General features: G+C 70.4%; 106 protein-coding genes, 1 tRNA gene and 2 pseudogenes (1 of these 109 only partly in view). 56 read left to right on the forward strand and 53 right to left on the reverse strand.

Annotated features, from left to right (window positions below; all coding sequences use genetic code 11):
• Together AB0H83_RS22965 and rfbA are read right to left on the reverse strand one after the other, a co-directional pair.
• Positions 1–222: dTDP-4-dehydrorhamnose 3,5-epimerase family protein (locus tag AB0H83_RS22965; RefSeq protein ID WP_360097369.1), on the reverse strand; the 222-nt coding region annotated here is incomplete at its 3' end.
• 63 nt (positions 223–285) lie between these two features.
• A complete protein-coding gene (gene rfbA, locus AB0H83_RS22970) occupies positions 286–1155 on the reverse strand; it encodes a glucose-1-phosphate thymidylyltransferase RfbA (RefSeq protein ID WP_360097372.1) in 870 nt (289 codons plus the stop codon).
• 73 nt (positions 1156–1228) lie between these two features.
• On the opposite strand from rfbA, the gene rfbB reads away from it, so the two are divergent.
• The 4 genes from rfbB to AB0H83_RS22990 are packed head-to-tail and all read left to right on the forward strand — an operon-like array spanning position 1229 to position 4152.
• Complete coding sequence (rfbB, locus tag AB0H83_RS22975; protein ID WP_360097375.1) at positions 1229–2212, forward strand: dTDP-glucose 4,6-dehydratase; 984 nt, start codon at positions 1229–1231, stop codon at positions 2210–2212.
• 29 nt (positions 2213–2241) lie between these two features.
• A complete protein-coding gene (gene rfbD / locus AB0H83_RS22980) occupies positions 2242–3078 on the forward strand; it encodes a dTDP-4-dehydrorhamnose reductase (protein WP_360097732.1) in 837 nt (278 codons plus the stop codon).
• The gene (locus AB0H83_RS22985; protein WP_360097378.1) at positions 3075–3464 is read left to right on the forward strand and encodes a DUF2304 domain-containing protein; all 390 of its coding nucleotides are present in this window, start codon (positions 3075–3077) and stop codon (positions 3462–3464) included. The genes rfbD and AB0H83_RS22985 overlap by 4 nt, the downstream gene beginning before the upstream one ends.
• A complete protein-coding gene (locus AB0H83_RS22990) occupies positions 3451–4152 on the forward strand; it encodes a glycosyltransferase family 2 protein (protein WP_360097381.1) in 702 nt (233 codons plus the stop codon). Before AB0H83_RS22985 ends, AB0H83_RS22990 begins: the two co-directional genes overlap by 14 nt.
• Before the next feature lie 62 nt (positions 4153–4214).
• Here the strand turns inward: AB0H83_RS22990 and AB0H83_RS22995 are convergent, their stop codons facing one another.
• The 6 genes from AB0H83_RS22995 to dop all read right to left on the reverse strand — a co-directional run bounded on the left by AB0H83_RS22995 (position 4215) and on the right by dop (position 9030).
• Entirely contained in the window at positions 4215–4535 is a 321-nt protein-coding gene (locus AB0H83_RS22995) for a hypothetical protein (RefSeq protein WP_360097384.1), read from the reverse strand.
• The gene (locus AB0H83_RS23000; protein WP_360097387.1) at positions 4532–4807 is read right to left on the reverse strand and encodes a hypothetical protein; all 276 of its coding nucleotides are present in this window, start codon (positions 4805–4807) and stop codon (positions 4532–4534) included. Before AB0H83_RS23000 ends, AB0H83_RS22995 begins: the two co-directional genes overlap by 4 nt.
• A 596-nt stretch (positions 4808–5403) precedes the next feature.
• A complete protein-coding gene (prcA, locus tag AB0H83_RS23005) occupies positions 5404–6255 on the reverse strand; it encodes a proteasome subunit alpha (RefSeq protein ID WP_360097390.1) in 852 nt (283 codons plus the stop codon).
• Positions 6256–6312: 57 nt separating this feature from the next.
• The gene (gene prcB, locus AB0H83_RS23010) at positions 6313–7152 is read right to left on the reverse strand and encodes a proteasome subunit beta (RefSeq protein ID WP_360097393.1); all 840 of its coding nucleotides are present in this window, start codon (positions 7150–7152) and stop codon (positions 6313–6315) included.
• Positions 7153–7250: 98 nt separating this feature from the next.
• A complete protein-coding gene (locus AB0H83_RS23015; RefSeq protein ID WP_033362892.1) occupies positions 7251–7466 on the reverse strand; it encodes a ubiquitin-like protein Pup in 216 nt (71 codons plus the stop codon).
• A 46-nt stretch (positions 7467–7512) separates the two neighbouring features.
• Positions 7513–9030 carry a depupylase/deamidase Dop gene (gene dop, locus AB0H83_RS23020; protein ID WP_360097396.1) on the reverse strand — a complete coding sequence of 506 codons (1518 nt, stop codon included), beginning with the start codon at positions 9028–9030 and terminating at the stop codon, positions 7513–7515.
• A gap of 107 nt (positions 9031–9137) precedes the next feature.
• Between dop and AB0H83_RS23025 the strand changes: the two genes are divergently transcribed.
• Positions 9138–10436: a condensation domain-containing protein gene (locus AB0H83_RS23025; RefSeq protein ID WP_360097399.1), complete on the forward strand. Its 1299-nt coding sequence runs from the start codon at positions 9138–9140 to the stop codon at positions 10434–10436.
• 289 nt (positions 10437–10725) lie between these two features.
• Here AB0H83_RS23025 and arc read toward each other — a convergent pair whose 3' ends face one another.
• Positions 10726–12492, reverse strand: coding sequence for a proteasome ATPase (gene arc, locus AB0H83_RS23030; protein WP_360097402.1), 1767 nt, complete (start codon positions 12490–12492; stop codon positions 10726–10728).
• A 146-nt stretch (positions 12493–12638) separates the two neighbouring features.
• Here arc and AB0H83_RS23035 point away from each other — a divergent pair, with 146 nt between their 5' ends.
• On the forward strand, positions 12639–12914 hold the full coding sequence (locus AB0H83_RS23035; RefSeq protein ID WP_360097405.1) for a ferredoxin: 276 nt from the start codon (positions 12639–12641) through the stop codon (positions 12912–12914).
• Positions 12915–12918: 4 nt separating this feature from the next.
• On the opposite strand, the gene AB0H83_RS23040 is transcribed toward AB0H83_RS23035, so the two are convergent.
• Genes AB0H83_RS23040 through AB0H83_RS23050 form a run of 3 tightly spaced genes read right to left on the reverse strand, consistent with a single transcriptional unit; the run spans position 12919 to position 15594 of the window.
• Positions 12919–13488, reverse strand: a complete 570-nt coding sequence (locus AB0H83_RS23040; RefSeq protein ID WP_033362888.1) for a hypothetical protein — start codon at positions 13486–13488, stop codon at positions 12919–12921.
• On the reverse strand, positions 13466–14401 hold the full coding sequence (locus AB0H83_RS23045) for a tRNA (adenine-N1)-methyltransferase (RefSeq protein WP_360097408.1): 936 nt from the start codon (positions 14399–14401) through the stop codon (positions 13466–13468). The genes AB0H83_RS23040 and AB0H83_RS23045 overlap by 23 nt, the downstream gene beginning before the upstream one ends.
• Positions 14398–15594 (reverse strand): site-2 protease family protein, encoded by a 1197-nt coding sequence (locus AB0H83_RS23050; protein WP_360097411.1) that lies wholly within the window; start codon positions 15592–15594, stop codon positions 14398–14400. The genes AB0H83_RS23045 and AB0H83_RS23050 overlap by 4 nt, the downstream gene beginning before the upstream one ends.
• Positions 15595–15673: 79 nt before the next feature.
• On the opposite strand from AB0H83_RS23050, the gene AB0H83_RS23055 reads away from it, so the two are divergent.
• The 7 genes from AB0H83_RS23055 (at position 15674) to AB0H83_RS23085 (ending at position 26438) form a co-directional block, all read left to right on the forward strand.
• Entirely contained in the window at positions 15674–16528 is an 855-nt protein-coding gene (locus tag AB0H83_RS23055) for a RecB family exonuclease (RefSeq protein ID WP_360097414.1), read from the forward strand.
• Positions 16529–17552: 1024 nt separating this feature from the next.
• Complete coding sequence (locus AB0H83_RS23060) at positions 17553–18761, forward strand: sensor histidine kinase (RefSeq protein WP_360097417.1); 1209 nt, start codon at positions 17553–17555, stop codon at positions 18759–18761.
• A complete protein-coding gene (locus AB0H83_RS23065; protein ID WP_360097420.1) occupies positions 18758–19441 on the forward strand; it encodes a response regulator transcription factor in 684 nt (227 codons plus the stop codon). The genes AB0H83_RS23060 and AB0H83_RS23065 overlap by 4 nt, the downstream gene beginning before the upstream one ends.
• A gap of 104 nt (positions 19442–19545) precedes the next feature.
• Positions 19546–20331 (forward strand): ABC transporter ATP-binding protein, encoded by a 786-nt coding sequence (locus AB0H83_RS23070; protein WP_360097423.1) that lies wholly within the window; start codon positions 19546–19548, stop codon positions 20329–20331.
• A gap of 3 nt (positions 20332–20334) precedes the next feature.
• The gene (locus tag AB0H83_RS23075) at positions 20335–22884 is read left to right on the forward strand and encodes an FtsX-like permease family protein (protein ID WP_360097426.1); all 2550 of its coding nucleotides are present in this window, start codon (positions 20335–20337) and stop codon (positions 22882–22884) included.
• A 225-nt stretch (positions 22885–23109) separates the two neighbouring features.
• Positions 23110–23880: an ABC transporter ATP-binding protein gene (locus tag AB0H83_RS23080; RefSeq protein ID WP_360097429.1), complete on the forward strand. Its 771-nt coding sequence runs from the start codon at positions 23110–23112 to the stop codon at positions 23878–23880.
• 2 nt (positions 23881–23882) lie between these two features.
• Positions 23883–26438 carry an FtsX-like permease family protein gene (locus AB0H83_RS23085; RefSeq protein WP_360097432.1) on the forward strand — a complete coding sequence of 852 codons (2556 nt, stop codon included), beginning with the start codon at positions 23883–23885 and terminating at the stop codon, positions 26436–26438.
• 67 nt (positions 26439–26505) lie between these two features.
• Here AB0H83_RS23085 and AB0H83_RS23090 read toward each other — a convergent pair whose 3' ends face one another.
• Both AB0H83_RS23090 and AB0H83_RS23095 read right to left on the reverse strand, forming a co-directional pair.
• Complete coding sequence (locus AB0H83_RS23090) at positions 26506–27141, reverse strand: HAD family phosphatase (RefSeq protein WP_360097735.1); 636 nt, start codon at positions 27139–27141, stop codon at positions 26506–26508.
• Positions 27142–27195: 54 nt separating this feature from the next.
• Positions 27196–28170, reverse strand: coding sequence for a 2-dehydropantoate 2-reductase N-terminal domain-containing protein (locus tag AB0H83_RS23095; RefSeq protein ID WP_360097435.1), 975 nt, complete (start codon positions 28168–28170; stop codon positions 27196–27198).
• A 115-nt stretch (positions 28171–28285) separates the two neighbouring features.
• Between AB0H83_RS23095 and AB0H83_RS23100 the strand changes: the two genes are divergently transcribed.
• Genes AB0H83_RS23100 through AB0H83_RS23110 form a run of 3 tightly spaced genes read left to right on the forward strand, consistent with a single transcriptional unit; the run spans position 28286 to position 30251 of the window.
• On the forward strand, positions 28286–29170 hold the full coding sequence (locus AB0H83_RS23100; RefSeq protein WP_360097438.1) for a PAC2 family protein: 885 nt from the start codon (positions 28286–28288) through the stop codon (positions 29168–29170).
• A gap of 29 nt (positions 29171–29199) precedes the next feature.
• Positions 29200–30060, forward strand: a complete 861-nt coding sequence (locus AB0H83_RS23105) for an Hsp70 family protein (protein ID WP_360097441.1) — start codon at positions 29200–29202, stop codon at positions 30058–30060.
• On the forward strand, positions 30030–30251 hold the full coding sequence (locus AB0H83_RS23110) for a hypothetical protein (RefSeq protein ID WP_360097444.1): 222 nt from the start codon (positions 30030–30032) through the stop codon (positions 30249–30251). Before AB0H83_RS23105 ends, AB0H83_RS23110 begins: the two co-directional genes overlap by 31 nt.
• A gap of 6 nt (positions 30252–30257) precedes the next feature.
• On the opposite strand, the gene AB0H83_RS23115 is transcribed toward AB0H83_RS23110, so the two are convergent.
• Positions 30258–31472 (reverse strand): pyridoxal phosphate-dependent aminotransferase, encoded by a 1215-nt coding sequence (locus AB0H83_RS23115; RefSeq protein WP_360097447.1) that lies wholly within the window; start codon positions 31470–31472, stop codon positions 30258–30260.
• Between the two features lie 116 nt (positions 31473–31588).
• Between AB0H83_RS23115 and AB0H83_RS23120 the strand changes: the two genes are divergently transcribed.
• Positions 31589–32383 carry a GntR family transcriptional regulator gene (locus AB0H83_RS23120; protein ID WP_360097450.1) on the forward strand — a complete coding sequence of 265 codons (795 nt, stop codon included), beginning with the start codon at positions 31589–31591 and terminating at the stop codon, positions 32381–32383.
• A gap of 506 nt (positions 32384–32889) precedes the next feature.
• Here the strand turns inward: AB0H83_RS23120 and AB0H83_RS23125 are convergent.
• Positions 32890–33186: a hypothetical protein gene (locus AB0H83_RS23125; RefSeq protein ID WP_360097453.1), complete on the reverse strand. Its 297-nt coding sequence runs from the start codon at positions 33184–33186 to the stop codon at positions 32890–32892.
• Between the two features lie 166 nt (positions 33187–33352).
• Here AB0H83_RS23125 and AB0H83_RS23130 point away from each other — a divergent pair, with 166 nt between their 5' ends.
• Positions 33353–33943 (forward strand): SigE family RNA polymerase sigma factor, encoded by a 591-nt coding sequence (locus tag AB0H83_RS23130; RefSeq protein ID WP_360097456.1) that lies wholly within the window; start codon positions 33353–33355, stop codon positions 33941–33943.
• Entirely contained in the window at positions 33879–34991 is a 1113-nt protein-coding gene (locus AB0H83_RS23135) for a hypothetical protein (protein ID WP_360097459.1), read from the forward strand. Before AB0H83_RS23130 ends, AB0H83_RS23135 begins: the two co-directional genes overlap by 65 nt.
• Positions 34992–35191: 200 nt before the next feature.
• On the opposite strand, the pseudogene mctP reads toward AB0H83_RS23135, so the two are convergent.
• The 3 genes and pseudogenes from mctP to AB0H83_RS23150 all read right to left on the reverse strand — a co-directional run.
• Positions 35192–36790: pseudogene (mctP, locus tag AB0H83_RS23140) on the reverse strand (monocarboxylate uptake permease MctP); the annotation flags it as partial.
• Between the two features lie 6 nt (positions 36791–36796).
• Entirely contained in the window at positions 36797–37018 is a 222-nt protein-coding gene (locus tag AB0H83_RS23145) for a DUF3311 domain-containing protein (RefSeq protein WP_360097462.1), read from the reverse strand.
• Positions 37019–37158: 140 nt separating this feature from the next.
• Positions 37159–38112, reverse strand: a complete 954-nt coding sequence (locus AB0H83_RS23150) for a pyridoxal-phosphate dependent enzyme (protein WP_360097464.1) — start codon at positions 38110–38112, stop codon at positions 37159–37161.
• A 72-nt stretch (positions 38113–38184) separates the two neighbouring features.
• On the opposite strand from AB0H83_RS23150, the gene AB0H83_RS23155 reads away from it, so the two are divergent.
• Positions 38185–39042, forward strand: a complete 858-nt coding sequence (locus tag AB0H83_RS23155) for a LysR family transcriptional regulator (protein ID WP_360097467.1) — start codon at positions 38185–38187, stop codon at positions 39040–39042.
• A 212-nt stretch (positions 39043–39254) separates the two neighbouring features.
• Here the strand turns inward: AB0H83_RS23155 and mshC are convergent, their stop codons facing one another.
• From mshC to AB0H83_RS23180, 5 genes are all read right to left on the reverse strand, one after another.
• On the reverse strand, positions 39255–40505 hold the full coding sequence (gene mshC, locus AB0H83_RS23160) for a cysteine--1-D-myo-inosityl 2-amino-2-deoxy-alpha-D-glucopyranoside ligase (protein ID WP_360097470.1): 1251 nt from the start codon (positions 40503–40505) through the stop codon (positions 39255–39257).
• A gap of 74 nt (positions 40506–40579) precedes the next feature.
• On the reverse strand, positions 40580–41383 hold the full coding sequence (locus AB0H83_RS23165; protein ID WP_360097473.1) for an SCO1664 family protein: 804 nt from the start codon (positions 41381–41383) through the stop codon (positions 40580–40582).
• Between the two features lie 5 nt (positions 41384–41388).
• The gene (locus AB0H83_RS23170) at positions 41389–41952 is read right to left on the reverse strand and encodes a DUF3090 domain-containing protein (RefSeq protein WP_360097476.1); all 564 of its coding nucleotides are present in this window, start codon (positions 41950–41952) and stop codon (positions 41389–41391) included.
• 207 nt (positions 41953–42159) lie between these two features.
• Positions 42160–42858 carry a histidine phosphatase family protein gene (locus AB0H83_RS23175; protein WP_360097479.1) on the reverse strand — a complete coding sequence of 233 codons (699 nt, stop codon included), beginning with the start codon at positions 42856–42858 and terminating at the stop codon, positions 42160–42162.
• Positions 42855–43904 carry an LLM class F420-dependent oxidoreductase gene (locus AB0H83_RS23180; protein WP_360097482.1) on the reverse strand — a complete coding sequence of 350 codons (1050 nt, stop codon included), beginning with the start codon at positions 43902–43904 and terminating at the stop codon, positions 42855–42857. The genes AB0H83_RS23175 and AB0H83_RS23180 overlap by 4 nt, the downstream gene beginning before the upstream one ends.
• Positions 43905–44009: 105 nt before the next feature.
• On the opposite strand from AB0H83_RS23180, the gene AB0H83_RS23185 reads away from it, so the two are divergent.
• From AB0H83_RS23185 to AB0H83_RS23195, 3 genes are read left to right on the forward strand one after another with little or no spacing between them, the layout of a single operon-like run.
• Positions 44010–44981, forward strand: coding sequence for an aldo/keto reductase (locus AB0H83_RS23185; RefSeq protein ID WP_360097485.1), 972 nt, complete (start codon positions 44010–44012; stop codon positions 44979–44981).
• Positions 44982–44990: 9 nt separating this feature from the next.
• Entirely contained in the window at positions 44991–45956 is a 966-nt protein-coding gene (locus AB0H83_RS23190) for a hypothetical protein (protein WP_360097488.1), read from the forward strand.
• A gap of 12 nt (positions 45957–45968) precedes the next feature.
• Complete coding sequence (locus tag AB0H83_RS23195) at positions 45969–46160, forward strand: DUF5703 family protein (protein ID WP_033357182.1); 192 nt, start codon at positions 45969–45971, stop codon at positions 46158–46160.
• Between the two features lie 119 nt (positions 46161–46279).
• Here the strand turns inward: AB0H83_RS23195 and AB0H83_RS23200 are convergent, their stop codons facing one another.
• The 4 genes from AB0H83_RS23200 to AB0H83_RS23215 all read right to left on the reverse strand — a co-directional run bounded on the left by AB0H83_RS23200 (position 46280) and on the right by AB0H83_RS23215 (position 50689).
• Complete coding sequence (locus tag AB0H83_RS23200; RefSeq protein ID WP_360097492.1) at positions 46280–46750, reverse strand: hypothetical protein; 471 nt, start codon at positions 46748–46750, stop codon at positions 46280–46282.
• Between the two features lie 947 nt (positions 46751–47697).
• The gene (locus tag AB0H83_RS23205) at positions 47698–48426 is read right to left on the reverse strand and encodes a hypothetical protein (protein WP_360097495.1); all 729 of its coding nucleotides are present in this window, start codon (positions 48424–48426) and stop codon (positions 47698–47700) included.
• Positions 48427–48472: 46 nt separating this feature from the next.
• A complete protein-coding gene (locus AB0H83_RS23210) occupies positions 48473–49774 on the reverse strand; it encodes a M20/M25/M40 family metallo-hydrolase (RefSeq protein WP_360097498.1) in 1302 nt (433 codons plus the stop codon).
• Positions 49775–49858: 84 nt separating this feature from the next.
• Positions 49859–50689, reverse strand: a complete 831-nt coding sequence (locus AB0H83_RS23215; protein WP_360097501.1) for an SGNH/GDSL hydrolase family protein — start codon at positions 50687–50689, stop codon at positions 49859–49861.
• 162 nt (positions 50690–50851) lie between these two features.
• On the opposite strand from AB0H83_RS23215, the gene AB0H83_RS23220 reads away from it, so the two are divergent.
• From AB0H83_RS23220 to AB0H83_RS23250, 7 genes are all read left to right on the forward strand, one after another.
• Complete coding sequence (locus AB0H83_RS23220; protein ID WP_360097504.1) at positions 50852–51493, forward strand: hemerythrin domain-containing protein; 642 nt, start codon at positions 50852–50854, stop codon at positions 51491–51493.
• Positions 51494–51545: 52 nt separating this feature from the next.
• Complete coding sequence (locus AB0H83_RS23225; protein WP_169788941.1) at positions 51546–51692, forward strand: GPGG-motif small membrane protein; 147 nt, start codon at positions 51546–51548, stop codon at positions 51690–51692.
• A 185-nt stretch (positions 51693–51877) separates the two neighbouring features.
• A tRNA-Leu gene (locus AB0H83_RS23230) sits at positions 51878–51963 on the forward strand.
• A 114-nt stretch (positions 51964–52077) separates the two neighbouring features.
• Entirely contained in the window at positions 52078–52554 is a 477-nt protein-coding gene (locus AB0H83_RS23235; RefSeq protein ID WP_360097507.1) for a hypothetical protein, read from the forward strand.
• A 47-nt stretch (positions 52555–52601) separates the two neighbouring features.
• Entirely contained in the window at positions 52602–53576 is a 975-nt protein-coding gene (locus tag AB0H83_RS23240; protein ID WP_360097510.1) for a site-specific integrase, read from the forward strand.
• 249 nt (positions 53577–53825) lie between these two features.
• On the forward strand, positions 53826–54176 hold the full coding sequence (locus tag AB0H83_RS23245; protein WP_360097513.1) for an AbrB/MazE/SpoVT family DNA-binding domain-containing protein: 351 nt from the start codon (positions 53826–53828) through the stop codon (positions 54174–54176).
• Positions 54173–55204, forward strand: a complete 1032-nt coding sequence (locus tag AB0H83_RS23250) for a tyrosine-type recombinase/integrase (RefSeq protein ID WP_360097516.1) — start codon at positions 54173–54175, stop codon at positions 55202–55204. The genes AB0H83_RS23245 and AB0H83_RS23250 overlap by 4 nt, the downstream gene beginning before the upstream one ends.
• A gap of 75 nt (positions 55205–55279) precedes the next feature.
• On the opposite strand, the gene AB0H83_RS23255 is transcribed toward AB0H83_RS23250, so the two are convergent.
• From AB0H83_RS23255 to AB0H83_RS23270, 4 genes are all read right to left on the reverse strand, one after another.
• Positions 55280–55621: a hypothetical protein gene (locus tag AB0H83_RS23255; protein ID WP_360097519.1), complete on the reverse strand. Its 342-nt coding sequence runs from the start codon at positions 55619–55621 to the stop codon at positions 55280–55282.
• Between the two features lie 223 nt (positions 55622–55844).
• Positions 55845–58967, reverse strand: a complete 3123-nt coding sequence (locus AB0H83_RS23260) for a hypothetical protein (RefSeq protein WP_360097522.1) — start codon at positions 58965–58967, stop codon at positions 55845–55847.
• 431 nt (positions 58968–59398) lie between these two features.
• On the reverse strand, positions 59399–63208 hold the full coding sequence (locus AB0H83_RS23265; RefSeq protein ID WP_360097525.1) for a hypothetical protein: 3810 nt from the start codon (positions 63206–63208) through the stop codon (positions 59399–59401).
• A gap of 292 nt (positions 63209–63500) precedes the next feature.
• Positions 63501–64625, reverse strand: a complete 1125-nt coding sequence (locus AB0H83_RS23270) for a DUF5677 domain-containing protein (protein WP_360097528.1) — start codon at positions 64623–64625, stop codon at positions 63501–63503.
• A gap of 557 nt (positions 64626–65182) precedes the next feature.
• Here AB0H83_RS23270 and AB0H83_RS23275 point away from each other — a divergent pair.
• Together AB0H83_RS23275 and AB0H83_RS23280 are read left to right on the forward strand one after the other, a co-directional pair.
• Positions 65183–66190, forward strand: a complete 1008-nt coding sequence (locus tag AB0H83_RS23275; RefSeq protein WP_360097531.1) for a tyrosine-type recombinase/integrase — start codon at positions 65183–65185, stop codon at positions 66188–66190.
• A gap of 276 nt (positions 66191–66466) precedes the next feature.
• Positions 66467–67876 carry a phage/plasmid primase, P4 family gene (locus tag AB0H83_RS23280; protein WP_360097534.1) on the forward strand — a complete coding sequence of 470 codons (1410 nt, stop codon included), beginning with the start codon at positions 66467–66469 and terminating at the stop codon, positions 67874–67876.
• A 128-nt stretch (positions 67877–68004) separates the two neighbouring features.
• Here AB0H83_RS23280 and AB0H83_RS23285 read toward each other — a convergent pair whose 3' ends face one another.
• The 19 genes from AB0H83_RS23285 to AB0H83_RS23375 form a co-directional block, all read right to left on the reverse strand.
• Entirely contained in the window at positions 68005–68853 is an 849-nt protein-coding gene (locus AB0H83_RS23285) for a hypothetical protein (RefSeq protein WP_360097537.1), read from the reverse strand.
• A gap of 439 nt (positions 68854–69292) precedes the next feature.
• Positions 69293–70240 carry a hypothetical protein gene (locus AB0H83_RS23290; RefSeq protein WP_360097540.1) on the reverse strand — a complete coding sequence of 316 codons (948 nt, stop codon included), beginning with the start codon at positions 70238–70240 and terminating at the stop codon, positions 69293–69295.
• A gap of 177 nt (positions 70241–70417) precedes the next feature.
• A complete protein-coding gene (locus tag AB0H83_RS23295) occupies positions 70418–70765 on the reverse strand; it encodes an Lsr2 family protein (protein ID WP_360097543.1) in 348 nt (115 codons plus the stop codon).
• Between the two features lie 185 nt (positions 70766–70950).
• Positions 70951–71868: a trypsin-like serine protease gene (locus tag AB0H83_RS23300; protein ID WP_360097546.1), complete on the reverse strand. Its 918-nt coding sequence runs from the start codon at positions 71866–71868 to the stop codon at positions 70951–70953.
• Positions 71869–72110: 242 nt separating this feature from the next.
• Positions 72111–72962, reverse strand: a complete 852-nt coding sequence (locus AB0H83_RS23305) for an endonuclease/exonuclease/phosphatase family protein (RefSeq protein WP_360097549.1) — start codon at positions 72960–72962, stop codon at positions 72111–72113.
• Positions 72963–73308: 346 nt separating this feature from the next.
• Positions 73309–74148 carry a hypothetical protein gene (locus AB0H83_RS23310; protein ID WP_360097552.1) on the reverse strand — a complete coding sequence of 280 codons (840 nt, stop codon included), beginning with the start codon at positions 74146–74148 and terminating at the stop codon, positions 73309–73311.
• 102 nt (positions 74149–74250) lie between these two features.
• Positions 74251–75138 (reverse strand): hypothetical protein, encoded by an 888-nt coding sequence (locus AB0H83_RS23315; RefSeq protein WP_360097555.1) that lies wholly within the window; start codon positions 75136–75138, stop codon positions 74251–74253.
• Positions 75139–75443: 305 nt separating this feature from the next.
• Positions 75444–76370: an SAM-dependent methyltransferase gene (locus AB0H83_RS23320; RefSeq protein WP_360097558.1), complete on the reverse strand. Its 927-nt coding sequence runs from the start codon at positions 76368–76370 to the stop codon at positions 75444–75446.
• Positions 76367–77779 (reverse strand): hypothetical protein, encoded by a 1413-nt coding sequence (locus tag AB0H83_RS23325; RefSeq protein WP_360097561.1) that lies wholly within the window; start codon positions 77777–77779, stop codon positions 76367–76369. The genes AB0H83_RS23320 and AB0H83_RS23325 overlap by 4 nt, the downstream gene beginning before the upstream one ends.
• A 326-nt stretch (positions 77780–78105) precedes the next feature.
• Positions 78106–78927, reverse strand: coding sequence for a class I SAM-dependent methyltransferase (locus tag AB0H83_RS23330; protein ID WP_360097564.1), 822 nt, complete (start codon positions 78925–78927; stop codon positions 78106–78108).
• Positions 78924–79787 (reverse strand): ABC transporter ATP-binding protein, encoded by an 864-nt coding sequence (locus AB0H83_RS23335; protein ID WP_360097567.1) that lies wholly within the window; start codon positions 79785–79787, stop codon positions 78924–78926. Before AB0H83_RS23335 ends, AB0H83_RS23330 begins: the two co-directional genes overlap by 4 nt.
• 2 nt (positions 79788–79789) lie before the next feature.
• Complete coding sequence (locus AB0H83_RS23340) at positions 79790–80551, reverse strand: ABC transporter ATP-binding protein (RefSeq protein WP_360097570.1); 762 nt, start codon at positions 80549–80551, stop codon at positions 79790–79792.
• Entirely contained in the window at positions 80548–81549 is a 1002-nt protein-coding gene (locus AB0H83_RS23345; RefSeq protein ID WP_360097573.1) for a branched-chain amino acid ABC transporter permease, read from the reverse strand. The genes AB0H83_RS23340 and AB0H83_RS23345 overlap by 4 nt, the downstream gene beginning before the upstream one ends.
• The gene (locus tag AB0H83_RS23350) at positions 81546–82427 is read right to left on the reverse strand and encodes a branched-chain amino acid ABC transporter permease (RefSeq protein ID WP_360097576.1); all 882 of its coding nucleotides are present in this window, start codon (positions 82425–82427) and stop codon (positions 81546–81548) included. Before AB0H83_RS23350 ends, AB0H83_RS23345 begins: the two co-directional genes overlap by 4 nt.
• Positions 82428–82487: 60 nt before the next feature.
• A complete protein-coding gene (locus AB0H83_RS23355; protein WP_360097579.1) occupies positions 82488–83723 on the reverse strand; it encodes an ABC transporter substrate-binding protein in 1236 nt (411 codons plus the stop codon).
• A gap of 27 nt (positions 83724–83750) precedes the next feature.
• A complete protein-coding gene (locus tag AB0H83_RS23360) occupies positions 83751–84362 on the reverse strand; it encodes an ATP/GTP-binding protein (RefSeq protein WP_360097738.1) in 612 nt (203 codons plus the stop codon).
• Positions 84363–84397: 35 nt separating this feature from the next.
• Positions 84398–84805, reverse strand: coding sequence for a roadblock/LC7 domain-containing protein (locus AB0H83_RS23365; RefSeq protein ID WP_360097582.1), 408 nt, complete (start codon positions 84803–84805; stop codon positions 84398–84400).
• A 28-nt stretch (positions 84806–84833) separates the two neighbouring features.
• Complete coding sequence (locus AB0H83_RS23370) at positions 84834–87353, reverse strand: ATP-binding protein (RefSeq protein WP_360097585.1); 2520 nt, start codon at positions 87351–87353, stop codon at positions 84834–84836.
• Between the two features lie 315 nt (positions 87354–87668).
• Complete coding sequence (locus AB0H83_RS23375; RefSeq protein WP_360097588.1) at positions 87669–89585, reverse strand: helix-turn-helix transcriptional regulator; 1917 nt, start codon at positions 89583–89585, stop codon at positions 87669–87671.
• Positions 89586–89819: 234 nt separating this feature from the next.
• Between AB0H83_RS23375 and AB0H83_RS23380 the strand changes: the two genes are divergently transcribed.
• The 7 genes from AB0H83_RS23380 to AB0H83_RS23410 all read left to right on the forward strand — a co-directional run bounded on the left by AB0H83_RS23380 (position 89820) and on the right by AB0H83_RS23410 (position 99028).
• Positions 89820–91193, forward strand: coding sequence for a transcriptional regulator (locus tag AB0H83_RS23380; RefSeq protein WP_360097591.1), 1374 nt, complete (start codon positions 89820–89822; stop codon positions 91191–91193).
• Positions 91190–92107, forward strand: a complete 918-nt coding sequence (locus AB0H83_RS23385) for an aminoglycoside phosphotransferase family protein (protein WP_360097594.1) — start codon at positions 91190–91192, stop codon at positions 92105–92107. Before AB0H83_RS23380 ends, AB0H83_RS23385 begins: the two co-directional genes overlap by 4 nt.
• A 737-nt stretch (positions 92108–92844) precedes the next feature.
• On the forward strand, positions 92845–94296 hold the full coding sequence (locus tag AB0H83_RS23390; protein WP_360097597.1) for a radical SAM protein: 1452 nt from the start codon (positions 92845–92847) through the stop codon (positions 94294–94296).
• Positions 94293–95486, forward strand: coding sequence for a pyridoxal phosphate-dependent aminotransferase (locus tag AB0H83_RS23395; protein ID WP_360097600.1), 1194 nt, complete (start codon positions 94293–94295; stop codon positions 95484–95486). The genes AB0H83_RS23390 and AB0H83_RS23395 overlap by 4 nt, the downstream gene beginning before the upstream one ends.
• A 19-nt stretch (positions 95487–95505) precedes the next feature.
• Positions 95506–96549 (forward strand): hypothetical protein, encoded by a 1044-nt coding sequence (locus AB0H83_RS23400; protein WP_360097603.1) that lies wholly within the window; start codon positions 95506–95508, stop codon positions 96547–96549.
• Positions 96546–97592, forward strand: coding sequence for a pyridoxal phosphate-dependent aminotransferase (locus AB0H83_RS23405; RefSeq protein WP_360097606.1), 1047 nt, complete (start codon positions 96546–96548; stop codon positions 97590–97592). Before AB0H83_RS23400 ends, AB0H83_RS23405 begins: the two co-directional genes overlap by 4 nt.
• Complete coding sequence (locus AB0H83_RS23410) at positions 97589–99028, forward strand: cation:proton antiporter (RefSeq protein WP_360097609.1); 1440 nt, start codon at positions 97589–97591, stop codon at positions 99026–99028. The genes AB0H83_RS23405 and AB0H83_RS23410 overlap by 4 nt, the downstream gene beginning before the upstream one ends.
• A 13-nt stretch (positions 99029–99041) precedes the next feature.
• On the opposite strand, the gene AB0H83_RS23415 is transcribed toward AB0H83_RS23410, so the two are convergent.
• Positions 99042–99731 (reverse strand): DNA alkylation repair protein, encoded by a 690-nt coding sequence (locus AB0H83_RS23415; RefSeq protein ID WP_360097612.1) that lies wholly within the window; start codon positions 99729–99731, stop codon positions 99042–99044.
• A 48-nt stretch (positions 99732–99779) separates the two neighbouring features.
• Between AB0H83_RS23415 and AB0H83_RS23420 the strand changes: the two genes are divergently transcribed.
• Both AB0H83_RS23420 and AB0H83_RS23425 read left to right on the forward strand, forming a co-directional pair.
• On the forward strand, positions 99780–101042 hold the full coding sequence (locus tag AB0H83_RS23420) for a hypothetical protein (RefSeq protein WP_360097615.1): 1263 nt from the start codon (positions 99780–99782) through the stop codon (positions 101040–101042).
• Positions 101043–101078: 36 nt separating this feature from the next.
• Entirely contained in the window at positions 101079–101474 is a 396-nt protein-coding gene (locus tag AB0H83_RS23425; RefSeq protein WP_360097618.1) for a VOC family protein, read from the forward strand.
• On the opposite strand, the gene AB0H83_RS23430 is transcribed toward AB0H83_RS23425, so the two are convergent.
• Entirely contained in the window at positions 101408–102484 is a 1077-nt protein-coding gene (locus AB0H83_RS23430) for a helix-turn-helix transcriptional regulator (RefSeq protein ID WP_360097621.1), read from the reverse strand. The two genes, AB0H83_RS23425 and AB0H83_RS23430, sit on opposite strands and share 67 nt — an antisense overlap.
• A 240-nt stretch (positions 102485–102724) precedes the next feature.
• Here AB0H83_RS23430 and AB0H83_RS23435 point away from each other — a divergent pair, with 240 nt between their 5' ends.
• The 15 genes and pseudogenes from AB0H83_RS23435 to AB0H83_RS23505 form a co-directional block, all read left to right on the forward strand.
• Positions 102725–102928 carry a hypothetical protein gene (locus AB0H83_RS23435; RefSeq protein WP_360097624.1) on the forward strand — a complete coding sequence of 68 codons (204 nt, stop codon included), beginning with the start codon at positions 102725–102727 and terminating at the stop codon, positions 102926–102928.
• The gene (locus AB0H83_RS23440; RefSeq protein WP_360097627.1) at positions 102928–103446 is read left to right on the forward strand and encodes a DUF6879 family protein; all 519 of its coding nucleotides are present in this window, start codon (positions 102928–102930) and stop codon (positions 103444–103446) included. Before AB0H83_RS23435 ends, AB0H83_RS23440 begins: the two co-directional genes overlap by 1 nt.
• A gap of 9 nt (positions 103447–103455) precedes the next feature.
• Complete coding sequence (locus AB0H83_RS23445) at positions 103456–104319, forward strand: helix-turn-helix transcriptional regulator (RefSeq protein ID WP_360097630.1); 864 nt, start codon at positions 103456–103458, stop codon at positions 104317–104319.
• Positions 104320–104525: 206 nt separating this feature from the next.
• The gene (locus AB0H83_RS23450; RefSeq protein WP_360097633.1) at positions 104526–105755 is read left to right on the forward strand and encodes a radical SAM protein; all 1230 of its coding nucleotides are present in this window, start codon (positions 104526–104528) and stop codon (positions 105753–105755) included.
• Positions 105752–105913, forward strand: coding sequence for a hypothetical protein (locus AB0H83_RS23455; protein WP_360097636.1), 162 nt, complete (start codon positions 105752–105754; stop codon positions 105911–105913). The genes AB0H83_RS23450 and AB0H83_RS23455 overlap by 4 nt, the downstream gene beginning before the upstream one ends.
• A 28-nt stretch (positions 105914–105941) precedes the next feature.
• On the forward strand, positions 105942–106811 hold the full coding sequence (locus AB0H83_RS23460) for a hypothetical protein (RefSeq protein ID WP_360097639.1): 870 nt from the start codon (positions 105942–105944) through the stop codon (positions 106809–106811).
• A 255-nt stretch (positions 106812–107066) separates the two neighbouring features.
• The gene (locus AB0H83_RS23465) at positions 107067–107456 is read left to right on the forward strand and encodes an NUDIX domain-containing protein (RefSeq protein WP_360097642.1); all 390 of its coding nucleotides are present in this window, start codon (positions 107067–107069) and stop codon (positions 107454–107456) included.
• A gap of 309 nt (positions 107457–107765) precedes the next feature.
• On the forward strand, positions 107766–108074 hold the full coding sequence (locus tag AB0H83_RS23470; protein ID WP_360097645.1) for a hypothetical protein: 309 nt from the start codon (positions 107766–107768) through the stop codon (positions 108072–108074).
• Positions 108075–108356: 282 nt separating this feature from the next.
• Complete coding sequence (locus tag AB0H83_RS23475; protein WP_360097648.1) at positions 108357–109574, forward strand: MFS transporter; 1218 nt, start codon at positions 108357–108359, stop codon at positions 109572–109574.
• Between the two features lie 346 nt (positions 109575–109920).
• Positions 109921–111150, forward strand: a complete 1230-nt coding sequence (fxlM, locus tag AB0H83_RS23480; RefSeq protein ID WP_360097651.1) for a methyltransferase, FxLD system — start codon at positions 109921–109923, stop codon at positions 111148–111150.
• Positions 111151–111199: 49 nt separating this feature from the next.
• A pseudogene (locus tag AB0H83_RS23485) lies at positions 111200–111286 on the forward strand (kinase); the annotation flags it as partial.
• Positions 111287–111683: 397 nt separating this feature from the next.
• Positions 111684–112298 (forward strand): NUDIX domain-containing protein, encoded by a 615-nt coding sequence (locus tag AB0H83_RS23490; protein ID WP_360097654.1) that lies wholly within the window; start codon positions 111684–111686, stop codon positions 112296–112298.
• Entirely contained in the window at positions 112285–112809 is a 525-nt protein-coding gene (locus AB0H83_RS23495) for an NUDIX domain-containing protein (protein ID WP_360097657.1), read from the forward strand. The genes AB0H83_RS23490 and AB0H83_RS23495 overlap by 14 nt, the downstream gene beginning before the upstream one ends.
• Before the next feature lies 1 nt (position 112810).
• Positions 112811–113335: a topology modulation protein gene (locus AB0H83_RS23500; RefSeq protein ID WP_360097660.1), complete on the forward strand. Its 525-nt coding sequence runs from the start codon at positions 112811–112813 to the stop codon at positions 113333–113335.
• A gap of 112 nt (positions 113336–113447) precedes the next feature.
• Positions 113448–114714: the 5' portion of an MFS transporter gene (locus tag AB0H83_RS23505; RefSeq protein WP_360097663.1), read on the forward strand. 26 nt of this gene lie beyond the right edge of the window; 1267 of the gene's 1293 nt are visible here — the first part of the coding sequence; it begins with the start codon at positions 113448–113450; the stop codon falls past the right edge of the window.

Raw genomic sequence — 114714 nt, forward strand, 5'->3', positions numbered from 1 at the left:
GACGTACTTCGCCTGGCCCGGCGGCACGTCGGCGAAGTGGATACCCCGCACCACCCCGCGCGCGGACACCGACAGGTTGCCCTGCGCCAGCCGCAACGGGTGACCGACCTCGGCCGCGAGGTGGTCGAACCGGTAGAACTCCAGGAACAGCCCACGGGGATCGCCGTGCCGCACCGGGGTGATCTCCCAGGCACCGGCGATCGACAGCTGTCGGTACTTCACGTGTGCGGCCCCACCCGTCATGACGTCGTTGTACTGCTCGGTCGGCTCATCGCTACGCGCCGCTCAGCGTTCCCAGTCCAGCAGCTGGATCAGGTACTCGCCGTAACCGCTCTTGCGCAACGGCTCGGCGAGGGCGCACAGCTGTGCGTCGTCGATGAAGCCCGCGCGCCACACGACCTCCTCCACGCAACCGATCTTGAGGCCCTGCCGCTCCTCGATCACGCGGACGAACTCGGCGGCCTGGACCATCGTGTTGAACGTACCGGTGTCCAGCCACGCGGTGCCGCGGTCCAGGATCGCCACGTGCAGCTCGTCGCGCTCCAGGTAGGCGGCGTTGACCGCGGTGATCTCCAGCTCGCCCCGGTCGCTGGGTTTGAGCTCGCGGGCGATCTGGATCACCCGGTTGTCGTAGAAGTACAGGCCGGGCACCGCGTAGCGCGACTTCGGCCGGGCCGGCTTCTCCTCGATCGACAGCACCTTGCCGTCGACGTCGAACTCCACGACGCCGTAGTCCTGCGGGTTGGCCACCGGGTAGGCGAAGACCCGCCCGCCCTTGAGCTCGCCGTTGTCGGAGAGGCGCTGGCTGAGCTGCGCGCCGTGGAAGATGTTGTCGCCGAGCACCAGCGCGACGCTGTCGTCGCCGATGAAGTCGGCGCCGATGATGAACGCCTGGGCCAGACCCTCGGGGCGTGGTTGCGCCGCGTAACTGATCTCGAGGCCCCACTGGGTGCCGTCACCGAGCAGGCGCTGGAACTGGTCCTGGTCCTCCGGGGTGGTGATGACGAGGATCTCCCGGATCCCGGCCATCACCAGCGTGGTGAGCGGGTAGTAGATCATGGGCTTGTCGAAGACGGGCATGAGCTGCTTCGACACCGCTTTCGTCAGCGGCCAGAGGCGGGAGCCGGTGCCACCGGCGAGGATGATGCCACGCACCCGGCCACCTTACGGGTAGCGCGCACCCTGGGTCGACTCAGCATCCATCGTGGTGCACTAGACTCCCGTACCCGTGAGAATCCTCGTCACCGGCGGTGCCGGGTTCATCGGCTCCCATTACGTGCGCACCCTCCTCGGAGGCGGTTACCCGGCGCACGCCGGCGCGGCCGTGACCGTGCTCGACAAGCTCACCTATTCCGGCAACCGGGACAATCTGGCGCCCGTGGCCGGCGACCCCGCCCTCACCTTCGTCGAGGGCGACATCTGCGACACCGACCTGGTCGAGCAGCTCATGCCCGGGCACGACGCGGTCGTGCACTTCGCGGCCGAGTCGCACGTCGACCGCTCGATCCTGGGCGCGGGGCCGTTCGTCACGACCAACGTCATCGGCACCCAGGTCCTGCTCGACGCGGCGCGGCGGGCCGGCGTGGGGCGCTTCCTGCACGTGTCGACCGACGAGGTGTACGGCTCGATCGACGAGGGCTCGTGGACCGAGGAATGGCCGCTGCAGCCCAACTCCCCCTACTCGGCCTCGAAGGCCGCCTCGGACCTGCTGGTGCTGGCCTACCACCGCACCCACGGCATGGAGGTCGTCGTCACCCGCTGCTCCAACAACTACGGGCATTACCAGTTTCCTGAAAAGGTCATCCCGTTGTTCGTCACGAACCTCATCGACGGCCAGCAGGTGCCGCTGTACGGCGACGGCGGCAACATCCGCGACTGGCTGCACGTCTCCGACCACTGCGCCGGCATCCAGCTCGCCCTGGAGAAGGGCCGCGCCGGCGAGGTGTACAACATCGGCGGCGGCCGGGAGCTCACCAACCGGGAGCTCACCGAGGTGCTGCTCGCGGCGACCGGCCGGGACTGGTCCGCGGTGCGCCACGTCGAGGACCGCAAGGGCCACGACCGGCGGTACTCGCTGAGCCACGAGAAGATCAGCAACGAGCTGGGCTACGCGCCCGCCGTCACCTTCGAGGACGGCATCGCGGCGACGGTGGCCTGGTACAAGGAGAACCGCTCCTGGTGGGAGCCCCTGAAGACGCGCGCGGCCCTGTGACGCGCTACCTGGTCACCGGCGCGGGCGGGATGCTCGGCCAGGACCTCCTCGCGGCGCTGGACGGGCGCCCGGTGACCGCCCTGAAGCGCGCCGACCTGGACGTCACGGACGCCCCGGCGGTCGCCGAGGCGGTCGCCGGGCACGACGTCGTGCTCAACGCAGCGGCCTGGACCGACGTGGACGGCGCGGAGACGGCGTACCCCGCCGCCCTCGCGGTCAACGGCACCGGCGTGGCCGTGCTCGCCTCGGCGTGCCGCGACGCCGGCGCCCGGCTCGTGCACGTCTCGACCGACTACGTGTTCGACGGGGCGGGCACCTCCCCCTACCCGGAGGACGCGCCGACGGCGCCGCTGAACGCGTACGGGCGCAGCAAGCTCGCCGGCGAGCAGGCCGTGCTGTCCACGCTGCCCACCACCGGCTACGTGGTGCGCACCGCCTGGCTGTACGGCGCGGCCGGCCGCAACTTCGTCAAGACGATGCTGCGCCTCGCCGCCACCCGCGACTTCCTCGACGTCGTCGACGACCAGGCGGGCCAGCCGACCTGGTCGCGGGACCTGGCGCAGCGGCTCGTCGAGCTCGCCGACGCCGAAGCCCCCGCCGGGGTGTACCACGGCACCGCGTCGGGGCAGACCACGTGGCACGGGCTCGCCCAGGCGGTGTTCGCCCTCGCCGGGCTGGACCCCGCGCGGGTGCGCCGCACGACCAGCGCCGCGTACAAGACCCCGGCCGCCCGACCCTCCTACAGCGTGCTCGGCCACGACCGGTGGGCGGCCGCCGGGATGGCGCCGATGCGGGACTGGCATACCATGCTGACCGCGGCGCTGCACGACCCCGCGTTCGCAGCCGTCCTGGAGGGTGCAGGGTGAAACTCACCATCGTCACGGGGCTGACCGCACTGGCGGTCCTGGCCTTCATGGTGGAGCTGCTGCGCCGGCGGCAGCTGCAGGAGAAGTACGCGATCCTATGGCTCGCCGTCAGCATCGTCATCCTGCCGATGGCGTTCTTCCCGTTCATCACGGACGACCTGGCCGAGGCGATCGGGATCGCGTCCGGGGTCAGCCTCGTGCTGTTCCTCGGCATCGTCTTCCTGCTCCTGGTCACGGTGCACCTCAGCTGGGAGGTGAGCCGCCTGGAGGAGGAGACCCGCACCCTGGCCGAGGACCTGGCGCTGCTGCGCAGCGAGCTCGGCAACCCCCGCGACTCCTCCGCCGTGCCGGCGCCCACCACCGAGGTCCCCGATGATCAACGGTAAGAAGGTCCTGATCATCGTCCCGGCGTGGAACGAGGCCGACTCCATCGCCGACGTCGTCACCGAGGTGCACGGCGAGCTGCCCGGCGTCGACATCCTCGTGGTCGACGACGGCTCCTCCGACGACACCGCCCTGCGCGCCGCGTCGGCGGGCGCGATCGTGGCCCGGCTGCCGTTCAACCTGGGCGTCGGCGGAGCCATGCGCACCGGGTACCGGTACGCCCGCGACCATGGCTACGACGTCGCGATCCAGGTCGACGCGGACGGCCAGCACGACCCGCGCTACATCCCGAAGCTCGTCGACGCCCTCGACGAGCACGACCTGGTCATCGGCGCCCGGTTCGCCGGCGAGGGCGGATACCGCGTCACCGGCCCCCGCAAGTGGGCGATGCGGATGCTGTCGGCGGTGCTGTCCCGGCTGGCCCGCACGAAGCTCACCGACACCACCTCGGGGCACCGTGCCTGCAACCGCAAGCTGATCGAGTTCCTGGCGCACTGGTACCCGGCGGAGTACCTCGGCGACACGATCGAGGTGCTGGTGCGGGTCGCCCGGTCCGGCTACCGCATCACGCAGATCCCGGTGGCCATGCGCCCCCGCATGGCAGGCACCCCGAGCGCCTCGCCGATGAAGTCGACGATCTACCTGGGCCGCGCGGGCATCGTGCTGCTCCTGGCGCTGATCCGCACCTGAAGCCGGATATTCCGTGCCTTTTCACCGCCCTGTCCACCGCGGCTCCCTGACGGCCGCGGTGGTCAGGCGGCGGGGCGCAGCTGGGTGAGGGCGCGCAGGGCGTCGGTGAGGGAGATCGGGCGGTCGTTGAGCTCGGTGGCCAGACACCATTCGACATACTGCCGCATCAGCGTCGACGGCTTGACACCCTTGCTCTTGGCGACGGCGGCGAGCCGCTGGGCGACGTCGGACGGCAGCCGCATCGAGTAGACGGCCATGACCTCGGCGTCGGGCTTCGGGGGCAGGGCCGGCGGCGGCGCGTCCCGGTCGAACGTGAACTCCCCGGCGGCGACGGCCGCGACCATGGCGTCCATCTGCTGCTCGGTGAGCGGGTCGGTGTTCATGCTGCGCTCGCCTCCCACTTCTCGAACTCGGCGAGCTCGTCGGGGCTCAGGTCCCTCGCTCCGAGGATGCCCCAGCTGAACTGGCCTTCCTGCTTCACCACGACGATCAGCGGCCGTCCCGCGTCGGTGCGGGCCCAGATGCTGAGCGCCGGGATGCCGAGTGCGGAGCCCGGCAGGGGGCGCCGCCGTTCGGCGTTCAACGCCTGCAGCACCTCGGTGTCGGTGATCCCGACCAGCGCCGCGAGCGTTGCCGGCCACCAGCGGTACGGCATGCTCCCAATGTACGACGCGCGTCTGACATCCGTCCACCAGCGCCTGCCCTCACCGGCTCATGATCCCGAATGGTCTTGGCGGCCAGGGCTACCGGAACCATTCGGGATCATGGAGGAGGCGCGTGCTGGTCATCGGGGCAACCACGGCGCGACTTCGATCAACCACGCAAGATCACCAGCAGGCCAGCACCATCGCGCCGCCGCCGGACTCACCCGCCACCTGCGCCGCCACCTGGACGCCGACGTCACCCGATGACTGGCCGCCCGCCGGCTGGGCACGGCGCCAACTGCGGGCGCAGCGGCACTTGCGCGGCCCAGCCACATCTATGCCGGCAGAGAACCAGCTCGCCCAGGCACCGCTCACGCACGCCGGCACAGCGCAGCTCGCCCGGCCCCCGGCCACATCCAGGCAATCTGCACGGCTCGCACAGGCAGAGCATCGCACGGCCGCACACCCGCCACGGCCACACACCCGCCACGGCCACACACCCGCCACCGCGGCGCCAGCCGGCGACGCGGCGAGGCCGGGGGCAGCGTGTCGCCGCACCCCGGCCTCGGTGGTCCGTCCGCCCAGGCTCCCCCGAGCTCGCCCAGTGCTACTCCGCGGGCTTGTCGCCCTCGGCGGCCGCCTCGCCGGCGGTGTCGTCGCCGGCCGGGGCGGGGCCGCTGGCGTTGTCCGCGGGCGTGCTCGGCGACGCGGGCGGCTGGGGCTTGTCCTCCAGGCCCGCCTCGGGGTCGGCGGCCTTGGCCGGGTCCTCGAGGATGGCGGTGAGGGCGAGCCCCGTCAGGCGGCGGAACGTGCGGCCAGGGCGGCGCCGGTCGAGGACCGCGACCTCCAGCTGGTTGGCCGCCAGCTTGCGCGGCTGCCCGTTCTCGCCGCCGACGCTGCCCAGACCCTCGACCGCCAGCTTGAGCGCCTCAGCGAGCGTCTGGTCGGGCCGCAGCCGGCTCTTCACGGCGCCCGAGATGGTGTCGGACTGGCCGCCCATGGTGACCAGGCCGGGCTCGTCCTGCACGGAGCCGTCGTAGGTGATGCGGTAGAGCTCGTCGTCCTCGACGGTGGCGCCGACCTCGGCGACGCAGATCTCCACCTCGTACGGCTTCTGCTCCTGCGTGAAGATCGCCCCGAGGGTGCGGGCGTAGATGTTGGCGACCTGCCGGCCGGTGACGTCGCGGCGGCCGTAGGAGTAGCCGTGCAGGTCGGCGAGGCGGACCCCGGCCGAGCGCAGGTTCTCGAACTCGGGGTAGCGGCCGACGGCGGCGAAGCCGATCTTGTCGTAGATCTCGCTGACCTTGTGCAGGGCGGTCGACAGGTTCTCGGCGACGAAGAGCACGCCGCCCTCGTAGCTGAGCACCACGACGCTGCGACCACGCGCGATGCCCTTACGCGCGTATTCCGAGCGGTCCCGCATGATCTGCTCGGGCGAGGCGTAGAACTGCATTGCCACGGTGGCGGGTTCTCCTTCTGGCGTAGGTGAACTGCTGGCTCGGGGGGACTGGGAGGCTCAGGCGCCCGGGTTGTCGGCGCGCGCGGCGATGACCGTCTCGGCGACCGTGCGGATCTCCTCGTCGGTGTAGCGGTGGGTGCCTTCGACGGTCGCGGTCATGATGACGGGGAAGATGTTGCGCAGCAGGTCGGGCCCGCCGGTGGCGGTGTCGTCGTCGGCGGCGTCGTAGAGCGCCTCGACGGCGACCTTGACCGCGTCGGCGGTGGTGATGCCGGGCTTGTACCGCTTCTTCATCGACGACTTGGCGAACAGCGAACCCGAGCCGATCGAGTCGTAGCCGCGCTCCTCGTAGACGCCGCCGGCGACGTCGAAGCTGAAGATGCGCCCGGCCTTGTCGACGGACTTGGCGTCGACGTCGAACCCGGCGAACAGCGGCACCACAGCCAGGCCCTGCATGGCGGCGCCGAGGTTGTTGCGCACCATGGTGGCGAGGCGGTTGGCCTTGCCCTCCAGGGAGAGCATCGTGCCCTCGATCTTCTCGTAGTGCTCCAGCTCGACCTGGAACAGCCGCATCATCTCCAGCCCGAAGCCGGCGGTGCCGGCCATGCCGACCAGCGAATACGCGTCGGCGGCGAAGACCTTCTCGATGTCGCGCTGGGCGATGAGGTTGCCCATCGTGGCGCGCCGGTCGCCGCCCATGAGCACGCCGTCGGCGCAGGTGATCGCGACGATCGTGGTGGCGTGCGCGCTGACGTCGGCGGCCATCCCCGGTGGCAGCGGCCGGCGGCCCGGGAGCATCTCGGGGGCCACGGCCGACAGGAACTCGCTGAACGACGAGGTCCCCGCGGCGTGGAACGCGGCCGGCAGACGCCCAGAGTGGTCAAGACCCGTCGGCAACGGAGCTCCTCTCAGAAGGATGATCGACTGTAGTTGACCAAACAATACGCCCGTCGGCCCGGGATGCACCCGGACCGACGGGACCTTCTCAGTGACGGCTACTGGCCGCCCTTTTGCACGTATCCGCGGACGAACTCTTCGGCGTTCTCCTCGAGCACCGAGTCGATCTCGTCGAGGAGGTCGTCGACGTCCTCACCCAACTGCTCGACCCGCTCGGCTGTCTCCGGGTTCACCTCGGGCGCGGCGACGTCCTCTTCCTCGTCACGCCGGGACTTGCCGGATTGGGACTGCCCGCCCGTATCCCTCGTAGCCATGTCTCATCCTCCTCGGGGGGACCACCAAACAACCGCTGCATCGAACTTACCCGGAAGTGATCGCTTCCAGCAGATCCTTCGCGCTCGGGCATTTGTCGAACAGTGCACCGACGTGCTTCTTGGTCCCTCGTTCGGGCTCCATCATCGGCACTCTCACCAGCGACTCGCGGCCCACGTCGAAGATGACGGAGTCCCAGCTGGCGGCAACCACCTCGGCGGGGTATTTCGCCAGGCAACGCCCGCGGAAATAGGCACGGGTGTCGTCCGGCGGCTCGACGATCGCGCGCTGGATCTCGTCCTCGGTGAACAGCGTCGCCATCGAACCGCGCGCCACGAGCCGCTGGTAGAGGCCCTTCTCCGCGCGGACGTCGGAATACTGCAGGTCCACCAGCTGCAGCTTGTGCGACGACCAGCCCAGCGACTCGCGCTCCCGGTAACCCTCCAGCAGGCGCAGCTTGGCGACCCAGTCCAGCTCGCCGGCGCACAGCATCGGGTCGCGGCCGAGCCGGTCCAGCACGCTCTCCCAGCGCTCCAGCACGTCGGCGGTCTGCTCGTCGACGTCGGAGCCCTGCCGGGACTCCACATAGGCGCGGGCCCGCTCGTAGAACGCCCACTGGATGTCCAGCGCGCTGAGCCGCCGGCCGTCGCGCATCCGGATCAGGTGCTTGAGCGACGGGTCGTGGCTGACCGACTTGAGCTCGGTGACCGGATCGGCGATGCCGAGGTCGGACGGCAGCACCTTGTCCTCGATCATCGCCAGGATCAGCGACGTGGTGCCGACCTTGAGGTAGGTGGAGATCTCCGACAGGTTGGCGTCGCCGATGATGACGTGCAGCCGCCGGTACTTGTCGGCGTCGGAGTGCGGCTCGTCGCGGGTGTTGATGATCGGCCGCTTCAGCGTCGTCTCCAGGCCGACCTCCACCTCGAAGAAGTCGGCACGCTGGGAGATCTGGAAGCCGGGGCCGGAGCCGTCCTGCCCGATGCCGACCCGGCCCGCCCCGCACACGATCTGCCGGGTCACGAAGAACGGGGTGAGATGCATGACAATGTCGGCGAACGGCGTCTGCCGGCGCATGAGGTAGTTCTCGTGCGTGCCGTAGCTGGCGCCCTTGTTGTCGGTGTTGTTCTTGTACAGGTGGATCGGCAGCGTCCCCGGGATCGTCGCGGCCCGGCGGGACGCCTCAGCCATCACCCGCTCGCCGGCCTTGTCCCACAGCACGATGTCGCGCGGGTTGGTGCACTCGGGCGTGGAGTACTCAGGGTGGGCGTGGTCGACATAGAGCCGGGCGCCATTGGTCAGTATCACGTTGGCCAGGCCGAGGTCCTCGTCGGCCAGGGCCTCCGCCGGGTCGTAGAGGGCGCCGGAGTAGGTGAACCCGCGCGCGTCGCGCAGCGGGGACTCCTCCTCGTAGTCCCACCTGGCCCGGCCGCCCTTGGTGAGCTCGGGCCGGGCACCATAGGCGTTGACCACCTGGGATGACGTCACCATCGGGTTGGCTCCCGGCTGGCCGGGAACGGACACGCCGTATTCGACCTCGGTGCCCATCACGCGCCGCACACTCATGCCCACAACCCTAGTCGCAAGGTACGACAGTCTGCCTCCACCGCGGCGCGCCAGGTTTGCATGATGTCCGATTGTTGCGCAGTGGTCGCCGCCCGTAACATCCACGGATGCGGATCTGCGTGCCGTTCGAGGGTGCCGGCGCGGGTGAGGCGCCGCTGTCCTGGGGCCAGCAGGACATCTGGGCGTCCATGACCAGGTTCGGCGAGCAGCTGCCGCTCGGCGGGGCCGACCCGCTGCCGGACGGCACCGGCGTCGGGGACGTCGTCGGCGAGCTGCGCTACCTGATGAGCCGCTACCAGGTGCTGCGCACCCGTCTGCGGTTCGCCGCCGACGGCACGCCCCGGCAGGTCGTGGCGGCCGCCGGGCAGACCGTGCTGGAGGTCCTCGACGCCGACGAGCCGGAGGCCGCCGCCCAGGCCATGCTGCGGCGGTACCGCAGCGAACCCGTCGACTTCACCCGCGACTGGCCGCTGCGGATGGGCGTCGTACGGCACCGCGGCCGGCTCACCCACCTGTGCGCGGTGATCTGGCACCTCGCGATGGACCGCTCGGGCGCGGCGGTGATGCTGCGGGAGCTGGCCGCCAGGGTCCAGGGGCCGGTCACCGGGATGCAGCCCCTGGAGCAGGCCGGCTGGCAAGCCTCGGAGGCCGGCGCCCGGCAGAGCCGCAGCGCACTGCGGCACTGGGAGCGGGTGCTGCGGGCGATGCCGGCGCCGTGGCCGGTCCGGTCGCGGCGGCCGGAGCGGCCCCGGCACTGGAAGGGCCGCCTGGTCTCCCCCGCGATCCCCCTGGCCAGCCGGCTGCTGCTGGAACGCACCGGCGCCGACCCGGCCACGACTCTGCTCGCGGCGTTCGCGGTGGCGGTGCGCCGCTGCTCGGGCGTCGACCCGGTGCCGGTGCTGCTGGTCACCAGCAACCGCTTCCGCTCCGGACTGGCCGACGTCGTGGCGCCGGTCGCGCAGCCGGGCCTGTGCCTGGTCGAGGTCACCGACGCCGCGTTCGACAAGGTACTGGACGGCGCCCGGCGGGCCGCGACGGCGGCGTACAAGCACGCGTACTACGACACGGCGGGCAAGGAGTCCCTGATGGCCCGTATCGCCGAGGAGCGCGGGCCGCAGTTCCGGGTCGACTTCCACCTCAACGACCGGCGCGGGCCGCAGCCGCCGGCGGTGCGGGGGTCGCTGGCGCAGGCCCTCGCCCGCCGCACGCTGGACTGGACGCCGTTCAAGGACAGCCCGTCGAGCCGGGTGTTCGTGCACGCCGACGACACGGGGCGGGCGACGGTCCTGACGTGTTATGCCGACACGCACCACGTGTCCCTGGCGGAGGCGTCCGCGGTACTGACGACGCTCGAGTCGGTCCTGACCGACGCCGCGCTGCGGGCCGCCGGCGCGCCGCCCGGCTGAGCCGGACATGTTGACCTTGGACACTTCGACCGGTCAGGACCGGCACAATCGTCCAAGGTCAAAGTGGGCCCACGTCCGGCCACGGACCGGTCGCGGCCGCCGGGCCGCGTCGCGGCCGGCCACGGCCGCGGTGCGCGACTGCACGCGGACCTGGCAGGGAAGGCCGCCAAGGCCTGACCGGTGACTGGCGGGAGCGACGGTCCGGACCACCGCGGACCCGAGCCATGACCTTGTGACGCACGCGAAGCGGGCGGCGGCCCTGAGGCCACCGCCCGCCCGTGTCGCGGTCCTACAGATATTGGCCGGTGTTGGTGGCGGTCTCTATCGACCGGCCGGCCTCCGCGCCCTTGCCGCCGGAGACGAGCGTGCGGATGTAGACGATCCGCTCGCCCTTCTTGCCGGAGATGCGGGCCCAGTCGTCGGGGTTGGTGGTGTTGGGAAGGTCCTCGTTCTCGCGGAACTCGTCAACGCAGGAGTCGAGCAGGTGCTGGAGGCGCATGCCCTTCTGGCCGTTGCTGAGGAAGTCCTTGATCGCCATCTTCTTGGCCCGGTCGACGATGTTCTGGATCATCGCGCCGGAGTTGAAGTCCTTGAAGTACAGGACCTCCTTGTCGCCGTTGGCGTAGGTCACCTCGAGGAAGCGGTTCTCCTCGGTCTCGGAGTACATCCGCAGCACCACCGCGTCGATCATCGCCGCGACCGTCGCCTCGGGCGAGTTGTCGTGCTCGGCGATGTCGTCCTTGTGCAGCGGCACCGTGGTAAGGATGTACTTGGAGAAGATGTCCTTCGCCGCCTCGGCGTCCGGACGCTCGATCTTGATCTTCACGTCGAGCCGGCCGGGGCGCAGGATGGCCGGGTCGATCATGTCTTCCCGGTTGGATGCGCCGATGACGATCACGTTCTCGAGGCCCTCGACGCCGTCGATCTCGCTCAGCAGCTGAGGCACGATCGTGTTCTCGACGTCGGAGGAGACCCCCGAGCCACGCGTGCGGAACACCGAGTCCATCTCGTCGAAGAACACGATGACCGGAGTGCCCTCGCTCGCCTTCTCACGGGCACGCTGGAAGATCAGCCGGATGTGCCGCTCGGTCTCGCCGACATACTTGTTGAGCAGCTCGGGACCCTTGATGTTGAGGAAGTAGCTGGTCTTGCGCTCCTCACCGCGCCGCTCGGCGATCTTCTTCGCCAGCGAGTTGGCGACCGCCTTGGCGATCAGCGTCTTGCCACAGCCGGGAGGGCCGTAGAGCAGGACGCCTTTCGGCGGGCGCAGCAGGTGCTCGCGGAACAGCTCCGCGTGCAGGAATGGCAGCTCCACGGCGTCGCGGATCTGCTCGATCTGCGAGAAGAGGCCGCCGATGTCGGTGTAGTCGACGTCGGGCACCTCCTCCAGCACCAGCTCCTCGACCTCGCTCTTCGGGATCCGCTCATACGCATACGCAGAGCGGGGCTCGATCATGAGCGAGTCACCGGCGCGCAGGGGCGCGTCGGCGAGGGTTTCGGCCAGGTGGACGATCCGCTCCTCGTCGGCGTGCGAGATGACGAGGGCGCGGTCACCACCTTCCAGGATCTCCTTGAGCATGACGACCTCGCCGGCCCGCTCGAACCCGAGCGCGTCGACGATGTTCAGGGCGTCGTTGAGCAGGACCTCCTGGCCTCGGCGCAGCTCCTCGACCTCGATGGCCGGGGACACCGCGACGCGCAGCTTGCGCCCGCCGGTGAAGACGTCGACAGAGCCGTCTTCGTGGCGGGCGAGGAAGACGCCGTAACCGCTCGGCGGCTGCGCCAGGCGGTCAACTTCCTCCTTCAGCGTCACGATCTGGGCGCGGGCCTCCTTGAGGGTGGCCACGAGCCGCTCGTTGTTTTCGGTCAGCCGGGCAATCTGCGCCTGCGCTGCGGCGAGCCGCTCCTCGAGCTGTCGCACGTGTCGCGGGGTTTCCGTCAGCTTGCGCCGCACCAGGGCGAGTTCCTCCTGGAGGAAAGCGACCTGCGTGGAGAGATCGTGGGCGTCCTTCTCCCATCGTGCGGCGCGCGTCTCCGCGTCGTCGCTGCGTGCCACGTCCCACCTCCCCGGGGGCTTTGAACGTTGTGCTCTAACACTAACCGCTGTTCGCCGGTCTGGGCCCCTTCGAACCCGTGCGCCACAGGGCTTTTACAAATCCTGCGGCCTGGAGGCACTTTCCACCAGCCCTGTAATGTTGCGGCGTGAGCGCTCTTGAGGTGTGGGTTGACCAGGACCTGTGCACTGGCGACGGGCTGTGCGTGCAGTATGCCCCCGAGATCTTCGAGTTCGACGTCGATGGCCTGGCGTATGTGAAGCGCCCCGACGGTGAGCTCCTGCTGGCCCCGGGCAGCCGCGTCGACGTGCCCGAACACCTGCGGCTCGAGGTCATCGACGCCGCCAAGGAGTGCCCCGGCGACTGCATCCACGTGCACCGGGCGGCCGACGACGTGCCGGTCGCCGGGCCCAACGCCGACTGATTCGTCACAGCATCGGTTTACCCACGAGAGAAGAGACGAGTCGGGCAAACTCCTCCAAACGGGCGATCTGTCCGGCACCACCGTCGTCGAGGGTCTTGCCGAAGCGCAGCGCGTCGTGCCGGATCACCGAGCCGGCCTCCTCCGCGGCGACGTTCGCCTCGTCGAGCGAGGTCAGCAGCAGGTACACGTCGACGCTGTCGACCCGGGCGTGCCCGTTGGGGTTGCGGCTGAGCCGCCGGCGGCAGCCGACCTCGGTCACCGCGGACAGCGCCACCACCCGCAGCGACGACGTCATCGAACCCGGCGGCGCCTCCTCCGGCGGGATGTCCTCGCCGTGCCACAGGATGAGCCGGGTGCCGTCGCAGACGACGACCTCCTGCCACACCCCGTTGACGTCGTTGACGAACCGCTCGAGGGTGAAACCGAGCACACTCTGCCCGCGCAGCACCCCGGCCATCGCGTCCAGGGCGATGTCCGGGTCGCGCAGGTACGCCCTGGCCGCCGACTCGAGGTCCGGATAGGGCGACCAGTCCGGAAAAACGGCAGGTAGGTCACTGAAGCTCGGACGGCTCATCCTTTGCCTCCTCCTCCCGTGCGACCGCGGCGGCCGCCAGCCGCCGCGCCGCGTACGCCTCGGCGCCCTTGCTCGGCTTGCGCCGCCGCGGCGGCGCCGTCACCCCCGGTGCCAGCTTGCGGGCACTGACCAGGAACGCCGTGTGCGCGATCATCCGGTGATCGGGCCGCACCGCGAGTCCCTCGACGTGCCAGTCGCGCACCAGGCTCTCCCACGCGCGGGGCTCGGTGTAGCCACCGTCCTCGCGCAACGCCTCCACCAGCTCCGACAGCTGAGGCGTGGTCGCCACGTATCCGATGAACACCCCGCCGGGGATCAGCGCCCGGGACACGAGCGGCAGGATCTCCCACGGGGTCAGCATGTCTAGGATTATCCGATCAAAACCGACATCTTCGCAGCCCGCTACGTCACCTACCCGCAAGGTCCACCCCTGCACGGGGCCGCCGAGGAAGGCCTCGACGTTGCGCCGGGCGATCGCCGCGAAGTCCTCGCGCATCTCGTACGACGTCACGCTGCCGGTCGGACCGACCGCCCGCAGCAGCGAGCACGTCAGCGCGCCGGAGCCCGCGCCGGCCTCCAGGACCCGGGCACCGGGGAAGATGTCGCCCATCGCGACGATCTGCGCGGCGTCCTTCGGGTAGATGACCTGCGCGCCGCGCGGCATGGACAGCACGTAGTCCGACAGCAGCGGCCGCAGCGCCAGATACGCGGTGCCCCCGGCCGACGTGACCACGCTGCCGTCGGGCGCGCCGATCAGGTTGTCGTGCGGCAGCGCCCCGCGGTGGGTGTGGAACTCCTTGCCCGGCTCGAGCACGATCGTGTGCATCCGGCCCTTGGGGTCGGTCAACTGGACCCGGTCGCCCGGTTGGAACGGTCCCCTGCGGGTCGCTGGCAGGTCGAGGGACACAGTCACGTGCGATTCCTTCTGGTGGGCCGGCCGTCGGACCGGCGTGTTTCGACGAGCGAGAGCAACTCGGCGCCGCGCAGGACGCCGTGCACATCCTCGCCCGTGACCACCAGGTAGTCGCCGCCCGGGTCGTCACGGATGGCGTGCAGCAGGTCGGTGCCCCTCAGATCGCCTGGTAGGACGTGGTGCTCGTCCAGCCGGCGGGTGACGTCGCCCACGGGTACCCACGGCCGGCGCTCCGGCGGGACCGCCCGCGCCGACGCGCCGTGCACGAACCCGACCATCGCCCCGGCGCCGTCGACCACCGCCAGATGCTGCTTCAGGTCGGCCGCGATCCGCTCCGCCTCGGCGAGCGGGGTGGTGGCCGTGACCGGCACGATCGGCCTGGCCAGCTCCTTGGCGTTGAACGGCGGCAGGCTCGCGGCGACCTTGCCGTGCCGGATCGCCTGGCTCGCGCCCACCCACATCGTGACGGCGACCAGCAGCGTGAAGATCAGGCCGAACAACCGGTCAAGGACGCCCTGGAAGTACAGGACGACCACGATGGTGGCGGTGGCGACCGCGACCAGCCGCCCCGACCAGCCGGCGACACGGCGGCCGAGGTTGGGGTCGCCGGTGAGCTTCCACACCAGGGCCTGCAGCGCCCGGCCGCCGTCCAGCGGCAGCCCCGGCAGCGCGTTGAACACGGCGACCACGATGTTGCTCAGCGCCAGCTGGAACGCGAACGTCTCGGCGATCCCGCCGGGCGGCAGGACCAGCGCGGCGGCGCCGGACGCCAGCCCGAGCAGCAGCGACACGACCGGTCCGGCGAGCGACACGAACAGCTCCACGCCGGGCCGCGGCGCCTCCCGCTCCATCTCGGTGTACCCACCGAGCATCTCCAGCGTGATGCCGCTCACACCGATGCCGGACTGCCGGCTGGTGATCGCGTGACCGAGCTCATGCAGCAGCACCGACACCAGCAGGCACACCACGAACCCGAACCCGACGGCGAGCCCGGTGGTCACCGGCAGCTCCCGCCGGGAGGTGAGGAACTGGCCATATGTCAGCGTGATCAGCGCGGCGAGCAGCAGCCAGGACGGGGCGAGATAGATCGGGACGCCGAGCAGCCGCCCCAGCGGGATCCCGGAGCCGCGCTCGGGCGGCCGGGTCCGGGCAGCCGACGACGCCGACGCGGGTGCCGAGCGGTAGTCGTCCATTGCCCATGATGCTACGGGTACCGCCCGCCAAGGTGACGGTGCGCAAAAACTGTCGTACCCGTGGCCTAACCTTCCACGCATGACGGAGACCATCACCACCCTGCCCACGTTGTCGCCGTCGCGGGCCGCCGACTTCAAGACGTGCCCGCTGCTGTACCGGTTCCGCAGCATCGACCGGCTGCCCGAGCGCCCCACGCCCGACCAGATGCGCGGCACGCTCGTGCACGCGGTGCTGGAGGCGCTGTTCGAGGAGCCCACCGGCACCCGCACCCCCGAGCGCGCCGCCGCCCTCGTCGCGCCGCAGTGGCAGCGCCTGGTGGAGACCGAGGAGGGCCTGGCCGACCTGTTCGCCGACACCGAGGCGTTCCTGGAGTCCAGCCGGGAGCTGCTCGGCGGCTATTTCGCCGTGGAGGACCCCAACCGGCTGGAGCCCGCGGAGCGGGAGGCGTTCGTCCAGGCCGAGGTCGACGGCAAGCTCGTCATCCGCGGTTACATCGACCGGCTCGACATCTCCCCCGCCGGCGACATCCGCGTGGTCGACTACAAGACCGGCGGCGCCCCCCGCGAGGCGTTCGAGGCCCGCGCCATGTTCCAGCTGAAGTTCTACGCCCTGGTCCTGTGGCGCACCCGCGGCGTCGTGCCCCGCGTGCTGCGGCTGATGTATCTGAAGGACCGCGAGGTCTGCGACTTCTCCCCGGACGCCGAGGAGCTGGAGCGCTTCGAGCGGACCCTACTGGCGCTGTGGCAGGCGATCGAGCGGGCCACCGCCGAGCGCGACTTCCGGGCCCAGCCGAGCCGGCTGTGCGGCTGGTGCGCCCACCAGGCGCTGTGCCCGGCGTATGGCGGGACGCCGCCCCCGTTCCCGGAGCCGGCCGCCGTGCCGACGCCGCCCCTGTCGACGGAGGCCGAGCCAGCCACGGGACGCGACGAGTAGGGCACGCAGGCCGGGCACGCAGGCCGGGCGGCGTGGTCGGGCCCCCGCACGGCACGCCCAGCGCGGGACGGCTCAGCGCGGGACGCCCCCGCCCGGTGGCCCGGCACGGGACGGACCGGCTCGGCACGGCCCCCGAGCGGGCCCGCGTGGGTCGGACATCGCTCGGCGCGGCACGGGACGGTGCCGCTCGGTGGCTCGGCGCGGCACGGACGGCTCGGCACTGCCCCGCAGGCGGGCGCGCGCGGGTCGGGCATCGCTCGACGCGGCACGGTCGCTCGGTGCGGCGCGACACGGTCCCGCTCGGCGCGGCATGGGACAGGTCTGAGCTCGGGCGGTGCCGCATGGCAGGCATCAGCTGAGCGGGGCGGCACCCTTCCCGGCGGGCGCGACGCGCGGACGTCATGTACATGCTCTCGCCGGAGGACCTCGCCAGCTGGGCGAAGATACCCACGCGCAGCATGCCACCGGCGGCAACGGCGACGGCAAGCCGCGCCGCCCGCCAGACTGTCGCATGCTCAACGCGGCGTGATCGGGTCTCCCGCGCGGGCGGTGCGCAGCCTGCCAGACCATGCCCGGTCGGTGCGCAGCCTGGGCAGACCGACGCGCGGGCGATGCCCAGCGAGGTAGGCACCTGCCGGACGGCGCGATATTCGTCCGGCAGGTGGCGGGGCCTCAAATGTCACCGCGCCGCCGGCATTCACCGCACCGCGGCACCCACGCGCACCGCACCGCCGCCGGCGACGGAACTTCCGGGCACCATCCTGGTGCACCGACCGCGGTACCCGGTGGATTGCTGTGGCCAGGAGAACAGTGCGCCACCGGGTTGCAGCAATCCACCGGGTTGTGCCGCCCGCTCCGACGCGCCCCGCTTCGACCCGCTGAGGCCGCGGCGCACCACACGCACCACACGCACCACGGGCACCACGCGCCACGCGGGGCCCGCGGCGTCTCATCCTCAAGCATGAGGTGGACCTCGGACGCGGCGACGAATCCAGGGTGCTGCGGAGCCGATAGCGTACGAGGGGTGCTGAAGCGCGTGCTGAGCCGCCGAACGGACCCGTTGGTGCAGGACATCGCCCTCGCGGTGGTGCTTGCGGTGGTCAGCGGGGTGGCGACGGCGGTCGCGCAGGAGGAGCTCGGCACCAGGCACCTGACGTGGCAGCTGGTCTTCGACACGGTCGGGCTGGCGGCGGTGGCGGTGCGGCGCAGGTGGACGTGGGTGGCGGTGTGGTTCACCGCGGTGCACACGATCATCCCGCTCGTCGGGACGTTTCCGCTGGTCAACAGCGGGTTTGCGGTGATCGTCGTGACGTACACGGCGGCGGCGTACCTGCCGTTGCGGCGGGCGTTGGCGGCGGGGGTGCTCGTCTGGGTGCCGGGGATGGTGCTGGCGACGGTGATGGGGCGGACCCAGGACGAGCCGTTCGTGCTGGAGCCGCGGGTCTTCCTGCTGTTCAACGCGATGAGCGCCGTGGTGTGTTTCACGGTGGGGCGCACGATGGCGACGCGGCGGGCGTACGTGGCGGCGCTGGAGGACCGGGCCAGGACCGCGGAGACGAGCCAGCGGGCGCTGACGGAGCAGGCGGTCGCGGACGAGCGGCGGCGCATCGCGCGGGAGCTGCACGACGTGGTCGCGCACCACGTGAGCGTGATGGGGGTGCTCGCGACCGGGTCGCGGCGGATGCTGCAGCGCGACCCGGGTGCCGCGGACGAGGCCCTCGCCACGATCGAGGAGACGGGGCGCACCGCGCTGCGGGAGATGCGGCGGCTGCTGACGGTGCTGCGCACGGAGGCGGAGCCGGCCGGTGAGCTGGCGCCGCAGCCGGGGCTGGCGGGCGTGGAGGGCCTGGTCGAGCAGATCCGGGAGGCCGGGCTGCAGGCGGTGCTGAAGGTGGACGGGGTGCCGGGGCCGCTCGACCCGGGGATCGCGCTGACGATCTACCGGATCGTGCAGGAGGCGCTGACGAACGCGTTGAAGCACGCCGGGGCGGCCACGGTCGAGGTGAGGATGGCGTTCAGCCGGCAGGACGTGGTGGTGGAGGTGTGTGACACGGGTCGCGGGCCGCAGCTGGGGACGGCCGCGATCGGGCACGGGCTGCTCGGCATGCGGGAGCGCGTGATGTTGTACGGGGGGACACTGCGCACCGGGCCACGGCCCGGCGGCGGCTACCGTGTGCACGCGAGGATCCCGATCGAACAGCACGCCGACACCGTGGAGAGGCAGCCAGCTTGAACGCGAGCGCGAACCCGAGGCCCATCCGGCTCCTGCTCGTGGACGACCAGCCGCTGCTGCGCACCGGGTTCCGGATGGTGCTCGGCGGCGAGACCGACCTCGACATCGTGGCCGAGGCGGGTGACGGGGTCGAGGCGGTCGAGCTGGCCCGGCGCCTGCTGCCCGACGTCGTACTGATGGACATCCGGATGCCGCGGATGGACGGGGTCGCCGCGACCCGGGCGATCGTGGAGGCGAAGCTGCCGGTCCGGGTGCTGATCCTGACCACGTTCGACCTGGACGAGTACGTGGTGGGCGCGCTGCGCGCGGGTGCCAGCGGGTTCCTGGCCAAGGACGTGCCCGCCGACGACCTGGTCACCGCGATCCGGACGGTGGCGGCGGGCGAGGCGGTGGTGGCGCCGCGGATCCTCAAGCGGCTGCTGGACAGGTTCGCCGACGCGCTGCCGGACCCGGACGCGGCGCCGCCGCGGGACCTGCGGGTCCTCACCGAGCGGGAGCGGGAGGTGCTGGTGCACCTGGCGCGGGGGCTGTCCAACGCGGAGATCGCCAAGGCGCTGTCGGTAAGCGAGACGACGGTGAAGACGCACGTGGGGCACGTGCTGACGAAGCTGGGGCTACGCGACCGGGTGCAGGCCGTCGTCCTCGCGTACGAGACGGGCCTGGTCCGCCCAGGGTCGTAGCCATCCTTCGCAGGGAGTAGCCCCGACCGGCACCCCGGGAGGACGGCACGCCCACGATCACCCCGTAGCGTGAGGGCATTCACGAAACAAGAGGGGGATCGAGCGTGACCACGACAGTCACGACCGGGCAGGCGGTCGCCGCCCGCGCGGTGGACGTGTGGAAGGTGTACGGCAGCGGCGAGGCCCAGGTCATCGCGCTGCACGGGGTGAGCGTCGAACTGGAGCGCGGGCAGTTCACCGCGATCATGGGCCCGTCCGGGTCCGGCAAGTCGACGTTGATGCACACGCTCGCCGGGCTCGACTCGGTGACGCGCGGTGAGATCTTCATCGGTGACACCCGGTTGACGGGGATGTCCGACGGTGACCTGACGAACCTGCGCAGGACCAAGGTCGGGTTCATCTTCCAGCAGTTCAACCTGCTGCCGACGCTGACGGCGGAGGAGAACATCCTGCTGCCGCTGTCGATCGCGGGTCGCAAGGCGGACCCGAAGTGGTACGAGACGGTGATCGACACCGTGGGGCTGCGCGACCGGCTCAAGCACCGGCCGAGCCAGCTGTCCGGCGGTCAGCAGCAGCGCGTCGCGTGCGCGCGGGCGCTGGTGTCGCGGCCGGAGGTCATCTTCGCCGACGAGCCGACCGGCAACCTCGACTCGCGCTCCGGCGCCGAGGTGCTGTCGTTCCTGCGCAACTCGGTGCGGGAGTACGGCCAGACGATCGTCATGGTGACGCACGACCCGAACGCCGCGTCCTACGCGGACCGGGTCATCTTCCTCGCCGACGGCCGCATCGTCGACGAGCTGCGGTCGCCGTCGGCCGACGCGGTGCTCGACAAGCTCAAGGGGCTCGACGCCAGGGTCGAGAGCGCCGCCGACGCGCCGCGGGCGGGCTGAGCCGTGCTCCGCGCGACACTCAAGAGCCTGCTGGCGCGCAAGCTCCGGCTGATCCTGTCGACCCTCGCGGTCGTGCTGTCGGTGATGTTCGTGTCCGGTTCGCTGGTGCTCACCGACACGCTGGGCCGCACGTTCGACAACGTGTTCTCCAACATCTACAGCTTCACCGACGTGCAGGTGTCGGCGAAGTCGGCGACGGCGGACGCGGCGTCGGGCAACAGCCAGGCAATCCTGCCGATGCCGGCCGCCGACGTGGACCGGATCAAGAAGATCGACGGGGTGAAGTCGGCGACGGGTTCGGTGTTCGTCACCGGTGCCCGGGTCATCGGCAAGAACGGCAAGGTGGTGATCAGCCAGTCCGGGCAGTTCGGCGGCAGCTGGACCGGCGAGGACGAGCTCACCAAGCTGATCGCCGGGCGGGAGCCGTCGGCACCGGACGAGATCGTCATCAACAACGGGCTGGCGAAGCAGGCCAAGTTCAACGTCGGCGACTCGGTGGACATCATCGCCCGGGCCGAGGCCCGCAAGACGTACAAGGTCGCCGGGATCATGCAGTACACGGGCAACCGCGACTCCATGGCCGGCGAGACGACGGTGCTGTTCACGGTGCCGGTCGCGCAGCAGGTGATGCTGGGCGAGAAGGACGTGTTCAACGTCGTGGACGTGCGGGGTCAGCCCGGCGTCAGCGACGACCAGCTGCGCGACAACATCAAGGCCGCGCTCGGCCCCGACTACACGGTGCAGACCGGTGAGGAGCTGTCGAAGGCGTCCAGCGAGGCCATCCGCGGCCTGCTGAAGTACTTCAACTACTTCTTCCTGGGCTTCGGCACGATCGCCCTGCTCGTCGGGGTGTTCCTGATCCTGAACACGTTCTCGATCATCGTGTCGCAGCGCACGCAGGAGCTGGCGCTGCTGCGGGCCATGGGCGCGAGCCGCTGGCAGATCATCCGGTCGGTGCTGATCGAGGCGCTGCTCATCGGTATCGTCGGGTCGCTGTTCGGGTTCCTGGTCGGCATGGGGCTCGGCGCGCTCGGGGCGAGCGCGTTCACGTCGCTGGCCAGCATGGAGTCCGCCGGGCTGGGGCTACCGGTGGCGGCGATCGTCACGTCGTTCGCGATCGGCATCCTGGTCACGATGATCTCGGCGGTACTGCCGGCGATCAAGGCCGCCCGGGTCGCGCCCATCGCGGCGATGCGGGACGCGGCCGCCACGGACAAGCCGCTGACGGGGATCACGATCGCCGGCGGGGTCGTCACCGCGGCCGGGATCGGGTTCCTGTCGTGGGGGCTGGCCGGCGCCGGCGACGCGACGCTGCTGCTGGTGTTCGGCGGGGTGCTGCTGACGCTGGTCGGGGTGGCGCTGCTCGCCCCGATGATCAGCCGGCCGCTGGTCGCCGGGCTCGGCGCGGTGTTCTCCTGGTCGGTGCCGGGCAGGCTGGGGCGGCGCAACTCCTCGCGCAACCCGCGCCGCACGGCGATCACCGCGGGCGCGGTCATGGTCGGCATCGCGATCATCACGATGATCTCCACGATCTTCTCGTCGCTGTCCACGGCGATCGGTGAGTCGGTGGAGAAGGACCTGCAGGCCGACCTGATCGTCTACGGCCAGCAGACCTCCGACGTGCCGCCGGTCATCCAGCCTGGGGAGCTCGAGCAGATCAAGGCGCTGCCGCAGGCGCAGACGGTCGCCGCGGTCACGTACGACATGGTGCAGCTGGACGGCAAACAGGACTTCGTGTTCGCCTACGACGACGTGGCGGCCGGGGCCGCGGTGCTGAAGCTGCGCACGGTCGCCGGGCGCACCGACCGGCTCGACAGCGGCGAGTTCATGACCGACGAGAAGACGGCCAAGGACCGCAAGTACACGGTCGGCACCACCATCAAGGTGACGTTCGCGAAGGGTCAGACGAAGACGCTGACGCTGGTCGGCATCACCAACTCGACGACCAACGGCAACGGCATCCTCATCTCCAACACCGACGCGCAGGCCGGGTTCCAGTTCCCGCAGCCGATCCAGGCGATGGTGAAGGTGAAGGACGGCGTCGCGGTGCCGGACGCGAAGGCCGCGGTCGAGGGGGTGCTGAAGGACAACCCCGAGGTCAGCGTGCAGACCAAGGAGGAGCTCGTCGGCTCCAGCCAGCAGCAGTTCGACGTGGCGCTGGTCATCGTGCAGGTGCTGCTGTTCATCGCGCTGGGCATCTCGGTGCTCGGGGTCATCAACACGCTGCTGCTGTCGGTGATCGAGCGGACCCGTGAGCTCGGCATGCTGCGGGCGATCGGGCTGCGGCGCCGGCAGACGTGGTCGATGGTGACGATCGAGTCCGTGGTGATCACGTTGTTCGGCACGGTGCTCGGCCTGGTCGTCGGCGCCGGGCTGGGCGCGGCGACGGTCACCGCGCTCAAGTCGGTGATCGGGTTCGGCGCGGTCACCCTGCCGTGGGGGTACATGGTCGCCTACATCATCGGGGCGGTCATCGTCGGCGCGGTCGCCGGGCTCATCCCGGCGGTCCGGGCGGTGCGGCTCAACGTGCTCAACGCCATCGCGTACGAGTAACACAAAACGCGAGAACGATTCGCCGGTCGGGGGTCACCCCGGCCGGCGAATCGCATTTCCGGGGCCTTTCCTGTGAATGCTGAGACAGCGGGCTAGGGGTTGACCCTGAGATCCGCTCCGGGCCATTCCCCCAGCGAAATACCGGTGGCTGGCTACCCCTGCGGGCGGACGAAACCGGCCCGATCCGCCCCGAGGATGAAGGCACACCATTCACCAGGGGGAATCATGACTGCATCGGTTGCGACGCGCACCGAGGTGGCCGCGAAGGCGGTCGACGTCTGGAAGGTCTACGGCACGGGCGAGGCGCAGGTCAACGCGCTCGGCGGCGTGTCGGTCGAGCTGGAGAAGGGCCGCTTCACCGCGATCATGGGCCCGTCGGGCTCCGGCAAGTCGACGCTCATGCACTGCCTCGCCGGCCTGGACGCGGTCACCCGCGGTGACGTGTTCATCGGTGACACGCAGATCAGCGGCCTGTCCGACCGGGGCCTGACGAACCTGCGCCGCACCAAGGTCGGGTTCATCTTCCAGCAGTTCAACCTGCTGCCGACGCTGACGGCGGAGGAGAACATCCTGCTGCCGCTGTCGATCGCGGGCCGCAAGCCCGACGCCGCCTGGTACGACACCGTCATCGACACGGTCGGGCTGCGCGACCGGCTCAAGCACCGCCCCAGCCAGCTGTCCGGCGGCCAGCAGCAGCGCGTCGCCTGCGCGCGGGCCCTGGTGTCCCGGCCGGAGGTCATCTTCGCCGACGAGCCCACCGGCAACCTCGACTCGCGCTCCGGCGCCGAGGTGCTGTCGTTCCTGCGCAACTCGGTGCGCGACTTCGGCCAGACGATCGTCATGGTCACCCACGACCCGAACGCCGCGTCCTACGCCGACCGGGTCGTGTTCCTCGCCGACGGGCACATCGTCGACGACCTGTACGCGCCGACCGCCGACGCGGTCCTCGACCGGCTCAAGCGGCTGGACAAGTCCGCGCTGGACGGGACGGTCTGACGATGCTGCGCGCCACACTCAAGAGCCTGCTGTCACGCAAGCTGCGGCTGGTCCTGTCGGGCCTGGCGGTGGTCCTGGGCGTGATGTTCGTGTCGGGGGCGTTCGTGCTCACCGACACCATGGGCCGCTCCTTCGACAGCCTCTTCGCCTCGGTGTACCAGGGCACCGACGTCAACGTCACCCAGAAGCCGAAGGTCGGCGATCAGGACTTCGGCCCGTCGCAGCAGGGCAACATCCCGGCCGCGACGCTCGACAAGGTCCGCGCCGTGCCCGGCGTCGCGAGCGTCACCGGCGAGGCGAGCGCGGACGGCGCCCGGGTCATCGGCAAGAACGGCAAGGTCGTCACCACCTTCGGCCCGCCGCGGCTCGGCGGCAACTGGGTCGGCACGTCGGACCTGCTGCAGCTGCGGGAGGGCCGGGCACCGGCCACCGACAACGAGATCGTCGTCAACGTGACCACCGCCAAGAGCGCCGGCGGCCTGAAGGTCGGCGACGACGTCGGCGTGCTCACCCTGCAGCCCGGTAAGCGGGTGTTCAAGCTCGTCGGCATCTTCGGCTACAGCGGCGACCGCGACTCCCTCGGCGGGTCGCTGGAGGTGCTGTTCACCACGCCGGTCGCGCAGGAGCTGATGCTCGGCGAGAAGGACGTGTACAGCTCGATCAACGTCAAGGCCGCCGACGGCGTGTCCAACGAGAAGCTGCGCGACGACGTCGCCGCCGCGCTCGGCGGCGAGGCCGCCGGGTTCCAGGTCAAGACCGGCCAGCAGCTGACCGACGAGACGACCAAGGAGTTCAGGGAGGGCCTGGCGTTCTTCAACAACGTGCTCATCGGCTTCGCCGGTGTCGCGCTGTTCGTCGGTACGTTCCTCATCCTGAACACGTTCTCGATCATCGTCGCGCAGCGGACCCGGGAGCTGGCGCTCATGCGGGCCCTCGGCGGCAGCCGCAGCCAGACCCTCGGCTCGGTCATCATCGAGGCGGTCGCGATCGGGCTCATCGCCTCGGTCCTGGGCCTGGCCGCCGGCATCGGCGTCGGGGTCCTGCTCGCCTGGGTGTTCGGCAACGTCAGCGGCGTCGAGCTGGCCAGCGTCGGCGTGCCCGCCACCGCGGTGATCAGCGCGTTCGTCGTCGGCCTGCTGGTGACGGTCGTCGCGGCGGTCCTGCCGGCGCTGCGCGCCTCCCGGATCCCGCCGATCGCGGCGCTGCAGGAGGTCGCGACCCCGGACCGGCCGCTCACCAAGCTCACCGTCAGCGGCGCGCTCATCGGCGCGGCCGGCGGCACGATGCTCGGCCTCGGCCTGGCCGGACAGGGCGACAACACGCTGTGGCTGATCCTCGGCGGCGTCCTGGTCAGCTTCATCGGCATCGCGCTGCTCACGCCGCTGCTGGCCCGGCCGGTGGTGTCGCTGCTCGGCCGGCTGTTCTCCTGGTCGGTGCCGGGCAAGCTGGGCCGGCTCAACTCGGGCCGCAACCCGCGCCGCACCGCGATCACCGCGGCCGCGCTGATGGTCGGCCTCGCCCTGATCACCGGCGTGAACGTCATCCTCGCCTCGGCGAAGCAGAGCCTGTCGTCGCAGGCCTCGACCCAGGTGACCGTCGACCTGATCATCTCCGGCGACGGCGACGACAACGGGCCGGCGAAGTTCGACCCGGCGGTGATGGACGCGGCGGCGAAGCTGCCGGGCGTGGCCAGCGCGGCAAGCGAGTACTGGGACTTCGCGCAGGTCGACGGGGAGGGCCGGGGCATCTCCGCGACGCCGGACCTGGCCGCCTACGCGGGCATGTTCAAGCTGGTCGCGACCGAGGGCACCCTCGCGTGGAGCGGGCCGGACCAGGCCGTCATCGACGTGGAGAACGCCAAGAAGCGCAACCTGCAGCTCGGTTCGACGATGACGATGCAGTTCACCCGCGGCCAGCCGCACCAGGTGAAGATCGTCGGGCTGTACCAGCAGAGCGACGTGATGGGTGGCCTGGTGGTCTCCGGTGACGTGGTGAAGGATTTCCGCAGCGCGCAGCCGTCCTGGGGCTACCTGCGGGTCAGCGACGGCACCGCGGTCGACGCGATCCAGCGCCAGGTCGACCAGCTGCTGGTGGACAACCCGGAGGTGTCGGTCGCGAACCGGGCCGAGTTCGTCGACGCGCAGGCCGCGCAGTTCGACCAGCTGCTGGTGATGATCCAGGTACTGCTGGCCCTGGCGATCCTCATCGCGGTCCTCGGCATCGTCAACACGCTGGCGCTGTCGGTGCTGGAGCGCACCCGCGAGCTGGGGCTGCTGCGGGCGATCGGGATGCGCCGGGCGCAGACGATGCGGATGGTGACCGTCGAGGCGGTCGTCATCTCCACCTTCGGCGCGCTGCTCGGCCTCGCCGTCGGCACCGGGCTCGGCGCGGCGGTGGTGCGGGCGCTGAAGGACGACGGGTTCACCAAGATGGCGTTCCCGTGGAGCCAGATGGCGACGTACCTGCTCCTTGCGGCGCTGGTCGGGGTCGTCGCGGCGGTCCTGCCGTCGATCCGCGCGTCGCGGGTCAACGTCCTGCAGGCCATCTCGCACGACTGACCGGCACGGCACGGGAAGGGGGCGCCCACGGGGGCGCCCCCTTCCCGGCGTCACGCGTGCAACGCGCTCAGGCGACGAGTTTGCGCAGGTAGTCGACGTCGACGTCGAGCAGCGAACCGACCAGCGTGACCCCCTCGGGGTCCAGGTCGACCTCGCACGGCACGCCGAGCACGGCGCAGCCGGCGGCGCGGGCGCTGAGCAGCCCGTTCGGCGAGTCCTCCACGGCGACGCACTGCGGGGCGGTGGTGCCCAGCAGCCGCGCCGCGGTCAGGTACGGCATCGGGTGCGGCTTGGTCCGGTCCACCTCGTCGCCGGCGACGACCGCGTCGAAATTGTCCGCACCGATCGTCAGCAGCGCCACGTCCACGAGGTGCCGGTGCGTGGCGGTGACCAGCGCGAGGGGTACACCCTCGGCACGCAACGCGGCGAGCAGCTGCTGGGCGCCGGGACGCCATTCCATGCCGCCGTGGAAGAGCTCCTTGACCCTGGTCTCCAGCCACACGACGCTGTCGTCGGTGCTGATGCTCGCGGGCAGGCCGAGGTCGTCGTGCAGCAACCGCATCGAGTCGGTCATGTTGCTGCCGACCATCGCGTGCCGGGCCTGCGCGGACAGCTCCCCGCCGTAGTGCGCGGCGAGCTCGGTCAGGCCGACGGACCACACCTTCTCGCTGTCCACGAGGGTGCCGTCCATGTCGAAGAGCACGGCCTGGAGCCGGTCATCAGAAGCCACCTGACGGATCCTGCCCGAGAGTGACGGTCACGGCCGGTCGATCGTGCGCAAGGTCACGGCCTCGACGGCGGCCAGGAACTCCCGCGGGGTCATGCCGCCCGGCGGCCGGCCCTCCCGGGCGGCACGCTGCACGAGCCGGCGGGCGGTCTCGTTCGCCGGCGCCGGCATGCCGTGCAGGCGGGCAAGGAGCACGATCTCGCCGTTGAGGTAGTCGGCCTCCACGGTGCCGGTGCCACGGGCGAGGCTCTGCCACGACGAACCGCCGGCCCGCTCGGCCTCCGACGGCCAGCGCATGACGTCGCCGCGGCGCTGCCGGTCCTCCTCCTCCTGCGTCGCGACGTCGATCCCGGCGCGGCGCAGCACCGCCTCCCCCTCGGCCTGCACCGGCGCGACCGCCTCGTCGAGGCCGTCGACCCGCCCGCACAGCGCCTCGACCGCGTTGGCCAGGTTGAGCACGAGTTTGCGGTACTTCCACCGCGTGATGTCCGCGCGCGGCTGCGAGACGAACCCGGCGGACTCCAGGCCGGCGGCGAGCCGCTGCGCCGTTGCGTCGGTCCCGGCCGGGTAGCGGCCCAGGTCGAGGATGCCCGGGACCGGGCCGCAGTGGGCGACGACCACGCCGGGAGCCAGGTGGCTGGCGGGCAGGATGACGTGCACGCCGTATACGTCCGCGAAGTGACGCAGGGCGGCCCGCTCGTTGGCGACCCCGTTCTGCAGGCAGACGACCGGCCCGTCGAAGCCCTCCAGCGCGACCAGCGCCGCCTCGGTGTCCATGCCCTTCATGCCGAGCACCACGACATCCTTGCCGGTGTCGGCCGGGTGCTCGTACGCCTCCAGCTTGACGACCGTGTCACCGGACGGCTGGCGCAGCGTCAGCCCGTCGCGGCGGATCACCTCGAGGTGCGCGCCGCGCGCGACGACCGCCACGTCCTGGCCCGCCAGCGCGAGCCGGGCGGCGACCACCCCGCCGACCGCACCCGCTCCGTAGATCACCCATCGCATCACCCCAGGATATTCGGCACGACCCGGGCCCGGCGGCCGCGAGGTGATCTTGAAAACCGACACCCCCGGGCGCGGCCGGCAAGCCATCCGGCGGTCGCCCACGTAGGCTGGGACCGTGACCGAGTTCGACGGCCTGCCCGTGCTGCGCTCCCCTGTCGCGATTGCCGCGTTCGAAGGGTGGAACGACGCTGCCGACGCGTCGACCGCCGTCGTCGAGCATCTCGAGCAGGAGTGGGGCGCCGAGCCCATCGCCGCGCTCGACCCCGAGGACTTCTACGACTTCCAGGTCAACCGGCCGACGGTGACGATGTCCGAGGGCGAGACCCGCCGCATCGAGTGGCCCACCACGCGCTTTTCCGTCGCCACCCCGCCGGACGCCGAGCGGGACATCGTCCTCATCCGCGGCATCGAGCCCAGCATGCGCTGGCGCACCTTCTGCGAGCAGGTCCTCGAGGTCTGCCACAGCCTCGAGGTGAGCCGCATCGTCCTGCTCGGCGCGCTGCTCGCCGACGTGCCCTACACCCGGCCGCTGCCGGTCAGCGGCTCCGCGCCGCGCGGCACCACCGTCACCGACACCACCGAGCGGCTCGGCCTCACCCCGACCCGGTACGAGGGACCGACCGGCATCGTCGGCGTCCTGCACGACGCGTGCGTGCGCGCCGACCTGGAAACCGTGTCCTTCTGGGTGCACGTGCCGCACTACGCGAACAACCCGCCGTGCCCGAAGGCGACCCTCGCCCTGCTGCACCGTGTCGAGGAGGTCCTCGACCTGCCCGTCCCCACCGGCGACCTGGCCAAGGAGTCCTCGGAGTGGGAGGAGCGGCTCAAGCAGGCCGCCGAGCAGGACGCCGAGCTCGCCGAATACGTGCGCGAGCTGGAGGAGCGCTCCGGCGACGCCGGGCTGCAGCCGCTGTCGGGCGACGAGATCGCGCAGGAGTTCGAGAAATACCTGCGCCGCCGCGGCGGCCAGGCCGGCCCGTCCGCGACCGGCGCCTGGTAGCTGCCCACCGTCACCTAGGGTTTGCATCCGTGGCTGCTGATGTGGACCTGGGGATCGACCTGGACACCGCCGTGTTCGACCTGGTGTGCGCGGCGCTGGAGCGCTCCGCGGCGCCGGTGGCCGCGCGGCTGCGCCGGCCGCGGTCCGCCGATGACCAGCGGCAGCGGCTGCTGGTGTGGCAGGACGCCCGGGCGGCCCGGGAGAGCCTGACCCGCAACGCGTCGGCCACCGTGTACGTCGCCGCCGCCGGACAGGACGTGCTGGTCACCCGCGCCGAGTACGAGTCGGCGGCGGAGCCGCTGCTGCGGAGCACGATCGAGGTCACCCTGGCCACGGCCCGGGAGTCGCGGGTGCCGGCGGACGGGTTCGCGGGATGGTTCCTGGTGGGTGGGGCGACGCGGACCCCGCTCGTGGCGACGCTGCTGCTACGGGCGACGGGGCGGTCGGCGACGGTCCTGGAGGAGCCGCAGCTGGTGGTCGCGGAGGGGGCGCTGCACTGCGGGCCGGCTCCCGCGCCGGTCCCGGCGCCGGGCGGGGGCGTCGCGGTCACGCCGCCGGCTCCCACGCCGGTCCCGGCGGCGGACGGGGGCGTCGCGGTCACGCTGCCGGCTCCCGCGCTGGACGGGGGCGTCGCGCCGCCGGTGAGCACGCCGGCCACCGCCGCCGCCCCTGGTCCCGGCGTTGGTGCTGGGGACCGGTCCGTGGTGGCGGCGCTCGGGCGATCCGCCGCGGAGCTGACCGGCTCGGGCTCGTCGCCAGTGCCGCCGCGGCCGCCCACGTCTCCGGCGCGATCGCCCCGATCACGGACGGGCTGCCCGCCGACTGGCTCATCGCGCCGACGCTCGGCGCGCCGCTCGCCGTGCTCACCTACTACCGGGTCGGCCGCCTGACCCGGCCGGGCCGGCGGCTGGTCGACGCCGCGACGATCCTGCTGACCGTGGCGCTGTGCGCGTACGCCGCGACCACCGCCCTCACCGGGCCGGCCGGGACCAACGGCGGCGTCGTCGCGGGGCGCACCATCTGCGTGGTGGCCCCGGCCGTCGCCGCCGTCATCTGGACGGTCCGCCTGCTGCGCCGGTGAACGGCGTCACACCTGCCGGTACGTACTGAGGAAGCGGCCGATGCGACCGATCGCGTCCTCCAGGTCCGCGACCCGCGGCAGGGTCACGATGCGGAAGTGGTCCGGGTGGTGCCAGTTGAAGCCGGTCCCCTGCACGACCATCAGCTTCTCCTTGCGCAGCAGGTCCAGCGCGAACTGCAGGTCGTCCTTGATCGGGTGCACCTCGGGGTCCAGGCGCGGGAACATGTACAGGGCACCCCGCGGCTTGGTGCACGACACGCCCGGGATGTCGTTGAGCATCCGCCACGCCGTGTCCCGCTGGGCGAGCAGCCGGCCGCCGGGCAGGATCAGGTCGTTGATGCTCTGGTACCCGCCGAGCGCGGTCTGCACGGCGTGCTGCGTCGGCACGTTCGGACACAACCGCATGTTGGCGAGGATGTCCAGGCCCTCGATGTAGCTGCTGGCGTGCTGCTTCGGCCCCGACAGCACCAGCCAGCCGGTGCGGAAGCCGGCCACCCGGTAGGCCTTCGACAGCCCGTTGAACGTGAGCGTCAGCAGGTCGGGGGCGACGGCGGCGGTCGAGACGTGCGTCGTGTCGTCGTACAGGATCTTGTCGTAGATCTCGTCGGAGAACACGAGCAGGTTGTGCTGGCGGGCGACCTCGGTGATCCGTTCGATCATCTCGCGCGAGTACACGGCACCGGTCGGGTTGTTCGGGTTGATGATGACGATCGCCCTGGTGCGCGGCGTGACCTTCGCGACGATGTCGTCGACGTCGGGCATCCAGTCGTTGGACTCGTCGCAGATGTAGTGCACGGCACGACCGCCGCAGAGGCTGACCGAGGCGGTCCACAGCGGGTAGTCCGGCGACGGGATCAGCACCTCGTCGCCGTTGTCGAGCAGCGCCTGCAGCGCCATGACGATGAGCTCGGACACGCCGTTGCCGAGGTACACGTCCTCGATGTCGACGCCGTAGACCTGCTTCTGCTGGTAGTACTGCACGACGGCGCGGCGGGCGGACAGCAGGCCCTTCGAGTCGCCGTAGCCGTGGGCCGACGGCAGGTTCAGGATGACGTCCTGAAGGATCTCCTCCGGCGCCTCGAACCCGAACGGCGCCGGGTTGCCGATGTTGAGCTTCAGGATGTGATGGCCTTCGGCCTCCATCTGCTTGGCGGCGGCCATCACCGGTCCGCGGATGTCGTAACAGACGTTGGCCAGCTTCGCGGACTGATTCACCTGCATGCAGTCACAGTACGAGTCCCGCTCCCATAGCTCAGTAGCCAGTTCCCATCATGTGGCGCGGTCGTGTGTTCCAGATCCGCTTGCGCAAAGCTTCCTAGGAGGCTAGGCTTTGCCGTATGACCATCAACCCTGGGGCCGCGGAGTTCCCGCACCGGCAGATCGCCGCGCAGCTCCGGGCCCGCATCCACCGCGGCGACTGGGCGCCCGGCGAGCGACTGCCGTCGATCCCCACCCTCGCCACGCAGTTCGGGGTCGCCAAGCAGACCGTCCAGCGCACCATCGACCAGCTGCGCATCGAGGGCCTGCTGATCACCCGTCCGGGCTCGGGCACGTTCGTCCGCGGCACGAAGCGCCGGATGAACCGGCTGTCCCGCGGGCGCTACGGCGCCGAGCGCGGCTACCACGCCGAGCTCGCCGCGCGGTATCGTCAGCACCTGATGCAGGTCGGCGTCATGCCCTGCCCCGCCGACGTCGCCGAGGGCTTCGGCATCGACGTCGGCGTGCCGCTGCTGGTCCGCCGCCACCTCGTGCGCACCGGCGACGCCCCCGTCGAGGTCGGCGCCTCCTGGTTCCGCCCCGCCGACGTCCGCGGCACGTCCATCGAGCGCCCCGACGTGTTCGACCGGCCGCTCTACCAGGAGGTCGAGGCCGAGCTGGGCCGCCGCTACACGAGCGCGAAGGACCAGGTCAGCGCCCGCCTGCCCACCCGCGAGGAGGCCGAGCTGCTGCAGATCCGGCCCGACACGCCGGTGCTGGTGCTGCTGCACATCGCCTATGACGCCGAGCACCGGCCGATCGAGGTCGCCCAGGCCGCCTGGCCAGGCCCGATGACCACGCTGACGGAGGAGTACAAGATCCCGGGTGTCCGGCCCGGCCTGCCGACCGACGAACCGGACCTCGCCCTGGGTTAGGCCGCACGCGGCTCCGCCGAGCGTCGTGGCCAGGTGGCACGGCTGATCGTGCGCAGGTCCAGGATGCACTCGGGGGCAGGGTGCCGTTCGCGGCCTTCGGTTGGCGTGGCCACCGAAGGGTTGGCCCTGCTCGGCCGCCCGGCTTGCCGCGCGCTTTCGGGAGGTCGCGGTCGGCTGGGGGTTCGTCCTCGCCTGTCTCAGGCCTGCCGCGCGCTTCCGCACGCCCGCCTTCCCCGTGCCGGCCTTCCCCGTGCCGGCCTTCCCCGTGCCGACCTTCCCCGTGCCTGGCTTCCCGCACGCGTGCCCTCCGGCGCGCCCGCGCGCCCGCCCTCCCGCGCGCCCGCGTTCCGGCCGGACCACTGTGGTGATCCAAGTCGCGTCCCGGTCGCCCGGACGACCACGACACGACTTCGATCAACCGGGCAAGATCACACGTGAGCCGGCACCGACCAGCCGCCCGAGCGACGTCAACACCGTGAACGTTCGTGGACGGAACTAGGGCAGCGTCAGCGCGAAAACCGGCCGGGCTGGGCCGGCTGCCAGCCCGCGGCCAGCGCCGAGCGGACCCCGGAAGCGACCGTCGAGGGCAGCACGGGCTCGCTCGGCAGCCCCACCCAGTTGCTGGGATGCGGCCCCGGCATCGACACGACCAGCAGCGCACCCCGCTGCCCGGCCTGCTCCACGACGAACGTCAGGGGTGTCCAGGCCATTGCCTGGTCGTACGTCGGCCTGCGACGCACCCGCCAGCGGAACTCGACCCCGTCGACGACGATGCGCCGAGAACCCTTTTTCGTCAGCGTCACCGCACCCCCAGCTCTCCAGGCACCTTGAGCAGCACCGTAACCGGGGTGCACCGCGACTGCCACCGGTGATCCGCGGGGAGGGACAGCGGCGGGAGAAAATTTCCGCCGGGCGTGCAGCGTTCCGAGTGGCGGCGTCCGTTCTATCTGCGGCGGAGGGAGCGGCCGGTTGAAAGCAGACGATCCGGACGGGTTCCGGGAGTTCGTGGCGTCGCGGATGGCGGCGTTGCGGAACCTGGCGTACGTCACGTGCGGGGACTGGCACGCTGCGGAGGACGCGGTGGCCAACGCCCTGACGAAGCTGTATCCGCGCTGGGCCCGGCTCGACCGGCCTGACCTGTACGCGCAGACCATGGTCGTCCGGGCGGCGATCGACGAGACACGACGGCCCTGGTGGCGGCGGGAACGCTCGGCCGGGGACGGGGTGCCCGACGTGGTCCAGGGCGACCACAGCGGCGCCGCCGACGAACGCCTGGCCGTGCGCCGGGCCCTGGCCGCCGTCCCGGTACGGCAACGGGCGGTCCTCGTGCTGCGGTACTACCTCGGCATGACGGTCGAGGAGGCGGCGGAGGTGCTCGGGGTCCGGGCCGCATCGGTCAGGAGCCAGACCACCAGAGGTCTGGCGAATCTCCGGGAGGCGCTCGCCGCCGGAGGCGTGGTCTTGGACGAACCGTCACAACTCGGAGAGTGGACCCATGCGAATGCAGGACCTGGTGGAGCTGGCGACGTCAGAGCCACCGCCACTGCGGTACGCCGCTGACGACATCGTCGCGTCGGGACAGCGCGTCCAACGCCGGCGCCGGCGCGCCTGGATGGCGTCCGGCGGGGCGGCGGTGGCGGTGCTCGGCGTCGTCGCCGCCGCGGTCGCGGTGCCGGCGCTGACCGGCAGGACACAGCAGCGACAGGAGCAGCCGGCGGCCGTGGCGGCGCAGCCCGTGCCGGCGACGGCGGAGCCGTTCACGTTCACGTTCGGCGGGTACCGGGTGGGCAAGCTGCGGGTGGCGCAGCCGGTCGACGTGTCGACCGCGTACCAGCTGGCCTCGGTGTACGCCGACGGGCTCGCCACCAACGACAAGGCCGTCGACCCCGACGCGCCGGGGCCGGGCGGGCCGAACCTGTACGCGTACCTGACCGTGTACCGGGCCGGCGCGTACGACCCGGCGAAGCTGACCGGCGCGCAGCAGGTGACCGTCGACGGGCGGCCCGGGCTCGAGGTCACCGACACCGAGCACGGCTGGGCGGTGCGCCGGACCCTGGCGTGGCAGTACAACACCGACGCCTGGGCGGTGCTCAAGGCGAGCTCCGACGACGCGGCGTACCCGTCAGCGAAGGAGCTGCGGGACCTGGCGGCGGGGCTGCGCGCCGCACCGCCGGCCGTGGCGAAGGTGCCGGTGAAGCTCGGGTACGTGCCGGCGGGGTACCGCCTCGACGAGGTCGCCGTGCACGCCATGACCGGCCTGAACGGCATCGCGTCCGCCCGCGAGGGCGACTACGCGGGGCTGCTGTTCAGCAAGCCGGGCCAGCCGACGACCGGGCTGAGCGTGCCGTTCGGCGGTGAGGAGGGCGACGACCCGCCCGGCAGTTTCGTCGTGTACGTGGTACCCGCCGCCAACTCCAACCAGCAGCCCTCGCCCGGCGTGACGTGCTTGACCGGGTTCTGCAACCGGTGGTCCGGTGGCGTGAACATCCAGGTCAGCAGCGGCGGGCGGCTCACGGACGCCGAGATGCGCAAGGTCCTGGAGGCGGTCACGCTCGGCGACGTGCAGGACGACAGCACCTGGACCCCGGTGACCGCCGCGATCCCCTGACGGCGGTGCACGACGGCGGCCGCCGGCCCTCGTGGGCACGGGACGGCGGCCGCCGGTGCGGATCAGGTGATCGGGTCCGGGGCGACGTCCGGCCGTGTCCCGGAGGACGCGGCCGCCGGGGACGCGGCCGCCGGGGACGCGGCCGCCGGGGACGCGGCCGCCGGGGTCGCGGACGCGGTCGCCGGGTGGGCGGTGTCGGCGCGCGGGTCGCCCTCGTCGGCGAAGTAGTCCGACGGGGTCGTGTCGTCGCCGCCGTCGGTGACGGAGGCGGCCCGCAGGATCAGGGTCAGCAGCGCCGCGACGGCGAGGTTCACCGCGACGGCGACGAAGCCGACGTAGATCGTCTTGGCGGAGTCGAAGCCGAACTCCTTCAGCGGGAACGCGGAGCCGCCGAAGTGGGCGCGTTTCGTGGCGGCGTTCGGGATCTGGTAGAGCATCCACATGCCCAGGCCCATGCCGGCGACCCAGCCGCCGATGAGGGCGCCGCGGTGGAACCAGCGGGTGAACAGGCCCAGCGCGACCGCGGGCAGCGTCTGCAGGATGATGACACCGCCGATGAGCTGCAGGTCGATGGAGAACTGCGGGTCGACGAACACCACGAAGACCAGCGCGCCGACCTTCACCAGCAGCGAGGTCACCTTCGACACCGTCGCCTCCTGGTGCGGGGTGGCGTCGCGGCGCAGGTACTCGCGGTACACGTTGCGGGTGAACAGGTTCGCCGCGGCGATCGACATGATCGCGGCGGGGACGAGCGCGCCGATGCCGATGGCGGCGTAGGCCACGCCGGCGAACCAGTCGGGGAACAGCTTGTCGAACAGCAGCGGCACGACGGTGTTGTTGTCGCTGGTGCCGTTGGGGTTCTTCAGCGGCGTGACACCGGCGGCGATGGCGGCGTACCCCAGCAGCGCGATGAGGCCGAGCAGCAGCGAGTACGCGGGCAGCGCCGACATGTTGCGCTTGATCACGTCACGGTTCTTGCTGGCCAGGACGCCGGTGATGCTGTGCGGGTAGAGGAACAGGGCGAGGGCCGAGCCCAGCGCCAGGGTGATGTACTGCAGCTGGTTGTTGGCGTTGAGCAGGATGCCGTCGGCCGGTGAGGCGGACTTGTCGAACTTCGCGTCTGCGGCGTCGAAGATGGCGCCCCAGCCGCCGAGCTTGTACGGCAGGTAGAACACCGCGACGAGGATGACGACGTAGATCAGGGTGTCCTTGACGAACGCGATGAGCGCCGGGGCGCGCAGCCCGCTGGAGTACGTGTAGGCGGCCAGGATCGCGAACGCGACGATGATCGGCAGGTGCCGGGCGATGGTGCCGGAGCCGGTGACGCCCATCGTCTTGAGCACGGACTCGATGCCGACGAGCTGCAGCGCGATGTACGGCATCGTCGCCACGATCCCGGTGATCGCGACGAGCAGCGCGAGGGTCGGGGACTGGAAGCGGGCCCGCACGAAGTCGGCCGGAGTGACGAACCCGTGCCGGTGCGACACCGACCACATCCGCACGAGCACCAGGAACACCAGCGGATAGATGATGACGGTGTACGGCACGGCGAAGAAGCCGGCCGCGCCGGCGGCGAAGAGCAGGGCCGGGACGGCGACGAACGTGTACGCGGTGTACAGGTCGCCGCCGACGAGGAACCAGGTGATCCAGCCGCCGAAGCTGCGGCCGCCGAGGCCCCACTCGTCGAGGTGGTTGAGGGTGTCGGGGCGGCGCCAGCGGGCCGCGACAAACCCGACCGCGCTCACACCGAGGAACAGGACGACGAAGATCGCGATCTCGAGCTGATGGTCACGCCACATCGCCGGTCACCGCCGCTTCGTCATCTGGTAGACGAGCGTGGTGGTGCCGACGCCGACGGAGATGATGGCGAGCTGCATCCAGTAGAACCTCGGGAAGCCGAGCAGCCGGGGGCTGTCGGCGTTGTACCAGACGGTGACCAGCGGCAGCACGATCGGGATGAACAGCAGCCAGTTCCACGGGCTCTTGTCCGCGGCCCGGGGGGTGTCGGGCCGTTCGGGACCGGTCATGGCTGACCTCCTCACAGGGGGTGTTCGGGCCTGGCGGGCGGCCAGGCAGATCGACGTAACCTGATCGCAGTCCCGGCCGCTGACCGATTTGGGCACTGATCGGCGAACGGTCGGTTTCGAGCGCCGGACGGTGTCGCACGTCACACCCTGGTGATCGCCGGGGCGGTCATCCGGGTCAGCTCCGCGGGGGTGGCGTTGCCGCCGGTGAGGATCACGGCGACCCGCACGCCCATCAGGTCGGGGCGGGCGAGCACCGCGGCGAGCGCGGCCGCGCCGGCGCCCTCGGCCTGGGTGTGCGCGGTGCCGGCGAGGACCCCGCGGGCGGCGTCGATGGCGTCGTCGTCGACGAGGACGAACCCGGCGAGCCGGTCGCGCAGCAGCGACTGCGGCAGCGCGAACCCGCGGCCGGTGGCCAGGCCGTCGACCCGGGTGCGGTTGTCGCGGCGGACGCAGGACCCGGCCCGCCACGAGTCGTGCGCGGCCGGCGCGGCGGCGGACTGCACGCCGATCACCCGGCAGCCGGGCGCCACCGCGGCGGCGACGAGGCAGGCGGCGGCCGCGCCGGTGCCGCTGCCGACCGGCACCACGACCGTGTCGAGGTCCGGGTGGCGCTCGAACAGCTCCAGGTAGGCGGTGCCGACCCCGGCGATCACGGCGGGCTCGTCGCCGGGGCTGACCAGGCGGCCGCCGAGCTCGCCGGCGAGGGCCTCGGCGCGGGCCTCGGCGTCGGCCATGTGCCCGCCGTGCAGGACCGCGGTCGCGCCGAGCGCCCGCACCGCGCGGACCTTGCCCTCGGCGGTGCCGGCCGGCATCACGACGTGGGCGGCGATGCCGAAGGTGCGGGCGGCGTACGCGACGGCCCGGGCGTGGTTGCCGGTCGAGTACGTGACGACGGGCAGGTGCGGGTCCAGCCCGGCGAGGAGGTTCAGCGCGCCGCGGACCTTGAACGCGCCGGTCGGCTGCGCGTTCTCGTGCTTGACCACGACGCTGCGGCCCGCCGCCTCGTCCAGCAGCGGGTACGACCAGGACGGCGTCGGCGGCAGGTGCCGGTCCAGCAGGCGCCGGGCGTGCAGCACATCGTTGAGCGAGATCATGCGGTCCAGCCTGCTGGCCGTACCATATATAAATCCAATGCCGAGTTTCTCTGGAAACCATAGGTGGGGTTGATGCTTGACCTGACGCGGTTGCGGGTGCTGCTCGCGGTCGCCCGGCACGGGTCGGTCACCGCCGCCGCCGAGGCGCTGCACTACGCGCAGCCGTCGGTGAGCCACCACCTGACGCGGCTGGAGGCGGAGACCGGCGCGCGGCTGGTGCAGCGGGTGGGGCGCGGGGTGCGGCTGACGCCGGCCGGGCGGCTGCTGGCGGAGCGGGCGGAGGAGATCCTCGGGCGCCTCGACGCGGCGGAGGCGGAGCTGGCCGAGCACAGCGGGCTGGCGGCCGGGCGGGTGCGGCTGGCGGCGTTCCCGTCGGCGCTGGGGTCGTTCGTGCCACCGGCGGCGGCCCGGTTCGCCGCAGCGCACCCGGCGGTGGCACTGAGCCTGGTGGAGGCCGAGCCGCCGGAGGCGTTGCGGCTGCTCAAGGCCGGTGAGGTGGACCTGGCGGTGGTGTTCGACTACGCGCCGCCGTCACCCGGTGACGGGTTCCGGTTGACGCCGCTGTTCGACGAGCCGCTGCACCTCGTCACCGGCGCGGCGGACACCCGTGACCTGGCCGGCCTCGCCGGGGCACGCTGGATCGGCGGCTGCGACCGGTGCCGGACCAGCCTGGTGCGGCGCTGCGAGGCGGCCGGGTTCGCGCCGCGGATCGCGTTCACCACCGACGACTACGTCGCCGTGCAGGCCCTGGTCGCGGCGGGCCTGGGCGTCACCATCCTGCCGGATCTGGCGCTGCGTGCGCATCGTGCGGCAGGTGTACGGACGGTGCCGCTGCCCGGCCCGGGCCGGCACGTGAGCGCCGCGCTGTACGGAGCCCCGCCCGACCCGCCGGGGCCCGCCGCACTGCTGGAGGCGCTGCTGGCCGGGTGACCCACGTCGCCAGGGGCCGCGGCCCGGGGCCCGCGGCGCTGCCGGCCGGGCAGGCAGGGGCTGGTGGCCGGGATCGCCGCGGCTTCCGGGCACGGGGGTGGAGCAGTGCGTGGGCGGGTGACCTCCGCCAGACGGGCGACCCGAGACGTCCGACGATCCCGGGCGCGGCGATCAGGCCGACCCGCCCACGCAATCCTGCGGCCGTCGCCGGCCTACAGCTTGATGCCCAGCAGCGCGTCCACGGCCGTGCGCATCAGCACCGGCGCGTCGCGGTCCTCACCGGCGTCGGCGAGGGTCGCGTCGACCCAGGCGTCCACGGCGGCGAGCGCACCCGGCGTGTCGAGGTCGTCGGCGAGCCGCTCCCGCAGCTGCTCCACCAGCTCGATGCCTGACGGGCCGATGCCGGACCGGGCCGCGGCGCGCCACCGGGACAGCCGCTGCTGGCCGGTCTTGAGCACGTCGTCGGTCCACAGGCGGTCGTTGCGGTAGTGGTCGGCGAGCAGGCCGAGGCGCACCGCCATCGGGTCGACGCCGTCACCGCGCAGGCGGGAGACGAAGACGAGGTTGCCCATGCTCTTGGACATCTTCTCGCCGTCGAGGCCGATCATGCCGGCGTGCACGTAGTGCGTGGCGAACGGCGCCTTGCCGCTGAGGGCCTCGGCGTGCGCGGCGGAACACTCGTGGTGCGGGAAGAGCAGGTCGTTGCCGCCGCCCTGCACGTCGATGGTGTCGCCGAGCAGGCTCTGGGCGATGACGGTGCACTCGATGTGCCAGCCGGGGCGGCCGGGGCCGAGGTCGCCGCCGTCCCACGCGGGCTCGCCCTCGCGCAGGCCACGCCACAGCAGCGGGTCGAGCGGGTCGCGCTTGCCGGGGCGCTGCGGGTCGCCGCCGCGCTCCGCGGCGAGGCGGAGCATCTCGGTGCGCGACAGGTTGGACTCGCTGCCGAAGCCGGGGGCCGTGGCGACGCTGAAGTAGACGTCGCCGGTGCCGTCCTCCAGCACGTACGCGTGACCGCTGGCCAGCAGCGCGGACACCTGGCGGGCGATCTGCGGGATGGACTCCACGGCGCCGACGTAGCGCTTCGGCGGGATGATCCGCAGCGCCTCCATGTCCTCGCGGAACAGGGCGGTCTCGCGCATCGCGAGCACGACCCAGTCCTCGCCGTCGCGGGCGGCGCGCTCCAGCAGCGGGTCGTCGACGTCGGTGACGTTCTGCACGTAGTCGACGTCGAGGCCGGCGTCGCGCCACACCCGGTTGGCCACGTCGAAGGCGATCATGGTGGCGGCGTGACCGAGGTGCGTCGCGTCATAGGGGGTGATGCCGCAGACGTACATGGTGGCGGGCCGGCCCCCCACGACGACCGGGGCGATCTCGCGGCGCGCCGAGTCGAACAGGGCGAGCGTGGTCGCACCGGCAGCGGTGCGGGGCAGCGTGGGCACCGCCGGTGCCGACCATGAATCCATCCGCCAAGACTATCTGCGGGCCGGTGCCGAAACACCGGGGAAACAGGTGTGACGAACCTAGCGTAGACAGGCCTTCACATCGGCGGCCACGGGATGGCGTGGCGGTCCTCGTCGGGCGCCGGGTAGCGCCTGCCCTGCAGCAGCAGGTTGATGCGCAGCGCGACGGTGCCCACCTCGGCGGCGGTGAGGTGCTCCGACAGCGCCTCGGCGAGCCCGGCGGTGTACTGGGCGCGCAGCTTCTCCAGCACCTCGACCGCCTCGTCGGGCAGCAGCTCGCCGGCCCAGCCCCACAGGATGGTGCGCAGCTTGTCCTCGGCGTGGAAACAGATGCCGTGGTCGACGCCGTGGACGCGGCCGTCGACGGTGTCGATGATGTGCCCGCCCTTGCGGTCGGCGTTGTTGGCGACGGCGTCGAAGACGGCCATCCGGGCCAGCCGCGGGTCGTCGTCGTGGGCCAGGACGAACGGGCGGCCCCGCTCGTCGTGCGCGGTGAGGATCCGCTTCCAGGTGCGCGGGACCTTGCCGAGCGGCACGAAGCCGAGGATCGCGTCGTCGGTCTGCAGCTCGTCGTCGATCCACAGCTGCACCATGCCGGCGCCGAGCGGGCCGTCGCGCAGGACGGTCGGCGGGACCACGTCCCAGCCGGTGGCCTCCGACAGCAGCCAGGCCGCGTACTCCCGGCCGGCGAGGGTGCCGTCGGGGAAGTCCCACAGGGGGCGTTCACCGCTGACGGGCTTGTACACGCACCGGGCGACCGTGGAGCCGTGGGTGATGGCGGCGCGCAGGGTCGCGTTGGACGCGTCCATCAGCCGGCCTTCGATCTCCATGGTGCCGTGGCGCAGCAGTTCCAGCGCCTCGTCCTGGGGCAGTGCCGGCACGTCGTCTACCGGCGGTAGCCGTTGTGCCGCGGGCACAGGTGCCCGCGGGCGTCGAGGGGCTGGCCGCACAGCGGGCACGGCGGGCGGCCCGAGGCCACGACCCGCTTGGCCCGGTCGATGAACGCGCGGGTCGCCTGCGGGGTCAGCCGGACCCGCAGCCGGTCCCGGTCGGCGATGACGAGCTCGTCGTCGTCCTCCTCCTCGACCTCCTCGACCTCGTCGTCGCCGACGGCGATCGCCTCGATGACGACGGTCGCGGTGTCGACGTCGAACGCGAGGCCGAGGGTGCCGACGCGGAACTCCTCGTCCAGCGGCGTGTCGAGCGGCTCGTTGTCGCTGGTGTCGACGGCGGCGGTGTCGGGCAGGTCGACGCCGAAGCGCCGCTGCGCCTCCAGCAGGAGCTCCTCGAGCTTCTCCGCCAGGAGGGTCACCTGCACCTTCTCCAGGGCGACGCTGACCAGGCGCCCCCCGCCGCGCGCCTGGAGGAAGAAGGTCCGCTCCCCGGGCGCGCCGACGGTGCCCGCGACGAATCGCTCGGGCGGCTCAAACGCATAAACCTGGTGACTCACTTGTTCACCTCCGCTGCGTCCCGGCGCCGACGTGAGCTCGACCGGAGCTGCCGATGCACGGCTCCTCCGCTACGCTCCGGACCGCTCATGGTCGTCACCTCCGCTGCACTCCGGTGCCGGCGTGAGCTCAACCCGCCGCGCTCCGGACCGCTCATGCCGAAAACTCTATCCGCATGTGCGCACGAGCGCCGAGGCCGGGCAGCAAGATCACACAGAACCGCCCGAACCGCCCCCGACCGCGGCGTCGGAGGTGGGTTCGTCGTCGACCTTCGGCACGAACGGCGCCAGGTCACCGCCGGTGTCGTTGAGGCGCAGCACGAACGAGCGCAGCGGCGTGTACCGGATGACGGTGATCGACGCGGGCTCGACGGCGATGCGCTGGAACAGGTCCAGGTGCATGCCCAGCGCGTCGGCGACGACCGCCTTGATGATGTCGCCGTGGCTGCACGCGAGCCACACCGCGTCCGCGCCGTGCGACGCGGTGAGCCGGGCGTCCCAGCCGCGGACCGCGGCGACGGCGCGCGCCGACATGACCGCCATCGACTCGCCCTCAGGCCCCGGGAACACCGCCGCGGACGGGTGCGCCTGCACCGTCGCCCACAGCGGCTCCTTCGCCAGCTCCTTCAGCGGCCGGCCGGTCCAGTCGCCGTACCGGCACTCGATGACCCCCTCGTCGACAACGACGTCCGCGTACTCCGGCAGCGCCAGCGACACGGTCTCCCGGCAGCGCGGCAGCGGGCTGGACACCACCGCCGCCAGGGGCAGCTTCGCGTCGGCGAGCCGCTCGCCGACGGCACGGGCCTGCGCCTGCCCGACGTCGTCGAGCCCCACGGGCTGGTGACCGGCGAGGATCCCGGTGGCGTTGGTGGTGGTGCGGCCGTGCCGGAGCAGCAGAACTGTCGTCACAGGGTCAAGCCTGCCATCTCCCACGCCCGGGCCAGCTGCCGCATGGTCTGGATGCCGTGCTCGTGGTCGCCGAAGATCAGGGTGGCGATCTCGGTGACGCCGGCCTCCCGGTACGCCTGCAGCCGCTCCGCGACCCGTTCGACGGGCCCGATGAGCGAGGTGCGGTCGATGAACTCGAACGGCACCGCGGCCGCCGCCTCGCGGTGCTTCTTCGCCAGGTACAGGTCCTGCACCTCACGGGCGGCGTCGCCGTAACCCATGCGGGTGGCGAGGGCGTTGTAGAAGTTCTGCTCCCGGCTGCCCATGCCGCCGACGTACAGGGCGGCGTACTGGCGCACCAGCTCGGCGCACATCTTCGGGTCGTCGCCGAACACCACCGGTACACCCGCGCAGACCTCGAACCCGTCGAGCGTCTTGCCGATCTTCGCCCGGCCCGCCTCGATCGGCTTCAGGGACTCGGCCGCGAACTCCGGGGAGAAGAAGATCGCCAGCCACCCGTCGGCGACCTCACCGGCGAGCTCGAGGTTCTTCGGCCCGACCGCGGCGAGGTAGACCGGCACATGGTCGCGGGTCGGGTGCAGCGTGAGCTTGAGGGCCTTGCCCGGGCCGTCGGGCAGCGGCAGCCGGTAGTGCTGCCCGTCGTAGGCGACGGTCTTGCGGGTCAGCGCGAGGTTCACGATGTCGATGTACTCGCGGGTCCGCTGCAGCGGCTTGCCGAACCGGACACCGTGCCATCCTTCGGACACCTGCGGCCCCGACACGCCGAGGCCGAGCCGGAACCGGCCCCCGGACAGCTTGTCGATCGTGGCCGCCGTCATCGCCGCCATCGCCGGGGTGCGGGCCGGGATCTGGAACACCGCCGAGCCCAGCTCGATGCGCTCCGTCTGCCCCGCGAACCAGGCCAGCAACGACGGGGCGTCGGATCCGTACGCCTCCGCCACCCATACGCAGGAGAAACCGAGGCGGTCCGCCTCCTGCGCGAGGGCCAGGTGACCGGCGGGGTCATTCCACGCGGCGAGATATCCGAGGTTCAACGCGAGTCGCACTACAGCCTCCCAGGGTCCCCCGTGCGACCCTGCACGGGCGGCACCAAGGGTAGCGGGGGGCCCGCCTACCCGCCTTCGGTGGGATCCGGCCGTATCGTTCCATGCATGCAACAGCGACCGCTCGGCCGTAGCGGGCTGGCGGTATCCCGGCTGGCCCTCGGCACCATGACCTGGGGCCGTGACACCGACGCCGACGATGCGGCCGCCCAGCTCAAGACGTTCCGCGACGCGGGCGGCACGCTGCTGGACACGGCCGACGTGTATGCCGACGGCGAGGCCGAGTCCGTGATCGGCGCCCTCGTCGGGCGCCTGGTGCCCCGCGACGAGCTGGTCATCGCCACCAAGGCCGGCCTGCGCCCCGGCATGGCGCGCCGCCGCGACGGCTCCCGCAGCCACCTGCTGCGCGCCCTGGACACGTCCCTGGAGCGGCTCGGCACCGACCACGTCGACCTGTGGCAGATCCACGGGTACGACCCCGACACGCCCCTGGAGGAGACGCTCAGCGCCCTCGACACGGCCGTGCAGACCGGCCGGGCGCGCTACGCCGGTGTGTCGAACTTCTCCGGCTGGCAGACCGCCCGCGCCGCCACCTGGCAGGCCGCCTGGCCGGGCCGCGCCCCGCTGGTCTCCACCCAGGTCGAGTACTCGCTGCTGGAGCGCGGCATCGAACGCGAGGTCGTGCCCGCCTGCTCCGCCCAGGGCATCGGGCTGCTGCCCTGGTCGCCGCTCGGCCGGGGCGTGCTCACCGGCAAGTACCGCGGCGGCGTGCCCGCCGACTCCCGCGCCGCGTCGCCGCACTTCGAGCGGTTCGTCGCGCCGTACCTCGACGACCGCTGCGCCGGCATCGTCGAGGCGGTCGCCACCGCCGCCGGCGGCCTCGGCGTGTCACCCCTGGAGGTCGCCCTCGCCTGGGTCCGCGACCGGCCGGGCGTCGTCGCGCCCGTCCTCGGCGCCCGCACCGTCGGCCAGCTCCTCGGCGCGCTGCAGACCGAGGAGATCGACCTGCCGCGCGAGATCCGGGCCGCCCTGGACGACGTGTCGGCTCCGGCGTCGGGCTACCCGGAACGCCAGACATAATTGCCCACCATGATCCGTGCCATGCTGTCGTCGCTGGTACTGGTGGCGCTCCTGACCGGATGCGACGCCGGTGCCCCGGTGAGCCGTCCTGACGCGACCGTACCGACGCCCACCTGGGCCCCGGCCCCGTCCGCGTCACCCGCCGGGTCGGTCGTCCCGGTGGGTGGACCCCCGTCGGCGGTCGCGACCGGCCCGTCCGGCACCGCCGTGGCGCTCCCGGCGGCCCTGCTGCTGCTCGACACCGCGGGCGCCCAGGTCGCCTCCGTGCCGGTGACCGAGCCGGTACGCTCAGTGGTCGCCCTGCCCGGCGGAGGATTCCGCGCCGTGTCCGGCAGCACGGTGCTCACCGTCGGTGACTCCGGCGTCACCACCCGGTGGGCGCTGCCCGCCGCCGGCGGAGCCCTCGTAGTCCACCCGGACGGGTGGACCGCGGTCGCCGTCCCGTCCCTCGGCAACGTGATCATCCTCTCGGCGACCGGCGCCGTGACCCGCACCCTGGACGTCGGCGGCGCCCCCGGCGGCCTGGCCGTGACGGGCGACCTCCTCGCCGTCCTGGACCCCGCGGAGACGTCACTCACCGTGTACGACGCCACCTCCGGCGCCCGCAAGGAGGGCCTGCGCGCCGGCGACGGCGCCACCACCGTCACCACCGGCGGCGCCGGCCGTTTCGTGGCGGTCGACGCCCGCGACGGCGAGCTGCTCGTGTTCGAGACCGGCCCGCTGGTCCTGCGCCAGCGCCACCCGGTCCCCGGCACCCCGTACGCCGCCGCCTTCGACCCCACCCGCAACACCCTCTGGGTCACGATCACTCAGCGTAACGAGGTGGTCGGCTACAACCTGGCCGGCGGCGCCCCGCGCGAGGTCGCCCGCCACCCCACACCCCGCCTGCCGATAGCGGTAGCCGTCGATGCCACGACCGGCACGCTGGTGGTCGCCGGCTCGGCGGAAGGTCTGGTGCAGCGCATTTCGCCGTAGCAATATCGGTTCATGGACTACGAATACGTGCCGTTGCGGCTGCCGTCGAACGTGGACCGGCTCACCGCCAACGCACAGCTGACGATCCAGGCCGAGTACGGCGGCTGGGAACTGGCCAGGGTCCGCCTGTACGCCGACGGCACCCGCCAGGTCATGCTCCGCCGCAAGGTCACCAGCGACGCCATGCCGGGCCTCAGCACGTAGCTCGCCGCCTTCTTCGATCGGGCGCGCCGGTGCCGCCCGGAGACCGCTTCGCCTCAGTCAGGACACAACCGGCGAAACCGGGTGTAGTTCTGGACGCTTCCGACCTGACCCGTCCGACATCATCCGGCGGGTTCGAGTTCGGACACAGGCCGCACGGCGCCGGCCACGGGCGCCCGGCCCTTGAGCCGGTCCACCAACCGGATGGCCGCCACCGGGGCAGCGAACACGGTGGCGAACACGGCGACCGACGCCGCGACAATGCCGACCTGGGCCATGGCGGAGACCTCCGGCAGAGCACCGAGCTCCTCGGAGGAGACCCCGAGGGCGGGCACTGTCAGGAACGCGGCACCGGCCGCCGCCGCGAGCCAGCGCCACCACCGCGCCGCCGTGATCGCGGCCACCAGGGCCGCCGGCACCACGGCGGCGACGTAGAGCAGCACGATGAAGAACGTCCCCGACCAGCTGAACCTGGGCTCACCACCGGCCGTGATCGTCAAGAGCCGCATGAGCACGCGCGACAGGGCACCGAGAATCACCCCGGCGACCACCGCACCGACGACAGCATTGGTTAATACCCTCAAAGTACGCATGGGGACGGAGCTTAGGCAGCCAAACGACCCGCCGCCGCTGCTCGGTCACCTTTATGACCGGCGACGTTGTCACCGGCGGCACGGCTGCGACCGCACTCGCTGCCGACGTGCCGGCGTGCCGGCCACGACGAGTGCACGCACGACAGCCTGTGGTGCCGGCACGAGTGCGCAGGCCACGACGACGGTCATGCCCGTGGCTGGGCCGCGGGGACGCGGCCTGTCGCCGGACGGTCGGTGGTCCACCGGCCCTGTGCCACCGACAGGTCCCGGTGACACGCTGACACTGCCCCTGTGGCTTGACCGACACTGTCCCTTGACGCGGGCCCTCTTGCCCCGGCCGCCCCGGCGCGGCCGGGGCGACCCACCTTCATCGCGGCCGTCGACACGGACGGCGAACGGCCGCCCCGGCGCGGCCGGGGCGACCCGCTCCGCGCGGCCGGGGCGACCCGCTCCGCGCGGCCGGGGCGGATCATCGGTAGTGCTGCCGGCGGCTTCAGCGCAGCGAACGCTACCTAGTTCTTGCGACCAGGGCAGCGGCGATCGTCGGTGGCGCGGACAGGCTGGCCGACGGGCAGACGATCCGCCAGCCGGCCGGCACTGGCGCGAACGGACAGAAGCGGACAGAAACGGACAGAAAGCCACCGAGCAGGCAGCGGACCTAGCCACACCGGCGCGCCGAAGCGTGGAGGCTGTCGACCAGGCCGTCCGACGTCAACGGGTCGGCCCAGGTCAGCCGGGACACGGGCGAGCAGGCCGGGCCGCGTCCGCCCGACGTCGGCTGGCCGCGTCAGGTCGGCCTGCCGCGTGAGCCGCCGGCCCGGCGACCGGCCGGGCCGGTGCGCGAGCCGGGAGTGCCCCGGCTCGCGGCTTCCCGTCGTCAGAGGCGGTCGGCGGTCCCTGGTGCCCCGCCCCCGCCAGAGGCGGTCGGCGGCCTTGGTGCCCCGCCGTCAGAGGCGGTCGGCGGCCTTGGTGCCCTGCTCCGGGGCCTCGCCCAGGCCCGCGTCGATGCCGACGCCCTCTTCCTCCTCCAGCTCCTCGTCCAGGTCGACGAACGCGTGCTCGTCGAGCCGGTCCACGACCCTGTCCTGCTCACCGACAGCGAACGGGCCGGTGCCGTCGTTGTCCTCGTAGGCCTCGGGGTCGAGCGGGGTGGCGACCTCGGCGACGACCACGACGCCGTCGAGGGACTCCAGCTCGGGGATGTCGAGGGCGCCGAGGGAGCCGTCGCCGGCCTGCATCAGCTCCAGGACGGCCTCGCCGACGGTCTCGACCGGGGAGGCGTCGCCGTCGCCGGGGTTGGTGCGGCGGGCGGCGTCGGCGAGGCGGAGCAGCGCGGCGACGCTCGGGACGCGGTAGTCGCGGCGCTGACGGACGGAGATGATCTGCGGGTGCGGGTCTTCGGCCTCGGTGCCGTCGACGCCGCCGATGCCGACGCCGAACTGCCGGTCGGCCTCGTCGGGGTCGATGGCCTCGACGTCCCACGGGGTGACCTCGCCGAAGGCGTCGAGCAGGAGCTCGTCGTAGCCGTTGGAGGCGTTGTTGAGCTCGACATAGGCGCGCCACACCTCGTCGTCGTCGGCCCGCCCGTCGGCGGCCTTGACCGCGGCAAGGTGGTCGCGGGCCGCCGTGATCACGCGCTCGAGCGCGGCGTCAAGCTCCGCGTGCCGGTCGGTCATGATGGGTCTCCCCCTGATTGGTGGCTGTCGGTGGTGTGACGGTTGATCAGGACTGCTGCAGGAACCTGTCGAGGACTCGCACGCCGAACTGTAGTCCCTCCACGGGAACGCGCTCGTCAATGCCGTGGAACAACGCGCCGAAGTTCAGGTCGGCGGGCAGGCGCACGGGCGAGAAGCCGAAGCAGCGGATGCCGAGCTTGTCGAACTGCTTGGCGTCGGTGCCGCCGCTGAGCATGTACGGCACCGGCAGCGCGCCCGGGTCCTCCGCCTTGAGCGCGGCGGTCATCGCGTCGACCAGCGCGCCGTCGAACGTGGTCTCCAGCGCGGCCTGGCGGTGGATGTATTCCAGCTCGATGTCGGGGCCGACGAGGTCGCGCAGCTGCTGCTCGAACAGCTCCGACTGGCCGGGCAGGGTGCGGCAGTCGATCGTCGCGGAGGCCCGGCCTGGGATGACGTTGTCCTTGTACCCGGCGGCGAGCCGGGTCGGGTTGGCCGTGTTGCGCAGCGTCGCGCCGATGATCATCGCAATCGGGCCGATCTTCTCCACGGCCCGCTCGGGGTCGTCGAGGTCGAGCTCGATGTGCAGGATCTCGGAGACCTGCTCGAGGAACGCCCGCACCGTCGGCGTCATGATCACGGGGAACTTGTGCCGCCCGACCCGGGCGACGGCCTCGGCGACCGCGGTCACCGCGTTGTCGTCGTTGATCATCGAGCCGTGGCCGGGACGGCCCTTGGCGTGCAGGCGCAGCCAGTCGATGCCCTTCTGGGCGGTCTCGATGAGGTAGAGCCGCTGGTCGCCGCCGACACTGACGGAGAACCCGCCGACCTCGCCGATCGCCTCGGTCACCCCGTCGAAGTGGTGCGGGTGACGCTCGACGAGATACTGGGCACCGTAGGTGCTGCCGGCCTCCTCATCGGCGAGGAACGCGAGCACCACGTCCCGCGGTGGCTTGCGGCCCTCCCGGCGCATCTGGCGGACCAGGGCGAGGACCATCGCGTCGAAGTCCTTCATGTCGACGGCGCCGCGCCCCCACAGGTAGCCGTCCTTGATCTCGCCGCCGAACGGGTCGACGGACCACTCCGACCCGTCGGCCGGGACGACGTCGAGGTGGCCGTGGATGAGCAGCGCGTCGCGGCTCGGGTCGCTGCCCTCGAACCTGGCCACGACATTGGCCCGGCCCGGCGCGCTCTCGTGGATCTGCGGCTCGAGGCCGACCTCGGCCAGCTTCTCCGCCACGTATTCCGCGGCGAGCCGCTCCCCGGCGCTGGTCGCCAGGTCGCCGGTGTTGGTGGTGTCGATGCGCAGCAGGTCGCGGCAGAGCTCGATGACCTCGTCGGTGGCGTCCATGGAGAAGTCATATCAGGCCGCTGTGACAATTTTGGCGGGTGGTCCGGCGACGTACCACGAGACGTCACCGGACCGTCACACTCTTCACCAGCCGAAGCCGGCCCCGTAACTCACCGTGGCGAGGACTGCCTGGCCCGACGCGTTGGGGTGGAAGTAGTCCCAGGTCGAGATCTGGGACAGCTGGAAGGCGTAGCCGAACACGGCACCGCCGTCGTACTTGCAGTTGGCGCCGTACGCCGTACAGGCCGCCGCGAGCTGGCCGTTGTAGTCGATCACGCGCTGGCGGACGCGGTCGCGCCGGGCGGTGTCGGCGGCGGCGGTGGAGGTCGGGTTGGCGAGCATCGACTGGCAGATACTGAAGAGTCCCCAGGCGGTGCGGGCGCCGGAGCTGTCCTTGCCCACCTGCCAGAGGCGCTTCAGGTCCGGCACGCTGATGAGCAGGACCTTCGTGTCGGGCAGCCCGGCCTTGAGCGTGCCGAGCGCGCTGTCGAGGGAGCCCCGGAACGCGGCGACGCTGGTCATCGACGCCTCCGAGGAGGTGCAGGCGTCGTTCGCGCCGATGAGGATGGTGACGTACGCGGCACGCTGCGACACGACGGTCGCGGCCTGCCCCGGCATGTCGGCGACCTTCGCCCCCGATCTCGCGTCGTTGGAGGCATGCCCGTCGATGGCCGGGTTCTTCGCCCGGATCCGCAGGTAGTGGCTGTTGACGGCGGTGGTGCTGCCCGTACTGAACGAACGGGACGGGCAGTCGACGAACCATCCGCACGCGTTGAACCCGCGGGTGATGGAGTCGCCCATGCTGGCGATGGATCCGGGTGGCGGCCCGGCGGCGGCGTGTGCCGGGAGGGCGGTCCCGAGCAGCGCGACGAGGGTGGCGGCGAGGACGGTCGGTCCCCGCCAGGAGACGGACATGGCGGCCCCTTTCCGGGTACAGGTGGCGGCCGCGACGGAAGGCTCCCAGACCTTCCATCGATGGCGGTACATGGCAGCGTACTGGCCAGTAACCACTCGTTTCAAGAAGCCGCGCCCCGGGTACCGATGCGACACCAGCAAAACGATCGATGGAGGGTCCCCGTGAGCGCCGCACCCCTGCCGCCGCTACCGCCGGTGCCGGGCATCGAGGACGACGACGTCGACTTCGGCGGCCGGAGCATGCTCGACCTGCTCGACGAGGAGCACCGGCAGCTCACCTCGCTGTGCGAGCGGCTCATCGCACCTGGTGAGCAGGACACGGCGAAACCGCAGGACATCGAGGACGTCCTGGTCGCCACGCTCGCCCGCCACCTGTCCGCGGAGGAGCAGTACCTCTACCCGACGGTCAAGGCCGTCCTGCCCGACGGCGGCCCGATCGCCGAACAGGAGATCGCCGCCGACGCCGAGCTCCTCGTCGCACTGCAGCGGCTGCACGTCACGCCCGCCGCGGACGAGGCGTACCGCACCGCCCTGGACGCGGTTGCCGCCCACGTACGCGAGCACACCCACCGCACCGGCGGGGAGGTGTTCCCCCGCCTGCGCGAACAGTGCACGGACACCGAGCTCGTCCGGCTCGGCAACCGGGTCGAGATCGCCCGCGGCGCGGCACCCACCCGGCCCCACCCCAACACCCCGGCGACCCCGCCGCTCAACAAGCTCGTCGACCCGGCCGTCGCCGTCGTCGACAAGGTCCGCGACGTTCTCACCCGCCGTACCACCTGGCCCGAAGACCTCGCGAGCTGACCCCCACCCATCGACCGGTTTACCGATCTCACCCCGGAGGTATCAATCCATCATGGCTACTGTTCTGTGGATCATCGCAGTGCTCATCGGCATCGCCGGCGTCGTCGCGCTCCTGCGCCGCCAGATCCTGTGGGGCATCATCCTGATCGTCGTCGCCCTGCTCGTCGGCCCCGGTGGCGTCAGCATCTTCAACGTTTGACCAGCAGACTCGGGTGACTGGCGCCCCCTGCGGCCACCCGGCGATCAGGGCCCCGGCGATCCCCCTCAGCCGGGGCCCTTCGCGTGTCGCACCCCCCGATTCGCCAAGATCTTCCAGGACCGTGTAATGTCTCCGACGGCCATCCGGGGCGGTGAGAAAGTCACCGGGTAGGATGTCCACAGCAGGTCGAAGTGGCGGAATGGCAGACGCGCTAGCTTGAGGTGCTAGTGCCCGCAAGGGCGTGGGGGTTCAAGTCCCCCCTTCGACACCAGAACCCGGCGCACACGCCGTTTTTGAGGGTCGTGTGTTCGAGCGTAATCGAACACGCGGCCGCGGCATTTCTGCCGCATCTCCCCGACCGTTCGGCTTGGGCTGGGTGGTCGACATGACCGCTGGTCCGATTCAGCCGATCATTCCCTCTGTACAGCCGTTCGCCCGTGCGGTGGTCCCGCCGGCGGCCGGCCCGGCGCGGTCGCGTGGGCCGCTGCCTCTGGCCAGGCTGGCGCAACGGCCCGCTGGAACGCTCCGGTTCGGCCTCGCCACGATCGACACGAACGGGCGGGTCGCAGACAGCATCCTGTTCACGACTCTCGGCTGGAAGACCGGCACCCGGCTGGACATCCGCACGTGTGGCGGCTTGATCCTCGTTACCGCCGATGAGCACGGTGTGTTCCGGTTCAGGTCGCCCGGATATGTGCGGATACCCGTGACAGCACGGCAGTGCTGCCGCCTTCTGCTCGGTGACCGGGTGCTGCTGGCTGCCGACCCGGTTAACGGACTGCTCGTCGTGCATCCGCCTGTGGTGCTTGAGGAACTGGTCGACGGGCTGTTGACCACCCGGCTGCGGGAGGCAACGTCGTGACGGCCGCGACAACACCCGGTCGCGAGGCCGACATCGAGGCCGCGCGGATGCTGCTCGCCCGGCTCGGAGTGTCACCTGCGGAACTTGTGCAGGCGGCGCCGGAGCGGCGCGAGGTGCCGACCTTCAGGGAGTACCTGCCGGTGGTCCGCGCCGCGGTGACCGCCGGAACGCTGCGGGCGTATAAGACCTACTGGAATCGCATCGAGCAGCAGTGGGGTGAGCGCCGGATGGACGACGTGAAGGCGTCCGACATCAGCGCCCTAGTTGAGTACGTCAAGGCGAACCGTGTCATCCGGCGTAACGCGCGTTCCGGCCGAGGGTCGGCGGAGAACCTCATCGCGGCGATGCGCTGTATCTACAACCATGCCATCAACGACGGGTACATCACCAAGGACGAGAACCCAGCGTCGAAGGTGGCGAAACCTCGTCGGCTGCCCACCACACGGGGTGCTGTGGCCGACGTCCGGCTTGCCGAACTGAACGAGGCCGCAGCCTCCAGCGGCAACGATCCGGACCTGGACGCTCTGGTGCTGCGGCTGCACACGGAGACGGCCTGCCGGCGCGGCGGCGCCCTGGCGTTGCGGCCGATCGACCTGGATGAGGAACAATGCCTGGTCCGGCTCCGCGAGAAGGGCGAGACGGAACGGTGGCAGCCGGTCTCACCCACCCTCATGCACTACCTGCTGCAGCACGCCCGTGAACGCGGTGCGGTCGGAGACCAGCAGCTGCTGCGGTACCACAACGGGAAACCGGTCACCCGCCGCCGCTACGACCACCTCTTCACGAGGCTGGGCCGGATGCTGCCATGGGTGGCGACGCAGCAGATCAGCGCCCACTGGCTGCGACACACGACCCTGACCTGGGTCGAGCGGAACTTCGGCTACGCCATCGCCCAGGCCTACGCCGGTCACGCAGACGGCAGCAGCGACGCCGGCACCACCGTCCGGTACGTGCGAGCAAAGCTCAGCGAGGTCGCCGCAGCACTTGCGGCGCTGACTGGTGAACCGCACCCAATGCAGTAGGAGCAAGCGCGGGTATGGCCGTGGGTCGCACGGTCATACCCCAGCGGTGCGTGATCCCACACCCGGTGACACCTCGCCACCAGAGCATGGACGGCGGCAGCATGAAGTGCCCGTGACGTGCAGGACGTGAGGATCACGCCGGCCCTGGGAGACATGACTGCGATGACTGGAGCACTTACCTCGGACAGTGACGTCCAGCAACCCCGACTTGGTCGTGGGCTGCCCATGCCGGCAATTCCAGCGTCGCGTATGACGCAGATCCCGTACTGCTCGATCACGACGATCGACGACTCAGGGCGCCTCGCCGACCGCTCCCCGGTCCGCCTGATGGGCTGGAAACCCGGCCATCGGCTCGACATCACGGTTCACGCCGGCGTTGGCCGGGTCCGGGCCTCGAACGACGGTCGGCTGACCGTGGCGACGCGTGGTTATGTTCGCATCCCCGCTGTCGTTCGGCGCCTACTTGGGACCGCTGTCGGCGATCGGGTGCTAGTCATGCTTCAGCCCGAGCAGGAACTTCTGCTCGTGTATGCGATGGCGACCGTGACCAGCATGCTGATGCCGCCCGAAGCGCCCGACGACGTGGCTCGCACCTCGTGACCGGTGGTGTCGCACCGCCAAGCGGACTCGACCTGGAGACCGTTCGCATCCTGCTGGCTCGGCTGGGCATCTCCGCCGAGGATCTGCTCGCCGGGGTCGCACCGAAGGTCGTACCAACGTTCGACGAGTACATCGACAAGGTCGAGAGCGCTGTGCCGGCTGGCACACGTCGGGCTTACCTCAGCTACTGGCGACGGATCAGGGCGCACTGGGGGCAGCGCCGACTTGACGAACCGACCGCATCGGAGATCAAGCAAATTGCCGAATCCACACGAACAGCCGCAATCGTCCGCAGCAACTCCCGGTCCGGCCGCAGCGCGGCTGAACACATGATCGCGGCCCTCCGGTGCCTCTACCGCCACGCGATCGACGACGGCCTGCTGCCGGAGTCGGCGAACCCAGCTCTCCGCGTGCCGAAACCTCGACGACTCGAGAGCACCCGTCGAGCTCTCACCGACGCGCAGCTGGCGCAGATCACAGGCGTCGTCTGCACCACAGGTAACGACTCCGAACTCGACACGCTCCTGTTGCGGCTGCACATCGAGACGGCCTGCCGCCGCGGCGGGGCCATCGCGCTCCGACCCGTCGACCTCGATGTCGAACAGGGCCTGATCCGGCTCCGCGAAAAAGGTGAGACAGTCCGCTGGCAACCCGTCTCGCCAACGCTCATGCAGCACCTGATCGAGCACAACCGGCAACGCGGCGGCGGCCAGAACGAGCAACTGTTGCGATATCGCAACGGCCGGCCGATCAGTCGGAGGCGATACGACTACATCTGGCAACGCGTCGGCCAGCATCTCCCATGGGTCGCAGCGCAAGGCGTTAGCACGCATTGGCTCAGACACACGACGTTGACCTGGGTCGAGCGCAATCTGGGGTACGCCATCGCACGCGCATTCGCTGGCCACACCGGCCGCAACGATGCCGGCACGACATCCACCTACGTCAAGGCCGACATCCATGAAGTCGCCACCGCGACCGCTGCACTAACGGGCGAGCCGCATCCGCTCTCGAACGCAGGGAGTTGAGGGGGCCAGCGCGTCCGCCCTCAATACCGTGAGGTCTACGTTGTCGCGGGCCCCGGCCGTCTCGATGTCAAGGGCCTAGATCGTGTGCGTGTTCGACTCGTCCTCATGCTGGAGCTTTTCCGCGCCTGAATGAAGGAACTCAATCCACAGATTGCCTCGGCGGGCGATCGGATAGCTGGTCTTACGGTCAGCCTTGTTATAGATCGCGTTGTCCGCGTAGGTCAGCCATTGATCGATTCGAGCAGCCTCGGTCGGAGCGCTCGCTCCCTCGCACAACATGATCACGAACGGTTGGAATGCGATCGCCCAGAACGGGATGGCCTTTGGTCCGCGCTGACCCGATCTGTCGACGGTCACAGCCGCAACGGCATCGGTAAAGTAGGCCAACGTTCCTGTGGATGCGAGCGTGACATGCACGCTGTGCTTGGCGGGGCGCGGGTACCGACACCGCCAACCTTGATGTGGCATCCGGGCCTGGTCGTGACCGAAGCCGGCGCCGCGCCAGAGGCCGGCCCTGAAGCGAGGCGGTATGCAATCCGTCCTCCGGACGGCGAGCGTTTTCTCGCCTGGTCACCCGACCCGTTTCAAGGAGCGGAAGGTCAGATTCCTGCCGTCACGGCCTCATGGGACCTGAAGGACATCAACGAGGAAGCGTTTCCATACTGACCGTGGGCAGCGAGGGCATCGTCTCTCTCGCCATCTGACGGATGTGGGCGCTGGGGTCCGCCTGCAGCTGCGCGGCCAACTGGTCCCTTAGCGCGGCATCGACCTGGCCGATCCGGCCGAGCGCGTTCGCCAACTGTCTGCGTACCCCTAGGGCGGTGTCGGTGGCCAGGTCGGCGCCGAGGTCGCGGTCCACCGGATTCCGCGACCATAGGACGGCCGCCATCTGTCGTGCTGCTGGACTCTCGTGTTGGGCGAGGACGCGGATCGCGTCAATGCTGCCAGGATCGGTGTTGATGAAGTGGCGCAAGCCCTGGACGCCGTCCCGTTCGGCCAGACGCTTGAGCGCCTGGGTGTGGACCTGTCGGTATTGGTCCTGTGTGACCGCCAACTGTCCTGCCGCCATGAACACCGCAGGTTCAAGCGAACCGCGGTAGATGCGCAGGTCCAGATCGTCGTGTGCCAGACCGCCGACCAGGAGCCACGCCTTACCGAAGACCTCCTGCCGTTTGACCTTGTCGAGGGACGGAGCAAGGTGCATCACCGCGATCATGGCTGCCGCACGGTGCTCTTCTCCGGTGAAGCCGTCCGCGGCGATCTCAACGAGTTTGTCCGCGAGTCTGTTCCGGTCACCGACGGATAGGGCGTGCCCGAAGTAGCCGCTCGCTTCATGCGTCGTCCTACCGGAATGGTCCGTCGTGACGCGAGGGCCGACAGGAGTCCGGTAGACCTCCTCGGCGGTGCGGATCGCCTGCTCATCCACGGCCGGGTGAGACACCTGCATCCGCGCCAGAAGTTCAATGGCGCCAGGCCGAACGGCCTCTTCGGGGTCGCACGCCTGGGACTCCAGGGCATTTCGCAGCCGGTGCAGGGCGGGCCCCGCTTCCCACGCAAACGCCGCGGCGTCAGGTCCCGGCATGTCCCGAATGGCCGCGGTGAGCGCCTGCAACGGCGCGGGATGCTCGGGGTTCGCCCGCAACATCCTCGCGATGGTTCTGATCGCTCCGTGCATCGCTGCCTGGGATACCTGACGGTTGAGGTACGGGGTGAGCGCATCCGTCACCTCGGCGACGGTGTCGTCTCGGAGCATGAACGCCAGGCCTGCCAGGGTATCGATGGCGGTCTCGCGAATGTCGTTGTCGGTCCACCCTGAGGCCGGCGCGGCTTCAAGCCGGGTGAGTATCCACGGCACATAGGAGCTGGACTTCTCTACGGGGATCAGGTCGGCGACGATGCTGAACGCTGCCAGCGCTGCCCTGATTGCCCACGGGGCGAGCGGCGGGTCATCCAGGCAGCCCGCCGCTTCGGCGCCGAGCTTCCTGGCCGCCGCTACTGCAGTCTCGACCTCGCCGGCTGCAACGGCGTGTCGCAGCGCAGCAGCGAAGTCGGAGGTGGCTGAGTGAAGGTCGGCCAAGTCGCTGTGCGCATCCCGCTCGCCCGCCAGGTCGCCGCGCACCCAGGACTCGAGAAGCTGCCGACGAAGGGCACGGCGAACTGGAGCGATCCCCGGGCGGAAACGGCGCGTCGGATGCTGAAATGCTCGCAACTGGTGAAGGACGTCGGTCTCGGTTCCGGAGCCCACGAACAGGGCCCGACCTTCGCCGGCAACGGATTGCGCTCGCTGCCCGTACTCGATTACCTCGAAACTGAGTCCGGTTCGGAAACTGCCGTGTAGCCCTCGTAACGCCCAGAGGTAGTCCTGCACGTCTTCCCTGAGCTCGGCGAGGCCTGCCGCCTTGACTGCCTCAAGCCATTGAGCATTGGCTTCATTCGGTTTGCAAAGCCACATCAGCCGCCGCGCATACCGTGCGTGCACCACCCCGCCCAATCGGGGGGCGATGGTTCCAGACCGCGCTTCGGTCAAGAGGTCGTCGTACTGGCCCGTCACATCGGCTACTGCAAGGCGGAGCCGCACATGGTTCTCTGCCTCCGCGGCGTCGGCCGCGGGAAGGAAGTGCGGCAGGGCGTGGTGCGCCATCCGCACGACTCGTTCCAGCACCATCGTGTCGGCGTCGATGAGCGCGAGCTCCGCCAGCCGTCGTAGTGCGCCGAGTGCCGGTCCGGTTGTGCCCCCATCGGACATGACGAGCCGCTCGGTGGCGTCGGCAGCCGCTGACAACGCCTCGCCCGGACCGTCAAGGGCGGTGTCGAGGGCCAGCAAGGCGATGGATCGCTGAACTCTCGGATCGGTGACCATCCACGCCGGGGACGGGACAGCTGATACGCCAGCGGCGGAATGAGCGACAGGTGCCGGGAGCTGCCCTGCCGTCAGGACCGACCGGGCCGACAACATTGCGTCGAGGTCTGGGGACGATCGGGCAGCATGGCCACCGTCGATATGGTCCTCCAGCGACGTGAGGGTCTCCTCGTAAACGGCCTCCACATCGCCGACCGCGAGCAGGATCGAATGTGCCTCCGTCAGGTATTGCGCCGCGTGCGGTGTGAACCCTTTCGCGGCCAGTTCCTCCGCGACACCCCTCAGCGTGGCAGCGGCTTCTCGGGGGCTCGTGTCCTTCAACCTATTGGCGGCATTGATGCGTTGCGTCAGGTACAGGCTCTCCACCGGCCCTTGGAGGAAAGCGGCTGTGTCCTGAGCTGCGATGAGCGTCGGAGCCTGAGCGTGAGCGCCGTACACGGCTGCGACAACGTGTTGATCGAACCATCGCAGAGTGAGATCTCGGTGCTGAATCAGGTCGCTGGTAAATTTCCGTCGGTCTCGCAGCAAGATCGTCCGGTCGGGGTAGGCGGCGCGGAGAATCGCGAGCTCCTTGTCCACGGCGACATCGTTGACGTCACCCGCCCAGCACAGCTCGAAGTGCTGGGCGTCGAACGGCGGCTCCTTCTGGGCGAAGTAGTCTCGAACGGCTTTGCGTAGCTTGGCGGCCGTGAGTCTTTCGTTACGGCATCGCATCTGGTACACAGCGCGGGTGCCGTCGCGGCGAATGCCGTACACGTCGATCCCGCTCTGGGTGTCCCCCGAACCGCCGTAGATCCGAGCGTCGCGGAGGCCATCGAGCCGTTCGACGGCCTCAAGCCCGAATCCCTCAAACCTGGGCCCCCCGAGGTCCAACAACGGCAGATATTTGTCGTGGACGCCCACGAGTGGCGGCGGATAGGGGGTCCGCGGGCCAAGGATCTGTTCGCGAGCGATCTGACGCCCGGGAGCACCTGGGACGGCGTCGCTACGGGGTGCGGTCACCTGGACACTCTAGGGTCGCACAGAGCTGATCCGTCCCAGGCCACCGAAATTCAGCGGAGCGCTGTGGCGTGAATCCGCCGCAGGCGGCGACCGTCGAGATCGTCGATTGGCGCGGCGGGATCGTCCTGATATGGCTGTGGTGACCTCGACAGTGGAAGCTGCACATGCCTTGGCCTGGGCGAGTGACGCATGATCACCTAGTTCATCGGCCGTCTGGCGTCTCGACGAGGACCTGACGGCGATCGGGCAACTCGAACTCCCCATCCACTCGACGCGTTCGGGGCCGCGCGGCTCAAGGACCGCAGCGTCACCGCTGGTTCGTCTTACTCCGGCTACGCGTTGGGTGCGGATCCGGCCTCGGGGTCGACATGATCCTGCAGGACGCCGAGGAGCAAGTGGGGCAGCGTGAACGGGACAGCCGGGTTCCGGGTGTATGCCGCTGGGTCGACGTGGCGGGTGACGATTAGCGGCACCGTGCGCCACGCGACGTCGGCGGTGACCCCGCACTCATGAGCGACGGCGCGGGCGTGCTGCTGGATCTGTTCGCATTTTGCCAAGAGTTTGGCGATGATCCCGCCGTTTCGGCCGTGCGTGAACTTCCGTACATGGTTGCGTACCTTCGCGATGCTGTACGGGGTGACGAGGTCCTTGACTTCGCAGACCCAGAGTCGGGCGTTGACGGGGTCGGCGATGAGCAGGTCGATCTCCCCGATAGGGGCGAGGATTCCGGCTCTGGCCTGTTCGCCCATGTCGAACTGGAACCGGTGGGCGAGGCCGAGGTCTGTGACGATGTCGCGGACCATCGTCTCCAGCTCGCGGTTGTGGCCTTGCCGGTGCTCGGTCATCGCGTTGATGACGCCTGGCGGGAGCGCTGACGCGGGCTGCGGCAGCCTGGCCGCCTCAATGTAGCGACTGTGCAGCTGGTGGGCGGCGTAGAGCACCCACGGCATAATCAGGACTTGTCCGTCGATGCTCGGCAGTGGACGTGTCGGCAGCCGGTGGGACCGCTGTTCCACGTTCAGGAACCGCCGCTCCCCGTCTTGCTCGACGGCGCCGGCGTCGAGCTGCAGCAGGACCAGGGCTGCCCGGATCTGGGCTTCCGGCAGGTTGGACCAGTCGGCGGCTTCGCGGACCAGGTCGTCCGGATGGATCATGACAATGCCGTCATCGTCCGGCGGCCAGTCGGTGGCCGTGCTAAGCACGGCGTCGAGGCCGTCCAGGCCGGTGCCCCAGCCGCTGCTCAGCAACGTGTCGACCTTCAGCAAGGTCGGCGGCGCGATTGTTGCCAGCGGGTGGAAGGGCAGGCGTTCGCGTTGGTGAGCGGCGAGCGGTAGCCGGGCGCCCGCTCGGGCGGCGTCGGCGGTTACGTCGCTGATGGTCCATGGATGCTGGGCCGCGGCTGCGATGAGGTGATCGAGTTGGGCTCGGTGGTAGGCGGCGAGGTCAATATCGAGCGGCGGGTCGCCGGCGCCACGTTCGTCGATGGCCATGGGCGTGCGTTGGACGGTGAAGACGCCGCCGTTGTCGATGTCGAGCTGCAGTCCGTGGATGTCGCGTTGGAAGCCGTAGTCGGTTGTCGCGGTGTGCACGAGGAGGTTGGCGAGCGCGGCGAGTTCACCGAGTTCGAGCGCGTCGACGATGCGGTTTCCCGCAGGCGGGTTAGCCAATACCGCCTCGAGCAGCGTCCGCAGGGCGCTGACGTTGACGGCCCGGTCGTTGTCGCGGGCGGCATCGTGCCAGTTGTCTGCCCAGGGTCCGGCGAGCGCGTGCGTGATCTGGTGGTCGCGCCGCAGGTGGGTGGCGTAGGCGGCGTTGAGCCGGACTGCGACGCTTCGCAGCAGGGACGGGCCACATGCGGCGATCCGCTCGTGCATGACTTCCTCGATGGTGGGCAGGAGTGTGTTCCGGCAGACGGCGTGGGCGTCCGCGTCGGTGTAGGTGCCGGGTACGGCGCGGTGGAGGACGCGGTCGGCGACGGCGCGCAGTGCCCGTGCCTGGATCGCTGGCGTGCGCGGCAGCGTGTCGACCGGAGCGGTTGCCGGGCGGCCGTCTGCGACGGTGTGCAGCGTCATCAGCGGGCCGACCTGTTGCCATGCATCCTGGAAGGCGGCCGCTGGTGTCCCCGGGGGCTCGGCGCGGCCCGCGCGAACGCGGCGGACGAGTTCGTGCAGCGCCACGCCGATCACGTCGTGGCCGGTCAGGGGGTCGGTGGCAAACAGCTCAAGCACATCAGGTCCGATGATGAGGTCCAGCACGGCATGCTCCGGCGAGCATGCGGCCCGCAGCCCATGTCCGCGATCCGAGTCGGGGACTCGTTCCTCCGTCAGCTGCAGTGAGATCACGACGGGTGCGTCGGGCAGGCGGAAGTGCGCGGCGGTCTCAGGCTGGCGGGTGATGCTGGAGCGGACGCCGTCGGCAAAGCTAAAAAACGTGTCGGCGTCGAGGTGCATCGTCGCGGCATCGCTGCCGTCGATGAGGATGATCACTGCCGGGTCGGTGTTGACGAGAGCGATCGTCCCGTTCGGTGTGGTGAACAGGTTCGCGGTGCCGTCGGCGTCGATGGAGGCGAAGGGCCAGTCGCGATGTTCTGGAATGCCGGTTGCGGCCAGGACCGCGTCGATTGGCTCCCACCCGGCCGCTTGAGCCCAGGTGGTGTCGTAGTCGGCCGCTCGAATCAGCAGGACCGTTTCGTCTTCGGCTCCGGCGGCGTCGGTGGTCCCGCTGCCGTTCTGGCCAGGCGGGGGTCCGATGCGTCCCCAGTCTCGCCAGGCTGTCCATACGTCGAGGATGTCCTGGAACACGACGAGGTCATGGCCGGTGTGCTCGCCGAGGTCCTGCAGGAAGTATTCGACGGTGGCCCAGTCGCCGCCGGCGGCGTCGACGAGTTCGACCAGCTCCTCGATGTGCAGGAGGATGACATCGCGCACGTGGTGCAGCGTGAGGGACAGCGGCCCGCCGTACACGATGACCTTGGCTGAATGATCGACACTCGCGGCCGAGGCCGCCTGCGCGGAGTCGAGTCCAAGGACGTGCCAACCATCGGGGTCGGCGGCCCGCTGGGCCAGGACGTCAATGGCCGCTTTAAAGGCGGCGGCGAAGGTGTCGGGGTGCAGGGCGGTCACGACGGTTGCCACCGTTCGCTGCCCGACGATGACCGGCGGGGAGCTCAGGTCGAGCTCTTGCGCTGCGGACCGGTTGGTCACGCGTCTGTTGAACACGGCGTACGCGTGGGCGTAGGTCAGGGCTTGCAGGCGGGCAGCGTCGGCCGCACCGATCTCGGGCCGGCGGAGCAGCATGTCCGCCGCCGCGTTCAAGGCGTCGAGGGCCAGGCTGGCCGGGACGGGAAGTACCGCGTCGGCCGTGCGCAGGCGCAGTATGGGTCCCAGCAGCGGCAGACCTGGCGTGTCGGCGAGGGCGACGTGATCGGCGTCTTGGGTGAACCAGTCCAAGACCCGGGCGGCGCGCTCAGGCTCGCTGCAACGGGCAGCGAGCCAACGCGGGTCACCATGCTCGGCTGCGGACCGCATGACGGCGTCGACCTCGGCCGCAGACACCACCGGGCCGTCGCCGGCGTCGTCGGCCGAGGTGTCTTCGACACGGTCGCCGCTTGACGGTGTCGTCCATGCCTCGGCCAGCCGGGTGATGATGCTGTCGCCGTGTGCGAGTGCGACTTCGATGACGTCGGTGAGCGTGAACCCGGCTGTGTGGAGCAGGGTGTCGTCGACGGCTCGTGCGGTGGTGGCGAGCCGGCGGAGCAGCATCAGCGGGTAGAGGTGGTCACCGGGATGCAGCCGCCACCGGCGGCCGGCGATGGTGAACCCGACGGGGTGCCGCGGGTCGTTCGACTTGCCCGGCGGCAGCACGGGGTGCCGTCCGACCTCCACCGCAACGCTCACCAGGTCGTTGAGGTCCGCGTTGGAAGCCGACCAAGCGCCGGTCGGCGGCACGGAAACCGCCCGGGTCCACAGCAGCGTCAGGTGGTATTGCCATGGTCGCGTCCACGGAGCGTCGATCGCGGCGGCGAGCAGCGGAATCACTGAGGCCGCCGTGAAGTTTCCGAGCGCGGCATCGACCGCCGCCCAGTCGCTGGGTGCGAGTACCCCGAATCGGTCGACCCCGTCATCGCTCTCGCCGTCAAGCATGAGCACCATGGTCTCGCAGGGTGGCACCTGTTCCGAGCCATTATCGGCGTGGATGGTGGCTGACGTCACGAAAGGCAGTTGGGATGCCGTGCCGGCGTTTGCTTCACTGAGTGCCGCCCGTTCGCATGCGGTGAGAAGGACGTGATGAGCGGCTCCGATCCAGATCTGCCTCTCCGCCGGTCGCCGAGGCGGCTGCGCAGGTTCCGGTACGCCCACCTGAAGCGGGGTCGCTCAAGGCAGTGGTGCTCGGACCGCCGACCGTGCGTGATCGACTCGAACAAATTCGTGCGGCTTACTCCGGGTGCCGGTCGAGTTGGGCCTCACGCTCCATGACCTTCTGCTCGGCAGCCTCGGCCAGCGGCCCGAACCGCTCGATCAGCAGGTTCAACGTTTTCAGCGAGAGGAGATCAGTAAGGTCGGCCGGTTCGCTTCTGCCGCCGAGAAAGAATGCCCAGGTAATCTGGCCCAGGCTCGCCAGCGCGAGCGTCCCCGGATCACTGAATCCGACGTTAGTCGGGCCAGGGAGACTCACCAGGCCGCCATCGAACTCAACCAAATTAAGTGACAGGCCTGCAGCACCAGCATGAACCTCGCCGCACATCAACCGATAGTCGGTCCGTAGGTGAGTCATGTCCGCGAAGCGATGCAGCTCGTGGAAGGTCGGCGCCTTTCCACTCGCCGTCAGAGGCGCCGCCCAGCCGTTGTCCTTGGCGAAGGTGTCCCCGTACTTCGCGATCAACGCTTGCCGTGCCACCTGGACCGCAGCGAACTCCGTGGACAGAGCCGGATCCACGGTGGGCCCTGCGTCTTCGACCAGCTCCTTCAGGTAGCGAAACGCGTGAATCACTTCCTGGTCAAGGTACCGTCGAGCGAGGTCGTTCGTGGCCGGTGCCCGGCCATACTCGCCGATCACGTAAGCGGTTATCGCAATCTCGTGCAGCGTCCGAGCTCGGGCGAACGCCCCCAGGGGAAAGCCGCCCGTCAGAAGCCGGTGGATTTCGAAGGAGATCCGGCGCGCCCTTGCGTGCAGGCCGGCCAGAACCTCGAAGACTTCGTCCCCACGTCGGACGGCGTCCTCCTCGTTCTCGAATAGATATCTGTCGCCGGCTTCGGCCACGCAGTACGCAGCCACGAAGAAGGCGTCAAACGCCGTCCCCCAATCGGCCTCCAGCCGCGACTCGAACTCCCGGCGGATGGCTCTCTCTTGTTCGAGGAGCGTGTCCTGCTTCGCAAGCAGACTCGCCAACACGCGACCAGCACCGTTGTCAGCTTCCCCGATGATCGCCCCAGCGACGTCCGCGACGGCCTTCTCCCGAGGGACGCCCTGGTCGATCAGCTGCTGTGCGACCTCCTCGGCCTTTCGGTAAACGGTCTCGCTGAAATCGCTGTGACCCATCGCCAGCCGCCCTTCGCTCAACTGTCAAGGATGGCCTAACGACCAAATCGGTCAACCCTGTTTTACTCGGCGCCGACGCGGTCTGGGCGACGAGCACCTGCGCGCGGACAACCTCCAGATCTCGAAGGGTCCGGACTCGATACGCGACCTCGTTGGCGGTCCGGCGGTCGCGCACTCGCCTGCACGACTCATCGACGTGGTTTAACCGGCGGTACGGCAATAGCAGCGGCGCCGAGCTGTTAGACCAGGACTTGGTCGCCGTCTGGCCGGGTAGGCCGGACGGCTCGGGGCGTCACCGCCACTGCGCGCTGCACGTCGGACGGTGCACGGTCACGTGCGCTCGGCCTGCAACTCGTCACAGCGCGGCTGTCGCCACTCATGGTCGCAATCCTCGATTTGTGGTGTGCCATCGACGTCGTCGGTCGTCCGGGGAAGTTGTCATACCCGGCGCGTAGGGTCGAGGGCGCATAGATCGCAGCATGATCTCGCCGGGGAGGGCGTCTCGTGCACCATGTTCTTGCGGCTGTCCGCGACTGCGTTCTCGATACCCGTCAACTGGCTTCGACGGGACTCTCGCGATGACAGCGCCGCTGATCGGGGAGATTCTGCTCGCCGACGATCGCGCTGCGCGGGCAGCCGACGAGCAGGATCTCACTGTCCTGCGGGATGAGTGGCTGCTCGAGTACGGCTCGGCCAACACCCGGTCCGCGTATCGCCTGGACATCAATCACTGGCTGCAGTTCCTGGCCAGTAGCGCCGTCGATCCGCTGCATGGTGTGCAGCGCAAGCACACGCTCGGGTGGTTGCGCGCTCAGGAATTGCAGGGCGCGGCGAAGGCGACGCGCGCACGTCGGCTGGCGGCGGTCATCGCGTTCTACGACTGGCTCACCATGATGGGGCACTTCGCGCTGGCGAACCCGGCCGCAGTGGAGCGCAGGCGGCGCCCGCACGTCGATCGCCGCAGCGAGTCGACGTTCGCGTTGTCACGTGAGCAGACCGTGAAGCTGCTCGCCGCAGCGGATGGTGATCATGAGCGGCAGTCGGCGCGGACCGCGGCGATCGTGTGGCTGCTGGTGTTCACCGGGATCAGGGTTAGTGAACTGGTCTCCGCCGACGTCGAAGGGCTGGGCACCCATGACGGCCACCGGGTGCTGCGTTTCGTGGCCAAGGGCGACGTCGATGCGATGGTTGTGATCCCTGATCCGGTGTGGCGTCGGTTGGAGCGGTACCTGCAGCAGCGCCCGGACGTGACGATCACACGGCTGCCGGCGCGGGTCGGGCAGGCCGGCGCGCGTCGCCGGCGGCCGTTGTTCGTCACCGCGTCCGGAGGCCGGCTCGACCGTGGAGCGGTGGCCCGCATGCTGTGCCGGCTCGGGCAACTGATCGGCGTCGCGGCGTGGCTCGGGCCGCACGTGCTGCGGGCCACCTGCGTGACGCTCGCTCGTGCGGCGGGCGTTGCGCTGGAGGACATCCAAGACCAGCTCGGCCATGCCGACGGCCGAGCGGTACGCCGGTATGACCACGGTGGTGTCCGCCTCGATCGGGCCCCCGCCTACGCCTTGGTGCGTTACCTCGAGGTCGCTTAGCACTGTCTGCTCTCCGGTCCGGTGAGCGTCGGTGGGTTCCGTCCGGCCAGGGGGTGTAACGGGGTGTCATCTGCTGCAGGACCCTCGCGACGGCGGCGAGGCGCTCGTACGGTGTTGAGCTGAACGGCGATCAACTGCGACCCGCACCTGTGTCGTCAGCCGTTCGTGCGACACCGCGCGCTCGGACCGGCCCCGGATCAGTCGGTCAACTGTGACAACAGCCTTTGGGAAGGTGTCACGGTCGGGCTGCTGCGGACAACGGGGAGGAGCGCAGCGTTGCCCAACGGCGACGAGGGTACGACCACGGCCGTTGCACCGGCCGATTGGGGACCGACCGAGGACGGCCTGGCGCAGGCGTTCCTTGCCGGGCATGGCGACGAGTTGCGGTACTGCCCGAGCGCTGGCCGTTGGCTGCGGTGGGCGCAGTACCGCTGGGTCTGGGACGAGGCGGACTTGCACTGGCAGTACGTGCTCAAGTTGGCACGGCAGTTGCCGAGGTCCGGCCGTTGGCGACGGTTCCACGGCAAGGCACTGTCAGCATCCGGCGTCGCCGGTGTCGCCCGTCTTGCCCGGACCTCGCCGAGTGTCACCGTCAGCCTCGACGAGCTCGACGCGCACCCGTACGAGCTGAACACACCCAGCGGGATCGTGGACCTGCGCACTGGCAGTGTCCGCCCAGCGGACCGCATGCAACTGCACACTCGCAGCACAGCGGTCGGGCCCGACGCAGACCGTCGTGGTGAGGTGTTCGAGCGGTTCCTTGACGACACCTTCGGCGACGATGCCGAAATGCGCACCTATGTGCAGCGACTGGTCGGGGTCGCCGCGATCGGCACTGTGCTGGAGCAGGTGCTGCCCTTCGCCCACGGCGACGGCGCGGACGGCAAGTCGACGCTGTTCGGCGCGGTCATGCACGCGCTTGGCATCGGCAGCACCGGGTATGCCATCGCCGCCTCGTCGGACCTGTTGATCCAGCGGCCGCACGCCGATCACCCGACCGAGCTGGCGCAGCTGGCCGGCGCGCGGCTTGTCGTGTGTTCGGAGCTGGACGAGGGTCAGCGCTTCGCCGAGTCCAGGATCAAACTCCTCACCGGCGGTGACCTCATCCCGGCGCGGTTCATCCGTGGCGACTGGTTCACGTTCCGGCCGTCGCACACGCTGATCCTGTTGGGCAACCATCGCCCGGAGGCCCGCTCAGGCGGTCCCGGATTGTGGCGTCGGCTACGACTGCTGCCGTTCGCCCATACTGTTCCGGAGGAACGACAGGACCCGCACCTGCCCGAACGGCTGCGGGAAGAGGCCCCGGCGATTCTGGCGTGGATCGTGCAGGGAGCGGTCGCCTATCTTCGGGACGGGCCCGGCGAGCCCGAGTCAATCCGGGCCGCGACCGCCGCCTACGCCAGAGAACAGGACAGCGTCGCCCGGTTCGTCGGCGACTGCTGCGAGGTAGCGGTCGAGCGGCCAGCGGTGCACGTAGCCACCGGCGAGCTGCGAACGGCGTATGAGCGGTGGTGCGCCGAGAACGACGAAACGCCGACGACGCCAAAAGTGCTCACGCAGCGGCTCCATCGCCTCGGCGTAATCTCCAGCCGCGGCGCCAAGGGCGTCCGCCGCTACGAAGGCATCGCGCTGCGCGCCGAGCCGCCGCAGCAGCCATCTCGGCACAGCGGTGACCCGATGTTCTGATCACCTGCGAACGCGCGGACGCCGTCTACCGATCCGGCGAACGCTTCCTCGACGGTCACGGCAGCGCCACGGCAGGCGGCAGTTGTTGCGGGTCGCCTGCTGAGCTCCGAACGAAGGTCAATTGCCGGTCAAAGGAGGTCGTACACGGTGAGTGGGCGGTACTCGCTGGGTGTGTACTGCCGCGGATTGCCCGGGTCGGCTGGGTTCGCGGCGTGGTAGGTGCACGCGCTGGGGTGGTCTTCCAGGGCCAGCGGTTGCAGCGCCAGGAGCCCGGCGACGGTGTACACGCGGTCGTGCGAGTCGAACGCGGCGACGCTGGCCTGGACCCGCTGACGGGCCAGGTCGATCAGCGGCGCGGCGTCGGCGGTGCGGTAACAGCCGCGCAGCATCGCCGCGACGATGATCAGCTGGCTCAGGCCGACCGGGTCGACGCCGCGCACGGCTTCCCACTCCTGCCACGCCTGACGCGCGGCGGTGACACCTTCGTCGCAGCGCCCGAGGGCGTGCAGGGTGCAGCCCAAATCGAACCGGACCCGCAGCGCCTCGAGGTGGTCGTCGATGTGGGTGTAGCTGTCGATCAGCGCCTGCCGGACGACGCTCGCCGCACCGTGGTCCCGGTCGAAGTCCAGCTCGGCGGCGAGGGCCTGGCCGGCGGCCAGCGTGTCGGCGTGGTCCGGTCCGTGCAGGTGACGGGAGGCGTCGTAGGCGTACTGCGCCCATGCCCGCAACGGCATCTGCGGATCGTGGCTGTGTGTGCGCAGGTAGGTCAGGCACACCGCGAGGAGTTTCGGGTCGTGTGGGGCGGTTCGCGGGTCACGGTGGCGCAGGTGCGGCAGCAGTGTCCCCGCGGCCCGCTCCGGAGCTCGCCGGCGCAACCATCCGCGGGCGCGTACAGCCGCCGCGCTGAGCAGCGCCACCAGCCGTGCGACGGGCTGGCGGGGCGGGGTTCGCTGGGGGGTGCGGCGGCTGAACTGCATGGCATCTCCGGACGATTCGAAACACATCAGACTTGGTCGCCGTTATCGGGTCCGGGGCGGGATCCAAGCGCAGGCCGCGCAGACTGCATGGGTTCACCGCCGGTTGGCTGCCGCGCTGTGCCGCTGGCAGCAGTTGCCGCGATCCCGTGCGCACGACGTCGTCTTCGTAACCACGGACACCGTGTTGGCCGTGCGCTTGGGTAAGGTCGTGTTCCGGCCGGCGCCGCGCCATCGCAATCACGGCCGCCGCCCTGCTGATCCCCGGCCGGCCTGGTCAACCACCCGGCCGTCACCACGTCCCGATCGTCCGCAGCCGGCGGCGCCGCTGCGGCGTTGCACAGCCTCAGCAGCCGATCCTTGGCGCGGGCACGTACGAGCACCACCACGACCCCTGGGGTCGTTCTCGTGATCGGACGTGCCCAACCATGACCGATCAGGACTACGCGAGGGCGGGTCCAGCGCTGGGTGGCGCGCTCGGCTCCGGCAGGAGCGCCTGGCGGCGCAGTTCCAGCAGCAGCCGGTAGCCGAACAGGCCAGGCCGGATGGTCTGGATCTCCCGGTCCTTCGGGACGACCTCACTGAAAGCGAGGACCCGCCCGGTCTTCGGATTGAAGATGATCGTGTACACGCCGTTCGGTTCGGAGAGCGTGAACGCCACGCCGGCCCGTCCGGCGAGATCGGTCATCGGCCCGGCGAACGTGAGGCCCTGCACGTCGGCGAGCACGCGCAGCGCGGCGGCTCGGTGTACGCGGTCGAGATACTGGTCCATCCAGAGGTTCATGAGCTGCCGGACGAGCCACTGTGGACCGGCTTCGGCGAGGTCTTCAGGGTGGTGCATGAGCACCGCGTCGGTGAGCGCGACCCGGTCGGTCGGCACCGGCTCCGGCACCATCAGTTGCAGGTTGCCCCTGGTGTAGTGCTGTACGAACAGCGGTGCGGTGGCAAAATCCGGCCGGTCGGAGCCGTCGGGCAGTGGAAGCAGACCGGGGCGGTTCGGCAGAACTCGTCCGAACTCGAGTCCGGACCCGTCGGTGTCGTCGCGGCAGATGGTGGTGTCGTCGCGGTGTACGACGGTGGTGGCACGGCTCCAGCTCTGCGTCCGCCGGCACGTATGCCGGCCGGTCGACGCGTCGGCGTCGGCGTCGGTGAGTTGCTGTGCGAACAGGGCGAGCCGCTGGACGGTATCCAGGCCCGGTACGTCGTACCAGGCCGGCCCGGCGGCCGACGGCGACGCGGCCGCTGTGGGCGTCGGTGTGCCGTGCTGCGCCTGCGCGGCCGGCATGGGCTCGCTTGGACGGGTCGTGATGTACACCGTGAAGGCGGCGACGAGCAGGGCCGCCGCGCAGCCGGCCGTGACGACGAGGCGACGCGTTGCGGCGGGCGTCATCGGCGTGTTGAGCGGTGCTGCACCTGGTGGCAGCGGCGCGGGTTGTGCCGGAGAGAGCTCGGCGTGCGGTCTGGTCGGGTCTTTGGGTTCCGACGGTGTACCTGGGTTCGAGTCCATCGTTGCCTTCCGTGCTCAGGGGCTGTTGGTGGAGGGGAAAGTGCTGCCGCCGGTGCCATGTCAGGGTCGTGTGCCTGCTGGGTCGCCAGCCATGGCGGCGTGGTAGGCCGCGACGACGGGGTTCGAGATCCGTCCGCGGTCGCTGAGCTCGTAGCCGGCAGCGCGGGCCCAGGCCCGGATCTCGGGACCGTCGCGGTCTCGGCCGGTGTGGGAGGCGGCCTTCCTGGTGTTCCGCCGGGCGGGGGTAGCGGCCTGCAGAAATGGCCCGACGGCGGCTCGCAGTTTCGCCGCGTTGGTGGTGTTGAGGTCGATCTCGTAGTTGGTGCCGTCCAGAGCGAAGCGGACGGTTTCGTCGGCGGGTCCCCCGTCGAGGTCGTCGACGAGGACCTGGATGCTGCGCCTCGCCATGAGGTGCCCTTCAGCTCGGGGGTCGCCGCGCTGGCGACTCGTGCGCGACAGGGATTTGTCGGTCCTTCGCGTTAACCGCCGCGGTCGCATCGCCGGACTGCGTGGACGGCGGGGCGCCGGCTGGCGAGTGCTGATCGCCGGCCGGCACCCCGGCGTGCTCGGACGTCCGGTCCGTGCAGCGTGCTTTACGGCACGATCTGCGGCTTGAGCCGGTCGATGCGGCCGCGTGTGGCCGGGTTCAGGACGGTCGGCGGGCAGGTGCACGCCTCGGCGTGCCGGGTGCGGATGGTGGTGGCCACCCAGAGCCGCACCCGGATCGACGTGAGATCGGTGTAGATGGTCGGTTCCACGCACGGCCGTTCGGTGCTGGTCTCGCGGCTGGCGATGCCCACCTGCGACCAGCGCGGGTCCCGGCTCGCGCCGGCGCTGATGCTGCTGCGGACGGCTGGGCTGCCGGAGTCGCCGTAGCAGGCGCCGCCGCCGTAGCAGGCTTCGCCGTCGCTGATGAATCCGCCGTCGCACGTGGTCGTGGGCAGCCGCACGGTGTCCTGCTGCTGTAGTAGCGCCGGCGGACCGGCGGTCGGTGGGTACTTGGTGAGGCCCCAGCCGAGCAGTCGGACGGCGTCGCCGACACCGGCCGGATGGAGTGCGAGGGGCATGAGCTGCGACTGGACCGGGCGGTCGAGTTCGATCAGGGCGTAGTCGGACACCGGGGAGGGCCAGTTCGAGGCCCAGGCCCAGCCTGCCGGCAGGAACACCCTGCGGCCGGTGGCGACCTGCCCGCCGGTGGTGCGGTCGGTGCTGCCGATCCGTACGGTGATGTTGGCGGCAGGGACTGGCACGGGTTTGGGTGCTGCGGCGTCGTCGCTGACGCAGTGCGCCGCGGTGAGGACCACATCCGGCTGGATCAGCGCACCGCCGCACAGGGCGGTGCCGAGGCCGGGGTAGAGGATCTGCACGACGGTGGTGCCGGGGTAGGACTGGGTGGCGTCCTGCCCACCGACGATCGCTGCGGCCGGTTCAGCCGAGGCGACAGCGCCGACTGCGGCGACCGCGAGGGCGGTCGCTGCGAGGGTCAGCCGTCGCCGTGTTACGTGGTACATCGAGTCCTTCCATGGTGCGGTGAGGGGTCGTTCCGAACCGGGGCGCATGGTCGCGCCCGGTGCATAGGAGCCAGCGGCGGCGGGCCGGCGAGGCGGCAACGCGCCGCATGGCAGTACGGACGTCGTCACGCACGTTGATCGACAGATTCAGCGGGACGCCCTGACCTCTTCGTCGGGCAACTCTGGTTGCCTATGGAGCGGGCCGACGTCTGCGTGACCTTCGAGGCGACCTGATGGAGGCGCTACCGGTATGTCCATGGGCTGCTCTGGTCGATCGCGTCGGTGTCGATGTCCACGGCGACCCCGTGGTGGTCGCTGGCACCGGCCGGCAGATCCAGCAACTGGTAGTTGCTGATCGCCTCACCGAACGGGCTGGACAGGTGGATGCGGTCGATGCGGTCGTCGCTACCGGTGCGCCGCAACAGCTCGGTGTCGCTGGTGCGCTCGTACAGGTGCCAGGCGGCATCGAGGTAGCCGCATTTGCGCAGCATCTGCGCTGCCCGTCGGTCTGGTTGCAGCGCTGTGCCGGGGTCGCTGAGGAGGGTGCGGGCGGCCAGGTTGTAGGGCCGCATCTGGCTGTAGTCGGGGTCGGGTCCGTCCTCTGGTGGAAAGTTCAGGTCACCGCCGACGACGGCGTACGGCCCGTACCGGTAGCTGGAGGTGGCGACGAGTTTCGCCTCGTACAGGGCCTTGTCGCCGCTGTAGGGGTCCAGATGCGCAGCGGCGAAGGTGACCGGAGCCGATAGGCCAGGGATCGGGAAGCTGGCGATGACGAACCCGTGGGTGGTCTCCTGGCTCAGAGCGTCGCTGGCATGGTTCCACCAGCCGAGAGTGTCCGGGCGGAACAGGACCGCTGAGCGCATGCCGGTTTTCGATGCGGGCAGCGGGGCGGCATACAGGCCCAGTTCGCGTTGGGCACGGCCGAGCTGACGGTGCCCGTGGTCGGTCCACCCGCGTGCTTCGTTGAGCAGCAGCACGTCAGGCTCTGCGTTGCGGATGCGTTCGGCGAGCGCCGGCCACCGGTCCTGTGGGCTGCCGTCGCTGTCACGCAGGCCGCCGTTGCACAGATTCTGCGCTACGACACGGATTCGCATAGGTTGTTGCGCCTTTCCTGTGAGGTGGAGGGCCGGTCGCGAGCGGAGCGGTACTGCTGTGAGGCCGAGCGGGCTTCATGCGGTGGCGACGCTGGATCGCCTGCCCGACGGGGGCGCGGCGCAGCGGGCGCCGGACGGCGTGCGACCGGCCGGACAGTCCGGGCGGCGCGTCGATCGATACGGCCCACAGTGGTCGTGGCCCGTTGTTCGTGCGCTGCACGCGGATGTCGGCGCGAAGTAGCCGCCGGTCGCGCCTGCGCCCCGTGTGCGGCGCAGCTGGTAAGGACGGCGAGCCTTCCGGGTGTCAGACGCCAGGCGGGCGGCGGCGTGTCCATGGTGCGACGGGTCATGGACGGAGCACCGACGCCAAGTCCGTGTCGGGGTCGGCAGTTGGCCATGCGCAGTGCGGGGCATGCTCGGCCCGGCGCGGCGCAATGGTCGTGCCGTACCGGAACCAGACGTCGACCAAGTCGCGCGTCGGGTCGGTTGGGCGGTAGGGCTCAGCTTCTGCAAGGCGGCGCAGGGCGGTGGTGGTGCGGCCGCAGACGGCGAGCATCACGACCAGCGGCATGATCACCTTCAGGTCGCGGCGGTTGTTGCCTCTGGGGTGGCGCTGCTGCCATCCACGCCAGAGTGCGGTGAGGACGTCGACCGCCTCGGCGCAGCGGCCGACGCACTGGAGCAGTTCGGCCGTTCGCACAGCGGCGAGCACTCCGGGCCACGCGTCGCGCTGCTGCAGGCTCGCTACGGCGACGCGGTGCTGGACGGTGAGTGCTTCGTCGAACGCACGGCGTCCGGCGAGCAGCTGGACCAGGACTTCAGCGGCGCTGATCGCCTCGCCGCTGCCGACCCCGTACAGGCGCTGGCTGGCCGCGTCGGCGTAGCGGACCCAGGCCAGGACCGCGTCGAGGTCGATCCGGCCCGCCCGCGCGCTGTATTCCCCAGCGTGGACGGCCCGGCCCAAGATCACGGCCTGGCCGATGAGTTCCGGGTCGTCGCCGGCTGCGGCCGGGTCTCGTCGCAGCAGGATGAACGCGTCGGTGATCGTGCGGTCGACGGCGCCGACCAGGTGCTCGAGCGAAGCGGGTTCGTCGCTCGTCGGCGCATCCACGCACCGGAACACCGCGGCCGCCAAGTCCATCACACCGAACGGCTGACCGGCCGGCGTCCGCTGGTCAGGACCCATGGAGCCCTCCACCGCTCCGGTCGCCCGACGCAGGAAGCGGCCTGGATGTGCATCGCGGGTTCAGGGACGGCGTGGCGGTGACGATTCCGCGGTGCTGCGCGGTCATCCGGCACAGCCGGCCGCAGGAGTGTGCACGTCTGGGGTGTACGTGCTGGTCAGGGTCAGCAGGTAGATCTCGTATTGATCGGTTGGGTCCGGTGGAGTTGTCGCGTCGGGGCGGCGGTGCGCTTGGCTGTGGCTGGCCAGGAGTTGCCCTGTTCGCGGGTCGAAGATGAGCGTCTTGGCGACGGTGAACGGCATCGGCGGTTGGAAGGTCAAGGTGACCGCGATCCCGGTCCGTCCGGCGCGGTCCGTCACCTGCGGTTGCACGTGAATGCCAGGTTGGCGGGCGAGCATCCGCAGGATGCCTTGGCGGGCGGCCAGGGGTACGAACCGCGCGCTGTAGAAGTCGGCGATCTGTCCGAAGACGTCGATGACGGTGCCGGGCGGCTGCGGTTCGTGCAGGATGTGCCGGCGGATGGCGTCTGGGTCACGGGGCAGCGGCCCGTCGAAGGGCCCGAGTTCGGTGCCGGTCTCGTCGCGCAGCAACCGACAGCCGTGGTTCTCGTCGAGTTCGACGGCGCGGGTGCTGCCCTGGCCGGAGGTCCACAGCTGGGTCCGCCTGACCGGTGCCGCGGCGCCGTCCGGAGATGCTGCGGGCGGTGCGGCGAACGAGTCCCAGATCCGCAGGCTGAGGTATTCGAATCGGGCGCGGGCAGGGTCGGCAGGAGCATTGCGCAGGTCGTCGGCGAACCGCTCCAGCAGGGCCTTGGCATCGCTCGGGCCGGCAGTCTCGTTGGTCGCGGCGGTCCCTGGGGCTGTAGGAGATGCGGGGAGGGTCGGCCCAGGTGTCGGCGAGGCAACTCCGGGCGTGGCGTGGTTGCCGGATCGCGTGACGGCCACAGCGGCCGTGGTGAGGACGACAAGGATCGCCGCAGCGGTCGCGGTCATGGCCAGCAGCCGGCGGCTTGTCCGAGAGCGCCGGGTGAATTGGGTCGCGGGGAGAGCGGGTTCACCGACGCTGAGGGTGCTTCGGCTGCCGGGCCCGGTGTCGGGGTGTTCCATCGGTCTCCTGGTTGGCTGTGGTCCGGCTGCTGCGGACCGTTGGTGTCGATAGCGGGCGGGCGGTGACGCGGTCGCGGGCGGCCGTGGTGTCTTAGCCGGCGGGACGGCGGCGTCGCCGCAGCGTCACGGCCGGGGCTGCCTACCGTGCGATGCGGTCGGCGTCACCGGTGCCGCCGGCGCCGGGCGAGGACTCAGCCGGTGGCGGCGGTGCGGGCCACGACGCCGTAGCAGGCCACCTCGTCGTCACGTGGCTGCGGTTCGTCCTGACCGTCAGGCCGCCACCGGAAGACCGACACCAGCTGCGAGCCGCTGTCCTCGATCAGGTTGGTGGTACTCGCGGCCGGCTCGGGTACCGCCGGTTCTGGGTCGACGAGGTGGAGCCCGGCGACGAAGCCGGCGATCTGTGCTCGGGTACGCGGGCGGTACTGCGTCTCGGTGCTGCGCTGCAGGCCCGGCACCTGGGCGGCGGTGTCGCTGGGCCAGAAGTCGGTGGTGCCGTGGCTGAGCACGACGTAACTGCCGGGAGCGAGCACGCCGAGAAGCTCGGCAACGGCGTGTGTCGCCTCGTCGTCGCTCAGGAAGTGCGGGACGGCGGCGAGCAGCAGACCGACCGGCTGGGACAGGTCGAGGGTGCCGTGCAGGTCCGGGTTGTGCAGGATCGAGGCCGGGTCACGCAGGTCGGCGTCGAGGTAGGCGGTCTTGCCCTCAGGGTGGCTGGTGAGCAGGGCTCGGGCGTGGGTGAGCACGATCGGGTCGTTGTCGACATAGACGACCCGGCTGGCCGGGTCGATGCCTTGCACGATCTCGTGGGTGTTCGGTGACAGTGGGATGCCGACGCCGACGTCGATGAACTGCCGGATGCCGGCGGTGCCGGCCAGGTAGGCGACCGCGCGGTGCAGGAACCGGCGGTTCTGCAGGGCAGCTTCCCGCACGCCAGGAAACGCCGATGCGATCAGGTCGCCGGACTCGCGGTCGGCAGCGAAGTGGTCCTTGCCGCCCAGCCAGTAGTTGTAGCGGCGCGCTGGGTGCGCCACAGAGGTGTCGATCCGCACGAGTACGTCCGAGGTCGGCTCCGGGCTCGGGTCGGTTGCGAAGTCCGGTGTTGGGCGGGTCGTCATGGATGTGTCCTGTCGCAAGGAGGGGCTGCGGTCGCGCTGCGGAGGAGGCTCCGGCGGGCGGTAGTGGCCTGGATTGGGCTGGCGGGTGCTCTGGTGGTGCACACATCGGCAGCACGGGCGATGGCGGTGGGGCTGTAGGCGACGGCGACGCCGACGCAGTACCGGCGGGCCTTCGGGTCAAGTCCGGTGAGCTGGCGCCGGGTGGCGGCCGCCTGAACGGTCGCGGCGACGCTCGCTGGTGCGTTGTCTTGGGCGAGGAACACGATGGTGGGCCGGGTTCCGCCGCTGGGGTCGGTCCAGGTGATGTCGATCGTCGTGCCGGTGTCGCGCACGATCCGTACGTCAGCGGGCGGACGCAGCTGCGAGGTGTCGTGGCTTGCCAGGGTCCACGGAGTGCGGGTGGCGGCCGGAACGGTGGGCTGCGCCCGGTTCCTCTCCGGCTCACCGGCGGGCACCAGCTTGGCGATGACGGCCACGCTGACCGCGGTCGCGGACGCGGCAGCGAGGCACACGACGACCCCGACCAGCGTCCAGTGCCGCAGTGACTGGCGGCCTGGTTCCCGGCGTCCGGGTTTGCTGTTCGGACCTGCCGATCTCGGCGCGGCCGGTCGGTTGGAGGTCACGGCCGGTCGCGGCTCGTCGTCGGGGTGGGCTGCGGTGAGCCGGTTCCTGAGGTTGTTCAGCTGGGTGACGAGCGGGTGCTGCCCGCCCAGGCGGGCGCGGGCCGCGGGGGTCAGCTGCGCTGCAAGCTGCCACGCGGCGTCGTGTCCGCCGAGCTGGATGCGGAGTTCGGCGAGGTCGACGCCGACGCGGATCACGTCGGTGTGGTCGAAGCCGTACTCGTCGACGAGGCAGGTGTAGGCCTGGGTGAGTGCCGGTTCGGCCGTTGCCGGCCGTCCCTGCGCGGCGGTGAGCGAGGCGGCGCCAGCGGTCGCCAGCAGCACCGGCCAGCGGATCGGTTCCCGCGCGCCTCGGCTGCGGTCGATGATGTCGCGGTAGCAGGCCGTTGCGTCGTCGAGCCGGTGTTGCGCCGCCAACAGCCGTGCCTCGGTGAGGGCGTGCATGGCTGATTGGTACGGGCCGAAGTCGGGCCATGTGGCGAGGTCGGCGAGCACGTCGGCGGCTTGGTCGGCCTGGCCGAGGGCGAGCATCGTTTCGGCAAGCATCCGGGTGGCGTCGACAGCGTCGACGTGGTCGACCGGCACGCCGTGTTCTATCCGCGAGCGGACCTCGATGAGGAGTTGGTAGGCGCCGGTGAAGTCGTAGGCCGCCAGTCGTGCACCTGCGAGATTGACCAGCTCGGTCGGCGTATCCGGTGCCGCGTGACGACCGGCGCTCGTGGCGTCGTCGCTCGCGAACGTGCCGCCCGGGTCGGCACCATGGGTCTCGATCGGCTTCAGATGGACCATGCTCACGGATGGCCCGCCGCTTCGCCGTCGGTCGCCACGATCACCGGCGTGCCGGTCCTCGCACGGCACCACGCTGTCGCGAGCGAGCCGGAGCGCCCGGCCGGTGGGCGGACCCCGGCGCTGGGGTTGGCCGGCACGGCAGTTGGCTGGTCGGCTGGGTCGAAGGTCACGGTTGCTTCCACGTCTGGTTCGGCAGTTCGCGTCGAGTGGGGTTGAGCCGGCCGCCGCCAACGGGGATGGAGGCGGCGGCACAGCGGCAGGGGGCCGGACCGGTCGAGTCACGCGGCGCGCTGGATGAGCGGAGTGACGGTGCCGGCGCATGGCGTCTACTGGAGCGGTCGTTGCCCGCGGGTGCACACGAACCGGTAGGAGCGGGCGATGAAGCCGGGATCGGCCACCAGCTCGCGGAAGCGGTCCAGGTCGGCGGTGGTGATTCCGTGCTGGAGCAGCTCGTCCTGCGTCTGGGATGTGTTGGCGTGGTGCATGCGCATGGCGGTGCTGCCGCCGGACCAGCTTTCCGCGTGCTCGACGGCGTGGACGTTGTGGAGGCCGACGTTTCGCATAGCGGTGTGGGTGGCGTCGGCCCAGGCCATGTCGACGCCGTGGCCTTCCAGGACGTGTTGCAGCGCGTAGACGACGCGGATGTACAGGTCGGTGTCGCTGTCGCTGGGGCTGCTGTAGACGGTCATGGGGGTGTCGCCGAAGTCGCCGAGGACCAGCCACCCGCCGGGGGCGAGGGCACCGGCGAGGGTGCGGAGGACGTCGTAGCGTTCGGGCAGGTGCACCAGCACCAGCCGGGCGTGGATGAGGTGGAACGGCCCGTCGAGCGGCAGCCCGTCGCGGATGTCGTGCTGGAAGATGTCGAGGTTGCCGCCGGGGGCGAGCCGGCTGGGGTCCAGGTCGACCGCGGCTACCTGGCCGGTCGGGCCGACCCGACCGGCCAGGTAGCGGGCGATTGATCCGCTGCCAGGGCCGATTTCCAGACACCGGTCGCCGGGCCGCAGCGGCACCTCGTCCAGGACGCGGGTGGTGAACGGGTCGAGGAAGTGATCCAGTGCGGTGAGCCGGTCAGCCGCGTTGTCCGCGCTGTTGCCGAGCGCGTAGGCGGCGCGGTCCTCGATGCCGTCGGTGACGGTGGTGCTGCTCACGAAAGTCCTCCTGTCGCGGTGGTTCCTGTGGTCGTTGTGGATGCGGTGCTTGGAGCTGGGAGGGTGTCGATCCAGACAGCGGCTCGTCCCGGCCGCTGGTCAGGTGTTGCCGCGGCGGCCGTCCCGGCGGAGGTGCTGCTGGGGGTGCCGGGGGTGAGTGCCGCGCGCAGTCCGTCGGGGTCGGCGCGGATGGTGGGTGCGTCGAGGTGGGCAGTGACCCGCCCGGCGGTCAGCACACTGGTGTGGTCGGCGACCGCGCGGGCGAGATCGGGTTGCGGGGTGGCGAGCAGGACGGCGAGGCCATCGCCGGCGAGGGCGGTGATGGTGCGGCTGATCTGCTCCGTGATGGCGGGGGCGAGCCCTTCGGTGGGTTCGTCGAGCAGCAGCAGCGCCGGTTGGGTGAGCAGGGCACGGGCGATGGCCAGCATCTGCTGCTCGCCGCCGGACAGGTGCGCGCCGCGGTGCCGCAGCCGGGTGGCCAGGTGCGGCAGGAGCTCCAGGACCTTGTCCGGGGTCCACCGCGCCGCAGTCGAAGTCCCGGTGGTGGTGTGGCGTTGGGCGATGGCGAGGTGTTCCGCGACGGTGAGCGAGGCGAACACCCGTCGGCCTTGCGGCACGTAGCCGATGCCGGCTCGTGTCCGCCGGTGGGCGGGCTGCCGGGTGAGGTCGATGCCGTCGAGGCGGATCCGGCCGGTGGCTGGTGAGATGAGCCCGGCGATGGTGTGCAGCAGGGTGGTTTTGCCGGCGCCGTTATGCCCGACGACGGCGTGCACCGTCCCGGCCGGGACGGACAGGTCGATGCGGTGCACGACCACGCCGCCGCCGTAGCCGGCGCTGACCTGCTCCAGGGACAGCCGCATGCTCACCCCGTCCCGTGAGGGGTGCCGAGGTAGACCTCAGCGACCGCCGGGTGGGTGTGGATGGCGTGCGGGGTGCCGGTGGCCAGGACCCGGCCGTGGTGCAGGACGGTCACGGTGTGCGCGAGGGTGGTGACCACGTCCTGGTTGTGTTCCACGAGCAGCACCGCGGTCTGCGCCGGCAGCCGCCGCAACGCGTCCAGCAGCAGGGTCAGGTCGTGTTCGGCGAGGCCGGCGGCGGGTTCGTCGAGCAGCAGCACGGCCGGGTCGGCGCTGAGCGCTCCGGCGATCTCCAGGAGCCGGCGTTGCCCGTGCGAGAGTTCCCTGGCGGGGGTGTGCGCGTGGTCGCCGAGGCCGACCTCGTCGAGGCGGTGCAGGCCACGGGCGGTGAGTGTGCGGCGCCTGGCGGGCCGCCACGCGGTGTGCGTGCCGGTGTGCCGCCACGCGGCGACGACCAGATTGTCCAGCGCCGTGAGCGATTCCAGGACGGCGGGAGTCTGGAAGGTGCGGCCGATGCCGAGCCGGGCGCGGCGGGCCGGGCGGAGGCGGGTGATGTCCCGCCCGGCGAGGACGACCTGTCCGGCGGTGGGCCGGATGGTGCCTGCGAGGAGGTTCAGCAGGGTGCTCTTCCCGGCTCCGTTGGGTCCGATCAGCGCGTGCCGGTCCCCGGCCGCGAGGTCGAGGTCGACGTCATCGACTGCGAGGAAGGCGCCGTATCGGCGGGTCAGCCCTCGGGCGGACAGCTGCGGCCTGGACGTCTGGGTCATGACGACGGCACCTCCACCTCGACCGGCGGGTGCTGTCGGCGGCGCCGGCCGAGTCCGACCATGCCCTTCGGGTGCACGTACACCGCGGCGATGAACAACGCACCGAGCAGCAGCGGGCCGCGGCCGGGGACGGTGGCGGCGGCCCAGTCCCGCACGAGGGCGACGAGGGCGACCGCGGCGAGGGCGCCGCCGAGGGACCTGCCACCGCCGATCGTCACGGCGAGCAGCACCAGGGCGGAGACCTCGAACCCGACGTCGCCGGGTGAGACATAGCGTTGTCCAGTGACCAGCAGCGCGCCGCCGATCCCGGCGATCGCACCGGCGCCGACGTAGGCGGCGACGAGGTACCGGGCGACAGGGTGCCCGCTGGCCCGCATCCGCGTCTCGTCGTCGCGGCACCCTTGCAGCAGCAGCCCGGCCGGTGTCCGCAGCGTCCACCACAGGACGGCGGTGACCGCCACGGCGACGGCGACGGCGTAGCCGTAGACGGCCTGGTCCTCGAGTATCGGCGCGGTCCCCCACCACGGTTGGGTGGCGGGGATGCCGGCCAGGCCGTCGGTGCCGCCGGTGACCGTCGTCCACTGCCCGGCCGCGACCGCCGTCAACTCGCCCACGGCGAGGGTGGCCATCAGGAACGTGATCCCGCGGGTGCGGGACACGGCGATGCCGATGGGGAGGCAGAACACGGCCGCGGCAGCAGCGGCGGCGGCGAGCTGGACCGGGCCGGCGGTGATGCCGTGGCGGGCCAGGATCGCCGTGGTGTAGGCGCCGACGGCGTACGGGGCGACCTGCCCGAGGCTGGGCAGCCCGGCGGTCCCGGCCAGGACGGCGACGCTGAGGGCGAGCAGGCCGAGGCTGAGGATCCGGGTCCAGGTGCTCAGCGTGTACGGGTCTGCGAGGCACCCGGCCGTGGCGAGGGCCGCCGTCGTCGCCAGCCCCCACACCGGTGCCGGGAGGCCGCTGCCACGGCGCAGCACCGCGCGCCAACTGCGGCTCATGCGTGACCCCCGGTCGGGAGCGGCTGGCGCCGCACCAGCAATGCGAGGGCCATCGCGGCGAACAGCAGGTACGGCGTCCACGTCGGGGCGAGGACCACGCCGAGGCTTTGCACCTGCCCGACCCCGACGGCGGCGGCGACCGCGCCGCCGACCGAGCCGAGCCCACCGACCACGACGATCACCAGCGACAGCAGCAGCACCGTGTCCGCGGTGCCCGGACCTGGTCCGATGATCGGCGCGCCGAGCACCCCGGTCAGGCCGGCCAGCGCGCCACCGACGGTGAGGACGGCGGCGAGGACGGTGCGGGGGTTCGTGCCCAGGCAGGCGAGCATGTGCGGGTCGTCGACCATGGCCCGCAGCCGGGCCCCGGCTCGGCTGCGGGCCAGGACCAGCCAGCCGCCTGCGGCGAGGGCCGCCGCGATGGCGATGAACGCCAGCCGGTACGCCGGGTACCGGTGCCCCGCCAGGCTGACCGTGGTGTCCAGCCCGGCCGGGACAGTGGGGCGCAGGTTGTCCGGGCCGAAGGCCAGGACGAGCGCTGCGCCGGCTACGAGCGCGACACCGAAGGTGAGCAGCGCCTGCGCCAAGTGCCCCCGGCCGGTGACCGGCATGAGGGCCGCGGACAGCAGCCCGCCACCCGCCGCGCCGGCGAAGGTTCCGGCGGCCGCGGCGAGGGCGAGGCTGGTCCAGGAGCCGTCGCTGATGAGCGCGGCGGCGTAGGCGCCGAGGGCATAGAGGCTGCCGTGGGCCAGGTTCAGCACCCCGCCCGCCCCGAACACCAGGGTCAAGGGGGCTGCCAGGGTGAACAGCAGCAACCCGTAGGCGACCCCGTCGATGACCGGGATCAGGTAGGCATCGAGGGCATTGAGCGGGCCCACGGCAGGTTTGTCCTCTCGCCGACAAACTCGGACAGATGGAAAGGATGGAAAGAGGGCTGTTCAGGCGCCGATGGTGGCCAGGTCCTGGACGACCCGGTTGGCCAGTTGGGTACCGTCGCGGCGGACCACGCGCAGGTACCAGTGCTGGATCGGGGTGTGGTTCCTGGGGCTGAACTGCCAGCTGCCGCGCGGGCTGTCGATCTGCCCGAGCTGCCCGATCGCCTCGTTGATCTTCACCGGCGTGACCTTGCCGCTGATCCTGGCGATGGCCTTGTCGAGGACGGCGGCGGCGTCGTAGGCGGCCATCGCGTACGTGGTCGGCGACCGGTCCGTGTGGCGGGTGGACCACTCGGCGATGAACGTGCGGTTCGCAGCGTTGTCCAGGTCCGGGCTGTAGTTGAGGACGTTCCAGATGCCTTCGGCTGCCGGGCCCTGGGCTTGCAGAACGGGGCCTTCGGTCAGGAACGCCCCGTACAGCGGCAGGTTCCGCGCGTCGGACTGCTTGTACTGGGTTACGAACCCGATCGCGTTCTCCCCGCCGAAGAACGCGTACACCGCTTTGGCGTCGGACTTGGCGATCTGCGACAAGTACGGCAGGTAGTTCGGGGTGGCCGGAAACGGTGTCCAGGTCGGTTTGCCGCCCGGGTTGGCGAGTTTCCCGCCGAGCTTGGTGTACGTGTCGACGAACCCGCCGACCTGGTCGTAGCCGCCCTTGTAGTCCGGGCCGATCGCCCACACCGGCCCGTCCACGTGCTCCTTGATGTACGGGGCGATCGCGGTACCCGGGTCCGGTGACCGGAAGCTGGTGGTCCACAGCCAGTCGGAGTTCTCGGTGTCGGGCCGGCCGTTGGACCCGATCAGCGGGATCTTGTGTTCGGCGGCGAGCGCGGAGATGGCCAGATACGACCCGGACGCCACGATCCCGGCCAGTGCTGCGACGTGCTCGTCCTTGACCAGTCGGGTGGCCGCGGGCAGGGCGGTGGCCGCGCCGTTGCCTTCGTCAGCGACGACGAGGTCGACCTTCCGGCCGCCGAACCGGCCGCCGTGGGTGTCCAGGTAGAGCTGGAACCCATCGCGCATCTCCTGCCCGACGTCCTGGTACGTCCCGGACAGGCTGCCCACGAACCCGATCTTCACCGTCTCGGTGCCGGTGTCGCCAGCGTTGCTGCCGCCGCAGCCGGTCATCGCCAGGCACGCCGCGAGCACCCAGGCTGGCCGGGTCGCCCAGGCTGGCCGGGTCGCCCAGGCTGGCCGGGTCGCCCAGGTCGCGTGGTGCCGCGTTCGTCGTTGTTGCATGTGTCTGCTCCTGAGGGGTTGGTGGGCTTAGCGGGCACCGGTGCCGGGCGGTCGGAGCCGCCGGGCTAGAAGGTGCTCGACGAGGGTGATCAGGACCTGCTTGGCGCCTTCGCGGTGGCGGGCGTCGCAGGCCAGCACCGGCACCGATGCAGGCAGCGCGAGCGCGTCGCGGAGCTCCGGTTCGGGGTGCTCGGGTGCGCCGTCGAACTGGTTGACGACCACCACGAACGGCAGCCCGGTCCGCTCGAAGTAGTCGATCGGGCCGAAGCTGTCCCTCAGTCGCCGCACGTCGACCAGGACGATCGCGCCGAGCGCGCCGCGGCAGACCGAGTCCCACATGAACCAGAACCGCTGCTGACCCGGCACGCCGAACAGGAACAGCGCTATGCCACTGGGGTCTTCGGGCAGGGTGATGCGGCCGAAGTCCATCGCCACCGTGGTTGCCGTCTTGGCCGGCACGGCGCTCGTGTCATCCAGCGCCCGGCTCGCCGCGGTCATCGCCACCTCGGTGGTGACCGGGTCGATCTCCGACACCGAGGCGACCATCGTGGTCTTTCCCACGCCGAACCCACCCGCGATCACGATCTTCACCGGTGTGCACCGCGCCGCCGTGACCCCGGACGTCACTGCCGCCTGCATGACGGTTCGCGCCGCTGTGGCTGCCATGCCCGCACCTATCCGGCCACCGCGGACGCGGTCAGCGCGTCGGCCCGTACCTGCGGGCGCAACGCGGGTCCGACCCGATTGATCAGCTCGGCCAGTTCGTGGCCCACCTGCCCGATGTCGCACCCCGGGGCCGCCAGGGCAAGCAGCGCGCCGTTGGACACCGACATGGTGAACATGAGCCCGCCCGTCATCTCGGTCAGGTTGGACACCACCTGCCCGGCTTCCAGGTTGTTGGCCGCGCCGTGCAGCAACGCGACCAGACCGGATGCGATCGCGGCCAGCCGTTCCGCGGCATCTCTGGGCAGGCTGTGGTTTCGGGCGACGAGCAGCCCATCGGCCGACACAGCCACAATGTGCGTGACCTTCGGCACCCGGGCGGCGAAGTCGTTCAGTAGGAAGTTCACATCGACGGTCACGACGGTTCGCTCCTCAAGGGATGGGCTGTCAAACGTTCGAGGTCGAGTGGATGTGCGCGCCGGTGCGGCTGTTGCGGGCCAGGCCCCGGCCGTAGGCGGCCAGGCTCGCGGCCACGGCCTGCGGGTCGCGGTACTCCGCCGCTGGCACCGCAGGCTGGCCGCCCTGCTCGACGCTGCCGGGCACCAGGTTGGCCATCGGGTCGCGTTGGGGCAGGCCGGTACGGGTGATCGCACCGACCGCCGGCTGTGCTGCCGCCGCAGCGGCCTGCCAGCCGGTGTCCGCCGTCATCTGCCACGGTTCGGCCGGTGGTGGCACCGGCACGCCGTCGGCATCGACGGCCGGGGGCGACGCTGGCGCCGAGACGAACCAGCTGCCCTGGACCGCTTCGAAGATCGGCAGGCGTACCTCCACCGTGTCGTCGAGGTCGGCTGCTGCCGGCCCCGGCCCGGCCACGGGAATGCTCGGCGGCCAGGCGGCCGGTCGGGGCTGCGGCGGCGCCGCCGGTCCGTCGACCTGGAACAGCGGTGCCGCCGGCGGCGCGCTTGGTTCCCGCGGCTGTCTGGCCGGAACCGGTCCAGCGCCCAGACCGCCGCCGGCGCGAGCACCGGTGAGGGCCGCGACCGGAGCATGGCCGGTGTCCAGTGCCCGTCGTGGCGTGGTGTCGACGGTGAACACGTGCGCCGGCACGGTGACGTCGACGATGGTGCCGGGCTGGGCCGGCCGTAGCTCCACCCGGATCCGGTGGCGGGCGGCAAGCCGACCGACCACGGTCAGGCCCATCGCCCGCACCGCCGCCAGGTCCAGCGGGCCGTGCTCGGACGCGAGGCGCTCGTTGAAGCCGCGCCGCCGGTCTGCGTCGATGCCGATGCCGGCGTCGACGATCTGGATGACCACCCGATCGGTGAGCACCCTGGCCGACACGGTGACCGCGGCCTGGGAGTAGCTGCAGCCGTTGTCCATCAACTCGGCGAGGAGCTTCACCAGGTCGTCCACCGCCGTGGCCCGAATGGCGACCAGGTCATCGATGAACCCGAACTCGATCCGCGTGTACTGCTCGATCTGGCCCTGCGCCGCGCGCAGCACGTCGACCATCGGCTCGTCCTGGCGGCGGGGACGCGCCGACGCGCCGCCACCCAGCACCAGCAGGCTGTCGTTGGTCCGGGTCAGCAGCGCGGCCAGATGATCCAGGCGGAACAACTGTGCCAACCGGTCCGGGTCCTCCTCGCCGCGCTCCTGCCGATCCAGCTCGGCGACCAGCTGCCCAGCCAGTCCCTGCCCACGCCGGGCCAGGCTTTCGAACATCGCGGCGATCCCGACCCGGGTGGTTGCTTGTTCGGCGGCGACCCGAACCGCCTCACGGTGCACCGCGTTGAACGCCGCACCTACCTCGGCCAGCTCGTCGCGCCCCCGCACGTCCACGGGGGCAGGGGTGCTGTCGGCGAACTGCTCCGGAGTTAGTCCGCCCAGCACCTCATGGTCGGCTAGCCGGGCCACCTCCGCGGGCAGCGTTTGGCGCGCCACCCGCCGGGCTGTGTCCCGCAGCCGCCGCAGACCTCGGATCATCGGCCGGCCGAGCCACAACGCCAACCCGATCACCGCCGCCACCGCGGCCAGCACCGCGGCGAACTCCACCGCGGTCACCCAGCGCTGGTCATCCCGCAGCTGCGTTACGTCCGCGACGATCTCCGCGTCGATGCGGATCTCCACCTGGTGCAGCTGCTCGATCCGGGCGCTCATCGCCGACGTCCACCCAGCGCGGTCCAGCCCCAGACGGGCACCCGGGCGGATCCGCGCGACGGTGTCCTCCAAGCGCTGCGCGGCGACCACGTCATCGCCGGTCAGCGCGCCGTCCAGCCAATCCAGCCACTGGGGTGCCGCCAACGCGCCGAACGTGAGCGCCGCCTCGGCGTAGCCGGTCCGCGCAGCGGTGATGTCCTGATACGCCGCCGGTGTCAGCTGCTCCGACTCCGTCGCCCGCAGCGCCGCCACCTGCTGCAACCCCACGAACTCCACCGCCCTGGACAGGGCCGCCGCCGCGCGGATGCGGTCAGCGATATCCGCCGGGGCGCCGCCGGCTTGGGCCATCGATTCGCGGTAGGAGACAAGGTCAGCGATCAAGATTCGGTACGCGAACACCAGCGCCGACGCGGCACCCTTGCCCGAGGACACCCGCGCCCGCAGCGCCGCAAGCTGCCCAATGCCGGCGTCAACGCGGTCCAGCAATCGCTGGACGCCGCCCGGCACCTGCGACAGCTGCGACTGCGCGCCACGGAACCGGTCAGCCGCCGCATCCGTCGCCGCGGCCTTCTGCAGGTAGGCGTCAACCGCCCCGGCAGGCCGGCCGACCAGCGCCTCAACCGCGGTCACCCGCTCCGTCTGCAACCGCGACGCCAGATCCCCGGCAGCCTCACCGGCGACCACCAGCGACCGCAGCCGGTCAGCACGCAGAGCCTGGCCACCCGCGGACACCAGCGCCAGCCCGGCGAAGGCCACCACAGCGACCAACGGCACCACGACCAGCACCATCAGCTTCCCAGTGATCCTCATGCCTACCGCCTCCTCATCGGCGCCGACGGCCGCCGCCGTGCAGAGCGCCGCGCAGCCGTGCATGTGGCGGCGGTCCGGTCGGACAACCCGCCGTGCAGCCGGGCTGGCCGGGGCTCGAGATCCACGCCGAACGTGGAGCACGCATCGGTCACGCCGTCGTTGACGAGGTCGGTCGCCTGTGCTGCCAGCGAGCCACGGATCGAATCGGACCCCGCCACACCCCGTGTCGCCGCGCCTCCCGGAGCCGTGCCGGTATCAGCGGAGCGGCCGTGGTCGACCGGGCCGGTCTCGTCGGTCAACGCGCCCCGTCGCGTCTCAACCGTCATGCCGGATCCCGCTCGTCAGCACGTCAACCCGGGCCGAGAACTGCTCATGCCAAGACCCGCCCGCCGCCTGCAGCGCATACGTCCCGAGCCGCTGACCCGAGCACGGCACCTGCTGTCGACAACCAGCCGCACATGCGCCGTTCGCTGCAGTTCGGTGCTGGTACCGCAGCGCGGAGCCCATGACCGACAGCGCATGGTCGTCGCCGCTCGTCCCGGTGGACGTAGCCACCCTCGCCTCCCCCTGTGCCCTGATGGAGCAACCTGCCCAGGCTGTTCGCGCAGCCCGCTCGACCGGTGTTCCGCATCTCGATCGCCGGCTCGACGCAGGCGGATCACGGTTGGTGCCGCCGGCCACCGCAGCCATCTGCGAACGGCAGCCGGCGGACGTCTCATATGCCGCGCCACGGCCTTGATCGCATTCATTCCCGCAGATCCCGGCAGAGCGCAACAGGGCGCGGCGTGGTACAGCACTCGCGCACGCCGGTTGTACCCGACCATCAGTGGTTCGACGTCGCGGTTCGCTGCCGCCATGGGCCGCTGGCTCTGGCCGACGTTGGCCGTTGAGGCCGTGGGTCTGGGCACCACACCGCGGCCCAAGGCCACGCCTGGATGGTCGGCGTATACGTCTCGGGGCGCCTAGGAAGTCAGCCATGCCCCCGCGCGGTGTTTCCGCAAATCGGTGGTCCAGCGCGAGCTGGGCAGTCGACAATCCGTCCGTCCGCAGCTTGATGTCAAGAACCAGCGCGTCTGCTGAGTGGCCGAACAGCTCGACCTGATCGGCGAGCGGCGGCGGCCGGCCGGCGCCGTTGTTTACCTGCGACCTTCCAGCCGCAGGTCCTGGCGTGTCCAGAGCCGCAAACCGTGGAGCGTCGTGCACCGTTTTACTCGTCAGCGACACAGCACGTCTGGGCGGCCGCTCAATAGACTGTGTCGTGCGTGCGGACGGCGCCGTCCAGCGGCTCGGGTCCGCCGCGTCGGCCGGATTCGGTGCACCGTCGACGCGCGTGGAGCTTGCAGACGTCGACCAAGTCGATTGATCGAACCCCTCATCCAACAGAGTCAGTCGGGTCAGCCGCGCTCGCAGTGGCTCGTCTCGGGGTAGGTTGAGCAGATCGGAGGCGCCGGCAAGGTCGAGCGCCAGCGAGACAACCACTCGTAGTCTTACGCTGCTGAATTCGCGCAGCATCGCTCGTTGTTCCAGATCGCCGACCTGTCGGACAATCTCGCCGCCGTCGATTCGGTCAGCGACGATTCGCATGAGCGCAGTGATCGCGACGACAATGATCTCCGGCGCCACCGCAAAGCCGTCATTGGCCCTGCCAAGCACCTGACGAATCGATTGATCACCGCGCGCGGCTGGCAATTCGCGTGGACCTTGGCGCCGTTCAGTGATCGCCCGCTGGCGCTGGGCCACAGTTCGTTCCGCGTCGCCCTCGGTCCAGAGTTGCAGCAGCTCGGTGCCAGCGCCAAGGAGACGATCAACAGCTTCGGCGAAATGGCGGTCTGGCCAACGACAACCAGCCTCTATCTTCGTCACCCACTCGCGACTGGCGAAAACAGCCTCGCCAACGACACGCTGGGAACAACCAGCCGCTTTTCGACGGCACCGCAGTTCTGCCGCGAAGCGACCTTGCGCAGATTTGGCCGGCGTAGTCGAAGTTGTCGCCTTCGCCGACGACGAGCCCGGCCCGGGCGGAGGGACGGCCGCGCGCAAGATCGACGGGGCAACGTGCCAAGCCGTCGGCAAGCCAATGGAGTCCGGCGGGCCACCATCACACGTTGGCACGGTCGCTGTTTCCACTGATTCACCTCCCGGGTTGGCGGCTGGGCCGGGTTGTGGGCTGTCACGGGAACAGGCAGCCTGCTCACCGATTGCGCTCCACCCGACGCGGTACGTCACATCCATCGAGAGCTTGCGATAGGACCGCTCCTGCGCCCAAGCAGCGCCTACAGTCGGATGCGCCGGTTCTCCGAGCGGCTAGCAAGGCCGACTAGCTCCACTAGTCACTGATGGGGCCTGCATACGAGACGATGTTCAGCGTCCGGAGCCTCATGGAGCGGGACGGGCGATTCCGCGAGCTTCAGTTTCCATACCGGAGCGGTTACGGTACGGACACGCCCGGCCACATTAGGAGCGGTGATGTCCGTTGACGGCGCTGCGCGGCTGAAGGTTCCATCGCCGGTGCTTGAGCATCCTGCGATGCGCGTAGCCCTGGCGCGTCACGATCTCAAGACGGTGTACGCGCGGCTGAACCATGCTGGGTTCTCCCATAGAGCGATCGGTGCACTGACCGGCCAGGCGCCTTCGGAGATCTACTCGGTGCTGCATACCGGGCGTCGCATCACCTCGTACGACCTTCTGGCCCGCATCGCCGATGGCCTCGGGGTTCCGCGGGGATACATGGGTCTTGCCTATGACGCGACGGCCGCAGACGTGCTCGATCTCGTTGGCGCTACCTGCTCACCAGACGCTGATGAACGCGAGGAGGTTCGGCAACTGCTCGCTCACGCGGCGAACGTGACCATGGGCGCTGCGGTCCACGATGTCGCGCGCTGGTGGCAGCCCGTCGAATCGGACCGTAGTCCGGTTCCGGACCGGGTCGGCGTTGCCGACGTCGAGAACATCGAGCACGTGACTGCCACCATGAGGGCCCTGGACTACCGCTTTGGTGGCGGAGCGTGCCGCGACGCGGTAGTCGCCCAGGTCATGTGGGCACAACGACTGTTGACAGCCGACCGAGGGCAGGATATCGAGCGTCGGCTCCATCAGGCACTTGCCGACCTGCACAACCTCGCCGGATGGACGTCCTTCGACGTCGGCCTGTACTCCGCTGCCCGTAGCCACTTCGCGCGGGCCCTTGAGCAGGCACGATACGCCGAAGATTCTTCACTCGTTGCCAACGTCCTCTACCGGATGGGTCGCCTTCACCTACACCGCGGACTGCTGCAACAAGCTCTGCGGTTCTTTCAACTCGGCCAGATCGCAGCACAGGACTCTGGAAGCGACCTGACCGTGGCATTGCTCTGCGCAAACGAAGCGTGGACATACGGCCTCCTCGGCGACGCCGGCCAGGCCGCGAAGTCCATCAATCGCGCACGGGACGAGTTCGGCCGCGCGGACCTCGCATCGGCCCCGATCTGGGTTCGCTTTTTCGGCGAGGCGGACTTGACCGCCTTGATCGGCATGGCGCATGCCGCTTTGCCGCGCGACCGCAAAGAGCATCATCTGCATGACGCAGTAGCCTCGCTCACCGCATGTCTGGACCTCCGCGACGAGGCCGAGACACGCAGCCGCACCTTCGAGCTGACCGCCCTCGCCACCGTGCACTTCCAACTCGGCAACCTTGCGGAGGGCGTGGCGGCAGGACATCAGGCAGTCGATCTCGCGGAACGGGTACGGTCGGTGCGCACCATTGATCGCCTCGAGCCGTTGGCGGCCGAAGCAGCAGTGCGCGCCGGCGACTCCGACGTTCGCGACCTCATGGCCCGGATTGCTACGCTGCGAAAGGTATGACTTCCAACGAACGCGACGCTCAGCAGCATGATCGATTGACGCCCCAGACTCTGGACGCGGTCATCCAGGCAGTGGGCCGTCACCTTGACATTGACGTGCGCGACGCCACGCTGATCAAGTTCACCAACAACGCCGTCTTCCGGCTTGCCAACGCGCCGGTTGTGCTGCGTATCGCCGGGTCCGAGGCGATGCGCAGCCGGGTGCCGAAGATCGTTCGCGTGGCGCAGTGGCTGGAGGAGCGACATCAGCCGGCCGTTCGCCTGCTGGACGGGATCCAGCAGCCGATCACTGCACATGGCCACTTGGTCACCGCCTGGCAGGCTGTGGTTGAGACCGGCGCCAGACCGACAGGTCATGACCTTGCTGCGACCATCCGCATGTTCGAGGCGCTGCCAGCACCTCCGTTCGAGCTGCCGGCATGGAATCCCTTCATTGAGATCCGGCAGCGGATTCACGACGCCGACGGCTTGACCGACGACGAGCTTGCCTTCCTGGAGCAGCTGACTGACTCGGCTGAGCGCGACCTAGGCAACGTCAACTTCACACTGCCAGCCGGCGTTATCCACGGTGACGTCTTCAGCGGAAACATTCTTATGAGTCCGGACGGCCCGATCATCTGCGACTTCGACTCCACTGCCATCGGACCGCGCGAATGGGACCTGACGCCCGTCGCAGTTGGCAAACTTCGGTTCGACTACCCAGGCGACGCCCACGATGTGCTGGCCGCAGATTACGGCTTCGACATCTTGCGATGGGACGGATTTCCGGTGCTCCGGCAGATCCGCGAACTGAAACTCATCACGAGTGTCCTACCAATCCTTAACACCAACCTGCGAATCCGTCACCAGTGGCGCCTCCGCTTCGACAGCATCAGAGGCGGCAACAACGCGGCAAAATGGACCACCTACAGCTGACCTCAGTAGCTGGTGATCGGGGCGACACAGCAGGCACGCAACCTGGTCCGCCGCCGTCGCGATCAGAAACACTGAGTCTCTGACAATTGCGCCGCGTCGAGACGAACCTGCCCGCACAACGCAACGCCTGGAGCGTTTCGCACACTGGCAGTGAAGCTCCATGGCGAGTCTGCACGTTCCTGGCCGTCCCGCGCCCCGCCGGCCCAACGAACCTTCGGCCTCGGAACAGAGTTGGGCATGGTTCACAACGGCGGACCGGCCGCGGCCCACTTCGGTCCCAACGGCCTCGATGGGTACAAGCGCGTGTACCAGCGCTCTGTACCACGCAGGCGTCTTCACCCGAGTTGGCCGCGCCGCTTACGGTCCTCACTCAACGGCAGGTGGATCGAACGCTACGGGACAGCGGGAGCACGTCATCCCTCACCGATCCGGCCGAGGCATGTCACCGCCAACGACGCCGGTTGTCAGCCCAAGTTCGCGAACTGTGCAGCTCATTGCAGCGTGAAGCTCGACCGGCAGCCCGAAAACGTCGAACGTCCGCCGTTCAGCGATCAATGCAGCTTCGAGGGAGGTGGGTTTCGTGACGAAGTGGGTCGTCGGCGGCGCGTGATCGTCCGCTAGCGCGTGGCGCTAGCTCCTGCGGCCTGCCGACTTGATCGCTAGCGGCCGGCAGGCCGCCCTCATCCAGCCAGCCCTCTGCGCGGCCGACGCCGCCGAACTCGATCGAGGTGTTCCCAATGGTCCGGTCGCCGCTCGTGCCGCTGTTGCCGTTCGAATCGTTCACCTACCCGTTCTTCGACCAGCAGTACACCGGCGACCACGAGGCCCTGGTCCGGGCGCTGCTGGCCGCGGAGAACCTCACATTCCCCGGCGATCCGCAGCCGGGCAACAAGGCGCTGTACGTGCACATCCCGTTCTGCGACACGCTCTGCACGTTCTGCCCCTTCGTGAAGTCGGCCAACGCCAGTCCTGATCGGGTCGCCGCGTACCTGGCAGCGCTGTACACGGAACTGCGTACCGTCGCCGCGACGAGGCGGATCGGCCAGTGGACGCTCGACGCGGTGTACATCGGCGGCGGAACTCCGTCGATCCTGACCGTCGACCAGATCGCCGACCTGATCGCCGTGATCCGAGACGCGTTCGCAATCGCTGCGGATGCGGAGATCTCGTTCGAGTTCGAGGCGAAGAGCGTCGACGAGGCCAAGTTCCAGGCCCTCGCCGAGCTCGGCGTCACCCGGGTGAGTTTCGGGGTTCAGTCGTTCGAGCCCAATACCCGCGACATGGTGAACCTCACCGCAAGCCTCGACCAGGTGCGCGCCGCGATCCACTGGTCGACGCAGTACTTCACGAACACCAACCTCGACATGATGGTCGGCTTCCCGGGCCAGGACCGCGACGCCGCGCTCCTGGACGCCCAGGTCGCCGCGACCTCGGGGATCGGCAGCGTATCGATCTACCCGGTCGACTACGTGATGACGCTGCCCGGCTGGATGGACAAGATCCGCCGCGGTGAGCTGCCGCGACCGGCCGACATGAGCGAGCGGGCAGCAATGTTCCACGCTGCGCGGACCGAGCTCATGCGCGTCATGAGCGAGCAGAACATGTACTGCTTTGGCGACCCAACCGCCCCGCCGACCAAATACATGTTCGGCACCCTGTACGGCGGCTACCGCGACGAGGCCGTCGGCGTCGGGACTGGCGCGTACTCGGTGATGCGCGGCCTGGCGTACTACAACGACGCCAACGAACGCACCTACGTGCAACGGGCCAGCGCGGGTGAGCTGCCGGTAGCGGCATCGATGCCATACCACGGCTACGAGAAGGGCCTGGTCTTCTGGCCGAAGCGGCTGACCTTCGACCTCGCCGACCTGGCGGTGCTGTCGCTGGAGGAGGCGCTCCGGCCTCGGATCGACGCACTGGTCGCAGAGGGCCTCGCCGCCGTCGACGGCACCGTGCTACGGCTGACCGAGCCCGGAAAGCTGGTCTACAGCGGCCTGATGGGCTACTTCTTCTCCGACTCGCAGCAGCGGCTCTACCACCGGATGGTGGCCCGGATGGACGCGCAGGTCGGCGACGTGGACAACCTGGATTGGGTCGCCGGTGGTGCGGGTAGGGCACGGCTCGGCGCGCTCAACGCGCTGCCCGGTGCCGCCACCAAGCGTGGCTCTCTCACGCTGGTGCCCCAATGATCGATTCTGCATGGCGTCGGACGTTCAGCGCATTGGATGGCAGCGGCTACGCCCGCCGATCTCCGGCATCCAACCTGACCAACGGTGCGGCGGGCGGCGTTGACCTCGCCGCCGGCGAGGCGCGGTACCCGCTGCCAGGGCCGGTTCGTGCTGAACTCGGCACGGCGGTCGCTGACTTGGACCTGCTCGGGTACGGCCACCCGACTGGTGACCTACGGCTACGAGCAGCGTTCCTGCAGCACCTGCTGGCGGGAGCGTCTACGCGGGACAGTCGCCCGCCGCTGTCAGCTGGCGCAGGGGACCCCGATCAGGTCCTGGTCACCGCCGGTGGGAAGGAGGCCGCTGCACTCGCACTGCGGTACCTGCTCAACCAGCACGGCGGCCACGGACTGCTGCTGCCCAAGCCAGGTTGGGAACCGTACCGGATTTGGGCAGCTGGGTTCGACGTGCCGGTCATGCCGTACAGCCCGGCAGCGTTCGCCGCCGACCCGAACCTGCTCCGGACGCTGGCGCGGGGCCAGCAGCGGCCGAGCGTGCTGGTGTTGAACTACCCGCACAACCCAACCGGGGTCACGATCGACCAGGCGTCACTCAACCAGCTCCTCGCCACCGCATCCGAGCTCGGGATGGCGGTTTTGTCCGACGAGGTATACCGCTGGTTCGGACCCAAGCCGGTGTCGGCCATGTTCGCGCCGGCGTACGACCCACGCACGCACCTCATCGTCGACTCGACGTCGAAGTGGCTGACGACCGCCGGTCTGCGGGTCGGATTCCTCGTCGGACGTTGCGACGTCATCAGCAACCTCAGCGCGTTCCGCGGCACGTACGCGTCCGGCACCAGCGTGGTCGACCAGCGGCTCGCCCACCAGCTGCTGTCCAGCCCGGCCGCCACGGGCTGGCTGGCCGAGGTCCGCCTGGATGTCGACCGAGTTCGGGACGAGACCGTGAAGCTCCTGGCCGAGCTCGGGGTGGTCGTGCTGTCACACGGCGGCCTCTACGTCTGGTGCAACCGCGACCTCGGGCACCCTGGCGTGCTGCAAGACGCGCCGAGCCCGGCACCGGCGTTGCTGACGCCCGGCGATGGCTTCGGCTCGCCGGGACGGGTGCGGCTGTGCACCGCCCGGGCCGGCCTGGAACCGGCTGAGGCGGCGGCTGCGGTCTTCGCGGCGTTGCGAGGCCCGGATGCGTGACCACTTCGACCGTCACGACGTGGCCGAGCCCGCTACCGGCACGCTGCCCGGGGTGCACGTGCTGGACGTGACGTTGCGCGACGGCGGATTCGAGACCGACTTCCACTGGCCCTGCGACGTGATCATGACCCACCCTGCCGCTGTCGGCCCGGTCGGCGTCGACGTCGTCGAGCTGGGCTATCTCGGCGGGGTACCGCTCGAGCACGGCGTCGCCGTCGCTGGCGTCGGTGCGCACCTGCGTCCGGAGCATCTCGCCGCCGCACGGTTCGACGGAGTTCGCCTCGCCGCGATGGTGCACCCCACCGCCCTCGACAGCGGCAGCGGTCTGGACGTGGACGCCTACGCCGACGCCGGTCTGGATCTGATCCGGCTGGTCTACCACCCCGATTGGCTCGATCCGATCGCCCGGCTGGCTGGCCGGGCGCACGAGGCAGGGCTGCGGGTGTCGGTCAATATCGCCCTCGCCTCCCGGTATCGGCCCGGTGAGCTGGCCGAGCACGCCGCACGGATCGCCGACGCCACGGAACCGGACGTGCTCTACGTCGCCGACACCTGCGGCGCGCTCGATCCAGCCCAGGTGACCAAGTTTGTCGCGGCTGTGCGCGCGGTCACCGACGTGCCGGTCGGATTCCACGCGCACGACTTCCTCAGCTTCGGCTACGCCAACGCCCTCGCTGCGGTCGTGTCCGGCGCGCGGTGGCTGGACGTGTCCGTCCTCGGCCTCGGCCGCGGCGGAGGGAACCTGTCCGCGGAACTGGTCCTCGCACGGCACCGCTTCCCCGGAGAACAGCTAACCGGCCGGCTGGAGCTGTTCCTTTCCCACCGCGAGGAGCTCGCCCAGCTGGCCGGCCGGCCTTTGCCGGACCTGGTGCCGATGGTCTGCGGCGCGCTGAACCTGACGCCCGTCGAGGAGCAGGCGCTGCGCACATTCGCCGCCGACGACGGCATCGACATGCAGCTGGCGGCGTTGTGGCTGGTCGCGGCCCACGATCGGGTGCCGTCGCTGCGTGCCGACGGCCTGCGCGCGGGGTGGCGGGCTGAGGCTGCGGCGGTGGTTGCGTGACCCCGCCACGGGTGAGTCACCGCGCCGGCAGGATCGCAGCGCACCGCTACGCCGACTTCCCGGTCGGCGCGGGTGACATGGATCTGCGTGGTGACGGCTCGCCGCAACTGCGCGTCACCGCCGCGGTGATGCAGCGAACCAGGCCGAGCCCGGCGCTGACGCTCGGCTACGGGGACGTCGCCGGGGACTGGTCGCTGCGCAACGCCGTGGCTGAGTTGTTCGGCGTCGACCCGGGCGACGTCATCGTCACCACCGGCGCCAGCGAAGCGTTGCATCTGGCGCTGGCCTGCACCACCGATCCCGGCACCTCGATCCTGCTGCCGACCCCGGCGTTCCCCGGCTTCGCGCAGCTGGCACGGTTGCTCGGCCTGCACCCGACCTGGTATCCGGTGCCCGGGGTGCTGCCGCACCGCAACGCCGGAGAGCCGATGCTGATCTGCTCGCCGCACAACCCAACCGGCGTCGTCAGCCCGCACGCAGCTCCCGGTGACGGCTGGACGATCTGGGACGTTTCACATACCGCCTTCGCGCCCGACGACCTCGCCGCTATCCAGCGGCGGCTCACCGCGACGGGTGTCGTGGTCTTCTCACTGTCGAAACTGCTGCGCCTGCCCGGGATCCGAGTCGGCTGCCTCATCACCCGCAACCGTGCGTTCGCCGACGCCGCCGTCACCGTGAAGACGCACCTGTCGATGTCGGCGAGCCGACTCAGCCAGCACCTTGCCGCCGAGATCCTCGCCGACCCCGCCACGGTGCCGGAACTCGCCCAACGCGCGCAACGTATCGCCGCGGACCGGGACCGGATCATCGACGCCGTCACCAGCGCGCAGAACCTCCAGCTCGTCGCCGGCGCGGGGACCGCTGGGACGCACCTGCTCCTGCAAACGCTGGCTGGTTCGGACGCAGCGGGCCAACTGCGCGCCGCGCACATCGTCGGGCTGCCCGGGACGGTGTTTGGCGGCGCCGCCGACACGGCCCGGATCTGCTTCGCCCAGCCGGTCGATGTCATCGACCGAGCCGTGAAGCGGCTGGCCAGCCTATGAACGCGCCCACCCGGCACCGTGTGATCTCGGCGTACCTGGTCTTCGCCGCCGTCGTCGTGGCTGCCGGCGCAGCGCTCATCGTCGCGCTGTCCCGCGCCGGCGAGCAGGACGGCTTTCACGCCGCTGCAGTACCTGGCGGGCCGTCCGGCGGGCCCGACGTGCCGCACATCCTTGCGGTGCTGGCGGTACTGGTCGCTGCGGCGCACCTCGGCGGTAGTGTCGCCGCCCGGTTGCGCCAGCCTCGGGTAATCGGGCAGGCCACCGTGGGGCTGCTGCTCGGTCCGTCTGCCCTCGGCCAGGTGGCGCCAGCAGCGGCTGGGTGGCTGCAGTCCGGCGGTGCTGTCGCGGCCGTGGAGGTCCTCGCGCAGCTCGGCGTGCTGCTGTTCGTGTTCTGCATCGGCCACCACCTCACCGGCTCGACCAGCAGCGTGGGCCGCGGTGCGGCACTGCTCACCGGCCACATCACCGTCGTGGTGCCGCTGTTCGGCGGAGTCGCGGTCGGCCTGACCGTGCTGACGCCGCCGCCCGGCATCGCGACGCTCCCGCACGCGCTGTTCGTCGGGCTCGCGATGAGCGCGACCGCCCTGCCCGTCCTCGCGCATATCCTGACCGAACGGCGGCTGCTGACCAGCCCGCTCGGCGCCCTCGCCACCACCGCGGCCGCCGTCGCGGACGCCACCATCTGGGCGCTGCTCGTCGTCACCCTGTGTCTCGCCCGGGGCGGGTCGCTTGCCGCCACCGGGCTGCGGCTCGCCGCTGCGGCAGGGTTCGTCGCTGTCCTGTGGTGGCTACTGCGGCCGCTGGCGAGGCGCATGCTGGCCGCGGACCACGCCGCCTCGCCGCTACGGCCGGCGCTGTTGTTATGCGCGGTCCTCGGCTGCGCGGCCGCCACCGAACGGCTCGGCCTGCACGCCATCATCGGCGCGTTCCTCGCCGGGCTGGCCCTCCCCCGCGAGGCCCCCGCGGTGCGGCGGGTCGTGGTCGTCGCCGGTGGTGCCGCCGAATGGTTGCTGCTGCCCCTGTTCTTCGTCGCGGTCGCCGCGCATACCCGTCTCGACCTGCTCGTCACCGGCCCGGTCGTCGCCGTGGCCGCCCTGGTCCTGGCTGCGGCGGTCGCCGGGAAACTGCTCTCCGGTATCGCGGCCGGACGCGTGATCGGTCTCGCCTGGCGCGACGCGAGCACGCTGGGAGTGCTCCTGAACTGCCGCGGTGTCACCGAGCTCGTTCTACTCAACCTCGGCCGGACCGCGGGCATCATCGACGAGACCACGTTCACCGTGTTCGTCGTCATGGCCGTACTGACCACGGCCGGCACCGGGCCACTGCTCGACCTGCTGGGCGCCGGGCACACCCCGCGCGGCGACGCACCGGTGCCACCCGGAGCGGTGTCGACCAGTGCCGGGCCTGCCCTCGACCGCGTGGCGGAGGCCGCGTGAGCAGCCGCCGAGGTTACCCGTCGAGGAGCCGGAGCAGCGGGCGTGGCCCCGCCGCACCCAGGACCTGCCGGAACTGCTCGGCGGCGTCCGGCCGCCGTTTCAGCACGGCCGTCACCAGCCAGACAGCCGCTTTCCGCACGGGCTTCGCCGGGTCCGGCAGCACCTCGGCAAGGCCCGGCACCGCGACCGGGTCTAGTCCGGCGCGCACCGGCGCGATCAACATGACCAGGAACAGCCGCCGCTGCCAATCCGATGCTGAGACGGCGAGCCACGCCAGGTCCTCCATGGCCAGGTCCTCAGCCTGCAGGGCGGCGCCGAGGACCGCGCCGAGCTCGTCGACGGACAGCCAGTTGTCCAGCAGCGGTGCCCAGGCACGCACCATCGCCGCAGTGGGCGCCACCCCGGCCCGGCGCAGCAGCATGCACGCTGCCAGCTCGTCCTCGTGCGCGGCGCCGTGCCATAGCATCGTCGCTGCCGCCCGCGCCAGGGCCGCATCAGTGCTCCCGCGGCGCGGTGACACCGCCCGTGCCGCAGCGTGGACCGCGGCCCGCAATAGCGGAATCCGCACGCCGAGCACCGGCTTGCCCGGGCTTCGAGCCGCGACCGTGCCCGGCACGTACGCCGGGTCCGCATGCCCGCGCACACCAGCGCGAACCGCGGCCGCCAACGCCGCCGCGTCCGCTGTCGTTGACTCGTCGGTCACCTCGTGGACCGTACCGCTCACCAGACCAAACCTCAGGGAGGCACCACCTTGGCCGGCACCGCTCTCGACCTGACCGGGCCCCGCGCCGGGGCCGGCATCCCGGTCTACGCCGTCTACGGCAGCCTCGACCCGGCCGCCGCTACCATGGCCGATGTCCTCGCCGGCGGCGTCCGCCTCCGGCAGCTCGGTCCCGACCAGTTGATCCCGATCGAGGCCGGCCTGCCGGACGCCGCACCACACCTCCTGGACAGCCTCGCCCGCCACGACGGTGTGCCGCTCGCCGGCGTCGTCGGCTTCGACGACTGGTGGACCGACACCCTCGCCGCCCTCAACCCGGCCTTCCCGCTCGAAGCCGCCCGCAGGCTCGTCACCGACAAAGCCGCCCTCTACACCGCGCTCACCGCCAACGGCGTCCCCGCCCCACCGCACCTGACCGGCCCGCTCGACCATGACCTCCTCCTCGTCGCCCTGGACCGCTTCGGCAGTGCGCTAATCCTGAAACCCGCCACCGGCGCCGGCTCCCGCGGCGTCTACCGCTACCGGCCCGACCTCACCGTCGACGCGAACATCGCCATCTACCAGCGGCTCCGCGCGCTCGGGCACATCGATACCAGCGTGCCGACCATCGCCTGTCCCTACCTCGGTGGTGACGAAGCGCTCGAGATCAGCGTCGACGCCATCATCTGCGGCAGCGCCGTCGTGCACGCCGTCGTGCACGAGAAGTGCACCGCCACCCGGCGAGAGCCGTTCGTTGACCAGGTCATGCTCACCCCGCCCGTCCAGCCGCAGATCGTCGCCGCCCTACCCGGCCTACCGGCAGTCACTGCCGGCATCGTGGCCACCCTCCAGCTGCGCGACGGCAGCCTGCACGCCGAACTGCGCCTCCACGACAACGTCTGGCACGTCCTCGACATCGGCGTGCGACCCGGCTCGGGACTCGTCCCGCACGCTGTGCAGACCGTCACCGGCGTCGACCCGCGCGCCGTCCACCTCGCCGCCTCCATCGGCCAGCCCATCACCGCCGACGTCATCCGCGGCCGGAGGCCCAGCTACCCGGCCGCCGCGATCGCCTGCTGCTACCTCGCCGACGAGCGCCGCGACACCGTCAACCTCACCGACCAGGCACAACTCGCGCACTGCCTCAGCCACGATCCAACCGTCTTCGGCTGGCACCTCAACGCCGCCGACCTCGACGACCAGATCTACCGACCCGACGCCGGGCTCTCCATCGGTGTCGCCGCGACCACACCGGCCGACGCCCATGCGCGACTGCAGTCGCTCGTTGCACCGTACGGCTACACCACGCCCTGACCCCGACCCGGTCCGCACTCACCCAGGAGCACACCGATGACCGCGTTGCATCACCTCGCGCTCAGCGCAGCCAACCTCGACACGAGCGCTGCGTTCTACGACCCGTTCCTCGCCGAACTCGGCTACCACCGCGAGGGTGGTGTCGAGAGCCCGCTCGTCTACCTCGGTGAGGGCCCAGAGATCCTCGTGTACGCCGTCGAAGGTAGCGACGCCGCCCGGCACCGGCACGGCGCTCCTGGGCTCCAGCACCTCGCGTTCCAGGTCGACGAGCGCAAGATCGTCGACGCCGCGCACCGCGCGGCGGACGCTGCAGGTGGCACCGTCGTACACGCGCCGCGCCTGTATCCCGAGTACGCGGATGGGTACTACGCGACGTTCGTCGAGGACCCGGACGGCTCCCGATTCGAGGTCCTCTCCGTTCCACGGTCATGACCTGGTGGGGCCCGGCCGTGGCTGAGCCGCCGTCGTGAGGTGTGTCTGGCGCCCAACCACAGGTCTCCGGTCGTCGGATGCCCGCCGCGCGTCGAGCGGCGGGCGGTCCATCTTGTGGAAAGGGGCGTCTCCACCGAACCGTCTCGCTGTGACCGCGATGATGCATGGATGCCGGGCCGGGCTGGAGGAATCACCTCCGGCGAACCCATCGGCACGGCAGCCGGCTGAACTACCGCGCCGCGACGGTCGGTCGGGTCCATCAACCCGAGCCACTGCACAGCCCGCTCAACCTCGCCGAGCATCAACAGTGCGTCGGCGCTGAGCACGGCGAACCTCCGTGCGACAGCCTTCAGCCGATCGCATTGGTCGGCGCACAATGGCCGCTGCAACATGGCGATGGCGTCGGCCAAGCCAAGCGCCGCCCGGGTCGCTACATCATCCCACGTGGGGTCGACACGGCCATCGCCAACGAGATCGGCACACTGTTGTTCCAGTTCCGCGAGCTCGGCGGCCGCGTCGACAGGATCAGTCTCTTCGCGCAGCGTGTGGTGGAGTTCGTCGAACGCCGCCCAGCGGTCCGGCGTCTGCAGGGTGGCGACCGCCGCGCGCAGCCGGCCGGCCGCAACGGTGATCCTGCTGCGGCGTCGTATGCGCCGGCCTTCGGCCCGTTGCCGCGCTGTGCGGTGACGGATTCCCTGAAGCTGGGCGAACGGGGCCCAGAGTTCTCTGTCCACATCCAATGCAGCGCCGGCCCGTTCAACGAACGTCGCACTCGGGGTGCGCAGGCCACGCTCGACCATCGCCACGTACTCACGGCTGAAGAATGTGGCGGCGCCGAGTTCGCGTTGGCTCCATTGCTGCCGTTGTCGCGCTTGCCGCAGCAGGTTGCCGAAGGCGAGGACACCGACCGTCTGGCGGGAGTCAGGTGAGACGACGCCGGATGCCATGAACCTCCTCCTCACCCGACATGGTTCAACTGCGGTAGACGGGCTCGCATCCAATGGGCGCATCGCGTTCTGCGCAGGTCAACGCTAGGACCGGATGGCTGGCCGGTCCATGTTGTTGCGGAGAGTTGCAGCAATTTAGCCCCGCTCCAGCTCACCTCCGCTAGCAATGTGGCAACGAGGGTGCCTGTGGATCACGATTAACACCTGGTAAACAGGCACATGCGGCACGTTGACGCACGTGGATGCCTTCGCCAGACTGGCCAGTGTGCGCAACATCGTGCACTCATCGGGACAGGAGGACCCGTGCGGATTAAGTTGATTGCGGCAGACCCGGAGTCTGCGCCGACGAACTCGCCAACCCTGTACAAAACGGACAGGGGCAGTTGGATTGTGCAGGGCTGGGTCGTCACCGACCCCGAGGTGCTCGCGGAGATGGGTATCCCCGCGGGTGAGAGCTGTGTCGAGATCCCGGACAGGATGGTTCCGCTCTTCGCTGAAGGAGACTGATGGCCCGTCTAACCGTTGCCGAGTTCGAGGAGGCGATCAGGCACTTCGACGCGGAGTCCGTGCATCTGGAGATGCGCGATGCGTACGGCACTGAGGTCGAGCTGCCGCACCTGGCCGCTTGGGCGGCAGGCGAGCCGGCGGATCTTGCGTTCATGCAACCCTGGTGCGACGACGTCCGCGGCTTCGTTTCCGACGGCAAGTCGCTGCGCCGGGCGCACGTGGTTTCGGAGCCGCTGTCTGATTACCAGCGGTGGGCATACGTCGTCTTCGGGGCTAGCGAGGACGCCGGTGAGCAACACCGCTGGGTGCCGCGCCGGTTGGTGTCGTCGATCGCGTTTCCGGGCAACGACTTCTGGATGCTCGACCGCCGGCTCGTCATCTTCCATCACTACGCAGGCAACGGCCGCAACATCGACTTCACGACCAGCACCGAGCCGCACGACATCGAACTGTGCTCTGCAGCTTTCGAGGCCGTCTGGCGCATCGGCATTCCGCATCACGAGTACAAGCCCAGCTGACCCACGTACGTGTCCAGCACACAGCAGCGAGCCCGCGAAGCGTTCGGCAACCGTCTCCGGGAGATCCGCCTCGACGCGGGACTCTCGGGACGGCAGCTCGCCGCCGCCACCGGCTTCCACTACACCAAGGTCTCCCGCGTCGAGCATGGCGGGCAGAGCCTCTCTGACGCGGACATCCGGGCTTGGGCGTCCGCATGCAAGGCGGACGCCCAAGTCGCCGACCTCATCGCACAGATGCGCGCCGTCGACACGCTGTACCGCGACTACCGTCACGCGGCGCGCCGAGGGCTGCGCCACCTCCAGGAACCGTGGGTAGCACTATACGAACGCACCACCCTCTTCCGAGTGCACGAGCACTGGATTGTCCCGGGCCTCATCCAGACCGAGGCCTACTCGATGGCCGTCATGGCGCACTGGCGAAACGTAATGTCACTGCCGGAGGACGACACGGAGGCGGCCAACGCGATCCGCATGGACCGCCAACGAATACTTCGCCTTGGCCAGCGTCGATTCAACTTCCTGCTCGCGGAGCAGGTGCTCTACAGCAGAGTCCCTTCAGCGCCGGCAATGCTCGACCAGTTGGACCGCCTCGCCGAGGTCATGAGGCTCCCGCGGGTTTCCCTGGGCCTGATCCCGGCAGCCGCCGGCCTCGACGGACACAGCCAAACCTCATTCTGGATCTTCGACGAGTCCCTCGTGCAAGTCGAGACGCTGACCACCGGCTTGGACATCACCCGTCCGGAGGAAATCGAGCTGTACGCCGCAGCCTTCGAACGTATGTGGGGCACCGCGGTCTTCGGCCGGCACGCGAAGGCGCTCATCACACGAGCCCGAGATGAGCTGCTGCAGCAACCGAAGACCACATCAACCTGACCATCCCAGGCCGAGTTGCGTTCGCGCAATCCGGCACTGCGACAGACAGACCCCCTATCCGCGGCAGCTCCCTTCCTCGCAGGCGAACTCGCTGACACCGACTCGACCCGCCATGACGCCTGTCAGAGGAGGAACTGACAATCGGCTTCGCCCGACGTTGGTACAGCGCCGTTCTCCCGTCGTTGTACCCGGCTCGATCGGCTACTTTGCGCACCGGCGCAATTACGGTCGATGCAAGCCACAGCCGCAGTACCGCGGAAGGAGGACAGGCGATGTACGAGGCGATCGTGAGTCCCCAGGAGGATCTGTTCGTGGCGGTCCGGCCCGGGCACAGCAAGGGCATGAGCCTTCCCGCTGCGTACTACGCCGAGCTGCTGGATCGAAACGAGGCCGGGCTGCCCGTGCCCGACTGGTTCGTCGACGGGGCGCGCCGCCAATGGACGATCGACCTTGCCGGGCAACGCGTCGACACCGCGCTCGCGGTCCGGTCTCCGTCGACTGCGGCGGTGACATACAGCCGAGCAACATACGAGATCAACAAAGGGTGCAACTTCTCCTGCGAGCACTGTTACCTGGAGCTGCGTCCGTTCGAAGGGCTGGCCCTGCCCGACAAGCTGCGCTTGATCGACATGCTCGCCGAGGTCGGAGTGTTCTGGTTCCAGATCACCGGCGGTGAGCCCCTCATCGATCCTGACTTCCCGGCCGTCTACGAACGCGCACATCAGGCCGGGATGATGATCGAGATCCTCACCAACGGATCCCGTCTCTCCCGCCCGCACCTGGTAAGCCTGTTCCAGAACCGACCGCCTCACAGGATCGTTGTGTCGCTGTACGGCGCGAGTCCAGCAACCGCCGATCGGCTGACCCGCACCAAGGGCGCGTTCACGAACATGCACGCCGGCGTGCGGGCCGCCACCGCCGCCGGGCTGCCGGTGCAACTCACGATCATCATCACCCGTCACAACGTCGACGAGGTCGACGCGATGCGTGCCCTCGCCGGCAGCTTGAACGTGCCCACGAAGGAGTACGGGATGCTGTCGCCGACCTACACCGGCGCTCCCGGACCGCTCGACGCGCAGGCACCCGGCTTCCTCGACGCGAGCTTCCTCGAGTCCGCGGCCCCCGGCGCGCTCGGTGACGCCGGCGCATTCGACAGCTGCCCCGCTGGGCACACGTTCTTCCACGTCGACCCGCACGGCCTGGCCACAATGTGCAAGATCGGCCGGGACAACCCGGTGCATCTCATGGCCGAGGGAATCGACGGTCTGCTGCGCCTGCCCGCCATCGCAGACGCCCAAATGCTTCGCACCGGTGGGTGCACAGGCTGCTCGCTGACCAGCACCTGCCGGGTCTGCCGGCCGCTTGCCCGCATCTACCAGGAAGCGAAGGCACCGCTGCACAGCTACTGCCAGCACGGAGAGAGGACCCCCGCATGACCGCCGTACCCGTCACCATCACCACCCGGCCGGCCACAACCGGCAGGCTCATCGCCGGCCGAACCCCAACCCCGACCACCCTCGTCTTCATCGACAACGTCGAAGCCGCGGCCTCGGCCAACAGCGGCCGGTGCAACGACAGCAACCCCTATCGCTGATCACGACGCGCAACATCAGCCCAGCACCGTGGACGGTCACCGGGAACCGGCCGTCCACGGCGCTGCGGCGCCGGAAAGGAACGACGGCATGCCGACGATGAGAATCGACTTCCAGGACCTGCCGGTCGGGGCACGAGCTGCGGTCGAGGCATTGACCGGACGGATCCACTCGGCAGCCTCCGTCACCACCGGGCTCAACAGCTCCGTCGCCGCGCGGCTGCACACCGCGTCCGGCAAGGTGTTCTGCAAAGCCCTCCCGGCCACGCACCGCTGGGTGTGGACCCAGCAGCGGGAAGCCGACATCGCTCCGCACCTCTACGGCGTGGCGCCGGCGTTGGTCGCCAGACTCGCGGTCGATGGCTGGGACATCGTGCTGTTCGAGGCCCTGGACGGCCACACTGCCGACTTCAGCCCCGGCTCCCCCGACCTGCTGGCCGTCGTGACGTTGCTCGATGCGATCGCTCAGACTGCCTGTCCGCCAGTTGAGCTCCGCGATATCGGCGAGCGGCTCCGCGACTACGCCAGTACCCCGGCTGACCTTGACCACTTCACCGGCTCGGCGCTGCTGCACACCGACCTCAACTACGCCAACATCATCGTCGACGCCGGCCGGGCACGCATCGTCGACTGGGGTTGGGCCTCGCGCGGCGCGCCGTGGCTCGACGCCGCATATTGGGTCGTATGGCTCATCTCGGCCGGACACGACCCGGCAACCGCGGAGCAATGGGCTGCTAGAACATCGACATGGAGCACCGCATCCGGTGCCGCGCTCCTGGCGTTCAGCGAGACGCAGGCTGCGCTCTGGGCCGAGATCTCGCACCGCGACCCGGGGGACGCCTGGAGTGCCCGCCTTGCTAACGCATCCCGGTGCTGGATGGATCACCGCCGAACTACTTGACGTACCCCGCCACCGCCCCCATGGCGACCACCATGGTCTGGCTCCGCCCGAAGACGATAGGTAAAACCCCTGAACCGGGCGTCGATCTGCTTGACGTCGACCACGCAGCCGTTCTGCGCATGATCGCCAACGGCAGCGCCCGATCATGTGACGGATCGACAATGGCGGAAGCACGGTGACGGCACATTGGCGTGCTGAGGTCCGCAGGGACCGCTGATTTCGGAGGGTGTCGTGTATCGACCACATGCTTTCCCGGTGTCGGTCAAGGGCGTCTGCGTCAGAGCCGGTCAGGTTTTACTGCTTCACAATGAACGCGACGAGTGGGAGCTGCCGGGCGGCAAGCTTGAACTCGGCGAAGACCCGACGGTGTGCGTCACACGGGAGATCTTCGAGGAGACTGGCTGGGCGGTCACCGTCGGGCCGATCCTAGATTCCTGGCAGTACCACGTCCGCGACGGCGTTGACGTGCTGATCGTCACGTACGGGTGCAGCGTCGACGCCGACTCCCCAGTGCAGGTCAGCAGCGAGCACAAGGAGGCTCGGCTCTTCAATCACGACGAGGTCGCCGGACTTCGTATGCCGTCCGGGTACCGCCGGTCGATCGACGACTGGTACAGCCGCCTCGGCCTCTCGGCGCCCGGTTAGAACCCATTTACGCGCTGCGGGGCAGCGCAGGCCGAACCCATGCCGCTGGCCGGATGTCCGGCCTACTGCGCGATGATCGGCAACGCGGTCTACCTGTGAGCAGCCACGTCCTTGTCGCCCTGGGCGTGAACGACCAACCAACGCAAGCCCGCGCTACGACGCCGTCGTCAGCAGCCACCCAGGGTCAAGCGACTCGACGCAGGTGCTGACCCACGCGGGTCAGCACCGACATGGCACCACGACCGGTCGAAGGTACCGCCGTGCGCCGCTGAGCTTTCCCCTGTCCCGCCCGACGAGCACGGAGGAGCCTTGGACGTCCGAGAGGCCCAGAAACTGGTTTGGGAGAACAAGCACGCCAAAGGCTTCAACACCACCGACGTCGCATTGGAGTTCGGTCTGTTGCACGGCGAGCTCGCGGAAGCATTCGACGCCTGGCGCCGACGACAACCCGACCTCGGCGAAGAGCTTGCCGACGTTGCCCTCTACCTGTTCGGCCTCGCCCAGATGACCGGTTGCGACCTGCAGGCGGAGATCGAAAGCAAGCTGCACAAGAACGCGGCACGCCAATACGAGCGTGACCCCGCCAGCGGCACGATGCATCGCGTCGCCGAAGGCTGATCGCACAGCGACCATGGGCCCAACCGGCAGGTGCTACAGGCACCAAGGGTTGATAGGAAACGCGCTTCGCGAGCCAACTCACATACCCCGATCCTGAGGCCAGCGCGGCCGCGACGAGTCGGTGGCAATCGAGGCGCAGCCAGTACAGCTGCCAGTCACGATGCACACAACGCAACCTCCTTGGCTTCCGTCCCGTCGCTCGCTCGGGTACACCCTTGCACTCGGTCGGGTGTACCAGACGGAGCACCGCTGGCCAGCACCAGCGCCGGTTAGCTTCGTTCCGTGAGGACCCTTGCGCCCACCGCCGCGTCTCGGCAGGCGATCGCGACGCTCGCCGTCATGGCGTTCCTGGTCGTGACCGGCGAGACGACACCGATCGGGCTGATCCATGAGATCGCCGTCGGGCTGCGCGCCACCGATGATCAGGTGGGGCTCGCTGTCAGTGGATACGCGTTCGTCGCCGGGCTGTCGTCGGTGCCGCTGGCACATTGGACGGCCCACCTGGACCGGCGGGCAATCCTTGCAGTCAGCCTGATGGTTTTCGGCGCCGGCCACCTGGCCGCCGCAGCGGCCGGACATGTTGCGATGTTCGCCGCGGCGCGTGCGATCGCCGCGCTCGGCCACGGCCTGCTCTTCGCGGTGGCCGTCCCCACGGCGATCCGTCTCGCCGTGACCACAGGTAAGGGGCGGGCCGGCGCGCGGGTCATGGTCGGCAGCGCTTCCGCGCTGGTCGCCGGGACGCCGCTCGCCACCTACCTCGGCCAGGCTACGGGTTGGCGCACCACCCTGCTCGTGCTCGCCGCCGCGGCGCTGCTGCTGGCCGGCACCGCGGCACGGCTGCTCCCCGAGGTGCCGGGGTATGCACGGCGACACGGCGGGCCAGGCCTATTCACAGTGGTGCGCCGCCCTGAGCTCGTGATCGTGCTCGCCACCACCGGGACCATCTCGACTGCGCACTTCGTCGCGTTCACCTTCCTCGCTCCGTATGGCGCCGGACGGCTTGACGTTCGCGGCACCGGCCTCGCCGTGCTGCTGCTCGGCTACGGGGCTGTGGCTGTCGCGGCCAGCTCGGTCGCGGGCCGGTTCGTTGACCGGCGTCCCCGGGCCGCAACCGCAGTGGCCGCCGCCGCGTTCACACTCGCGCTGATCGGCATCTGGCTCACACCGGCACTGCACCTGGCGACGTTCGGGGTGGTGCTCGTGGTGGTGTGGGGTGCCGCGTTCGCCGCCCTGGCGGTGTTGACGTCCCTGATCGCGCTCTGGCACGCCGCCGGACCGCACACCGAGACCGTCAACGCCTTCTCGGGCATCGCCTTTCAGGTCGGCGTCGTCGCCGGCTCAGCTGTCGGCTCGGTCGCCGTCGCCGCAGGCCACCTCAACAGCCTGCCGCTCGTCGCGGCCGGCGGTGGTGTCCTCGTGTCGGCGGCCGTCCTGCTCCGCGGTCACGCATTCCGACCTGCCGTGTCGGCGTCCTCCGTGCGCGAACTGGAAACATCATGACCAGCGAAGCGTCGCGCAACACGTCGTGGTGCCGCGGACCGCGTCGCGCGCCCCGGCCCGCGAGGCGGCCTCACCGCCATGGCCACCACGACCCAGAAGACAACCATCGTTCGCCCGGCCGGGACGATGGCCCGGCGTGTCGCCGCGCCTCGTCCGGCGTGTCGGACACACGTTCGATTCCTGTTGGCGCGTGCGCCGCGGCGGGAAGCCTGTCGAGGCATAACCTACCGACGGTCGTTCGGCAACCGTCTTCGAGGACTCCGCCTCGACGCGTGACGCTCGGGACGGAAGTTCGCCGCTACCACCGGCTTCCTCCACACCAAGACTTCCCGGAAAGGATCTCGTTTTGGCAACCGAAGTCGCCGTATCACCCGCCCAGCAGCTCCGCCAGCGTCTCGTTGCAGTCCTGACGGCAAAAGGTGCGATCACCACCGACGCTGTCGCGGACGCCATGCTCGCGGTGCCCCGTGAAGCGTTCGCACCCGCCGGCACCGACCTCACCGACGTGTACGCCGCACACAGTGCCGTCGTCACCAAACGCGGGCCCGACGGTTCGGCGATGAGTTCGGTCTCCGCGGCGTGGTTGCAGGCACGGATGCTCGAGCTAGCGCGGATCGGCCCGGGCAGCCGGGTGTTGGAGATCGGGTGCGGTGGCTGCAACGCCGCGTATCTCTCCGAGATCGTCGGTGCGGACGGCGTTGTCGTCTCCGTCGATATCGACGCTGATGTCGTGGACCGGGCCCGCGCCGGTCTGGCCCGCACCGGGCACCCCGTGACGGTTGTCCTCGCCGACGGCGCGGACGGCTATGCGCCGCACGGCCCGTACGACGCGATCCTGATCACGGTTGAGGCCAGCGACATCCCACCCGCTTGGATCGACCAGCTCACGGACGGTGGGGTGCTGGTCGCGCCGGTCCGGATGCGTGCCCATACCCGCTGCGTAGCCCTCGAACGCGACGGCGATCACCTGGTCGCGACGGCGGCGCTGCAGTGCGGGTTCGTGCCGATGCAGGGCGACGGCAGCGACCCCACCCGCCAGCTGCCGCTGCGCGGCGGCGACGCCGTCCTCACCCTGGACGACCCGACCACCGCGGTCGACGGTGACGCTCTCCGCGCGGCCTTGGACGGGTCGAGAGTCGAGGGGTGGTCGCAGGTCGCGCTGACGATGGATGCCTCGTTCGAGGCGCTGCATCTGTGGCTGGCTAGTCAGCCGCGTCCGTACGGCATCCTCACGGTCGACCGGCAGCGCACGGCCGGGCTCCTCGACCCGCAGGATAGGTTTTGCTGCCCCACCCTGCTCACCGATGACAGCTTCGCCTACCTCGCCATCCGCCGCCTCGACGAGACGACCTGGCAGTGCGGCGCCCACGGTTTCGGGCCCGACGCCGCCACGCTTATCCACGACCTGAACGACCTCGTCACCGCCTGGGACCGTCTCCACCGCGCCGGCATCCGCCCGGCCATCACCGTTCACCCCGCCGCGACACCGCTGCCGGACACCGGCCGGCTGCAGCTGCTCGTGCAGCGCCGCCACACCCAGGTCGTCGTCACCTGGCCGGGCGACAGCAGCCGATGACGCCGATCTTGGTCGTGATTCGCGGAACTCCGGCACTGGCAAGACCACGATCGCGCGGGAGGTTCACCGCCGATACGGGAGAGGCTGTGCGCCGATCGAGCAGGATCAGCAACGCCGGGTCGTACTGCGCGAACGACATCGCCTCCATCGACCCGGTCGCGTCGAGGGCATGTGATCGGCGCGGCGATCGCGATGCGCAGCCTGGACGAGCCCGCCGACGTGTCCGTCCAGGACGTCGTCGTGCACCCGGACGACCGCCGCCGCGACCTGGCCGGGGCGCTCATCGGTGGGTCGCCGCTCAGGCCCAGATCTGGGACTGCCGCCAGCCGTTCCTCACCTGCGCCCGAGCAACACCGCCGCGCTCGCGGCCTGGCAGCCAGCTCGGGTTCCGCAACCTGTCCAGCGACTACACCTCGACGGCATCCAGGCGATCGCGGCGCGCAACGAGCTGGGCCAAGACCGCCCGTCTTCCAGCTCGACCTGCCCAGAGGACCGCAACCGCACCTGCCCGGCGATACGGACGGAGCTGACACGTGACCACAGCACAGGATGAGCGCGCGGCGCTCCAGAAGCTAGTTGCCGGGCTGGTGCCGTTCGACGAACGGGAAGCCACGGACCGCGCCGACGTCCTGGCCTGGATCGACGCCGGCACCGACCTATACCGGCGGGTGCCACCGGACCAGCCGCCGAAACACCTCGTCACCTACTTCCCGCCCTACCACGAGCCCACCGACCGCGTATTCCTCGTCGACCACCGCAAAGCCGGCCGCCTGCTCCCGCCCGGCGGCCACGTCGATCCCGACGAAGGGCCCTGGGCCACCGTCGTCCGCGAAGCCGACGAAGAGCTCCGGACAGTCGCCCAGCCACATCCGCTGTGGCCAGCCGAGCGGCCATTGTTCGTGACCGTCACCCAGACCGTCGGCCCCCACGTCCACACGGATGTGACCCTGTGGTTTCCCTTGGCGTTGGACCCCGAGCAGCCGATCACACCCGATCCGGGTGAGTTCGCCGGGTGGGGCTGGTACCCACGCGCCGAGGTCATCGCCTGGCCAGCCGAACGCAGCGACCCGCAGCTGGCCCGGTTCCTCACCAAACTCGGCCGAGTGGGGGCCACGACCGGTGTAGGAGCCGCTGATGCCGGCCGATAGCCGACGCCGGCACGTCGCAGCCGGTGCGGTCGGGCCGTACACGGTGCCGGTGGATCTGCTGCTGCTCTACACCCGCGGCCCGGACCTGCTGGTCGGGTTGCGGCAGGGCGGGTACGCGTCCGGGGAATGGGACACCCCATCTGGGAAACTGGAGCCAGGCGAACGGTTGGAGCACGGCATGGCGCGGGAGGCGTTGGAGGAGACCGAGCTGCGGTTGCCGCCACAACAGCTGCAGCTTGTCGCGATGACGCATTGGCATCCGCCGGACGGGGTGCCACGCATCGGGGTGTTCTTCCACCTCGAGGCCCACCCGGCCGTCCACGGCGTCCCTCGAATTGCGGAGCCAGCCAAGTGCGCCGAGCTGCGGTGGGCGCCGATGGACGCCCTGCCCACCCCGCTGCTGCGCTACACCGCCATCGGCGTCGAACTGTACCGGTCGGAGCGCCGGTACGCTGCGATGGACTGGCCCCGCAGCCCGGACCCCGGTGCGGGTATGGGCAGGGCGGGTTGACGTGCGGCGAATCGCGATCGTCGGCGCGGGCGGCGCCGGCAAGACCGTCCTGGCCAACCAGCTCGGCGCCCTGCTCGGGCTGCCGGTCACCCACCTCGACGCCCTGCGCTACGACCCGGCCTGGATCCCCGTGCCGGAGGTAGAGTTCGTCGCCGCGCAACGCGCCGTCGTAGCACAGCCATCGTGGATCGTCGACGGGAACTCGACGGCCAGCATGCCGGTCCGGTTCGCCGCCGCGGACACGATCATCTTCCTGGATCTGCCGCCGCTCGTGTGCCTGTGGGGCATCGCCCGGCGCCGGCTGCGCTACCGCGGCGGCCGGCACCCGGACGGTGTCCACGACCACATCACCGTCGTGTTCCTGCGCTACGTGATGGCCTTCCGGCGCCGGCACGCGCCAAGAGTCCGGGCCTGCATCGCCGAGCACGGCGCCCATGCGGTCCTGGTCGAGGTGACCAGCCGCCGCCAAGCCAATCAGCTCATCACCCGCCTCGGCGGCCCAGCCGCCGACACCGGCAGGAGCTGACGTGACGGTTGAGCACGGCGCCGGACCTCGGGCCGGGCCGCCGCAACGTGCACGGATGCAGCAACGTGCGGTAGGTGGGCAGCGTCGCGGCAGCGCTGGGCATGCAGCCGCCGTGAACGGGCCGGCCGTGCCGGCTCCCGCGGGTTGGCGCGGTGATCTGCGCCGGCTGTGGACGGCGTACTCGATTAGTGAGCTCGGCAGTGCGGTCGGCAGCGGGGCGCTGCCGCTGATCGCCGTACTCGTCCTGGACGTCTCCGCCTGGCAGGTGTCGATGCTCGCCGTGGTGGCCGGGATCGCAAGCGCGGCCGCGGCGGTGCCGCTCGCGCCGTGGATCGAGATCCACCGGAAACGCCCAGTCATGATCGCCGCCGATCTGGTCCGGTTTACGGTGCTGGCCAGCGTCCCGCTCACCGTGTGGCTCGGCGCGCTCACCTACCAGCAGTTGTGTGTGGTGGCCGCGGTGCAGACCGGCGGCGCGATCGTGTTCGCCGCGGCCAGTGGCGCCCACCTCAAACGTCTCGTCCCCGAACCGCACCGCACCCAGGCGAACAGCCGGTTCGAGACCAGCCTGTGGTCGGCCACCACGATCGGCCCGCCGGTCGGTGGGCTGCTGGTGTCCTGGCTCGGCGCGACCGCCGCCGTCACCGTCGATGCCGCCACGTTCCTGCTCTCCGCGATCGGTGTCGGCCGGCTCCGCAGCCGCGAACCCGACCCGCCCCCACCCGCAGCCGGGCGGCGATGGCTGCACGAGCTCAGCGGCGGGTGGCAGTACATCGCCGGCCACCGCGACCTCAAAATGTTGTTCTGGAACGCGATGAGCTTCGGCGGCGCGCTCATGGCCGCCTCCCCGCTGATCACGGTGGTGATGCTCCGCGACCTCGGATTCACGCCGTGGCAGTACGGCCTCGCGCTCGGCATTCCCTGCGTCGGCGGAGTCGTCGGTTCCCTTGCTGTCACCCCGCTGACCCGCCGCGTCGGCTGGCACCCACGTTCGGTGCTGCTGTTCTTCGGGGTCGCGCGGACGCTATGGCTTGGCGTCATGCCCCTCGCCCCGCCCGGCACCGCCGGCCTGGTGCTGATCATCGCGGCGGACACGCTGCTGCTGTGCTGCGCCGGGGTGTTCAACCCGACCTTCGTCAGCTATCGCATGCGGGCCACCGCCGATACCCACATGACCCGCGTCGCCACCGCCTGGTCGATCAGCTCCAAGACCGTCCAACCGGTCTGCATCGCCGCCGGCGGCGCGCTCGCCGCCGCGACGTCCACGCGCACCGCGATCGCCGTCGCTGGGGTCGCGGTCCTCGCGTCGACCGCGTTGCTGCCCTGGCGCACCGAAGACGCCGACTGGTCAGCTGACGACACGGCCGAGCCGCCGGCCA

Source organism: Dactylosporangium sp. NPDC050688, from assembly GCF_040654515.1.
Classification (GTDB): domain Bacteria; phylum Actinomycetota; class Actinomycetes; order Mycobacteriales; family Micromonosporaceae; genus Dactylosporangium.

Bases quoted from the DNA above. Each gene is read 5' to 3' on its own strand.
- rfbD (WP_360097732.1), top strand. From the start codon at position 2,242: ATGCTCGGCCAGGACCTCCTCGCGGCGCTGGACGGGCGCCCGGTGACC.
- AB0H83_RS22990 (WP_360097381.1), top strand. From the start codon at position 3,451: ATGATCAACGGTAAGAAGGTCCTGATCATCGTCCCGGCGTGGAACGAG.
- AB0H83_RS22995 (WP_360097384.1), bottom strand. From the start codon at position 4,535: ATGAACACCGACCCGCTCACCGAGCAGCAGATGGACGCCATGGTCGCG.
- AB0H83_RS23000 (WP_360097387.1), bottom strand. From the start codon at position 4,807: ATGCCGTACCGCTGGTGGCCGGCAACGCTCGCGGCGCTGGTCGGGATC.
- AB0H83_RS23015 (WP_033362892.1), bottom strand. From the start codon at position 7,466: ATGGCTACGAGGGATACGGGCGGGCAGTCCCAATCCGGCAAGTCCCGG.
- dop (WP_360097396.1), bottom strand. From the start codon at position 9,030: ATGAGTGTGCGGCGCGTGATGGGCACCGAGGTCGAATACGGCGTGTCC.
- AB0H83_RS23025 (WP_360097399.1), top strand. From the start codon at position 9,138: ATGCGGATCTGCGTGCCGTTCGAGGGTGCCGGCGCGGGTGAGGCGCCG.
- AB0H83_RS23040 (WP_033362888.1), bottom strand. From the start codon at position 13,488: ATGAGCCGTCCGAGCTTCAGTGACCTACCTGCCGTTTTTCCGGACTGG.
- AB0H83_RS23050 (WP_360097411.1), bottom strand. From the start codon at position 15,594: ATGGACGACTACCGCTCGGCACCCGCGTCGGCGTCGTCGGCTGCCCGG.
- AB0H83_RS23055 (WP_360097414.1), top strand. From the start codon at position 15,674: ATGACGGAGACCATCACCACCCTGCCCACGTTGTCGCCGTCGCGGGCC.
- AB0H83_RS23080 (WP_360097429.1), top strand. From the start codon at position 23,110: ATGACTGCATCGGTTGCGACGCGCACCGAGGTGGCCGCGAAGGCGGTC.
- AB0H83_RS23085 (WP_360097432.1), top strand. From the start codon at position 23,883: ATGCTGCGCGCCACACTCAAGAGCCTGCTGTCACGCAAGCTGCGGCTG.
- AB0H83_RS23095 (WP_360097435.1), bottom strand. From the start codon at position 28,170: ATGCGATGGGTGATCTACGGAGCGGGTGCGGTCGGCGGGGTGGTCGCC.
- AB0H83_RS23115 (WP_360097447.1), bottom strand. From the start codon at position 31,472: ATGCAGGTGAATCAGTCCGCGAAGCTGGCCAACGTCTGTTACGACATC.
- AB0H83_RS23120 (WP_360097450.1), top strand. From the start codon at position 31,589: ATGACCATCAACCCTGGGGCCGCGGAGTTCCCGCACCGGCAGATCGCC.
- AB0H83_RS23135 (WP_360097459.1), top strand. From the start codon at position 33,879: ATGCGAATGCAGGACCTGGTGGAGCTGGCGACGTCAGAGCCACCGCCA.
- AB0H83_RS23145 (WP_360097462.1), bottom strand. From the start codon at position 37,018: ATGACCGGTCCCGAACGGCCCGACACCCCCCGGGCCGCGGACAAGAGC.
- AB0H83_RS23150 (WP_360097464.1), bottom strand. From the start codon at position 38,112: ATGATCTCGCTCAACGATGTGCTGCACGCCCGGCGCCTGCTGGACCGG.
- AB0H83_RS23155 (WP_360097467.1), top strand. From the start codon at position 38,185: ATGCTTGACCTGACGCGGTTGCGGGTGCTGCTCGCGGTCGCCCGGCAC.
- mshC (WP_360097470.1), bottom strand. From the start codon at position 40,505: ATGGATTCATGGTCGGCACCGGCGGTGCCCACGCTGCCCCGCACCGCT.
- AB0H83_RS23185 (WP_360097485.1), top strand. From the start codon at position 44,010: ATGCAACAGCGACCGCTCGGCCGTAGCGGGCTGGCGGTATCCCGGCTG.
- AB0H83_RS23190 (WP_360097488.1), top strand. From the start codon at position 44,991: ATGATCCGTGCCATGCTGTCGTCGCTGGTACTGGTGGCGCTCCTGACC.
- AB0H83_RS23195 (WP_033357182.1), top strand. From the start codon at position 45,969: ATGGACTACGAATACGTGCCGTTGCGGCTGCCGTCGAACGTGGACCGG.
- AB0H83_RS23200 (WP_360097492.1), bottom strand. From the start codon at position 46,750: ATGCGTACTTTGAGGGTATTAACCAATGCTGTCGTCGGTGCGGTGGTC.
- AB0H83_RS23205 (WP_360097495.1), bottom strand. From the start codon at position 48,426: ATGACCGACCGGCACGCGGAGCTTGACGCCGCGCTCGAGCGCGTGATC.
- AB0H83_RS23210 (WP_360097498.1), bottom strand. From the start codon at position 49,774: ATGGACGCCACCGACGAGGTCATCGAGCTCTGCCGCGACCTGCTGCGC.
- AB0H83_RS23215 (WP_360097501.1), bottom strand. From the start codon at position 50,689: ATGTCCGTCTCCTGGCGGGGACCGACCGTCCTCGCCGCCACCCTCGTC.
- AB0H83_RS23225 (WP_169788941.1), top strand. From the start codon at position 51,546: ATGGCTACTGTTCTGTGGATCATCGCAGTGCTCATCGGCATCGCCGGC.
- AB0H83_RS23235 (WP_360097507.1), top strand. From the start codon at position 52,078: ATGACCGCTGGTCCGATTCAGCCGATCATTCCCTCTGTACAGCCGTTC.
- AB0H83_RS23240 (WP_360097510.1), top strand. From the start codon at position 52,602: ATGCTGCTCGCCCGGCTCGGAGTGTCACCTGCGGAACTTGTGCAGGCG.
- AB0H83_RS23245 (WP_360097513.1), top strand. From the start codon at position 53,826: ATGACGCAGATCCCGTACTGCTCGATCACGACGATCGACGACTCAGGG.
- AB0H83_RS23265 (WP_360097525.1), bottom strand. From the start codon at position 63,208: ATGCTTGACGGCGAGAGCGATGACGGGGTCGACCGATTCGGGGTACTC.
- AB0H83_RS23275 (WP_360097531.1), top strand. From the start codon at position 65,183: ATGACAGCGCCGCTGATCGGGGAGATTCTGCTCGCCGACGATCGCGCT.
- AB0H83_RS23285 (WP_360097537.1), bottom strand. From the start codon at position 68,853: ATGCAGTTCAGCCGCCGCACCCCCCAGCGAACCCCGCCCCGCCAGCCC.
- AB0H83_RS23290 (WP_360097540.1), bottom strand. From the start codon at position 70,240: ATGACGCCCGCCGCAACGCGTCGCCTCGTCGTCACGGCCGGCTGCGCG.
- AB0H83_RS23295 (WP_360097543.1), bottom strand. From the start codon at position 70,765: ATGGCGAGGCGCAGCATCCAGGTCCTCGTCGACGACCTCGACGGGGGA.
- AB0H83_RS23300 (WP_360097546.1), bottom strand. From the start codon at position 71,868: ATGTACCACGTAACACGGCGACGGCTGACCCTCGCAGCGACCGCCCTC.
- AB0H83_RS23305 (WP_360097549.1), bottom strand. From the start codon at position 72,962: ATGCGAATCCGTGTCGTAGCGCAGAATCTGTGCAACGGCGGCCTGCGT.
- AB0H83_RS23310 (WP_360097552.1), bottom strand. From the start codon at position 74,148: ATGGGTCCTGACCAGCGGACGCCGGCCGGTCAGCCGTTCGGTGTGATG.
- AB0H83_RS23315 (WP_360097555.1), bottom strand. From the start codon at position 75,138: ATGACCGCGACCGCTGCGGCGATCCTTGTCGTCCTCACCACGGCCGCT.
- AB0H83_RS23320 (WP_360097558.1), bottom strand. From the start codon at position 76,370: ATGACGACCCGCCCAACACCGGACTTCGCAACCGACCCGAGCCCGGAG.
- AB0H83_RS23325 (WP_360097561.1), bottom strand. From the start codon at position 77,779: ATGGTCCATCTGAAGCCGATCGAGACCCATGGTGCCGACCCGGGCGGC.
- AB0H83_RS23335 (WP_360097567.1), bottom strand. From the start codon at position 79,787: ATGCGGCTGTCCCTGGAGCAGGTCAGCGCCGGCTACGGCGGCGGCGTG.
- AB0H83_RS23340 (WP_360097570.1), bottom strand. From the start codon at position 80,551: ATGACCCAGACGTCCAGGCCGCAGCTGTCCGCCCGAGGGCTGACCCGC.
- AB0H83_RS23345 (WP_360097573.1), bottom strand. From the start codon at position 81,549: ATGAGCCGCAGTTGGCGCGCGGTGCTGCGCCGTGGCAGCGGCCTCCCG.
- AB0H83_RS23355 (WP_360097579.1), bottom strand. From the start codon at position 83,723: ATGCAACAACGACGAACGCGGCACCACGCGACCTGGGCGACCCGGCCA.
- AB0H83_RS23360 (WP_360097738.1), bottom strand. From the start codon at position 84,362: ATGCAGGCGGCAGTGACGTCCGGGGTCACGGCGGCGCGGTGCACACCG.
- AB0H83_RS23370 (WP_360097585.1), bottom strand. From the start codon at position 87,353: ATGAGGATCACTGGGAAGCTGATGGTGCTGGTCGTGGTGCCGTTGGTC.
- AB0H83_RS23375 (WP_360097588.1), bottom strand. From the start codon at position 89,585: ATGGATGTGACGTACCGCGTCGGGTGGAGCGCAATCGGTGAGCAGGCT.
- AB0H83_RS23380 (WP_360097591.1), top strand. From the start codon at position 89,820: ATGTCCGTTGACGGCGCTGCGCGGCTGAAGGTTCCATCGCCGGTGCTT.
- AB0H83_RS23385 (WP_360097594.1), top strand. From the start codon at position 91,190: ATGACTTCCAACGAACGCGACGCTCAGCAGCATGATCGATTGACGCCC.
- AB0H83_RS23390 (WP_360097597.1), top strand. From the start codon at position 92,845: ATGGTCCGGTCGCCGCTCGTGCCGCTGTTGCCGTTCGAATCGTTCACC.
- AB0H83_RS23395 (WP_360097600.1), top strand. From the start codon at position 94,293: ATGATCGATTCTGCATGGCGTCGGACGTTCAGCGCATTGGATGGCAGC.
- AB0H83_RS23410 (WP_360097609.1), top strand. From the start codon at position 97,589: ATGAACGCGCCCACCCGGCACCGTGTGATCTCGGCGTACCTGGTCTTC.
- AB0H83_RS23425 (WP_360097618.1), top strand. From the start codon at position 101,079: ATGACCGCGTTGCATCACCTCGCGCTCAGCGCAGCCAACCTCGACACG.
- AB0H83_RS23430 (WP_360097621.1), bottom strand. From the start codon at position 102,484: ATGCGCCCATTGGATGCGAGCCCGTCTACCGCAGTTGAACCATGTCGG.
- AB0H83_RS23440 (WP_360097627.1), top strand. From the start codon at position 102,928: ATGGCCCGTCTAACCGTTGCCGAGTTCGAGGAGGCGATCAGGCACTTC.
- AB0H83_RS23455 (WP_360097636.1), top strand. From the start codon at position 105,752: ATGACCGCCGTACCCGTCACCATCACCACCCGGCCGGCCACAACCGGC.
- AB0H83_RS23495 (WP_360097657.1), top strand. From the start codon at position 112,285: ATGCCGGCCGATAGCCGACGCCGGCACGTCGCAGCCGGTGCGGTCGGG.